The 115343-nt window shown below is 72.3% G+C and carries 100 protein-coding genes, 1 tRNA gene and 4 pseudogenes (1 of these 105 running past the window's edge); 60 read left to right on the top strand and 45 right to left on the bottom strand.

The features are described 5' to 3' along the window. Positions 1 to 2742, bottom strand: the 5' portion of a protein-coding gene (ileS, locus tag ACIRFH_RS14625) for an isoleucine--tRNA ligase (protein WP_403520346.1). Its footprint begins 405 nt before the window's first position; only the first 2742 of its 3147 coding nucleotides appear in the window; it begins with the start codon at positions 2740 to 2742; its stop codon lies beyond the left edge, outside the window. Between the two features lie 612 nt (positions 2743 to 3354). Here ileS and ACIRFH_RS14620 point away from each other — a divergent pair. The 5 genes from ACIRFH_RS14620 (at position 3355) to ACIRFH_RS14600 (ending at position 8056) form a co-directional block, all read left to right on the top strand. Then, entirely contained in the window at positions 3355 to 4206 is an 852-nt protein-coding gene (locus tag ACIRFH_RS14620; RefSeq protein WP_403520344.1) for a TraR/DksA C4-type zinc finger protein, read from the top strand. A 109-nt stretch (positions 4207 to 4315) separates the two neighbouring features. Continuing rightward, positions 4316 to 4909, top strand: coding sequence for a signal peptidase II (lspA, locus tag ACIRFH_RS14615; protein ID WP_403520342.1), 594 nt, complete (start codon positions 4316 to 4318; stop codon positions 4907 to 4909). Between the two features lie 56 nt (positions 4910 to 4965). Continuing rightward, positions 4966 to 5910 carry an RluA family pseudouridine synthase gene (locus ACIRFH_RS14610; protein ID WP_403520340.1) on the top strand — a complete coding sequence of 315 codons (945 nt, stop codon included), beginning with the start codon at positions 4966 to 4968 and terminating at the stop codon, positions 5908 to 5910. Further along, positions 5907 to 6380, top strand: a complete 474-nt coding sequence (locus ACIRFH_RS14605; protein WP_403520338.1) for a GNAT family N-acetyltransferase — start codon at positions 5907 to 5909, stop codon at positions 6378 to 6380. Before ACIRFH_RS14610 ends, ACIRFH_RS14605 begins: the two co-directional genes overlap by 4 nt. Before the next feature lie 89 nt (positions 6381 to 6469). Continuing rightward, complete coding sequence (locus tag ACIRFH_RS14600; RefSeq protein ID WP_403520336.1) at positions 6470 to 8056, top strand: Na+/H+ antiporter; 1587 nt, start codon at positions 6470 to 6472, stop codon at positions 8054 to 8056. A 36-nt stretch (positions 8057 to 8092) separates the two neighbouring features. Here the strand turns inward: ACIRFH_RS14600 and ACIRFH_RS14595 are convergent, their stop codons facing one another. Next, positions 8093 to 9226, bottom strand: a complete 1134-nt coding sequence (locus ACIRFH_RS14595; RefSeq protein ID WP_403520334.1) for a mechanosensitive ion channel family protein — start codon at positions 9224 to 9226, stop codon at positions 8093 to 8095. A 104-nt stretch (positions 9227 to 9330) separates the two neighbouring features. Here ACIRFH_RS14595 and ACIRFH_RS14590 point away from each other — a divergent pair, with 104 nt between their 5' ends. Beyond that, entirely contained in the window at positions 9331 to 9930 is a 600-nt protein-coding gene (locus ACIRFH_RS14590; RefSeq protein WP_403520332.1) for a dienelactone hydrolase family protein, read from the top strand. Here ACIRFH_RS14590 and ACIRFH_RS14585 read toward each other — a convergent pair. The 4 genes from ACIRFH_RS14585 to ACIRFH_RS14570 all read right to left on the bottom strand — a co-directional run bounded on the left by ACIRFH_RS14585 (position 9915) and on the right by ACIRFH_RS14570 (position 14699). Next, entirely contained in the window at positions 9915 to 11600 is a 1686-nt protein-coding gene (locus tag ACIRFH_RS14585) for an alkaline phosphatase D family protein (protein ID WP_403520330.1), read from the bottom strand. The genes ACIRFH_RS14590 and ACIRFH_RS14585 overlap by 16 nt on opposite strands. A gap of 85 nt (positions 11601 to 11685) precedes the next feature. After that, positions 11686 to 12486 carry a DsbA family protein gene (locus tag ACIRFH_RS14580; protein ID WP_403520328.1) on the bottom strand — a complete coding sequence of 267 codons (801 nt, stop codon included), beginning with the start codon at positions 12484 to 12486 and terminating at the stop codon, positions 11686 to 11688. Next, on the bottom strand, positions 12483 to 13280 hold the full coding sequence (locus tag ACIRFH_RS14575) for a hypothetical protein (RefSeq protein ID WP_403520326.1): 798 nt from the start codon (positions 13278 to 13280) through the stop codon (positions 12483 to 12485). The genes ACIRFH_RS14580 and ACIRFH_RS14575 overlap by 4 nt, the downstream gene beginning before the upstream one ends. Before the next feature lie 69 nt (positions 13281 to 13349). Beyond that, positions 13350 to 14699, bottom strand: coding sequence for a DUF2252 domain-containing protein (locus tag ACIRFH_RS14570; protein WP_403520324.1), 1350 nt, complete (start codon positions 14697 to 14699; stop codon positions 13350 to 13352). 267 nt (positions 14700 to 14966) lie between these two features. Here ACIRFH_RS14570 and dnaE point away from each other — a divergent pair, with 267 nt between their 5' ends. After that, positions 14967 to 18506 (top strand): DNA polymerase III subunit alpha, encoded by a 3540-nt coding sequence (dnaE, locus tag ACIRFH_RS14565; RefSeq protein WP_403520322.1) that lies wholly within the window; start codon positions 14967 to 14969, stop codon positions 18504 to 18506. 83 nt (positions 18507 to 18589) lie between these two features. On the opposite strand, the gene ACIRFH_RS14560 is transcribed toward dnaE, so the two are convergent. Continuing rightward, complete coding sequence (locus ACIRFH_RS14560; protein WP_403520320.1) at positions 18590 to 18754, bottom strand: hypothetical protein; 165 nt, start codon at positions 18752 to 18754, stop codon at positions 18590 to 18592. 225 nt (positions 18755 to 18979) lie between these two features. Between ACIRFH_RS14560 and ACIRFH_RS14555 the strand changes: the two genes are divergently transcribed. After that, positions 18980 to 20182, top strand: a complete 1203-nt coding sequence (locus ACIRFH_RS14555) for an NYN domain-containing protein (protein ID WP_403520318.1) — start codon at positions 18980 to 18982, stop codon at positions 20180 to 20182. Positions 20183 to 20302: 120 nt separating this feature from the next. Further along, positions 20303 to 21277 carry an ABC transporter ATP-binding protein gene (locus tag ACIRFH_RS14550; RefSeq protein ID WP_403520316.1) on the top strand — a complete coding sequence of 325 codons (975 nt, stop codon included), beginning with the start codon at positions 20303 to 20305 and terminating at the stop codon, positions 21275 to 21277. On the opposite strand, the gene ACIRFH_RS14545 is transcribed toward ACIRFH_RS14550, so the two are convergent. Then, positions 21267 to 21398, bottom strand: a complete 132-nt coding sequence (locus ACIRFH_RS14545; RefSeq protein ID WP_403520314.1) for a hypothetical protein — start codon at positions 21396 to 21398, stop codon at positions 21267 to 21269. The two genes, ACIRFH_RS14550 and ACIRFH_RS14545, sit on opposite strands and share 11 nt — an antisense overlap. A 3-nt stretch (positions 21399 to 21401) precedes the next feature. Here ACIRFH_RS14545 and ACIRFH_RS14540 point away from each other — a divergent pair, with 3 nt between their 5' ends. Both ACIRFH_RS14540 and ACIRFH_RS14535 read left to right on the top strand, forming a co-directional pair. Continuing rightward, on the top strand, positions 21402 to 22217 hold the full coding sequence (locus ACIRFH_RS14540) for an ABC transporter permease (RefSeq protein ID WP_403520312.1): 816 nt from the start codon (positions 21402 to 21404) through the stop codon (positions 22215 to 22217). A 34-nt stretch (positions 22218 to 22251) separates the two neighbouring features. Further along, positions 22252 to 22956 (top strand): AAA family ATPase, encoded by a 705-nt coding sequence (locus ACIRFH_RS14535; RefSeq protein WP_403520310.1) that lies wholly within the window; start codon positions 22252 to 22254, stop codon positions 22954 to 22956. Between the two features lie 76 nt (positions 22957 to 23032). Here ACIRFH_RS14535 and ybaK read toward each other — a convergent pair whose 3' ends face one another. From ybaK to ACIRFH_RS14515, 4 genes and pseudogenes are all read right to left on the bottom strand, one after another. Next, positions 23033 to 23533 carry a Cys-tRNA(Pro) deacylase gene (gene ybaK / locus ACIRFH_RS14530; RefSeq protein WP_403520308.1) on the bottom strand — a complete coding sequence of 167 codons (501 nt, stop codon included), beginning with the start codon at positions 23531 to 23533 and terminating at the stop codon, positions 23033 to 23035. Between the two features lie 13 nt (positions 23534 to 23546). Next, complete coding sequence (locus ACIRFH_RS14525) at positions 23547 to 24287, bottom strand: LON peptidase substrate-binding domain-containing protein (protein WP_403520306.1); 741 nt, start codon at positions 24285 to 24287, stop codon at positions 23547 to 23549. An 11-nt stretch (positions 24288 to 24298) separates the two neighbouring features. Next, positions 24299 to 25329 (bottom strand): annotated as a pseudogene (locus ACIRFH_RS14520) (hypothetical protein). A 196-nt stretch (positions 25330 to 25525) separates the two neighbouring features. Then, the gene (locus ACIRFH_RS14515; protein WP_403520304.1) at positions 25526 to 27103 is read right to left on the bottom strand and encodes an oxidoreductase; all 1578 of its coding nucleotides are present in this window, start codon (positions 27101 to 27103) and stop codon (positions 25526 to 25528) included. A 200-nt stretch (positions 27104 to 27303) separates the two neighbouring features. Between ACIRFH_RS14515 and hisD the strand changes: the two genes are divergently transcribed. From hisD to ACIRFH_RS14470, 9 genes are read left to right on the top strand one after another with little or no spacing between them, the layout of a single operon-like run. Then, on the top strand, positions 27304 to 28629 hold the full coding sequence (hisD, locus tag ACIRFH_RS14510; protein ID WP_403520302.1) for a histidinol dehydrogenase: 1326 nt from the start codon (positions 27304 to 27306) through the stop codon (positions 28627 to 28629). After that, a complete protein-coding gene (locus ACIRFH_RS14505) occupies positions 28626 to 29735 on the top strand; it encodes a histidinol-phosphate transaminase (RefSeq protein WP_403520300.1) in 1110 nt (369 codons plus the stop codon). Before hisD ends, ACIRFH_RS14505 begins: the two co-directional genes overlap by 4 nt. Then, on the top strand, positions 29732 to 30325 hold the full coding sequence (hisB, locus tag ACIRFH_RS14500; protein WP_190017708.1) for an imidazoleglycerol-phosphate dehydratase HisB: 594 nt from the start codon (positions 29732 to 29734) through the stop codon (positions 30323 to 30325). Before ACIRFH_RS14505 ends, hisB begins: the two co-directional genes overlap by 4 nt. After that, complete coding sequence (locus tag ACIRFH_RS14495) at positions 30322 to 30486, top strand: hypothetical protein (protein ID WP_403520299.1); 165 nt, start codon at positions 30322 to 30324, stop codon at positions 30484 to 30486. Before hisB ends, ACIRFH_RS14495 begins: the two co-directional genes overlap by 4 nt. Further along, positions 30483 to 31127, top strand: coding sequence for an imidazole glycerol phosphate synthase subunit HisH (gene hisH / locus ACIRFH_RS14490; RefSeq protein WP_403520479.1), 645 nt, complete (start codon positions 30483 to 30485; stop codon positions 31125 to 31127). The genes ACIRFH_RS14495 and hisH overlap by 4 nt, the downstream gene beginning before the upstream one ends. 2 nt (positions 31128 to 31129) lie before the next feature. Continuing rightward, positions 31130 to 31855: a bifunctional 1-(5-phosphoribosyl)-5-((5-phosphoribosylamino)methylideneamino)imidazole-4-carboxamide isomerase/phosphoribosylanthranilate isomerase PriA gene (gene priA, locus ACIRFH_RS14485; protein WP_403520298.1), complete on the top strand. Its 726-nt coding sequence runs from the start codon at positions 31130 to 31132 to the stop codon at positions 31853 to 31855. Then, positions 31852 to 32247 carry a RidA family protein gene (locus ACIRFH_RS14480; protein ID WP_403520297.1) on the top strand — a complete coding sequence of 132 codons (396 nt, stop codon included), beginning with the start codon at positions 31852 to 31854 and terminating at the stop codon, positions 32245 to 32247. The genes priA and ACIRFH_RS14480 overlap by 4 nt, the downstream gene beginning before the upstream one ends. A 40-nt stretch (positions 32248 to 32287) precedes the next feature. Beyond that, a complete protein-coding gene (gene hisF / locus ACIRFH_RS14475) occupies positions 32288 to 33043 on the top strand; it encodes an imidazole glycerol phosphate synthase subunit HisF (protein ID WP_403520296.1) in 756 nt (251 codons plus the stop codon). 31 nt (positions 33044 to 33074) lie between these two features. Beyond that, positions 33075 to 34334 (top strand): MFS transporter, encoded by a 1260-nt coding sequence (locus ACIRFH_RS14470; protein ID WP_403520294.1) that lies wholly within the window; start codon positions 33075 to 33077, stop codon positions 34332 to 34334. Between the two features lie 28 nt (positions 34335 to 34362). On the opposite strand, the gene ACIRFH_RS14465 is transcribed toward ACIRFH_RS14470, so the two are convergent. After that, positions 34363 to 34998, bottom strand: coding sequence for a TIGR03085 family metal-binding protein (locus ACIRFH_RS14465; RefSeq protein ID WP_403520292.1), 636 nt, complete (start codon positions 34996 to 34998; stop codon positions 34363 to 34365). Positions 34999 to 35072: 74 nt separating this feature from the next. Between ACIRFH_RS14465 and hisI the strand changes: the two genes are divergently transcribed. The 11 genes from hisI (at position 35073) to lgt (ending at position 43980) form a co-directional block, all read left to right on the top strand. Further along, positions 35073 to 35480, top strand: a complete 408-nt coding sequence (hisI, locus tag ACIRFH_RS14460; protein ID WP_403520290.1) for a phosphoribosyl-AMP cyclohydrolase — start codon at positions 35073 to 35075, stop codon at positions 35478 to 35480. An 11-nt stretch (positions 35481 to 35491) separates the two neighbouring features. Continuing rightward, on the top strand, positions 35492 to 36991 hold the full coding sequence (locus tag ACIRFH_RS14455; RefSeq protein ID WP_403520288.1) for an anthranilate synthase component I: 1500 nt from the start codon (positions 35492 to 35494) through the stop codon (positions 36989 to 36991). Between the two features lie 62 nt (positions 36992 to 37053). Beyond that, complete coding sequence (locus tag ACIRFH_RS14450) at positions 37054 to 37695, top strand: TIGR02234 family membrane protein (RefSeq protein ID WP_403520287.1); 642 nt, start codon at positions 37054 to 37056, stop codon at positions 37693 to 37695. Positions 37696 to 37893: 198 nt separating this feature from the next. Beyond that, the gene (locus ACIRFH_RS14445) at positions 37894 to 38145 is read left to right on the top strand and encodes an HGxxPAAW family protein (RefSeq protein ID WP_403520285.1); all 252 of its coding nucleotides are present in this window, start codon (positions 37894 to 37896) and stop codon (positions 38143 to 38145) included. A gap of 96 nt (positions 38146 to 38241) precedes the next feature. Further along, positions 38242 to 38706, top strand: a complete 465-nt coding sequence (locus ACIRFH_RS14440) for a DUF2752 domain-containing protein (RefSeq protein WP_403520477.1) — start codon at positions 38242 to 38244, stop codon at positions 38704 to 38706. Positions 38707 to 38823: 117 nt separating this feature from the next. After that, the gene (gene trpC, locus ACIRFH_RS14435; RefSeq protein ID WP_403520283.1) at positions 38824 to 39633 is read left to right on the top strand and encodes an indole-3-glycerol phosphate synthase TrpC; all 810 of its coding nucleotides are present in this window, start codon (positions 38824 to 38826) and stop codon (positions 39631 to 39633) included. A gap of 20 nt (positions 39634 to 39653) precedes the next feature. Continuing rightward, positions 39654 to 39893, top strand: coding sequence for a tryptophan biosynthesis modulator TrpM (trpM, locus tag ACIRFH_RS14430; RefSeq protein WP_403520281.1), 240 nt, complete (start codon positions 39654 to 39656; stop codon positions 39891 to 39893). 64 nt (positions 39894 to 39957) lie between these two features. Beyond that, the gene (trpB, locus tag ACIRFH_RS14425) at positions 39958 to 41244 is read left to right on the top strand and encodes a tryptophan synthase subunit beta (protein ID WP_403520279.1); all 1287 of its coding nucleotides are present in this window, start codon (positions 39958 to 39960) and stop codon (positions 41242 to 41244) included. Continuing rightward, the gene (gene trpA, locus ACIRFH_RS14420; RefSeq protein ID WP_403520277.1) at positions 41241 to 42056 is read left to right on the top strand and encodes a tryptophan synthase subunit alpha; all 816 of its coding nucleotides are present in this window, start codon (positions 41241 to 41243) and stop codon (positions 42054 to 42056) included. Before trpB ends, trpA begins: the two co-directional genes overlap by 4 nt. Before the next feature lie 87 nt (positions 42057 to 42143). Beyond that, the gene (locus ACIRFH_RS14415; protein ID WP_403520275.1) at positions 42144 to 42914 is read left to right on the top strand and encodes a DsbA family protein; all 771 of its coding nucleotides are present in this window, start codon (positions 42144 to 42146) and stop codon (positions 42912 to 42914) included. Between the two features lie 82 nt (positions 42915 to 42996). Further along, the gene (gene lgt, locus ACIRFH_RS14410; RefSeq protein WP_403520273.1) at positions 42997 to 43980 is read left to right on the top strand and encodes a prolipoprotein diacylglyceryl transferase; all 984 of its coding nucleotides are present in this window, start codon (positions 42997 to 42999) and stop codon (positions 43978 to 43980) included. Between the two features lie 58 nt (positions 43981 to 44038). Here the strand turns inward: lgt and ACIRFH_RS14405 are convergent, their stop codons facing one another. The 6 genes from ACIRFH_RS14405 to ACIRFH_RS14380 all read right to left on the bottom strand — a co-directional run bounded on the left by ACIRFH_RS14405 (position 44039) and on the right by ACIRFH_RS14380 (position 51335). Further along, positions 44039 to 44863, bottom strand: coding sequence for an HpcH/HpaI aldolase/citrate lyase family protein (locus ACIRFH_RS14405; RefSeq protein ID WP_403520271.1), 825 nt, complete (start codon positions 44861 to 44863; stop codon positions 44039 to 44041). Beyond that, positions 44860 to 46086 (bottom strand): CaiB/BaiF CoA transferase family protein, encoded by a 1227-nt coding sequence (locus ACIRFH_RS14400; RefSeq protein ID WP_403520269.1) that lies wholly within the window; start codon positions 46084 to 46086, stop codon positions 44860 to 44862. The genes ACIRFH_RS14405 and ACIRFH_RS14400 overlap by 4 nt, the downstream gene beginning before the upstream one ends. After that, complete coding sequence (locus ACIRFH_RS14395; RefSeq protein WP_403520267.1) at positions 46068 to 47450, bottom strand: ADP-ribosylglycohydrolase family protein; 1383 nt, start codon at positions 47448 to 47450, stop codon at positions 46068 to 46070. The genes ACIRFH_RS14400 and ACIRFH_RS14395 overlap by 19 nt, the downstream gene beginning before the upstream one ends. Further along, complete coding sequence (locus ACIRFH_RS14390) at positions 47438 to 48613, bottom strand: ADP-ribosylglycohydrolase family protein (RefSeq protein ID WP_403520266.1); 1176 nt, start codon at positions 48611 to 48613, stop codon at positions 47438 to 47440. The genes ACIRFH_RS14395 and ACIRFH_RS14390 overlap by 13 nt, the downstream gene beginning before the upstream one ends. Next, a complete protein-coding gene (locus ACIRFH_RS14385; RefSeq protein WP_403520475.1) occupies positions 48610 to 50166 on the bottom strand; it encodes an ADP-ribosylglycohydrolase family protein in 1557 nt (518 codons plus the stop codon). The genes ACIRFH_RS14390 and ACIRFH_RS14385 overlap by 4 nt, the downstream gene beginning before the upstream one ends. Positions 50167 to 50228: 62 nt before the next feature. Then, on the bottom strand, positions 50229 to 51335 hold the full coding sequence (locus ACIRFH_RS14380) for an ADP-ribosylglycohydrolase family protein (protein ID WP_403520264.1): 1107 nt from the start codon (positions 51333 to 51335) through the stop codon (positions 50229 to 50231). Between the two features lie 258 nt (positions 51336 to 51593). Here ACIRFH_RS14380 and ACIRFH_RS14375 point away from each other — a divergent pair, with 258 nt between their 5' ends. The 3 genes from ACIRFH_RS14375 to ACIRFH_RS14365 all read left to right on the top strand — a co-directional run bounded on the left by ACIRFH_RS14375 (position 51594) and on the right by ACIRFH_RS14365 (position 58758). Next, a complete protein-coding gene (locus ACIRFH_RS14375; protein WP_403520262.1) occupies positions 51594 to 52325 on the top strand; it encodes a VIT1/CCC1 transporter family protein in 732 nt (243 codons plus the stop codon). Positions 52326 to 52754: 429 nt separating this feature from the next. Further along, positions 52755 to 57302 (top strand): glutamate synthase large subunit, encoded by a 4548-nt coding sequence (gltB, locus tag ACIRFH_RS14370; RefSeq protein ID WP_403520473.1) that lies wholly within the window; start codon positions 52755 to 52757, stop codon positions 57300 to 57302. Next, positions 57295 to 58758, top strand: coding sequence for a glutamate synthase subunit beta (locus tag ACIRFH_RS14365; protein WP_403520260.1), 1464 nt, complete (start codon positions 57295 to 57297; stop codon positions 58756 to 58758). Before gltB ends, ACIRFH_RS14365 begins: the two co-directional genes overlap by 8 nt. A gap of 103 nt (positions 58759 to 58861) precedes the next feature. Here the strand turns inward: ACIRFH_RS14365 and ACIRFH_RS14360 are convergent, their stop codons facing one another. The 3 genes from ACIRFH_RS14360 to ACIRFH_RS14350 all read right to left on the bottom strand — a co-directional run bounded on the left by ACIRFH_RS14360 (position 58862) and on the right by ACIRFH_RS14350 (position 61892). Beyond that, positions 58862 to 59764, bottom strand: coding sequence for a chitosanase (locus ACIRFH_RS14360; RefSeq protein ID WP_403520258.1), 903 nt, complete (start codon positions 59762 to 59764; stop codon positions 58862 to 58864). Further along, a complete protein-coding gene (locus tag ACIRFH_RS14355; protein ID WP_403520256.1) occupies positions 59761 to 60696 on the bottom strand; it encodes a rhomboid family intramembrane serine protease in 936 nt (311 codons plus the stop codon). The genes ACIRFH_RS14360 and ACIRFH_RS14355 overlap by 4 nt, the downstream gene beginning before the upstream one ends. A 302-nt stretch (positions 60697 to 60998) precedes the next feature. Then, complete coding sequence (locus ACIRFH_RS14350) at positions 60999 to 61892, bottom strand: hypothetical protein (protein ID WP_403520255.1); 894 nt, start codon at positions 61890 to 61892, stop codon at positions 60999 to 61001. 119 nt (positions 61893 to 62011) lie between these two features. Between ACIRFH_RS14350 and ACIRFH_RS14345 the strand changes: the two genes are divergently transcribed. From ACIRFH_RS14345 to ACIRFH_RS14330, 4 genes and pseudogenes are all read left to right on the top strand, one after another. Next, positions 62012 to 62365, top strand: coding sequence for a chorismate mutase (locus ACIRFH_RS14345; protein ID WP_403520253.1), 354 nt, complete (start codon positions 62012 to 62014; stop codon positions 62363 to 62365). Between the two features lie 319 nt (positions 62366 to 62684). Beyond that, positions 62685 to 65282: an aminopeptidase N gene (gene pepN / locus ACIRFH_RS14340; RefSeq protein WP_403520251.1), complete on the top strand. Its 2598-nt coding sequence runs from the start codon at positions 62685 to 62687 to the stop codon at positions 65280 to 65282. A gap of 307 nt (positions 65283 to 65589) precedes the next feature. Further along, a pseudogene (locus tag ACIRFH_RS14335) lies at positions 65590 to 65760 on the top strand (aspartate aminotransferase family protein); the annotation flags it as partial. Then, positions 65757 to 67166, top strand: coding sequence for a lysine N(6)-hydroxylase/L-ornithine N(5)-oxygenase family protein (locus ACIRFH_RS14330; RefSeq protein ID WP_403520249.1), 1410 nt, complete (start codon positions 65757 to 65759; stop codon positions 67164 to 67166). The pseudogene ACIRFH_RS14335 and the gene ACIRFH_RS14330, both read left to right, overlap by 4 nt. 22 nt (positions 67167 to 67188) lie before the next feature. Here ACIRFH_RS14330 and ACIRFH_RS14325 read toward each other — a convergent pair whose 3' ends face one another. After that, complete coding sequence (locus tag ACIRFH_RS14325; protein ID WP_403520248.1) at positions 67189 to 68994, bottom strand: bifunctional metallophosphatase/5'-nucleotidase; 1806 nt, start codon at positions 68992 to 68994, stop codon at positions 67189 to 67191. A gap of 258 nt (positions 68995 to 69252) precedes the next feature. On the opposite strand from ACIRFH_RS14325, the gene pyk reads away from it, so the two are divergent. After that, positions 69253 to 70689, top strand: a complete 1437-nt coding sequence (gene pyk / locus ACIRFH_RS14320) for a pyruvate kinase (protein WP_403520246.1) — start codon at positions 69253 to 69255, stop codon at positions 70687 to 70689. Between the two features lie 8 nt (positions 70690 to 70697). Here pyk and ACIRFH_RS14315 read toward each other — a convergent pair whose 3' ends face one another. Further along, a complete protein-coding gene (locus ACIRFH_RS14315) occupies positions 70698 to 71477 on the bottom strand; it encodes a helix-turn-helix domain-containing protein (RefSeq protein WP_403520244.1) in 780 nt (259 codons plus the stop codon). A gap of 105 nt (positions 71478 to 71582) precedes the next feature. Further along, positions 71583 to 71656 (bottom strand) — tRNA-Leu (locus ACIRFH_RS14310). Between the two features lie 102 nt (positions 71657 to 71758). Here ACIRFH_RS14310 and ACIRFH_RS14305 point away from each other — a divergent pair. Beyond that, positions 71759 to 72415, top strand: a complete 657-nt coding sequence (locus ACIRFH_RS14305; protein WP_403520242.1) for an ANTAR domain-containing response regulator — start codon at positions 71759 to 71761, stop codon at positions 72413 to 72415. 116 nt (positions 72416 to 72531) lie between these two features. Here the strand turns inward: ACIRFH_RS14305 and ACIRFH_RS14300 are convergent, their stop codons facing one another. The 7 genes from ACIRFH_RS14300 to ACIRFH_RS14270 form a co-directional block, all read right to left on the bottom strand. Further along, positions 72532 to 73248, bottom strand: a complete 717-nt coding sequence (locus ACIRFH_RS14300) for an ABC transporter ATP-binding protein (protein ID WP_403520240.1) — start codon at positions 73246 to 73248, stop codon at positions 72532 to 72534. After that, the gene (locus ACIRFH_RS14295) at positions 73245 to 74105 is read right to left on the bottom strand and encodes an ABC transporter ATP-binding protein (protein ID WP_403520471.1); all 861 of its coding nucleotides are present in this window, start codon (positions 74103 to 74105) and stop codon (positions 73245 to 73247) included. The genes ACIRFH_RS14300 and ACIRFH_RS14295 overlap by 4 nt, the downstream gene beginning before the upstream one ends. 5 nt (positions 74106 to 74110) lie before the next feature. Continuing rightward, entirely contained in the window at positions 74111 to 75967 is a 1857-nt protein-coding gene (locus ACIRFH_RS14290; protein ID WP_403520238.1) for a branched-chain amino acid ABC transporter permease, read from the bottom strand. A 5-nt stretch (positions 75968 to 75972) separates the two neighbouring features. Continuing rightward, a complete protein-coding gene (locus ACIRFH_RS14285) occupies positions 75973 to 76902 on the bottom strand; it encodes a branched-chain amino acid ABC transporter permease (RefSeq protein WP_403520236.1) in 930 nt (309 codons plus the stop codon). A 113-nt stretch (positions 76903 to 77015) separates the two neighbouring features. Further along, the gene (locus ACIRFH_RS14280; protein WP_403520234.1) at positions 77016 to 78251 is read right to left on the bottom strand and encodes a branched-chain amino acid ABC transporter substrate-binding protein; all 1236 of its coding nucleotides are present in this window, start codon (positions 78249 to 78251) and stop codon (positions 77016 to 77018) included. Positions 78252 to 79153: 902 nt separating this feature from the next. Further along, complete coding sequence (locus ACIRFH_RS14275; protein WP_403520232.1) at positions 79154 to 79642, bottom strand: PaaI family thioesterase; 489 nt, start codon at positions 79640 to 79642, stop codon at positions 79154 to 79156. A gap of 66 nt (positions 79643 to 79708) precedes the next feature. Continuing rightward, a complete protein-coding gene (locus ACIRFH_RS14270) occupies positions 79709 to 81988 on the bottom strand; it encodes an FdhF/YdeP family oxidoreductase (RefSeq protein WP_403520230.1) in 2280 nt (759 codons plus the stop codon). A 268-nt stretch (positions 81989 to 82256) separates the two neighbouring features. Here ACIRFH_RS14270 and polA point away from each other — a divergent pair, with 268 nt between their 5' ends. Further along, positions 82257 to 84980 carry a DNA polymerase I gene (gene polA / locus ACIRFH_RS14265; RefSeq protein WP_403520228.1) on the top strand — a complete coding sequence of 908 codons (2724 nt, stop codon included), beginning with the start codon at positions 82257 to 82259 and terminating at the stop codon, positions 84978 to 84980. 966 nt (positions 84981 to 85946) lie between these two features. Here polA and ACIRFH_RS14260 read toward each other — a convergent pair. Beyond that, positions 85947 to 86801, bottom strand: a complete 855-nt coding sequence (locus ACIRFH_RS14260; RefSeq protein ID WP_403520226.1) for a DUF4184 family protein — start codon at positions 86799 to 86801, stop codon at positions 85947 to 85949. Positions 86802 to 87056: 255 nt separating this feature from the next. Between ACIRFH_RS14260 and ACIRFH_RS14255 the strand changes: the two genes are divergently transcribed. Beyond that, positions 87057 to 88880, top strand: a complete 1824-nt coding sequence (locus tag ACIRFH_RS14255) for a lytic transglycosylase domain-containing protein (protein WP_403520224.1) — start codon at positions 87057 to 87059, stop codon at positions 88878 to 88880. An 87-nt stretch (positions 88881 to 88967) separates the two neighbouring features. Here the strand turns inward: ACIRFH_RS14255 and ACIRFH_RS14250 are convergent, their stop codons facing one another. After that, positions 88968 to 91679: an ATP-dependent RNA helicase gene (locus tag ACIRFH_RS14250; RefSeq protein WP_403520222.1), complete on the bottom strand. Its 2712-nt coding sequence runs from the start codon at positions 91677 to 91679 to the stop codon at positions 88968 to 88970. A gap of 93 nt (positions 91680 to 91772) precedes the next feature. Further along, complete coding sequence (locus ACIRFH_RS14245) at positions 91773 to 92654, bottom strand: class I SAM-dependent methyltransferase (RefSeq protein ID WP_403520220.1); 882 nt, start codon at positions 92652 to 92654, stop codon at positions 91773 to 91775. Positions 92655 to 92971: 317 nt separating this feature from the next. Here ACIRFH_RS14245 and rpsA point away from each other — a divergent pair, with 317 nt between their 5' ends. From rpsA to ACIRFH_RS14225, 4 genes are all read left to right on the top strand, one after another. Beyond that, positions 92972 to 94471 (top strand): 30S ribosomal protein S1, encoded by a 1500-nt coding sequence (gene rpsA, locus ACIRFH_RS14240; protein ID WP_403520218.1) that lies wholly within the window; start codon positions 92972 to 92974, stop codon positions 94469 to 94471. 197 nt (positions 94472 to 94668) lie between these two features. Further along, the gene (locus ACIRFH_RS14235; RefSeq protein WP_403520216.1) at positions 94669 to 95607 is read left to right on the top strand and encodes a PAC2 family protein; all 939 of its coding nucleotides are present in this window, start codon (positions 94669 to 94671) and stop codon (positions 95605 to 95607) included. Between the two features lie 57 nt (positions 95608 to 95664). Then, the gene (coaE, locus tag ACIRFH_RS14230) at positions 95665 to 96267 is read left to right on the top strand and encodes a dephospho-CoA kinase (protein WP_403520214.1); all 603 of its coding nucleotides are present in this window, start codon (positions 95665 to 95667) and stop codon (positions 96265 to 96267) included. A 99-nt stretch (positions 96268 to 96366) separates the two neighbouring features. Beyond that, complete coding sequence (locus ACIRFH_RS14225; protein WP_403520212.1) at positions 96367 to 96747, top strand: tetratricopeptide repeat protein; 381 nt, start codon at positions 96367 to 96369, stop codon at positions 96745 to 96747. A gap of 37 nt (positions 96748 to 96784) precedes the next feature. Here the strand turns inward: ACIRFH_RS14225 and ACIRFH_RS14220 are convergent, their stop codons facing one another. Further along, positions 96785 to 97117 (bottom strand): DUF6343 family protein, encoded by a 333-nt coding sequence (locus ACIRFH_RS14220; protein WP_403520210.1) that lies wholly within the window; start codon positions 97115 to 97117, stop codon positions 96785 to 96787. A gap of 76 nt (positions 97118 to 97193) precedes the next feature. On the opposite strand from ACIRFH_RS14220, the gene ACIRFH_RS14215 reads away from it, so the two are divergent. From ACIRFH_RS14215 to ACIRFH_RS14205, 3 genes are all read left to right on the top strand, one after another. Further along, positions 97194 to 98150: an acyltransferase domain-containing protein gene (locus ACIRFH_RS14215; RefSeq protein ID WP_403520469.1), complete on the top strand. Its 957-nt coding sequence runs from the start codon at positions 97194 to 97196 to the stop codon at positions 98148 to 98150. 96 nt (positions 98151 to 98246) lie between these two features. After that, a complete protein-coding gene (locus tag ACIRFH_RS14210; protein WP_403520208.1) occupies positions 98247 to 98984 on the top strand; it encodes a class I SAM-dependent methyltransferase in 738 nt (245 codons plus the stop codon). A gap of 66 nt (positions 98985 to 99050) precedes the next feature. After that, complete coding sequence (locus ACIRFH_RS14205; protein ID WP_403520206.1) at positions 99051 to 99488, top strand: DoxX family protein; 438 nt, start codon at positions 99051 to 99053, stop codon at positions 99486 to 99488. An 82-nt stretch (positions 99489 to 99570) separates the two neighbouring features. Here ACIRFH_RS14205 and ACIRFH_RS14200 read toward each other — a convergent pair whose 3' ends face one another. After that, positions 99571 to 100101, bottom strand: a complete 531-nt coding sequence (locus ACIRFH_RS14200; RefSeq protein ID WP_403520204.1) for an RNA-binding S4 domain-containing protein — start codon at positions 100099 to 100101, stop codon at positions 99571 to 99573. 121 nt (positions 100102 to 100222) lie between these two features. Here ACIRFH_RS14200 and ACIRFH_RS14195 point away from each other — a divergent pair, with 121 nt between their 5' ends. Beyond that, entirely contained in the window at positions 100223 to 100945 is a 723-nt protein-coding gene (locus tag ACIRFH_RS14195) for a uracil-DNA glycosylase (RefSeq protein ID WP_403520202.1), read from the top strand. Between the two features lie 32 nt (positions 100946 to 100977). Next, on the top strand, positions 100978 to 101943 hold the full coding sequence (gene pip / locus ACIRFH_RS14190) for a prolyl aminopeptidase (protein WP_403520201.1): 966 nt from the start codon (positions 100978 to 100980) through the stop codon (positions 101941 to 101943). Positions 101944 to 101953: 10 nt separating this feature from the next. Here the strand turns inward: pip and ACIRFH_RS14185 are convergent, their stop codons facing one another. Further along, positions 101954 to 102424, bottom strand: a complete 471-nt coding sequence (locus ACIRFH_RS14185; protein WP_403520199.1) for a GNAT family N-acetyltransferase — start codon at positions 102422 to 102424, stop codon at positions 101954 to 101956. Continuing rightward, positions 102421 to 102834 (bottom strand): RidA family protein, encoded by a 414-nt coding sequence (locus ACIRFH_RS14180; RefSeq protein ID WP_403520197.1) that lies wholly within the window; start codon positions 102832 to 102834, stop codon positions 102421 to 102423. Before ACIRFH_RS14180 ends, ACIRFH_RS14185 begins: the two co-directional genes overlap by 4 nt. 148 nt (positions 102835 to 102982) lie before the next feature. On the opposite strand from ACIRFH_RS14180, the gene ACIRFH_RS14175 reads away from it, so the two are divergent. The 4 genes from ACIRFH_RS14175 to ACIRFH_RS14160 all read left to right on the top strand — a co-directional run bounded on the left by ACIRFH_RS14175 (position 102983) and on the right by ACIRFH_RS14160 (position 106963). Then, the gene (locus ACIRFH_RS14175) at positions 102983 to 103762 is read left to right on the top strand and encodes a nucleotidyltransferase domain-containing protein (RefSeq protein WP_403520195.1); all 780 of its coding nucleotides are present in this window, start codon (positions 102983 to 102985) and stop codon (positions 103760 to 103762) included. Between the two features lie 179 nt (positions 103763 to 103941). Then, positions 103942 to 105819 carry an FUSC family protein gene (locus ACIRFH_RS14170; protein WP_403520193.1) on the top strand — a complete coding sequence of 626 codons (1878 nt, stop codon included), beginning with the start codon at positions 103942 to 103944 and terminating at the stop codon, positions 105817 to 105819. Positions 105820 to 105932: 113 nt separating this feature from the next. Next, entirely contained in the window at positions 105933 to 106622 is a 690-nt protein-coding gene (locus ACIRFH_RS14165) for a DUF899 domain-containing protein (RefSeq protein WP_403520191.1), read from the top strand. A gap of 155 nt (positions 106623 to 106777) precedes the next feature. Beyond that, positions 106778 to 106963: a hypothetical protein gene (locus tag ACIRFH_RS14160; RefSeq protein ID WP_226024252.1), complete on the top strand. Its 186-nt coding sequence runs from the start codon at positions 106778 to 106780 to the stop codon at positions 106961 to 106963. A 64-nt stretch (positions 106964 to 107027) separates the two neighbouring features. Here the strand turns inward: ACIRFH_RS14160 and ACIRFH_RS14155 are convergent, their stop codons facing one another. Next, a complete protein-coding gene (locus ACIRFH_RS14155; protein ID WP_403520467.1) occupies positions 107028 to 107462 on the bottom strand; it encodes a hypothetical protein in 435 nt (144 codons plus the stop codon). Further along, positions 107459 to 108094, bottom strand: a complete 636-nt coding sequence (locus ACIRFH_RS14150; protein WP_403520189.1) for an ATP-binding protein — start codon at positions 108092 to 108094, stop codon at positions 107459 to 107461. The genes ACIRFH_RS14155 and ACIRFH_RS14150 overlap by 4 nt, the downstream gene beginning before the upstream one ends. Before the next feature lie 276 nt (positions 108095 to 108370). On the opposite strand from ACIRFH_RS14150, the gene ACIRFH_RS14145 reads away from it, so the two are divergent. From ACIRFH_RS14145 to ACIRFH_RS14135, 3 genes are all read left to right on the top strand, one after another. Further along, a complete protein-coding gene (locus ACIRFH_RS14145; protein ID WP_403520187.1) occupies positions 108371 to 109231 on the top strand; it encodes a helix-turn-helix domain-containing protein in 861 nt (286 codons plus the stop codon). After that, complete coding sequence (locus ACIRFH_RS14140; RefSeq protein WP_161168324.1) at positions 109232 to 109507, top strand: DUF397 domain-containing protein; 276 nt, start codon at positions 109232 to 109234, stop codon at positions 109505 to 109507. 91 nt (positions 109508 to 109598) lie between these two features. Then, the gene (locus ACIRFH_RS14135) at positions 109599 to 110402 is read left to right on the top strand and encodes an SAM-dependent methyltransferase (protein WP_403520185.1); all 804 of its coding nucleotides are present in this window, start codon (positions 109599 to 109601) and stop codon (positions 110400 to 110402) included. 45 nt (positions 110403 to 110447) lie between these two features. On the opposite strand, the gene ACIRFH_RS14130 is transcribed toward ACIRFH_RS14135, so the two are convergent. Together ACIRFH_RS14130 and ACIRFH_RS14125 are read right to left on the bottom strand one after the other, a co-directional pair. Then, positions 110448 to 111938 (bottom strand): glutamate synthase subunit beta, encoded by a 1491-nt coding sequence (locus ACIRFH_RS14130; protein ID WP_403520183.1) that lies wholly within the window; start codon positions 111936 to 111938, stop codon positions 110448 to 110450. A gap of 179 nt (positions 111939 to 112117) precedes the next feature. Beyond that, a complete protein-coding gene (locus ACIRFH_RS14125) occupies positions 112118 to 112597 on the bottom strand; it encodes a DUF1772 domain-containing protein (protein WP_403520181.1) in 480 nt (159 codons plus the stop codon). Positions 112598 to 112772: 175 nt separating this feature from the next. Here ACIRFH_RS14125 and ACIRFH_RS14120 point away from each other — a divergent pair, with 175 nt between their 5' ends. Continuing rightward, entirely contained in the window at positions 112773 to 113405 is a 633-nt protein-coding gene (locus ACIRFH_RS14120; protein ID WP_403520179.1) for a uridine kinase, read from the top strand. Positions 113406 to 113489: 84 nt separating this feature from the next. Here ACIRFH_RS14120 and ACIRFH_RS14115 read toward each other — a convergent pair whose 3' ends face one another. After that, complete coding sequence (locus tag ACIRFH_RS14115; protein WP_403520177.1) at positions 113490 to 114617, bottom strand: magnesium and cobalt transport protein CorA; 1128 nt, start codon at positions 114615 to 114617, stop codon at positions 113490 to 113492. A 253-nt stretch (positions 114618 to 114870) separates the two neighbouring features. Here ACIRFH_RS14115 and ACIRFH_RS14110 point away from each other — a divergent pair. Further along, positions 114871 to 115172: pseudogene (locus tag ACIRFH_RS14110) on the top strand (SAM-dependent methyltransferase); the annotation flags it as partial. A gap of 33 nt (positions 115173 to 115205) precedes the next feature. Here the strand turns inward: ACIRFH_RS14110 and ACIRFH_RS14105 are convergent. Then, positions 115206 to 115343, bottom strand: a pseudogene (locus tag ACIRFH_RS14105) (IS110 family transposase); the annotation flags it as partial.

Here is a 115343-nt window from a genome sequence, read left to right as displayed (position 1 = left end):
GCCCTCGCGCAGGGCGAGGGAGAGGGCGGCGGCGTCCGCGGCCGCGACGGCCTTGGCGACGTCCTGGACGCGCTTGCCGAACCGCTTGCCCAGCGCGCGGAAGTTGGCCTTCGCCGTCGTGTCGACCAGGGAGCCGCCGACCTCGCTCAGCGACGCGAGGGACTCGACGTTCAGCTCCTCCGTGATCTGCGTGTGCAGTTCGGGGGAGAGCGCGTCGAAGCCCGTCGCGGCGATCAGCGCGCGGCGCAGCGGCTGACGGGTCTTGACGCCCGACTCCGCGCGCGTGGCCCGGCCCAGCTCGACCAGGCGGCGCACCAGCACCATCTGCTGCGACAGTTCCGGGTCGATCGCGGTGAGGTCGGCCTCCGGCCAGGCGGCCAGGTGGACCGACTCCGGGGCGCCGGGGGTGACCGGAACGATCAGATCCTGCCAGACCCGCTCGGTGATGAACGGGGTCAGCGGGGCCATGAGCTTGGTGACCGTCTCGACGACCTCGTGCAGCGTGCGCAGCGCGGCCTTGTCGCCCTGCCAGAAGCGGCGGCGCGAGCGGCGGACGTACCAGTTGGACAGGTCGTCGACGAACGCGGACAGCAGCTTGCCGGCGCGCTGGGTGTCGTAGCTCTCCAGCGCCTGGGTCACCTGGTCGGTGAGGGCGTGCAGTTCGGACAGCAGCCAGCGGTCCAGCACCGGGCGCTCGGCGGGAGCCGGGTCGGCCTCGCTCGGCGCCCAGCCGGTGGTGCGGGCGTACAGGGCCTGGAAGGCGACCGTGTTCCAGTAGGTGAGGAGCGTCTTGCGGACGACCTCCTGGATGGTGCCGTGGCCGACGCGGCGGGCCGCCCAGGGGGAGCCGCCGGCCGCCATGAACCAGCGCACGGCGTCGGCGCCGTGCTGGTCCATCAGCGGGATCGGCTGGAGGATGTTGCCCAGGTGCTTGGACATCTTGCGGCCGTCCTCGGCGAGGATGTGGCCGAGGCACACGACGTTCTCGTACGAGGACTTGTCGAAGACCAGGGTGCCGATCGCCATCAGCGTGTAGAACCAGCCGCGGGTCTGGTCGATGGCCTCGCTGATGAACTGGGCCGGGTAGCGGGACTCGAAGAGTTCCTTGTTCTTGTACGGGTAGCCCCACTGCGCGAACGGCATCGAACCCGAGTCGTACCAGGCGTCGATGACCTCCGGCACGCGGGTGGCGGTCCTGCCGCACCCGTTCTGCGGGCAGGCGAAGGTGACCTCGTCGATGTACGGGCGGTGCGGGTCGAGCGCGGACTGGTCGGTGCCGGTCAGTTCCGACAGCTCGGCGCGGGAGCCGACGACGGTGAGGTGGTCGTCCTCGCAGCGCCAGATGGGCAGCGGGGTGCCCCAGTAGCGGTTGCGGGAGAGCGCCCAGTCGATGTTGTTGTTCAGCCAGTCGCCGTACCGGCCGTGCTTGACCGAGTCCGGGAACCAGTTGGTCTTCTCGTTCTCCGCCAGGAGACGGTCCTTGATCGCCGTGGTGCGGATGTACCAGGACGGCTGCGCGTAGTAGAGCAGCGCGGTGTGGCAGCGCCAGCAGTGCGGGTAGCTGTGCTCGTACGGGATGTGCTTGAACAGCAGGCCCCGGCTGTCCAGGTCCGCGGTGAGCTTCTCGTCGGCCTTCTTGAAGAAGACGCCGCCGACCAGCGGGACGTCCTCGGCGAAGGTGCCGTCGGGGCGGACCGGGTTGACGACGGGCAGGCCGTAGGAGCGGCAGACCTTGAGGTCGTCCTCACCGAAGGCGGGGGACTGGTGGACCAGACCGGTGCCGTCCTCGGTGGTGACGTACTCGGCGTTCACCACGTAGTGCGCGGGTTCGGGGAACTCGACCAGCTCGAAGGGGCGCTGGTAGTTCCAGCGCTCCATCTCGGCGCCGGTGAAGGACTGGCCGGTGGTCTCCCAGCCCTCGCCGAGGGCCTTGGCCACCAGCTGCTCGGCGACGACCAGCTTCTCCTCACCGTTCGTCGCGACGACGTAGGTCACGTCGGGGTGCGCGGCGACCGCGGTGTTGGAGACGAGGGTCCAGGGGGTGGTCGTCCAGATCAGGAGCGCCGCCTCGCCGGCCAGGGGGCCGGAGGTCAGCGGGAAGCGGACGTAGACCGAGGGGTCGACGACCGTCTCGTAGCCCTGGGCCAGCTCGTGGTCGGACAGGCCGGTGCCGCAGCGCGGGCACCAGGGGGCGACGCGGTGGTCCTGGACCAGCAGTCCCTTGTTGAAGATCTCCTTCAGCGACCACCAGACCGACTCCACGTACTCCGGGTCCATGGTCCGGTAGGCGTCGTCGAGGTCGACCCAGTAGCCCATGCGGGTCGTCAGCTCGGTGAAGGCGTCGGTGTGCCGGGTCACGGACTCGCGGCACTTGGCGTTGAACTCGGCGATGCCGTACGCCTCGATGTCCTTCTTGCCGTTGAAGCCGAGCTCCTTCTCCACCGCGAGCTCGACCGGGAGGCCGTGGCAGTCCCAGCCGGCCTTGCGGGCGACGTGGTAGCCGCGCATGGTGCGGAAGCGGGGGAAGACGTCCTTGAAGACACGCGCCTCGATGTGGTGGGCGCCCGGCATGCCGTTGGCGGTGGGCGGGCCCTCGTAGAACACCCATTCGGGGCGGCCCTCGGACTGCTCCAGGCTCTTGGCGAAGATCTTCTGCTCGCGCCAGAAGTCGAGCACCGCGTGTTCGAGCGCGGGCAGGTCGACCTGGGCGGGCACCTGACGGTACTGCGGCTGCGTATTCAACGAGCTTCCTCCGGCGGACGTACTGCCTTCCGTCGGAGGGACGAGAGCCGTAGAGGCTACGTACGCCGCTGTGTGCGGCGCGCTCCCGCGGTACCACCCTCCTTGGCCCCCCGGCGCGTCGTGTGCGCCGGTGAGCCCCCTCATTGGGGCAGCGAGGCCGGTTCTACTCGCCCGTCCCTCGGGTCGGGCTTTCCTCCGGCGGCTCCGGGGTGATCTTCACGTCGCGCTCGCCCCCGGGCTCACACCGTCCCCGGGTCGCTCTGGGCTGCGTACGCCGCTACTCGTCCCCATCCACGCTTTTCGCTCCACCCAGTGTACGGCGCCGCACGGACAGCGGCCGACCGGTTTCGGCGCGGGGCGAGGTGGGGGCGTCGTGCGGCCCTGCGTGACCCGAATGCCGAGCTCGGGCGTCCGGCTCCCGGCGGGCTCGGCCGGGGGCCGGGCCGGCGGATTACCGGGCGGGGAGCTGGGCACAACGCATGCAGGTCCGCCGCGTGGCGCGCGGTGGGCGGGCGAATCGGGCGGCGTGCCCCGTTGCCGCGGGACTCGAGTCGATTTATCGTCCCAGCACGATTCGCGCGCAAGATCACAATATGTGAAGGGGCCGCGGCCATGGTGGCGAAGAAGACCGCCGTACAGCAGTCGGCATCCGGCGGAGCCGCGGGTGCGGGCGCCTCGGGCGGTGCGGCCTCCGCGGAGCGGACGGCCGCGAAGGGGACATCGGCCAAGAAGGCATCGGCCAGGAAGGCGACGGACAAGAAGGCGGCGGCCGGAAAGGCGGCGGTCGAGAAGGCAGGGGTCGAGAAGGCAGGGGTCGAGAAGGTGCCGGCAGGGAAGACGGTCGCCGGGAAGCCGGCTGCCGGGAAGACGGCCGGTGCGAAGGAGGACGCGGCCGGCAAGGGGCCGGCCAAGAAGAGCACGGCGAAGAAGAGCACGGTGAAGAAGGCGGGCGCGGCCGAGGCCGCGGAGCAGACGGGAGCCACGACGGTGGTTGCGAAGAAGACTCCTGGCACGGCCACGGCGGCCAAGTCCGCGGTCCCGAAGGCGCGCGGCGCCGCCGCGGACCCCGGTGACCTCGCGGTACGCCCCGGCGAGGACCCCTGGACCCCGGCAGAGGTCGAGGAGGCCCGCGGGGAACTCCAGTCCGAGGCGGACCGGCTGCGCACCGAGCTCGACCAGTCGGAGCGGTCGCTGCAGGGTCTGATGCGGGACTCCGGGGACGGCGCCGGCGACGACGAGGCGGACACCGGCACCAAGAACATCACGCGCGAGCACGAACTGGCGCTGGCCGCCAACGCGCGCGAGATGCTCACCCAGACCGAGCGTGCCCTGGAACGCCTCGACGCGGGCACCTACGGCCTGTGCGAGAACTGCGGCAACCCCATCGGCAAGGCACGCATGCAGGCCTTCCCGCGAGCCACCCTGTGCGTCGAGTGCAAGCAGAAGCAGGAACGCCGCTACTGAGCCGGCGCCGACCGCGCCGTTCCGCCTCCGCACACGTCCTGAGCACGTCCGGGGCGGAAGGCGTGCCGTACCCTCGTCCTCAGTCAGGTACCTAGGCTGAGGGACTCACGTGGCAGAGGCGGAGCGCATCATCGGTACGCCGGACACCCCGGACGCGGCGGGGGACGGGCAGGAGCGGCCCGAGGCCGAGCAGGCACAGCCACCGGAGCGTCCCGAGGGCAGGCGCCGGATCGCGGTGCTGTTCGCGGTCGCCGTGTTCGCGTACCTCCTCGACCTGGTCAGCAAAATGATCGTGGTCGCCAAGCTGGAGCACCACGAGCCCATCGACATCCTCGGGGACTGGCTGCGGCTCGCGGCCATCCGCAACGCGGGCGCGGCCTTCGGCGTCGGCGAGGCCTTCACGGTGATCTTCACCGTGATCGCCGCCGTCGTGATCGTGGTGATCGCCCGTCTCGCCCGCAAGCTGTACAGCCTGCCGTGGGCGGTCGCGCTCGGCCTGCTGCTCGGCGGCGCGCTCGGCAACCTCACCGACCGGATCTTCCGCTCGCCCGGCGTCTTCGAGGGCGCGGTCGTCGACTTCATCGCGCCCAAGCACTTCGCCGTCTTCAACCTCGCCGACTCGGCGATCGTCTGCGGCGGCATCCTGATCGTGATCCTCTCCTTCCGGGGCCTCGACCCGGACGGGACCGTCCACCGGGACTGAGGGCCCGGGCCGGACGGGCGTGCGGGAGTGTCCGCCCCGTCCGGCATACTCGACGGGTGAGCACGCTTCCCGAGATCCGTACCCTGCCCGTGCCCGACGGCCTGGAGGGCGAGCGCGTCGACGCCGCCATCTCCCGCATGTTCGGCTTCTCCCGTACCAAGGCCGCGGAACTCGCCGCGGCGGGCAAGGTCCAGGTCGACGGGTCGGTGGTCGGCAAGTCCGAGCGGGTCCGCGGCGGCGCCTGGCTCGAGGTCGAGATGCCCCAGGCGCCCGCACCGGTGCAGGTGGTCGCCGAGCCCGTCGAGGGCATGGAGATCGTGCACGACGACGAGGACGTGGTCGTGATCGTCAAGCCGGTCGGGGTGGCCGCCCACCCGTCCCCGGGCTGGAACGGCCCGACCGTCATCGGCGGACTGGCCGCCGCCGGGTACCGCATCTCCACGTCCGGTGCCGCCGAGCGGCAGGGCATCGTGCACCGCCTCGACGTGGGCACCTCCGGCCTGATGGTGGTGGCGAAGTCGGAGCGGGCGTACACCTCGCTCAAGCGCCAGTTCAAGGAGCGCACGGTCGACAAGCGCTACCACACGCTCGTGCAGGGCCACCCCGATCCGACCAGCGGCACCATCGACGCCCCCATCGGCCGCCACCCCCAGCACGACTACAAGTGGGCGGTCACCGCCGAGGGCAAGCCCTCCGTCACGCACTACGACCTCATCGAGGCGTTCCGCGCGGCCTCCCTGCTCGACGTGAAGCTGGAGACCGGCCGCACCCACCAGATCCGCGTCCACATGGCCGCCCACCGCCACCCCTGCGTCGGCGACCTCACCTACGGCGCCGACCCGACCCTCGCCAAGCGGCTGCGCCTGACCCGCCAGTGGCTGCACGCCGTACGGCTCGGCTTCGAGCACCCCGGCGACGGGCAGTGGGTCGAGTACGCGAGCGACTACCCCGAGGACCTCCAGCAGGCCCTGGACCGGGTCCGCGAGGAGACCTACGTATGAGCACCCCGGCCTACGAGGTGCGCGTCGCCGAGGACGCCACCGACCGGGAGGCGTGCTTCGCGGTGCGGAGGGACGTCTTCGTCGTCGAACAGAACGTGCCGGAGGGCATCGAGTACGACGCGCACGACGCCGGTGCCGTGCACGTCCTGGCGGTCCGGGAGGACGGCGTACCGCTCGGCACCGGGCGGCTGCTGCACGGCGCGGCCGCCGCGGCGAAGAACGGCGACGGGGACCCGGCCGTCGGCTCCCTCGGACGGCTCGCCGTCACCCGGGACGCCCGCGGACTGGGCGTCGGGGCCGCGCTGGTGCGCGCCGTCGAGGAGGCGGCACGCGCGCGGGGGCTCACCGCGGTCGACCTGCACGCGCAGACGCACGCCCTGGGTTTCTACGAGCGACTGGGGTACCAGGTCTACGGACCGGAGTTCCCCGACGCGGGGATACCCCACCGCGCGATGCGGCGCGTCCTCTAGGAGCCGAGCCGGACCGGCCGGTGGGGCCGGTCGCATGGCAGGCTGGAAACCCGCCGTGTGAACGCCGAGACCCCACCGGAGCGGTGACCGTGGATCAGTTGGCCCTGTTGTTCGTGCTGCTGCTCGGGGCCCTGCTGAGCGTTCCGGTCGGGGACCGGCTCGGGCTGCCGGCGCCCGTGCTGATGACGGTCTTCGGTATCGTCCTGGCGCTGCTCGACTTCGTGCCCAACGTCGACATCCCGCCGGAACTCATCCTGCCCGCGCTGCTGCCGCCGCTGCTGTACGCGGCCGTGCGACGCACCTCCTGGCGGCAGTTCGCGGCCAACAGACGCCCGATCTTCCTGCTGGCGGTCGCGCTGGTGTTCGTCACCACGGCGTGCGTGGCCGCCGTGGCGCACGCGATCGTGCCGGGTCTGCCGGTCGCCGCCGCCTTCGCGCTCGGTGCGCTGGTGGCGCCGCCCGACCCGGTCGCGGCGACCGCCGTCGCGGGCCAGCTGGGGCTGCCGCGCCGCCTGGTGTCCATCCTGGAGGGCGAGGGGCTCTTCAACGACGTGACGGCCATCGTGCTCTACCACGTGGCCATCGCCGCGGCCGTCAGCGGTTCCTTCTCGCCCTGGAGGGCCGGGCTCGACCTGGTGCTGTCCGCCGTGGTCGCCGTCGCGGTGGGCCTGGCGCTGGGCTGGGGCGCCAACAAGCTGCTCGACCTGCTGGGGGACGCCACCCTGCAGATCGGGCTGACGCTGCTGGTGCCGTACGCGTCGTACGTGCTGGCCGAGGAGCTGCACGGCTCCGGAGTCCTCGCCGTGCTGACCACCGCCATGTTCCTCGCCGAGTACGCGGTCGGCGCCGACGACGTGATGACCCGGCTCGCCGGGCACACGGTCTGGGACGTCGTCGACACCCTCGTCACGGGCGTCGCCTTCGGGCTGATCGGACTGGAACTGCACAACGCCGTCCGCACGGCCTCCGGGCGGTGGACGGAGCTGCTGGGCTGGGCCGGGGCGGTCGTCGGCGTGGTGATCCTCGTACGGCTGCTGTGGCTGCTGCCGGCCACCTGGCTGACCCAGCGGCTGCACACCCGGCGCGACCACGACGAGGACATCCCGACGAGCTGGCGGGAGACCGTCGTCATGTGGTGGTCCGGGATGCGGGGCGTCGCCTCGGTGGCCCTGGCGCTCGCGATCCCGCTGACGACCGACGACGGGTCCCCCTTCCCCAACCGGGAGGAGCTCGTCTTCATCGCGTTCGGGGTGATCATGGTGACGCTGCTGCTCCAGGGCCTGACGCTGCCCTGGCTGGTGAACCGGCTCGGGGTACGGGCGGACACCGAGCGCGAGAAGGACTACGAGAAGGCGCTCGCCGTGCGCGCGGCGAAGGCGGCGAGGCAGCGGCTCAAGGAGATCGAGGCGGTCGAGGAACTCCCCGAGGAGCTGTCCGAGCAGATGCTGCGGCGGGCCTTCGACATCGGCATCCGGATCAGTCCGGACATCGGGGACGAGGAACGGCGCGAGGCGCAGCTGCAGCGGGCCCGGCGGCTGAAGCGGATCCGCCGCATCCAGAGCGAGATGCTCAGCGCCGCCCGCCACGAGGTGCTGGCGGCACGCAGCGAACCCGGGGCCGATCCGGAGATCGTCGACCGGGTGCTGCGTCACCTGGACGTCCGCAGCCTGCGCTGACCGTGCCGCCCGGCCGGTGGCCCCGGGGCCCAAGGTTCACAGGGCCTTGCGCGACTGGTGCGGGAAGCGGCGCGCCTCCCCGTCCGGCGAGCGCCGGGAGCGGGGGAGGCCGTCGCGGCCGGGGCGCCGGTCCGCGTCCGCCGTGTTGACGCGGGGCAGGGCGTACGGGTGCTCGTCGGCCAGCCAGCGGATCATCTGCTCGCGCACCTCGACGCGCACCGTCCAGATGTCGTCCGCGTCCTTCGCCGTCACCAGGGCCCGCACCTGCATGGTGGTCGGGGTGGTGTCCGTGACGGTCAGGTTGTAGGCCCGCCCGTCCCAGGCCGGGCAGCCGCGCAGGATGTCCCGCAACCGCTCGCGCATCGCGTCCAGCGGGGCCGTGTGGTCGAGGTGCCAGTAGACGACGCCGGTCATCTGCGGGGTGCCCCGCGACCAGTTCTCGAACGGCTTGGACGTGAAGTACGACACCGGCATCGTGATCCGGCGCTCGTCCCAGGTGCGCACGGTCAGGAAGGTCAGCGTGATCTCCTCGACGGTGCCCCACTCGCCGTTCACCACGACCGTGTCGCCGATGCGCACCATGTCGCCGAAGGCGATCTGCAGCCCCGCGAACAGGTTGCCCAGCGTGGACTGCGCGGCGATACCGGCCACGATGCCGAGGACACCGGCCGAGGCCAGCAGCGAGGTGCCCGCCGTACGCATCGCCGGGAACGTCAGCAGCATCGACGACACGGCGACGACGCCGACGACCGCCGAGACCACCCGCATGATCAGCGACACCTGGGTGCGCACCCGCCGCACCCGGGCCGGGTCGCGCTGGGAGTGGGCGTGGGCGTAGCGGGAGTACGACGTCTCGACGACGGCCCCGGCGATCCGGATCACCAGCCAGGCCGCCGAGCCGATCAGCACCAGCGTCAGTGTCCGGCCGACCCCCACCTGGTGCTCCGGGAACACCCGTGCCTCGACGTACGTCCCTCTCAGCAGCGCCGCGCACAGCACGAGCTGGTAGGGGATGCGGGCGCGGCGCAGCAGTCCCCACAGGGGCGTCTCGGGGTGCCGTCCGTCGGCCTTGCGCAGCAGCAGGTCGGTGGCCCACCCGATGACCAGGGTCAGCAGGACGGAGCCGCCGACCACGAGCAGCGGGCGGAGTATGCTCTCCGGGTTCTCCATCCCTCGAACGTAACCGGCACCGCCCGGCGTGAACCTGTGACATGTGTCCCGTGCCGGACGCCGCCGCCCGTCACGTCGTCGCACCCGGCTGGCACCATGGCCCCATGAACATCGTGCTCTTTCACTCGACCCTCGGCCCGAGGCCCGCGGTGCGGCAGGCCGCCGACCGGCTGCGCGACGCCGGGCACCAGGTCTGGACCCCGGACCTCTACGACGGCCGGACGTTCGACACGGTCGAGGAGGGCATGGAGTTCCAGGACGGGATCGGCCGGGAGGAGCTGCTGAAGCGGGCCGTGCTGGCCGCCGCACCCTATTCCGAGCGCGGGCTGGTGTACGCCGGGTTCTCGCTCGGCGCCTCCATCGCCCAGACCCTCGCCCTCGGTGACCACCGGGCGCGCGGACTGCTGCTCCTGCACGGCACCTCGGACATCGCCGCCAACGCCTCGGTGGACGACCTGCCGGTGCAGCTGCACGTCGCCGAGCCCGACCCGTTCGAGACGGACGACTGGCTCAGCGCCTGGTACCTCCAGATGGGCCGGGCCGGCGCCGACGTCGAGGTGTACCGGTACGCGGGGGCGGGCCACCTCTACACCGACCCCGGGCTGCCGGACTACGACGAGGAGGCGGCCGAGGCCACCTGGCGGGTGGCGCTCGGCTTCCTCGACTCGCTGCAGCGCGAGGACACGCCTCAGACGGGTGCGTAGACCCGCTCGACGCGCTGCGTGCCGCTGCGCGTGCGGTAGGAACGCGCCCACGTGGAGCGGGCGTCCGGGTCGGTGCGGTCGGAGACGACGTAGTAGTCCATCTGCGCCCGCTCGGCGGTGACGTCCAGCACGCCGTAGCCGTGCCGGTCGGTGTCGACCCAGTGGACGTGCCGGTTGGCCGCCCGGATGACCGGCGCGGCGACCGCGGACACCGTGCCCTCGGGGACCTTCAGGATGTCGTCCAGATTGTCGGAGGTCACCGAGGTGACGACGAACTCCGTGGCCGCCGAGCCGGACAGCGGGTAGGTGCCGGCGCTGTACGGCACGTCGTTGGCCCACGCCATGTGGATGTCACCGGTCAGGAACACGGTGTTGCGGATCGCGTGGGTGCGCAGGTGGGCCAGCAGTTCGCGGCGGTCGTCGGTGTAGCCGTCCCACTGGTCGGTGTTGAGGGCGAGCCCCTCCTTCGGCAGACCGAGGAGTTCGGCGAGCGGCTTCAGCAGCTCGGCGGGGAGCGCGCCGACCGCGAACGGCGCCATCATCACCGGGTTGCCGACCAGCCGCCAGGCGGTGTCGGAGGACTTGAGGCCGGCCTTGAGCCAGTCGAGCTGGGCGCGGCCGGTGATCGTGCGGTCCGGGTCGTCGACGTCGCCGTCGCCGAGGGCGGTCTGCCGCGAGCGGAACGAGCGCAGGTCCAGGAGCGACAGGTCGACGAGCTTGCCGAAGCGCAGCCGGCGGTAGGTGGTGCCGGCGATCGCCGGACGGACCGGCATCCACTCGAAGTAGGCCTGCTTCGCGGCGGCCTGTCGCGCCGCCCAGCCGCCCTCCGCTCCCTCGGTGTGGTTCTCGGCGCCGCCCGACCAGGTGTTGTCGGCGAACTCGTGGTCGTCCCAGATGGCCACGACCGGCGCGGTGACGTGCAGGGCCTGCAGGTCGGGGTCGGTCTTGTACCGGGCGTGCCGGACGCGGTAGTCGGCGAGGGTGACGATCTCGTGGGTGGGCGCGTGCTGCCGTACGACGGTGTCGCGGGTGCCGTACTCGCCGGTGCCGTACTCGTAGACGTAGTCGCCCAGGTGCAGCCAGGCGTCCAGGTCGCCGCGCGCCGCGAGATGCCGGTACGCGGAGAAGTGACCGGCCTCCCAGTTGGCGCAGGAGACCACGCCGAAGCGCAGGCCCGTGACGGCCGCGTCGGCCGCGGGGGCGGTGCGGGTGCGGGCGACGGGGGAGTCGGTGGGACCGGCGGAGAAGCGGTACCAGTAGTCCGTGGCGGGGGCGAGGCCCCGGACGTCCGCCTTGACCGTGTGGTCGGAAGCGGCGGTCGCGGTGACGGACCCCTTGGCGACGACGTTCGTGAACGCCTTGTCGGTGGCGACGACCCAGCTCACCTCGGTGTCCGGGCCGACGCCCGAACCGGGTATGGCCTCGGGCGTCGGCGTCACCCGCGTCCACAGCAGGACGCCGTCGGGCAGCGGATCGCCGGAGGCGACGCCGTGCAGGAAGGCGGGGGCCGCGTCGGCGGCACCGGCGGGCAGTGCCGCGGCGAGCGGTGCCGCGAGGACGGCTCCGGCCGCCGCGGCCCTGACGACCGTACGGCGGCTGGGCGCGGGGGAGCCGGCGCGCCCGGCGGACGGGGAGAGGATCTCTTCGGATGATCTGTGTCGACTGGTCACGGCCGATCAGGCTACTGATCGGTATGCGCGTGAGCGGGCGAACTCGCGAAAGTTCGCCCGCTCGTCGACTGCCCGGTGGCTCGGGTTACTTGGTGACGCCCGCGTCCTTGAGCGCCTTCTGCCAGTCGGCGACCGTGCTCGGGTTCTCGATCACCTTGTCGTTGATCTTGATGGTCGGGGTCGACTGGACACCGTCGGAGTCGTCGAAGGACTTGCTCATGCGCATCGCCCACGCGTCGTAGGTGCCCTGCTTCACGGCGTCCTGGAACTTCTTGTTGTTCTTCAGGGCGTCCACGGTGTTCGCCACCTTGATCAGGTAGTCGTCCTTCGCGAACTCGTCGGTCGTCTCGGCCGGGTGGTACTCGGAGCTGTACAGCGCGGTCTTGTAGTCGATGAACGCGTCCGTGCTGACGTTCAGGGCGGCGCCCAGCGCGCTGAGGGCGTTCTTCGAGCCCTCTCCGCTGAGGTTGCCGTCGAGGAAGGTGCCGATGGTGAAGGAGAGCTTGTAGTCGCCGTCCTCCATGCCCTTGTTGATGGTCTCGCCGAGGTTCTGCTCCAGGGAGGCGCAGGCCGGGCAGCGCGGGTCCTCGTAGAGGTGGACCACGTTGTCCGACTTGGAGTCGCCCGCCACGATCGTGGTGCCGTCTTTGCCGGAGGTGTTGGCCGGGGCCACCACCTTGGCCTCGGCGGCCTTCTCCCAGCCGGTCGGCTTGTTCATCTGCACGACGGCGTAGCCGATGCCGCCGGCTATCGCCAGCACGCCGACGACGGAGCAGGCCACGATGACCTGCCGCTTGACCTTGGCGCGCTTGGCCTCGCGCTCGCGCTCCTGGCGCAGGCGCTCACGGGCCGCCGTCTTCGCCGCCTGGCTGTTCCGCTTGCTCATGGTGATGTTCTCTCCGGGGACGCGCACACGGGCGTGTGCGGGATGGGTACGGGGGCCGGCTGCCGCCGCTCGGGTGGCCGAGGGGTCACACGAGGGCGGGCGAGGCCCGGCGGCCCGCGCCGTCCCAGGGAGTGCGTGAGGATCCGCTCGCGGGCCCCGGCGGTGCGGCGGACCGCCGGGGCCGGACGGCGCACCGCCGGGGCCCGGCGGACGGTCACGGCCGCGACGGCGAGCAGGAGCGGCCGGAAGGTCGTCGCGGCCACCGCGCCCAGCAGTCGGCCCAGCGCGCGCTCGCCGCGCCGCAGCCAGGCCGCCGCGAGCAGCCCGACGCCGACGTGCGCGCCGAGCAGCAGCCAGGCGGTCGCGGGATCGGCGTGGGCGAGCAGGGCCGCCAGCCGGTCGGTGTCGGCGCCGGTCACCCGGGTCAGCGGTGTGCCGGCCCCGGCCCCCACCCCCATGCCGCCGCCGCACAGCACGTCGAAGCCCACGGAGTGCAGGGGGCCCGTGACCGGGCCGCCCGCCCTGCCGTAGCAGACGTGCTGGCCGGTGGTGAGGACGGTGTCGGCGGCCAGCTCCAGCGGGATCAGCAGGGCGGCGATCCGCCCGAAACCGTGCTCGCGCCGCCCGGCCAGGGCGTACGCGATCAGGAACACGGCGGCGGCGACCGCGGCCACCGTGCTCAGCGGCAGCGGAACCCCGGACAGCAGCACGTGCGACGCGGTGCTGAGCGTCACGACGAGTGCCGTGAACAGCGCCGCGCGTACGGCTCTGAGCGGGGTTCCGGATATGTCCATAGCGAGTCAAGAGTGTGTCATGGGGGTCGGTAAGAGGCCCCTAAAGGGTCCCTGTGGGAGAGCCGGCGGTCACAGACCCGGGATCCGGCCGTTGCGGAAGAGGTCGACGAAGATCTGGTGGTCGGCGCGCGCCCGTGCCCCGTAGGTGTGGGCGAAGTCGACCAGCAGGGGCGCGAAGCCCTCCTCGTCGGCCGCGATCGCCGCGTCGATGGCCCGCTCGGTGGAGAACGGCACCAGGGACTCCCCGGACTGGTCGTCCGCCGCCGCGTGCATCGCGGCCGTGGCCCGGCCCAGGTCGGCGACGACCTCGGCGATCTCCTCGGGGTCGTCGATGTCACCCCAGTCCAGGTCGACCGCGTACGGCGAGACCTCGGCGACCAGCTGGCCCGCGCCGTCCAGCTCGGTCCAGCCCAGCCACGGGTCGGCGTGCGCCTGCAGGGCACGCTGGGAGATCACCGTGCGGTGGCCCTCGTGCCGGAAGTAGTCCCGGATCGCCCGGTCGGCGATGTGCCGGGAGACCGCCGGGGTCTGGGCCTGCTTGACGTAGATCACCACGTCGTTCTCCAGGGCGTCGCTGTTGCCCTCCAGGAGGATGTTGTACGACGGCAGACCGGCGGAGCCGATGCCGATGCCCCGGCGGCCGACGACGTCCTTGACGCGGTAGGAGTCCGGGCGGGCCAGCGACGACTCCGGCAGCGTCTCCAGATAGCCGTCGAAGGCGGCCAGCACCTTGTAGCGCGTGGCCGCGTCCAGCTCGACGGAACCGCCGCCGGCGGCGAAGCGGCGCTCGAAGTCGCGGATCTCCGTCATCGAGTCCAGCAGCCCGAACCGGGTCAGGGACCGGGCGACGCGCAGCGCGCCCAGCAGCGGGCCCTCGGCGGTGTCCAGCGTGAACGGCGGCACCTCGTCGCTCTTGGCGCCCGTGGCCAGCGAGTGGATCCGCTCGCGGTACGCGCCCGCGTACACCCGCACCAGCTCGGTGATCTGCTCGTCGCTGAGCGCCTTGGCGTACCCGATCAGCGCGATGGAGGCCGCGAAGCGCTCGAGGTCCCAGGTGAAGGGGCCGACGTAGGCCTCGTCGAAGTCGTTGACGTTGAAGATCAGGCGGCCGGTGGAGTCCATGTAGGTGCCGAAGTTCTCCGCGTGCAGGTCGCCGTGGATCCACACCCGGGAGGTCCGCTCGTCCAGGTACGGGCCGCTGTACGTCCCCTCGCCGTCCCGCCCGGCGCTGTCCGCGGCCAGGTCGTGGTAGAAGAGGCACGCCGTGCCCCGGTAGAAGGCGAAGGCCGAGGCCGCCATCTTCCGGAACTTCACGCGGAACGCGGCCGGGTCGGCGGCCAGGAGCTCGCCGAACGCGGTGTCGAAGACGGCGAGGATCTCCTCGCCGCGGTGCTCGTCGCTGAGCTGCGAAACCGACATCGCTGGGTGCCTCCTGGTACGGGTGGTGCGTGGGCGAGTGGAGCGGAAACCGCACTCGGGCCAACGTTCGAGGGCGCGCGGGAGTGCCCGCGCCCCCGGCCGGACCGACACGCGGGGCCCCGCACGAAGGTACGCGGCCGGAGCCCCGGAGTGTCAGTCCCGGGGCATAGACTTCGACGTTGCCCCCCGGACTGACCGCAGCCCGTCGCCCGACCACCGCCCCTCAACGAGGCGCTTCGCGCCAAAGCCCTGATTTGGAGGCCGCACGTGTCCAAGCCGCCGTTCACGCACCTGCACGTTCACACCCAGTACTCGCTGCTGGACGGTGCCGCGCGGCTGAAGGACATGTTCGAAGCGTGCAACGAGATGGGCATGACGCACATCGCCATGTCCGACCACGGCAACCTGCACGGGGCGTACGACTTCTTCCATTCCGCGAAGAAGGCCGGGATCACCCCGATCATCGGGATCGAGGCCTATGTCGCTCCCGAGTCGCGCCGCAACAAGCGCAAGATCCAGTGGGGCCAGCCGCACCAGAAGCGGGACGACGTCTCCGGTTCGGGTGGTTACACCCACAAGACGATGTGGGCCGTGAACAAGACGGGCCTGCACAACCTCTTCCGTCTCTCCTCCGACGCGTACGCCGAGGGCTGGCTCCAGAAGTGGCCCCGGATGGACAAGGAGACCATCAGCCAGTGGTCCGAGGGCATCGTCGCCTCCACCGGCTGCCCCTCCGGCGAGGTGCAGACCCGGCTGCGCCTCGGCCACTTCGACGAGGCCCTCAAGGCCGCCGCCGACTACCAGGACATCTTCGGCAAGGACAAGTACTTCCTGGAGCTGATGGACCACGGCATCGACATCGAGCACCGGGTCCGCGACGGCCTGCTGGAGATCGGGAAGAAGCTCGGCATCCCGCCGCTGGTGACGAACGACTCGCACTACACCTACGCGCACGAGGCGAGCGCCCACGACGCCCTGCTGTGCATCCAGACCGGCAAGAACCTCTCCGACCCGGACCGCTTCCGCTTCGACGGCACCGGCTACTACCTGAAGTCCACGGACGAGATGTACGCCATCGACTCCTCGGACGCCTGGCAGGAGGGCTGCGCCAACACGCTCCTGGTCGCCGAGATGGTCGACACCGCCGGCATGTTCGAGAAGCGCGACCTCATGCCGAAGTTCGACATCCCCGAGGGCTACACCGAGGTCACCTGGTTCCAGGAGGAGGTCCGCCGCGGCATGGAGCGCCGCTTCCCCGGCGGCGTCCCCGAGGACCGCCAGAAGCAGGCCGAGTACGAGATGGACGTCATCATCCAGATGGGGTTCCCGGGCTACTTCCTCGTCGTCGCCGACTTCATCATGTGGGCCAAGAAGCAGGGCATCGCCGTCGGCCCCGGCCGAGGCTCCGCGGCCGGCTCCATCGTGGCGTACGCGATGGGCATCACCGACCTCGACCCGATCCCGCACGGCCTGATCTTCGAGCGGTTCCTCAACCCCGAGCGCGTCTCCATGCCCGACGTCGACATCGACTTCGACGAGCGCAGGCGCGTCGAGGTGATCAGGTACGTGACGGAGAAGTACGGCGCCGACAAGGTCGCCATGATCGGCACGTACGGCAAGATCAAGGCGAAGAACGCCATCAAGGACTCCGCGCGCGTGCTGGGCTACCCGTACGCGATGGGCGACCGGCTCACCAAGGCCATGCCCGCCGACGTCCTCGGCAAGGGCATCGACCTCAACGGCATCACGGACCCGTCGCACCCGCGGTACAGCGAGGCCGGCGAGATCCGCGCGATGTACGAGAACGAGCCGGACGTGAAGAAGGTCATCGACACCGCCAAGGGCGTCGAGGGCCTGGTGCGGCAGATGGGCGTGCACGCCGCCGGCGTGATCATGTCCAGCGAGCCCATCGTCGACCACGCCCCGATCTGGGTGCGGCACACCGACGGCGTCACCATCACGCAGTGGGACTACCCGCAGTGCGAGTCGCTCGGCCTGCTGAAGATGGACTTCCTCGGCCTGCGCAACCTCACGATCATGGACGACGCCGTCAAGATGGTGAAGTCCAACAAGGGCATCGACCTCGACCTGCTGTCGCTGCCGCTGGACGACCCCACGACCTTCGAACTGCTCCAGCGCGGCGACACGCTCGGCGTCTTCCAGTTCGACGGCGGACCCATGCGCTCGCTGCTGCGGCTGATGAAGCCCGACAACTTCGAGGACATCTCCGCCGTCTCCGCGCTCTACCGGCCCGGCCCCATGGGCATGGACTCGCACACCAACTACGCGCTGCGCAAGAACGGCCTCCAGGAGATCACACCGATCCACAAGGAGCTGGAGGAGCCGCTCAAGGAGGTCCTGGACGTCACCTACGGCCTGATCGTCTACCAGGAGCAGGTGCAGAAGGCCGCCCAGATCATCGCCGGGTACTCGCTCGGCGAGGCCGACATCCTCCGCCGCGTGATGGGCAAGAAGAAGCCCGACGAGCTGGCGAAGAACTTCACCATCTTCCAGGCCGGCGCCAAGAAGAACGGCTACAGCGACGAGGCCATCCAGGCCCTGTGGGACGTGCTGGTCCCCTTCGCCGGCTACGCGTTCAACAAGGCGCACTCGGCCGCGTACGGCCTGGTCTCGTACTGGACGGCGTACCTCAAGGCCAACCACCCCGCCGAGTACATGGCCGCGCTGCTCACCTCGGTCAAGGACGACAAGGACAAGTCGGCGGTCTACCTCAACGAGTGCCGCCGCATGGGCATCCGGGTGCTGCCGCCCAACGTCAACGAGTCCGAGGCGAACTTCGCCGCGCAGGGCGACGACGTGATCCTCTTCGGCCTGTCCGCCGTCCGCAACGTGGGCACCAACGTGGTCGACTCGATCATCAGGTCCCGCAAGGCCAAGGGGAAGTTCACCTCCTTCCCCGACTACCTGGACAAGGTCGAGGCGGTCGTCTGCAACAAGCGGACGACGGAATCGCTGATCAAGGCCGGCGCCTTCGACGAGATGGGGCACACCCGCAAGGGCCTCACCGCGCAGTACGAACCGATGATCGACAACGTGGTCGCGGTCAAGCGCAAGGAGGCCGAGGGCCAGTTCGACCTCTTCGGCGGCATGGGCGAGGAGACGAACGACGAGCCCGGCTTCGGACTCGACGTCACCTTCGGCGACGAGGAGTGGGACAAGACCTATCTGCTCGCCCAGGAGCGGGAGATGCTCGGTCTGTACGTCTCCGACCACCCGCTCTTCGGCCTGGAGCACGTGCTGTCCGACAAGGCCGACGCGGGCATCTCCCAGCTCACCGGCGGTGACTTCGGCGACGGCGCGGTCGTCACCATCGGCGGCATCATCTCCGGCCTGCAGCGCAAGATGACCAAGCAGGGCAACGCCTGGGCCATCGCCACCGTCGAGGACCTGGCCGGCTCCATCGAGTGCATGTTCTTCCCCGCGACCTACCAGCTGGTGTCCACCCAACTCGTCGAGGACGCCGTGGTGTTCGTCAAGGGGCGCCTCGACAAGCGGGAGGACGTGCCGCGGCTGGTCGCGATGGAGCTGATGATCCCCGACCTGTCCAACGCGGGTGCCAACGCGCCCGTGGTCCTCACCATCCCGGCGACCCGGGTCACGCCGCCGATGGTCAGCCGTCTCGGCGAGATCCTCACGCACCACAAGGGCGACAGCGAGGTGCGGATCAAGCTCCAGGGGCCGACGAAGACGACGGTGCTGCGCCTCGACCGGCACCGGGTGAAGCCCGATCCGGCCCTGTTCGGCGACCTGAAGGTGCTGCTCGGCCCGTCCTGCCTGGCGGGCTGAACGACGAAACGGCGAAGGGGCGCCCCCGGCATCGGGTGCGCCCCTTCGTGTCGCGGCGGACGCAACGGCCCGCGCACCGGACGTCAGTTGTGGCCGAAGCGCTTCTGCCGCTTGCGGGAGGCCACGTCGCCGGGCGCCAGCGGCGGGGCGTGCTGCTCCTCGCGGTCCATCACGGCCGCCTCGGCGGCCTGCGGAGCACGTGCGGACGAGGACTGCTTACGGTCACGGTTGTTCTTGTTCTTGGCCATGGTGATCTACCTCCTGAGGGGGATCTGTCGGGCCAGGTACCGCATCAGCGTCACATAGACTGAAAAAGAACGCATATCGGGTAATTACCGTGCGTGACACGGCTCGTCGGCCCGCGGGCCGAGGAAACGCCACGCCGAAGATCGAGTTCGGCCCGTTAACCTCCGCGCCGTCGGGCAGACTCGAAGGAAGCCCGAAGCAAACCTCCCGGAAAGAGGGTGGATCGCGTGGACCGCTGCATCGTCCTGGTGGACGCCGGGTATCTGCTGGGGGCCGCCGCCAGTCTCCTCGCCGGGGAGCCCTCGCGCTCGCGCATCACCGTCGATCACGCCGCCCTCATCCAGGGGTTGCGCGATCGCGCCGAGTCCGACACGCAGCAGCCCCTGCTGCGCATCTACTGGTTCGACGGCGCCCCCGACCGCGTCCCGCAGCCCGAACACCGCAGGCTGCGCGTGATGCCCCGGGTCACCGTCCGGCTCGGCGCCCTCACGCGCAGCGACGGCCGCTGGGCGCAGAAGGGCGTGGACGCGGCCATGCACGCCGAGCTGACCGAGCTGGCCCGCAACCGGGCCTGTTCCGACGTCGTCCTGGTGACCGGCGACGGCGACCTGCTGCCCGGCATGATGGCCGCCAAGGAGCACGGCGTCGCCGTCCACCTGTGGGCCGTGCAGGCCGCCGACGGCGACTACAACCAGTCCGAGGACCTGGTCGCCGAGGCCGACGAGCGCCGCGTGCTGGACCGTGCCTGGATCACCAAGGCGGTGCGGGCCAAGGAGATCGGCGGCATCTGCGCCCCGCCCCCCGTGCCCCGGCCCGAGATCGCCGCGATCCTGTCCGCGCCGCTGCCCGAGTCCGCCCTGTCCGCGACGGCCGAACGCCCCGCCCCGGAACCCGCGCACCCCGCCGCGGCCACCGCCGCGCGCAACGGCACCGAGGAACGCGCGACGCCCGCCCGGGGCGTCCCCACGCCCAAGGACCTCGCCGCCCTGCGCGCCCCCGCCGCGCCCCCGCCGACCGCCACCCTGCGCTGGTCCTCCGACAAGGGCTGGGTCGACCGGCCCGCCGGCGAGCCGGCCGAGGCCGTCTCGCTGCCGACGCTGGCCCAGCTCACCACGGCCGAGCAGCGCTGGGCCGACCGCGAGGAGGACATCACCACGGTCGGCGGCGACCCCTACGAGGTCGGACAGGTCTTCGCCCGCCGCTGGGTGGAGCGCCTCGGTGACCACGTCCACCTGCAGAGACTGTCGGGCATGTACCCCCGCATCCCGCACCGCGTCGACGGCGAGCTGCTGCGGTACGCCGCCCGCTTCGGGCTGCTGGCCCACAAGGACGACCAGATCGACGAGCACGACCGGTACGCGATCAGGGCCGGCTTCTGGCGGGAGATCGATGTGCGGACCGGCACCGAACGCACCCCCGCCGGGGAGTGACACCCCGGCCGAATTGCTGCTTATGGGCGGACCCGAGGGCGAGACGGAGCCGGCGACCACGTACTCTCGTCCCTTGTGAATACGCGCGCGACACAGGTACTCCCACCCGGTGGCGATGCCGTGTGCGTGGTGCGCGGACTGATCAAGACCTATGCGGCGGTACGCGGCCGGCGCGGCGTTCCCGCCGCCCCCGAGGTCCGGGCCACCGACGACGTGACGCTGGAGATCCGCCGCGGTGAGATCTTCGGACTGCTCGGGCCGAACGGCGCGGGAAAGTCCACCCTCGTCCGTCAGATGACCGGCCTGATGCGGCCCGACAGCGGCAGCGTGGAGATCCTCGGCCACGACATCGTGCGCCACCCCGAGCGGGCCGCCCGCATCCTCGCCTACCTCGGCCAGGAATCCAGCGCCCTCGACGAGTTGACCGTCTCGCTCGCCGCCGAGACCACCGGGCGGCTGCGCGGCCTGGACGCCCGTGACGCCCGTGCCGAGCGGGACGCCGTCCTCGACGAACTGGGCCTGACCCCCATCGCCTCACGCCCGCTCAAGAAGCTCTCCGGCGGACAGCGGCGCCTGGCTTGCTTCGCCGCCGCGCTGGTGGGGGAGCGCCCGCTGCTCGTCCTGGACGAGCCGACCACCGGCATGGACCCGGTGGCACGGCGCGCGGTCTGGGCCGCCGTCGACCGCCGGCGGGCCGAGCGCGGCACCACCGTGCTGCTCGTCACCCACAACGTCATCGAGGCCGAGACCGTCCTCGACCGGGTCGCCGTCCTCGACCGCGGCCGCGTGATCGCCTGCGACACCCCGGCCGGTCTCAAGGAGCAGGTCGCCGGCGAGGTCCGCGTCGACCTGGTGTGGCGCGAGAGCGCACCGCTGGGCGTGCCCGAGGTCGCCGCGCTGCGCGACCGGGCCGCTGAGTCGGGCCGCCGCTGGACGCTGCGGCTCGCCCCGGAGGAGGCCCGCACGGTCGTCGCCACCGTCACCGGCGGGGCCGCGTTCGCCGCGCTGGACGACTTCACCCTGGCCACGCCCAGCCTGGAGGACGTGTACCTGGCGCTGGGCGGCGCCGCACGGCAGGGGCTGGTCAGGGCGTGAGCGGGCGAGCGGTGGGAAAACGCGGCGCCGCGTCCGTACCGGACGGGGCGAGCACCCGCGGGAGGACCGGCCGGGTGCAGACCGGCTCGGCGACGAGTGCGAAGGTGAAGGGGAGCAGCACGACGTGAGTGTCGTACCCGCCGAAGTCCTGCCCGACGGCGCCCCGGCCGCCGGGGAGCGGGGCGCGGCCGCGCTCGGGCCCCGGGCGCGTCTGTGGCCCTCCCTGGTGGCCGTGTACCGGGCGCAGCTGTCCCGGGCGCGGGTCGCGCGGATCCCGCTGCTGTTCGTGGCGACGTTCCAGTCGGTCGGCATCATGATCCTGATGCGCGGCGTCGTGGACGGCGGCGGCGAGGCGCAGGCCGTGGTCGCCGGGTCGGCGGTGCTCGTCGTGGCCTTCGTCGCGCTGAACCTCCTCGCCCAGTACTTCGGCCAGCTGCGCGCGAGCGGCGGCCTCGACCACTACGCGACGCTGCCGGTGCCGCCCGCCGCGGTGGTGCTGGGCGCGGCGGGCGCGTACGCGTCCTTCACCGTTCCGGGGACCGTGGTGACGGCGGTGTTCGGATGCCTGCTGTTCGGGCTGCCGATGACGCATCTGTGGGTGCTGGCGGCCGTGATCCCGCTGGCGGGCGCCGCGCTCGCCGGACTGGGAGCGGCGCTGGGTCTGCTCGCGCCCCGGCCGGAGCTCGCCACCCTGCTGGGCCAGCTGGGCATGTCGGCGGCGCTGCTGCTGGGCGTGCTGCCCGCCGAGCGGATGCCGGAAGCGGTACGGCTGGCCCGCGACCTGCTGCCCTCGACGTACGGTGTGGAGGCCTTCGCGCGCACCTTCGGACCAAGGCCCGACTGGGCGCTCGTCCTCGGCGACCTCGCCGTCTGCGCGGTGGTCGGCGTGATCTCCCTGGCCGTCGCCACCTGGGCGTACCGCCGGGCCGCCGTCCGGTGACGCGCCGCACAGGCGGGTTTGGCACGATGGCAACGTGACCGCACCACTGACTCCTCCTCCGCCGCCGAACGAACACTCGTCGTCCCACGGCGGGCCGGTGCCGCCGCCCGTGGGCGCGTACGCGGTGGGCACCGCGTACGACCCTCATGGCGAACAGGACGGGCCCGGGATGCTGACCGAAGCGCGGCAGGCCGCCGTGACCCTGGTGGCGGTGGCCCTCTCCGGTGCCCTGCTGGGCGTGTTGTGGTGGTGGCTGGCGCCGAGCGTGCCGCTCGTCGGTGACGTGGTGGACGGCAGCTGGGTGGTCTACCTGAAGGACTCCGAGGGCGAGCAGGCCGTCGGGGTCGACGGCACGTTCATGCTGCTCGCGCTCGGGTTCGGGGTGCTCAGCGGGCTGGCCGTCTTCCTGCTGCGGCGGCGCGGGGGTGTGCCGCTGGTGGTGGCGCTGGGCGTCGGCGCCTTCCTCGGGTCGCTGCTGGCGTGGCGGGTCGGGGTGTGGCTGGGGCCCGGGCAGGACGTGGTCGCCCACGCGCGGGAGGCGGGCAAGGGAGCGACGTTCTCCGCACCGCTGAAGCTGGGGGCGAAGGGGGTGTGGCTGGCCTGGCCGTTCACCGCTCTCGTGGTGCACCTGGGGCTGACGGGCCTGTTCGGTCCCCGGGACCCCGACCCGTACGACCGGCATCAGCCGTACCACCCGCCGCAGTTCCCGCGGGGGCCCTACGGCGGGGATTCCGCGTAGGAGTCCGGGCAGGGGCCCCTCCCGCACGCCGCGCCGTGGTGCCCGGACGGCGCGGGACGGGTCGTCCGCCGGGAGGTCAGGCGCGGCCGACGGGGGCGAGGACCGCGTCCGTCAGCTTCGCCAGGTCGTCGGGGGACAGCTCGACCTCCAGGCCGCGGCGGCCCGCGGAGACGCAGATCGTGGCGTGGTGGGACGCCGACGCGTCCAGGACCGTCGGGAGCCGCTTGCGCTGGCCGAGGGGGGAGATGCCGCCCCGCACGTAACCCGTGGTGCGCTCCGCCAGGGCCGGGTCGGCCATCGCCGCCCGCTTGCCGCCGACCGTGGACGCCAGCGCCTTCAGGTCCAGCTGGCCCGCCACCGGGACCACCGCCACCGTCAGCGCGCCGTCGACGTCCGCCACCAGGGTCTTGAAGACGCGCTCCGGCGAGACCCCCATCGCCTCGGCCGCCTCCTCGCCGTAGGACGGATGGGCCGGGTCGTGGTCGTAGGCGTGCACCGTGTACGCCACCCCGGCCGCCGTGAGGGCCACCGTCGCGGGAGTTCCTCCCGACTGCTGCTTCTTCGACTTCTTCGCCATCCGGGCCGGTACCTCAGTTGAAACTCGTCGGGCCGCGCGTCAGGTCGAACGCCGGCAACGAGGGCAGCGTACGGATGATGGCGGTCTCGGTGCGAAGGAGTTTCAGCTCGTCGCGCAGCCGGGACGCGGTGTCCGGTGCCTGGAGCAGGCGCTGCTTGGTCGGTGTGTCCAGCGTCATCGCGGCGGCGACCAGGTAGGAGACCACGCCCGGTTCGTCCGGCAGGTCCGCGCCGGTCGCCAGCGAGCGCTCGCGGGCCCCCGCCAGCCGCTTCTGGTACTGGCGGAACGATCGCAGCACCCCTTCGGCCAGCGCTCCCGCCTCGTCCCCGAGCTCCTCGGCCAGCGGTTCGAGCTCGGCCGTCAGGAAGGGCCCCGAGGTGTCCACCGACAGCACGCGCACCCGGTTCGTCCCGGTCGCCAGCACCTCGAAGGTGCCGTCGGCCCGCTCCCGGATCGTCGCGGCGTCCGCGATGCAGGCCACCTTGTGGAACGCCTTGGCCGGGTCCGGGCCGAACCCGGCCGTGGGCCCGCGCTCGGGCACGGCCGTCGGGTCGGGCATACCGGGGGCGCTCGGGGCGACCTCGTGGCCGTCGCGGATCGCCACGACGGCAAACCGGCGCGGTTCTTCCTCGGGGGTCTTCAGCAACTCGCGCATCATGGCGCGATAGCGCTCCTCGAAGACGTTCAGCGGGAGCACCAGCCCCGGGAACAGCACCGAGTTCAGCGGGAAGAGGGGGAGCCGGACGGTGGTCACGACGCAGAAGCCTAACGGCCGCCGGGGCGGACGCGACCGCCGTGCCCACTTCGTGGATGGCGCGAACCCTCCGTCACCCCCGTGGCCGCACCGCCGCACGGACGTTCCCGCGCACCTGGAGGAACCGGCCGAGCGGGTCGTCCGCGTCCCGGTCCCACGGGAAGGACGTGACGTACGGACCGGTCAGCCGCAGCTGGTCCGCCGCGTCCCGCGGGCGCTCCAGGCGGACCAGGACGTACGTCAGCAGGTTGCGCAGCTCCGCCGGCCAGGGGTCCGCCGCCGGGTACGCGGCCGACAGGGCGATCGCGAGGTCGGCCGCCGCGTCCAGCCGGGACCGCTCCACGCCGGGCACCGGGCCCCGGCCGGACGCCTGGCCGTCGCGGGTCAGGCAGGCGAGGACCGCCCGCACCGGCAGGGCGCGTACGAGCGCGTCCTCGGGGGCGTCCTGCGCGGCCGTCTCGGCGAAGTCGAGGCACTCGCGGTGCGCGCGGGGGGAGGCGGCCGCCAGGTACTCCAGGGCGGCGACGTGGCAGCCGTAGTGGAGCGGGGAGCGGCGGACCGCCTGCCCCCACAGCCGCTCGAACTCGGCGTGTCCCGCGTGCGCGCCCCGGGCGGCGTCCAGCGCGACGTGCCACGGCACCGGGTCGGGACCACCGGCCTCGGTGGCGGCCGTGACCGCCGGACCCACCTGGCGCAGCAGTTCGGCACGGGCCGGTGAGTCCCAGCAGCGGTCCACGGCCAGCCGGGCCCGGACCAGCAGGGCGTCGGGGTCGTCCGGAGCGGCGGTGTGCCAGTGCCCGAGCCATTCGGAGCGGGAGCGGGCGAAGGCGGCCAGGCGGGTGGCGTAGCGGTCGCGGTGCTCCCACTCGGCGTTCGCCCGGGTGCCGGCGAGCAGGGCGGCCGCGGGGCCGTACTCGCCGTGGGCCGCGGCGACCAGGGCGGGGGCGAGACGGTCGTCGGGGGCGTCGAGGAGCACGTCGGCCTCGTCGTCGGCGGTCGGTGCGGCGGCGGGCCGCGACGTACGGAGGAACGCGCGCAGCATGGCCAGTACGACGGCCGACGGCGCGGGATGGTTGCGCGGGTCCCCACGTGGCCCTCTCGGCTCCGTCTTCGGCCCGTGTGTTCCCACCCGCACCACCCGAAGGCGAACGCGGGTCCGTCGTCGGGTGCGGGTGGTCCCCCGGGGGCGTGCTCGCCGTCGGCGGCTGCGGTCCGGGGGCGGGGTGGTGCCGTCGGGGTCAGTTGCGGCGCAGGAGTCTCGTCGCGCCGGCCGTGACCGTCGTGGCGAGGATCCAGCCGAACAGGATCATCACCGCCGCCAGCCACTGCCAGCCGCCGCGCAGCTGCCAGGAGCCCACCTGGCCCAGGTCGATGACCGGCAGCAACAGGTCGAGGGCGAACAGGGCCGGGTTCCAGTCCGGATGCTCACCGCTCCTGACCGGCGGATGACCGGCGCGCGAGAAGGCGAGGGAGCCCGCCGCCCACAGCACCGCCATCCACACCGCGGCCCGCCCCGGCCGGTAGCCGTAGGCGACCGTCCAGTCCTGCGCGTACCCGACCAGCTTCGCGGCGAGCGGCAGGCTCTCGCGGCGCCGGCGGTGCTTGGCGAGCAGCACCTCGCGGGCGTCCTCGTCCTCGCCGCAGGCCCGCAGCACGGCGGCGAGGCGCTCGTACGGCTCCGGGTGGTACTCGGCGGTCGCGGCACCCACCCACCGCAGCCGCTTCGCCAGCGGGAACGGCCCCCGCGGCACCAGGTTCTCGTAGGAGAAGCCGCCCATCTGCAGCCGGCCCGGGCCCGGCCAGCTGTCCGCCCGGTCCATCAGGTTGACCACCCGCGCCCCCGACAGCACCACCCGCCCCCGCGCCGGCCGCTCGCCCAGGAAGCGCAGCTCGGGCGTCTGCACCCGGCGCAACGACAGCTCCTGGTCGTCGGTGAAGGTGAACCGGGCGTGCTCGAAGTCGACCGCGTCGCCGAACCGCCCGTCGTCCAGCCGCACCCCGCCCTCGCACTCGAAGACCTGGATCCGTGTCCCCTGCACCGGAGTGGTGCCCCGCAGCATCGGACTGCCCAGGCCCGCCGGTGTCAGGTACAGCGTGCGTTCCACCGCCAGCCGCGGGGCGTTCAGCGCGTGCCGCGTGTACGGGTTGAGCAGCCGGGCGCCGCGCAGGCTCAGGGAGACGCCGACCTGGGCGCTGCGCAGGCTCACCTCGCCGTACGACTCCAGCATCTCGGCCTGGAGGTCCTGGCCGACGGACATGCCGTCCGCGGCGATGGAACGGCCGCTGCGGTCCCGGTGCACGACCGCCTGGTTGAGCAGCAGGTCGGTGCCTATCCGGGCGTCGGTGAGCCGGATCCCGCCGGGGAACCGGCAGCGCGGCAGGTGCAGATCGCCCTCGGTGTGCAGCCGGGCCGCCTCCAGCCGCGGCACCGAGCAGTCCACCATCCGCAGGGTCGTGAAGCGGGTCTCGGGCAGCAGGACCTCCCGCTCGAAGCGGCAGCCCCGCAGCTCCACGTACGGCACCACCGTGCCGCCCGCGAGATCCATCGTGTCGCTGATCTGCACGCCCACGAGCTGCAGCGAGGACACGCGGCCCGCGAGCGCGGGCGGACCGTCGAGCAGCAGCCAGCACACGATGCGGGCCCGCACGGTCCGCTCGGGTCCCCACGGCTGCCCGCCGTGCGGATCGTCGACGAACGCGTCCCCGCTGCTCAGGTCGTACACGCTGCCGTTGCGGAAGGCCTGCCACATGCCCGCCTCCACGGCGGTCAGATCCTCCGGCAGCTCTCCGTCACGGCGGCCGTCCCCCTCGGTCACGGCGCTTCACTCCCTCCCCGGCTACTCGCGGGTCACTCACGCTTCGTACAACCGTTCATGCCCGCTGGGTGACGCTCCGAACACCCAACGTGAGGGTGATTCGCCGGGCTCCGCGGCCGGCCGTGACGAGCCGTCGCTTTCCGTATCAGCCATTGATACGCGCGAACGGTCTCCGACGCGGGTCTGAGAGAATTGGTTCCGTGATCTCCCGAATCGATCTGCGCGGCGACGCCCTCCCCGAGGGCCCCGCCCTGCGCGACCTGCTGCCCCGAGCCGACTTCGACGTCGCGGCCGCCCTGGAGAAGGTGCGTCCGATCTGCGAGGCCGTGCATCATCGTGGCGACGCGGCGCTGATCGACTTCGCCGAGCAGTTCGACGGCGTCAGGCTCGACCAGGTGCGGGTCCCGGCCGCCGCGCTCACGCGCGCGCTGGAGGAGCTCGACCCGGCCGTGCGCGCGGCCCTGGAGGAGTCCGTCCGCCGCGCCCGCCTCGTCCACCGCGAGCAGCGCCGTACGACCCACACCACCCAGGTGGTGCCCGGCGGCTCGGTCACCGAGAAGTGGGTGCCGGTCGAGCGGGTCGGCCTGTACGCGCCCGGTGGTCGCTCCGTGTATCCGTCGTCCGTGGTCATGAACGTCGTGCCCGCGCAGGAGGCCGGCGTCGGGTCGATCGCGCTCGCCTCCCCGGCGCAGGCCGAGTTCGGCGGCCTGCCGCACCCGACGATCCTCGCCGCCTGCGCCCTGCTCGGCGTCGACGAGGTGTACGCGGCCGGCGGCGCCACCGCCGTCGCGATGTTCGCCTACGGCACCGAGTCCTGCCCGCCCGCCAACATGGTCACCGGCCCCGGCAACATCTGGGTCGCCGCCGCCAAGCGGTACTTCACCGGCCGGATCGGCATCGACGCCGAGGCCGGCCCGACCGAGATCGCGGTCCTCGCCGACGCCACCGCCGACCCGGCGCACGTCGCCTCCGACCTGATCAGCCAGGCCGAGCACGACCCGCTGGCGGCCGCCGTCCTCGTCACCGACTCCCCGGAGCTGGCCGACGCGGTCGAGCGGGAGCTGGAGCCGCAGGTCGCGGCCACCAAGCACGTCGACGACCGGATCGTCCCCGCGCTCAAGGGCCGCCAGTCCGCGATCGTGCTGGTCGACGGCATCGACGAGGGCCTGCGCGTGGTCGACGCCTACGGCGCCGAGCACCTGGAGATCCAGACCGCCGACGCCGCCGCCGTCGCCGAGCGCGTGAAGAACGCCGGCGCGATCTTCGTCGGCCCCTGGGCCCCCGTCTCCCTCGGCGACTACGCGGCCGGGTCCAACCACGTCCTGCCCACCGGCGGCTGCGCCTGCCACTCCTCGGGCCTGTCGGTCCAGTCCTTCCTGCGCGGCATCCACATCGTCGACTACACGCGGGACGCGCTGGCCGAGGTCGCGCACCACGTGGTGACGCTGGCGGAGGCGGAGGACCTGCCCGCGCACGGCGCGGCGATCAAGGCCCGGTTCGACTGGAAGGTTCCGGAAAGCAAGTGACGTTCGGCATCGACGATCTCCCCGTACGGGACGAGCTGCGCGGCAAGTCCCCCTACGGCGCGCCCCAGCTGGACGTGCCCGTACGGCTGAACACCAACGAGAACCCCTATCCGCTGCCCGAGGCACTGGTCGAGCGGATCACCGAGCGGGTCCGCGAGGCCGCCCGGAACCTCAACCGCTACCCGGACCGGGACGCGGTCGAGCTGCGCGCCAAGCTCGCCGAGTACCTGACGAAGACGTCCGGACACCCCCTGGACGTGAGCAACGTCTGGGCGGCCAACGGCTCCAACGAGGTCATCCAGCAGCTGCTGCAGACCTTCGGCGGCCCGGGCCGCACCGCGATCGGCTTCGAGCCGTCGTACTCGATGCACGCCCTCATCGCGCGCGGCACCGGCACGGGCTGGATCTCCGGCCCGCGCCATGACGACTTCACCATCGACGTGCCCGCCGCCGAGCGGGCGATCGCCGAGCACCGCCCGGACGTCGTGTTCGTCACGACCCCCAACAACCCCACGGGCAACGCGGTCCCGCCCGAGACGGTCCTCGCCCTCTACGAGGCCGCGCAGGCGGCGAAGCCGTCCATGGTGATCGTGGACGAGGCCTACATCGAGTTCAGCCACGGCGCCTCGCTGCTGCCGCTGCTCGACGGCCGGCCGAACCTCGTCGTCTCCCGCACGATGTCGAAGGCGTTCGGCGCGGCGGGCCTGCGCCTCGGCTACCTCGCCGCGCACCCGGCCGTCGTGGACGCCGTCCAGCTCGTCCGGCTGCCGTACCACCTCTCGGCCGTGACCCAGGCGACCGCGCTGGCCGCCCTGGAGCACACGGACACGCTGCTGAAGTACGTCGAGCAGCTGAAGACCGAGCGGGACCGGCTGGTCGCCGAACTGCGGGCCATCGGCTACGAGGTGACCGAGTCCGACGCCAACTTCGTCCAGTTCGGGCGGTTCGCGGACGCGCACGCCGTCTGGCGGGAGATCCTCGACCGGGGCGTCCTGGTCCGGGACAACGGCGTACCGGGATGGCTGCGGGTGACCGCCGGCACCCCGGAGGAGAACGACGCGTTCCTCGACGCGGTACGTGAAGTCAAGAAGGAGCAGAGCACATGAGCCGCGTAGGGCGCGTGGAGCGCACGACCAAGGAGACCTCGGTCCTCGTCGAGATCGATCTCGACGGCACCGGCAGGACCGACATCGCCACCGGCGTCGGGTTCTACGACCACATGCTCGACCAGCTCGGCCGGCACGGTCTGTTCGACCTCACCGTGAAGACCGACGGCGACCTGCACATCGACTCCCACCACACCATCGAGGACACCGCCCTCGCGCTGGGCGCCGCCTTCCGGCAGGCCCTCGGCGACAAGGTGGGCATCTACCGCTTCGGCAACTGCACGGTCCCGCTGGACGAGTCCCTCGCCCAGGTCACCGTCGACCTGTCCGGCCGCCCCTACCTCGTGCACACCGAGCCCGAGAAGATGGCGCCGATGATCGGCGAGTACGACACCACGATGACCCGGCACATCCTGGAGTCCTTCGTCGCCCAGGCGCAGATCGCGCTGCACGTGCACGTGCCGTACGGACGCAACGCGCACCACATCGTGGAGTGCCAGTTCAAGGCGCTCGCCCGGGCCCTTCGCTACGCGTCCGAGCGCGACCCGCGCGCGGCCGGCATCCTGCCCTCCACGAAGGGCGCGCTGTGAACGGGACCTCGACCGCGCTGATCCTCGTCGGCCTGTTCCTCGTCGGCGGGATCATCTCCTTCGCCAAGCAGAAGATGCCCACGCAGCTCATCGTCCTGCTCTCCATCGGCGCCGCGCTGTGCCTCGTCGCGGGCGTCATGAGGCTGGAGGTGTGGAATTGACCGCCCCCGCCAAACGGGTCGTCGTCTTCGACTACGGCTTCGGCAACGTCCGTTCCGCCGAGCGTGCCCTCGCGCGCGCGGGAGCCGACGTCGAGATCACCCGTGACTTCGACAAGGCGATGAACGCCGACGGACTGCTCGTCCCCGGCGTCGGCGCCTTCGCCGCCTGCATGGAGGGCCTGCGGGCCGCCCGCGGCGACTGGGTCGTGGACCGCCGGCTGTCCGGCGGCCGCCCCGTGATGGGCATCTGCGTCGGCATGCAGATCCTCTTCGCGCGCGGCATCGAGCACGGCGTGGAGGCCGAGGGCCTGGACGAGTGGCCCGGCACGGTCGGCCCCCTCCAGGCCGACGTCGTGCCCCACATGGGCTGGAACACCGTCGAGGCGCCGGCCGACTCCCAGCTCTTCGCCGGCCTGGACGCGGACGCCCGCTTCTACTTCGTGCACTCCTACGCCGTCCACGACTGGGCCCTGGAGGCGCACAACCCGGTGATCGCCGCTCCCAAGGTCACCTGGTCCACGCACGGCAAGCCCTTCGTGGCGGCCGTGGAGAACGGCGCCCTGTGGGCCACCCAGTTCCACCCCGAGAAGTCCGGCGACGCCGGAGCCCAGCTCCTCACCAACTGGATCGAGACCCTGTAGAGATGAGCACGCTCGAACTCCTCCCCGCCGTCGACGTCCGCGACGGCCAGGCCGTCCGCCTCGTGCACGGCGAGTCCGGCACCGAGACGTCCTACGGCTCCCCGCTGGAGGCGGCCCTGGCCTGGCAGCGCTCCGGCGCCGAGTGGCTGCACCTCGTCGACCTGGACGCCGCGTTCGGCACCGGGGACAACCGCGAGCTGATCGCCGAGGTCGCGAAGGCCATGGACATCAAGGTCGAGCTGTCCGGCGGCATCCGCGACGACGACACCCTCGCCGCCGCGCTCGCCACCGGCTGCACCCGCGTCAACCTCGGCACGGCCGCCCTGGAGACCCCCGAGTGGGTCGCCAAGGTCATCGCCGAGCACGGCGACAAGATCGCGGTCGGCCTGGACGTACGGGGCACCACGCTGCGCGGCCGCGGCTGGACCCGCGACGGCGGCGACCTCTACGAGACGCTGGACCGCCTGAACAAGGAGGGCTGCGCCCGGTACGTCGTCACCGACATCGCCAAGGACGGCACCCTCCAGGGCCCCAACCTGGAGCTCCTGAAGAACGTCTGCGCGGCCACCGACCGCCCGGTCGTGGCCTCCGGCGGTGTGTCGTCCCTGGACGACCTGCGCGCCATCGCCGGTCTCGTCCCGGCCGGTGTCGAGGGGGCCATCGTAGGGAAGGCGCTGTACGCGAAGGCGTTCACCCTGGAAGAGGCCCTGGAGGCTGTGTCGACATGACGTCCGAAGCCGTACGGCGCGTGCAGAGCGGAAGTCCCTGGGAAGAGTCCTTCGGTTTCGCACGGGCCGTCGCGGCGGGCGACCGTGTCGTCGTGGCGGGCACGACCGCCTTCAAGGGCGACGTGCTGTACGGCGAGGGCGACCCCTACGAACAGACCAAGGTGGCCTTCGCCACCGCCCTCGAGGCGATCGGCGCGTTCGGGCTGGGCATCGGGTCCGTGATCCGGACCCGGGTGTACCTGGCCCACTCGCGGGACGTCGACGAGGTGGGCCGCGCCCACAAGGAGCTGTTCGACTCCGTGCGCCCGGCCACGACCCTGCTGGTCGTGGAGGGCTTCATCGACTCGCGGGTCCTGGTGTCGGTGGAGCTGGAAGCATTCAGAGAGCAGTAAGAGCCCAAGAGCAGCAAGAGGCTAGAGGAGCCGTGGATTCATGACCCTGGCGGTCCGAGTCATCCCCTGCCTGGACGTGGACAACGGCCGGGTCGTCAAGGGCGTCAACTTCCAGAACCTGCGCGACGCGGGCGACCCCGTCGAGATGGCCAAGGTGTACGACGCCGAGGGCGCCGACGAGCTGACGTTCCTGGACATCACCGCCTCGTCGGGCAACCGCGAGACGACCTACGACGTGGTGCGCCGCACCGCCGAGCAGGTGTTCATCCCGCTGACCGTCGGCGGCGGCGTGCGCACCGCCGAGGACGTCGACAAGTTGCTGCGGGCCGGCGCGGACAAGGTGGGCGTCAACACCGCGGCCATCGCCCGCCCGGACCTGATCCGCGAGATCGCCGAGCGCTTCGGCCGCCAGGTCCTCGTGCTGTCGGTCGACGCGCGCCGCACCGAGGCGGGCACCTTCGAGGTGACCACCCACGGCGGCCGGCGCGGCACCGGCATCGACGCGGTCGAGTGGGCGCACCGGGCCGCCGAGCTGGGCGCGGGGGAGATCCTGCTCAACTCGATGGACGCGGACGGCACCAAGGACGGCTACGACCTGGAGATGATCGAGGCCGTCCGGAGGCACGTGACGGTCCCGGTGATCGCCTCCGGCGGCGCGGGCCGCCTCGCCGACTTCCCGCCGGCCGTCGCGGCGGGCGCGGACGCGGTCCTCGCGGCGTCCGTCTTCCACTTCGGCGACCTGCGCATCGGCGAGGTGAAGGAGACGCTGCGGGCGGCGGGGCATCCTGTCCGCTAGCCCGAGACACCACCGACGGGGGACCGCGTCCGTGCCGGACACACTCGTACCGAGGGCCGCCGCCGCTGCCGTACCCGCCCACCGTGACGCCAACGTGCTGCGCTGGGTCGCCGCCTACGCCGCCTCCATGGTCGGGGACACCGTCTTCTTCCTGGCGCTGTCCTGGGCCGCCGTGCAGAACGGCAGTCCCGCCGAGGCCGGCGTCGTCACGGCCGTGAGCGCGGTGCCGCGGGCACTGCTCATGCTCGGCGGCGGTGTGGTCGCCGACCGGCTGGGGCCGCGCAAGGTCGTCATCGGCAGCGACGCCGTACGGTGCGTCACCGTCCTCGCGGTGGCCGCGGTGCTCTTCGCGACCGACCCGGGACTGTGGCTGCTGGCCCTGCTCGCCGTCGTCTTCGGCACCGTCGACGCCGTGTTCATGCCCGCCGTCGGGGCGCTGCCCGCCCGCATCACGGCCAAGGACCAGCTCGCCCGCGTCCAGGGCATGCGCGGCCTCGCCGCCCGCTTCGCCGCCGTCGTGGGCGCACCGCTCGGTGGCCTCGGCGTGGCGGTCGGCGGCGCGGCGACGGCCTTCGCGTTCGCGGGGCTGCTGATCGCGGTGTCGGTGCCGCTGCTGGTCTCCGTACGGATCCGCGAGCTGCCCCCCGACGACGCGACCGCCACGCCCGCCGCGCGGGACACCACCGCGTGGCGGGACCTGGTGGCCGGGCTCCGCCACATCCGCCGGCACCCCGTCCTCGGCCCGCTGATGGTGACCATCGCCCTCGGCGACCTCGGCTTCGTCGGCCCCCTCAACGTGGGTCTGACCCTGCTCGCGGACGAACGCGGCTGGGGCGCCTCCGGGATGGGCTGGGTGCTCGCGGGATTCGGCACGGGCGCCGGTGCCGCCGCCCTGCTGCTGACCGTGCGAGGGCGCCTGCCGCACGCCGGACGCGTCGCCGCCGGCGCCATCATCCCCGGCGCGGCCGCGATCGGCGCCCTGGCGCACGCGCCCGGCCTCCCCGTGGCCGTCGGCATCGCGGTGGTCGTCGGGCTGCTCACGGGGCTCAGCGGCGCCATGTGCGGGGCCCTGCTGCAGACCCAGTCCGACCCCGCCTGCCTGGGGCGGGTCACCGCGGTCGCCGGGATCGTCAGCCTGGGCGTCGCACCGCTGAGCATGCCGCTGTCCGCCGCCGCCATCGGCGTCTGGGGCACCGGCCCCGTCTTCGCCGTCAGCGCCGCGGTCTGCGCACTCGGCGGGGTCGTCGCCCTGTGCGCGCCGGGCGTGCGGCGGGCCGAACTCCCGCGCTAGCGGACCCCGGGCCCGGCGGACCCCGGGCTCAGATGCCGAGCTGCTTGGTCTCGCTCAGCCTGGCGATCGCGTCCTTCTCGCCCTCCAGCTCCACCTTCGCCGCGCTCTGCCGCCCGTACGCGAACAGCAGCAGCTCGGACGGCTCGCCCGTCGCCGTCACCACCGGCGTACCGCGGTGGGCGACCGTCGTCTGGCCGTTCGGGCGGCGCAGCACCAGGCCCGTCGGGATGCCCCGGCCCATCAGGCGGGCGGTGCGCTCCAGCCGGGACCACAGGGTGTCCTGGAAGACCGGGTCCAGCTCGCGCGGCGACCAGTCCGGCTGGGCGCGGCGGACGTCCTCGGCGTGGATGTAGAACTCCACCGTGTTCGCCGCCTCGTCGACCTGCTTGAGCTGGAACGGCGAGAACCGGGGCGGGCCGGTGCGGATCAGCTGGATCAGCTCCTCGTACGGCTTCGCCGCGTACTCCTCCATCACCCGGTCCAGGCGGGACGCCAGCTGCTTGATCAGGGTGCCGCCGGCGGCGTCCGGCCGGCGTTCGCGGACCACCACGTGCGCGGCGAGGTCCCGGGCCCGCCAGCCCTCGCAGAGGGTGGGGGCCTCCGGGCCCGCCGTCTCCAACAGGTCGGCCAGCAGAAGTCGTTCACGCTTCGCGAATGTCGACATGCCAGCCAGCCTACGACCGTCCACCGGGTCCGCCCAGTGGACGGCGCCGGGGCGCGTCCCCCGCGCGCGGCACAATGGGCGTCATGACCAGCAGCTCCTCCCGGCGCCCCAGTCCGCTCGACCCGGAGATCGCCGCGCGCCTCAAGCGCAACGCCGACGGCCTCGTACCCGCCATCGCCCAGCAGTACGACACCGGGGAGGTGCTGATGCTCGGCTGGATGGACGACGAGGCACTGCACCGCACGCTGACCACGGGCCGCTGCACCTACTGGTCGCGCAGCCGCCGGGAGTACTGGGTCAAGGGCGACACCTCGGGGCACGTCCAGCGGGTGAAGTCCGTCGCCCTGGACTGCGACGCCGACACCGTCCTCGTCAAGGTCGACCAGACCGGCGCCGCCTGCCACACCGGCGACCGCACCTGCTTCGACGCCGACGTGCTGCTCGAGGACGCCGGTTCCGGCGTACCGGGCTCGGATCAGTAGGGTCGGCCGCCATGGACCTCGAGACGTTCCGCAAGCTGGCCGCCGACCGCCGGGTCGTCCCGGTCACCCGCAAACTCCTCGCCGACGGCGACACCCCGGTCGCCCTGTACCGCAAGCTCGCCGCCGAGCGCCCCGGCACGTTCCTGCTGGAGTCCGCCGAGAACGGCCGCACGGCGTTCCAATGGTCTCGGTACTCCTTCGTCGGCGTCCGCAGCGCCGCCACCCTCACCGAGCGGGACGGCGAGGCCCACTGGCAGGGCACCCCGCCCGTCGGCGTCCCCACCGGCGGCGACCCGCTCGCCGTCCTGCGCGCCACCGTCGAGGCCCTGCACACCCCCCGCGACCTCGCCCACGACCTGGCCCTGCCGCCCTTCACCGGCGGCATGGTCGGCTACCTCGGCTACGACATCGTGCGCCGCCTGGAGAAGGTCGGCCCGGGGGAGCGCGACGACCTGAGGCTCCCCGAGCTGACCATGCTGCTCACCAGCGACCTCGCCGTCATGGACCACTGGGAGGGCACGGTCCTGCTGATCGCCAACGCGATCAACCACAACGACCTCGAGACGGGCGTCGACGAGGCCTACGCCGATGCGGTCGCCCGCCTGGACGCCATGGAGGCCGACCTCACGCGCGCCGTGGCCCAGCCCCCGGCCGCCCTGCCGCCCTCCGAGCTGCCCGAGTACACCGCGCTGTGGGGCGGCCCCGACTTCCAGGACGCCGTCGAGGACATCAAGGAGCGCATCCGCGCGGGCGAGGCCTTCCAGGTCGTCCCCTCCCAGCGCTTCGAGACGCCGTGCACGGCGAGCGCCCTGGACGTGTACCGGGTGCTGCGGGCCACCAACCCCTCCCCGTACATGTACCTGCTGCGCCTCGACGGCTTCGACGTCGTCGGCTCGTCCCCCGAGGCGCTGGTCAAGGTCGAGGACGGGCGGGCCATGGTCCACCCCATCGCCGGCACCCGGCACCGCGGCGCCACCCCGCAGGAGGACCAGGCCCTCGCCGACGAACTCCTCGCCGACCCCAAGGAGCGCGCCGAGCACCTGATGCTCGTCGACCTCGGGCGCAACGACCTCGGGCGCGTCTGCGAACCCGGCTCGGTCGAGGTCGTCGACTTCATGTCCGTCGAGCGCTACTCGCACGTCATGCACATCGTCTCGACGGTCACCGGACGGGTCGCCCCGGGCCGCACCGCCTTCGACGTCCTCACCGCCTGCTTCCCGGCCGGCACCCTCTCCGGCGCCCCCAAGCCGCGCGCCCTGCAGATCATCGACGAACTCGAACCCTCCCGCCGCGGCCTGTACGGCGGCTGCGTCGGCTACCTCGACTTCGCCGGCGACTCCGACACCGCCATCGCCATCCGCACGGCACTGCTGCGCGACGGCACGGCCTACGTGCAGGCGGGCGCCGGGATCGTCGCCGACTCCGACCCGGTCGCCGAGGACACCGAATGCCGCAACAAGGCGGCGGCGGTGCTGCGGGCGGTGCACACCGCCAACCGGCTGGGGCGATAGGGCCCTTCTCACGCTGCGGATTCCGTACCCCGGGTGACGTATCGCCCGGGGTTCGGGCGATAGTGGAGTACGTGACAGCTGTTCCTCACCCCCGTACTCCCGCCGCAGGACCCGCCCGGGCCGGCCGCCGGAGCCTCGCCGCCGCCCTGCTGTGCGGTGCGCTCGGCGCGGCCGTCGCTCTGCTCGCCACCCGGCAGGAGTGGTCCCAGGGCACCGCGACGGTGGCCGGCGGCGCGTTCCCCCTGACCGCCAAGGGCAGCGACGTCACGGGCGTCCCCGCGGCGCTCGCGGTCGTGGGCCTCGCCGCGCTCGTCGCCGTCTTCGCCGTCCGCCGCGCCGGCCGGTTCGCCGTCGCCGCCCTGCTCGCGCTGAGCGGCGCGGGCACCGTCGCCGCGGCCCTGGCCGGCGCCTCCGACAGCTCCGCGCTGGACGACAAGGCCGCCGAGGCGGCCGGCGACACCTCGGCCACCGTGGACGCCCTCTCCCACACCGCCTGGCCGTACGTCGCGGCCGCCGGCGGCGTCCTGCTCCTGCTGGCCGGGCTGCTCGCCCTGCGCTACGGCCGGCTGTGGCCCGCCATGTCCGGCCGCTACGAGCGCGACGGCACCCCGCGCCCGCGCCGCAGGCCGCAGACCGTGGACCCCGACCGCCCCGAGGACCTGTGGAAGGCCCTGGACCGCGGCGAGGACCCGACCGGCGCCTGACCCGCGGCGGCCCCGGCAGGAACACACGGTTCGACCGCGCACGCCGGGGCACCCGTACACGCGCCACGCACGCCCGGGGCGTCCGGTGGCCGCCACGCGTGCGTGGAGGAGCACCCCCGGTCACGACGCGCGCGCCCGTACGGGACAATGGGCACGAGCGACCTGCTCAGACACGTACACAGCAACGAGGAGCAAGCAATGGCGGGCAGCAGCCACGGTCACACCCCGGCCGCCTGGACGGGTGTCATCATCGCCTTCATCGGTTTCTGCATCGCGGGCGTGTTCATGGTGGCGGCCCAGCCGGCGGGCTTCTGGGCCGGCATGGCGGTCGTGCTCCTCGGTGGCCTCGTGGGTCTCATCATGCGCATGATGGGTCTCGGCCAGCCGAAGGAGGACCACCCGGTGCACCGGGTCGCCGGTGAGCGCGAGCCGGCCGGCGCCAAGGGCTGACCCGGCCGTAATCGCGCAGTACTCCCTGAGGGGTGGACCGGCACCAGGGGTGCCGGGGCCGCCCCTCACATGCGTGCACGGCCCGTGCCGGGCAGAATGCGGGACGTGGACGCCGAGAGCCGGAAACCGACCCCGACCAGGGCCCTTCCCCGCCCGGGCGCACCGGCCGCCGCGGCCCGCGTCGCCGTCCCGGCCGGGGTGCTGGCGGCCGTCGTCGGCGCCTTCGCCTACGTGGGGAGCGTGGACCCCAACGAGTCCGGCCACTACCCCGTCTGCCCGCTGCTGCGCTTCACCGGCCTCTACTGTCCCGGCTGCGGCGGTCTGCGCAGCGCCCACGCGTTCGTCCACGGGGACGTCCTGGCCGCGCTGCACGCCAACGCCCCGGCCGTCCTCGGTTACCTGGGCTTCGCCGTGCTGTGGTCCGTCTGGACGATCCGCGCCGTGCGGGGCCGGCCCGTCAGGATCGACCTGGGCCCGGTGCACCTGTGGACGCTGGGCACGCTGCTGCTGGTCTTCACCGTTGTCCGGAACCTGCCGTTCGGTGGCTGGCTCCATCCTTGATCACCCGGCGGGCGTCCAGGTAGTGGGACCGCCGCGCACCGGATGCGAGGCCTGCTCGCTCCTGCGGATACCATCGGAGTGACCACAGGTTTCGCCGTCTGAAAGGGGGCCGCTCGCGTGAGTGTGCTCGACGAGATCATCGACGGAGTCCGTGCCGACCTCGCGGAACGGCAGGCGCGCGTCAGCCTCGACGAGCTCAAGGAGCGCGCGGCCAAGGCCCGCCCCGCCCAGGACGGCGTCAGCGCCCTGCGGGGCGACGGCGTCAAGGTCATCTGCGAGGTCAAGCGGTCCAGCCCGTCCAAGGGCGCACTGGCCGCCATCGCCGACCCGGCCGGACTCGCCGCGGACTACGAGGCGGGCGGCGCGGCCGTCATCTCCGTCCTCACCGAACAGCGCCGCTTCGGCGGCTCGCTGGCCGACCTGGACTCCGTCCGCGCGCGCGTGGACATTCCCGTGCTGCGCAAGGACTTCATCGTCACGTCGTACCAGCTGTGGGAGGCCCGGGCGCACGGCGCCGACCTCGTGCTGCTGATCGTCGCGGCCCTCGACCAGCCGGCCCTGGAGTCGCTGATCGAGCGCGCCGAGTCCATCGGACTCACCCCGCTCGTCGAGGTGCACGACGAGGACGAGGTCGAGCGCGCGGTGGACGCCGGCGCCAGGATCATCGGCGTCAACGCGCGCAACCTGAAGACCCTCGAGGTCGACCGCGGCACGTTCGAACGGGTCGCCCCCGAGATCCCCGCGCACATCGTCAAGGTCGCCGAGTCCGGCGTCCGCGGCCCGCACGACCTCATCGCCTACGCCAACGAGGGCGCGGACGCGGTCCTGGTCGGCGAGTCCCTGGTCACCGGCCGGGATCCGAAGACGGCCGTCTCCGACCTGGTGGCCGCGGGCGAACACCCGGCGCTCCGGCACGGGCGCGGCTGACCCCGGTAGGCTTGCCGACGATGACCCTCCCGCTCACCCCGGCCGCCCGGGACCCGTACGCCCGCCTCGCGCGCGGCTGCCGGCCCCGAGGCTGCCGCGCGCCCGCCCGCCGGGTGCACGGGCGCCGGGTGCGGTACGTCATCGGTGACGAACCCGGGCAGGTCAACGGCATGCGATGGCAGCGCCCCGCAAGGGGCGCGGGGCTGTACGGAATGTGCGACTCCGTCGCGCGGGCGCGACCGGCCACGACCGGCTCGTAGCCGACAACACGACACCCGCCCCCACGGCGATCAGTCCCACAGACACTCACCGTGAGGTACACGCATGCCCAGCACCTTCTTCATCCCCGACCCGGAGGGGCGGACCCCCAGCCCCGAGGGCTACTTCGGCGCCTTCGGCGGCAAGTTCATCCCGGAGGCCCTCGTCGCGGCGGTCGACGAGGTGGCCGTCGAGTACGACAAGGCCAAGTCCGACCCGGAGTTCGCCCGCGAGCTGGACGACCTCCTGGCCCACTACACCGGCCGCCCCTCGGCGCTCACCGAGGTCCCCCGCTTCGCCGCGGAAGCGGGCGGCGCCCGGATCTTCCTCAAGCGCGAGGACCTGAACCACACCGGCTCGCACAAGATCAACAACGTGCTCGGCCAGGCCCTGCTCACCAAGCGCATGGGCAAGACCCGCGTGATCGCCGAGACCGGCGCCGGCCAGCACGGCGTGGCGACGGCGACCGCCTGCGCGCTGTTCGGCCTCGACTGCACCATCTACATGGGCGAGATCGACACCCAGCGCCAGGCCCTCAACGTGGCCCGCATGCGCATGCTCGGCGCCGAGGTCATCGCCGTGAAGTCCGGCAGCCGCACCCTGAAGGACGCCATCAACGAGGCGTTCCGCGACTGGGTCGCCAACGTCGACCGCACCCACTACCTGTTCGGCACGGTCGCCGGCCCCCACCCCTTCCCGGCGATGGTCCGCGACTTCCACCGCGTCATCGGCGTCGAGGCCCGCCGCCAGCTCCTGGAGCAGGCCGGACGCCTCCCCGACGCCGCCGTCGCCTGCGTCGGCGGCGGCTCCAACGCCATCGGCCTCTTCCACGCCTTCATCCCCGACGAAGGCGTCCGCCTCATCGGCTGCGAGCCCGCCGGGCACGGCATCGAGACCGGCGAGCACGCGGCCACCCTGACCGCGGGCGAGCCCGGCATCCTGCACGGCTCCCGGTCCTACGTCCTCCAGGACGACGAGGGCCAGATCACCGAGCCGTACTCCATCTCGGCCGGCCTGGACTACCCGGGCATCGGACCCGAGCACGCCCACCTCAAGGACTCCGGCCGCGGCGAGTACCGCGCGGTCACCGACGACGCCGCCATGCAGGCGCTGCGCCTGCTGTCCCGCACCGAGGGCATCATCCCGGCCATCGAGTCCGCCCACGCCCTCGCCGGCGCGCTGGAGGTCGGCAGGGAGCTGGGCCCGGACGGGCTGATCGTGGTCAACCTGTCCGGCCGCGGCGACAAGGACATGGACACCGCCGCCCGCTACTTCGGGCTGTACGACACCGACGCCGAGGTCGCCGCCGACGAGGCCGGCACCACCGCCGAGATCGAGGGGGACGCCAAGTGAGCGGGAACGTGCGGCTGCTGAACGACACCCTCGCCGCGGCGAAGGCCGAGGGCCGCGCCGCCCTCATCGCCTACCTCCCGGCCGGGTTCCCGACCGTCGACGGCGGCATCGAGGCGGTCAAGGCCGCGCTCGACGGCGGCGCCGACGTCGTCGAGGTGGGGCTGCCGCACAGCGACCCCGTCCTCGACGGCCCGGTCATCCAGACCGCCGACGACATCGCCCTGCGCGGCGGCGTCCGGATCGCCGACGTGATGCGCACGGTCCGAGAGGCCCACGAGGCCACCGGCAAGCCGATCCTCGTCATGACGTACTGGAACCCCATCGACCGCTACGGCGTCGAGCGTTTCACCGCCGAGCTCGCCGAGGCGGGCGGCGCCGGGTGCATCCTGCCCGACCTGCCCGTCCAGGAGTCGGCGCTGTGGCGGGAGCACGCCGACAAGCACGGGCTCGCCACGGTCTTCGTGGTCGCGCCCAGCAGCAAGGACGCGCGGCTCGCCGAGATCACCGCGGCCGGCAGCGGCTTCGTCTACGCCGCCTCCCTCATGGGCGTCACCGGCACCCGCGAGTCGGTCGGCGCGCAGGCCGAGGACCTGGTGCGGCGCACCCGCGCCACCACCGACATCCCGGTCTGCGTCGGGCTCGGCGTCTCCGACGCCGCGCAGGCCGCCGAGGTCGCCGGCTTCGCCGACGGCGTGATCGTCGGCTCCGCCTTCGTCAAGCGGATGCTGGACGCCCCCGACGAGAGGGCCGGCCTGGAGGGCGTCCGCGCGCTCGCCGCCGACCTGGCCGAGGGAGTGCGCCGTCGGGCGTGACGGCAAGGCACGTGACAGGGATCCCCCGTACGGGTGGACCTGGGACCGGGGAGGCGCTGTGCGCCTCCCCGGTTCGTTCTGCGGGGTGTGAGCGACAAGAACCGAGAGGGACAGCGCACCGCCCGCCAGAAGCTGGCGGCCCAGCGCGAGAAGCAGAAGTCCAGGGACAAGCGCCGGCGCGCGCTGATCGTGGGCGTGTCCGTGGTCGGCGTCCTGGGACTGGCCGCGGTGGTCGGCGTGGTCGCCGCGAACGCCGGCAAGGACGACAGCGAGACGGCCGGCCCGGTCGTGGCGCCCTCGGGCGCCCAGGGCAAGGACAGCCTGGCCATCCCCGTCGGCAAGGAGAGCGCCAAGTCGACGCTCACCGTCTGGGAGGACTTCCGCTGCCCGGCCTGCAAGGGCTTCGAGCTGACGTACCGCGACACGATCCACGAGCTCACCGACGCGGGGAAGCTCAAGGTCGAGTACCACCTGGCGACGATCATCGACGGCAACATGGGCGGCAGCGGTTCCCGCAGGGCGGCCAACGCCGCCGCCTGCGCCCAGGACGCCGGCAAGTTCCCGGCGTACCACGACGTGCTGTACAGCAACCAGCCCGAGGAGACCGACGACGCCTTCGCCGCCGACGGCAAGCTGATCGAGCTGGCCGGCAAGGTGGACGGCCTGGACACCCCCGCCTTCCGGAAGTGCGTGAAGGACGGCACGCACGACAGCTGGGTCGAGAAGTCCAACAAGGCCTTCCTGAGCGCCGGCCTCAGCGGCACGCCGACCGTGCTGCTGGACGGCAAGGACATCTACAAGGAGGAATCCATGACACCGGCCAAGCTGAAGAAGCTCGTGCAGGACGCCAACGAGTAGGTCACCCGGGCCCTCCCGTTACGGACCCGTAGCCGGGCTGCCCGCCGCGCCCCCCGTCCCACACGGTAGCGTCGACCCTGCCATGGAACTTGCCTTCATTCCCAGCCCGTCGCGCGGGGTGCTGCACCTCGGTCCCATCCCGCTGCGCGGCTACGCGTTCTGCATCATCATCGGCGTCTTCGTTGCCGTCTGGCTCGGCAACAAGCGCTGGATCGCCCGGGGCGGGCGGGCCGGCACGGTGGCCGACATCGCGGTCTGGGCCGTTCCGTTCGGCCTGGTCGGCGGCCGGCTCTACCACGTGATCACGGACTACGAGCTGTACTTCAGCGAGGGCCGCGACTGGGTGGACGCCTTCAAGATCTGGGAGGGCGGCCTCGGCATCTGGGGCGCGATCGCGCTCGGCGCGCTCGGCGCCTGGATCGGCGCCCGGCGCCGGGGCATCCCGATGCCCGCGTACGCCGACGCCGTCGCCCCCGGCATCGCCCTCGCCCAGGCCCTCGGCCGCTGGGGCAACTGGTTCAACCAGGAGCTGTACGGCAGGCCCACCGACCTGCCCTGGGCGCTGAAGATCACGTCGTCGGCCGACGGGCGGGTGCCGGGCACGTACCACCCGACGTTCCTGTACGAATCGCTGTGGTGCGTCGGCGTCGCCCTGCTCGTCATCTGGGCCGACCGCCGCTTCAGGCTCGGCCACGGGCGGGCCTTCGCGCTGTACGTCGCCGCGTACTGCGCGGGCCGCTTCTGGATCGAGTACATGCGCGTCGACGACGCCCACCACATCCTGGGCCTCAGGCTGAACAACTGGACCGCGCTGTTCGTGTTCCTGCTCGCCGTCGTCTACATGGTGCTGTCGGCGCGGCTGCGGCCGGGCCGGGAGGCCGTGGTGGAGCCGGACGCGGAGGGCGCGGAGGGCATCGACGCGGAGACCGGCGACGACGCGAAGGCGGACGCCGGCACGGACGCCGAGGCGCCCGAGGACGCCAAGACCCCCACGGAGTCCGCGAGCGCCGAGGACGCCGGGGACCGCGCCGTGAAGGACGGGGCCGACCCGGCCAAGAAGGGCTGACGGCCCGCCGTACGCAGCCGAGGGCGCCCGGATCTTCTCCGGGCGCCCTCGGCGCGTGTCAGGCCAGGGCGGGCCGCCGGGCCAGGGACAGGGTGCGCCGGGCCGTCGCCACCACCGCCGCGTCGATGAACCGCCCGTCCGGCAGCGCCTGGGCGCCCGGCTGCGCGGTGGCCGCCTTGACGATCGTCTCCGCCTCCTCCAGCTCCCGCTCGGTGGGCAGGTACGCCCGCTCGATGATCGGCAGCTGGCGGGGATGGATGGCGGCGCGGCCCAGGAAGCCCAGGGCGCGGCCGTGGGCGCAGGACGCCGCCAGGCCCTCCAGGTCCCGGGTGTCCGGATGCACCGTCTGCGACGGCGGCGCCAGCCCCGCCGCCCGCGCGGCGACCACCACCCGCGCCCGCGACCAGTCCAGCCCCGCGTCACCCCGTACGCCCAGGTCGGCGCGGAGGTCCGTCTCGCCGAGGGCGATGCCGCGCAGCGACGGGTGGGCGGCGGCGATCGCGTACGCCCGCTCCACGCCCAGGGCCGTCTCCAGCAGCGCGTACAGGGGCGGCCCGCCGGTGGCCCCGGCGACGGCGGCGATCTGCCCGGGGGACGACACCTTGGGCAGGCGCAGCCCGGACAGCCCCGGCAGCGCGGCCACCGCAGCCAGGTCCGCCGCGGCCAGCGGCCCGTCCAGGGCGTTCACCCGCACGTGCACCGGCACCGGCTGCGGGTCGGTGAGCAGCTCGGCGGTGCAGGCGCGGGCGTACTCCTTGCGGTCCGGGGCGACCGCGTCCTCCAGGTCGATCACGACCACGTCGGCCCCGGCCGCCAGCGCCCTGGCCACCACCCGGGGCCGGTCCCCGGGGGCGTACAGCCAGGTCAGCGCGGGGGGCGTCATACGACACCCGCCTCGCGCAGCTCCTTCACGTCCGCCGGGGACAGCCCCAGCTCGGTCAGCACCTCCTCGGTGTCCGCACCGTGCGGCCGGCCGGCCCAGCGGATCGCGCCGGGGGTGGCGGAGAGCCGGAACAGGACGTTCTGCATGCGCAGCGACCCCAGCTCGGGGTCGTCGACCGTGGTGACCGTGTCGAGGGCCTGGTACTGCGGGTCGGTCATCACGTCCCGCACGTCCTGGACCGGGGCGACCGCGGCCTCCGCCTTCTCGAAGGCGGCGAGCACGTCGGCGCGGGTGTGCCGGGCGATCCAGTCGCCGACCGCCGCGTCCAGCACGTCCGCGTGCCGGGCCCGGTCGGCGCCCGTCGCGAACCACGGCTCGTCGATCAGTTCCGGGCGGCCCACCAGGCGCATCACGCGCTCGGCGACCGACTGGGCGGAGGTGGAGACGGCGACCCAGGTGCCGTCGGCGGTGCGGTAGGTGTTGCGCGGGGCGTTGTTCTGGGAGCGGTTGCCGGTGCGCGGCTGGACGTGGCCGAGCTGGTCGTACCAGATCGGCTGCGGGCCCAGCACGGTCAGGATGGGCTCGATGATCGCCATGTCCACGACCTGGCCCTCGCCGGTGAGGTCGCGGGCGGACAGGGCCGTCAGCACGGCGTACGCCGTCGCCAGCGCGGCGATCGAGTCGGCCAGCCCGAACGGCGGCAGCGTCGGGGGCGCGTCCGGCTCGCCGGTCATCGCGGCGAAGCCGCTCATCGCCTCGGCGAGCGTACCGAAGCCGGGGCGGCGCGCGTACGGGCCGAACTGGCCGAAGCCGGTGACCCGGGTGAGGACCAGGCGCGGGTTGACCGAGGACAGCTCGTCCCAGCCCAGGTCCCACTTCTCCAGGGTGCCCGGGCGGAAGTTCTCGATGACGACGTCCGCGGTCGCGGCGAGGCGCAGCAGGGTGGTGCGGCCGGCGGGCTTCGACAGGTCGAGGGTGATCGTGCGCTTGTTGCGGCCCAGCAGCTTCCACCACAGGCCGATGCCGTCCTTCGACGGCCCGTGGCCCCGGGAGGGGTCGGGGCGGGTGGGGTGCTCGACCTTGACGACCTCGGCACCGAAGTCGCCGAGCAGGGTCGCGGCGAGCGGGCCCGCGAAGAGGGTGGCGAGGTCGAGGACGCGCAGGCCGGCCAGGGCGGCCGGGACGGGCAGGGGCGCGGGGGGAGTCACGACGGGCCGGGGCATGAGCGGGTGGCCTCCGTGTGGGTGAGGTGGGCGAGGGTGTCGAAGCCGATGCCGTCGAAGCCGCCGACCGAGGTGGCCAGGCGGTTCTTCAGCGGGGCCGTCCAGTGCTCGGGCAGGGCGGCCGGGGAGCCGGCGAGCAGGCCGGCGACGCTGCCGGCGGTGGCGCCGTTGGAGTCGGTGTCCCAGCCCCCCGACACGGCCCGGCAGACCGAGCCGCTGAAGTCGCCGTCCGCATGGGTGAGGGCGGCGGCGATCAGGGCGGTGTTGGGGACGGCGTGGACCCAGTGATGGGTGGGGGAGTGGGCGGCGTGGAGCGCGTCGACGACCGTGTCGAAGTCGTCGTGCGTCTCGGCGAGCCGAACGGCGTGGCGGACGGCCCCGGCCAGGCGTGAACCGGGCGGGACGACCGTGAGGCCGGTGCGCAGGCAGGCGTGGACGTCGTGGGCGCCGGTGGCGGCGTCGGCGATGACCGCCGCCGCGAACATCGCCGCGTGGACACCGCTGCCCGTGTGGGTGAGGGTCGCGTCACGGTGTGCCTGCCCGGCGGCCGCGGCCGGGTCGCCGGGGTTGGTCCAGCCGTGCACGTCGGCGCGGATCAGAGCGCCGATCCACTCCCGGAAGGGGTTGCGGTGGCGTGCCGTGTGCGGGGGTTCGAGACCGGCGAGGAGGTTGCGGTAGGCGACGCGTTCGGCGGTGAAGACGCGCCCGGCGGGGAGTTCGTCGAGCCAGACGCGGGCGACGTCGGCGGTGGTGAAGGCCCGGCCGTGGCGCTGGAGGAGCAGGAGGCCGAGGAGGGGGTGGTCGAGGTCGTCGTCCTCCGGCATGCCGTCGATGTTCTCGGCGAGGGAGGTGGCCGCGGAGCGACGGTTCCAGGGGTACGCGGCGGTGAGCTCCCCGGGGACGCCCCGGGCCGTGAAGTACCTGGTCAGCGGCCAGTTTCCGGCGGCTCGGGCGAGGCGGCGGATGCCGGTCAGGGGGAGCTTCTCGACGGGCTTGCCGAGGAGGCAGCCGACGGCCCGTCCCAGCCAGGCGGCCTCCAGGCGGTCGGGGGACACGGCCGGCGGCGCGGCGGGGCGCGGTGCGGGCCAGTCCGAGCACCTGGCCCTGATCTCGTCCAGATCCGTGGGTTCCTCCGCCGCGGACGGGCTCGGCAGGGCGGCCAGTTCGTCCAGCAGCTCCTCCGCCAGCAGGCGCAGGTACGGGGAGGCCGGCTGAGGGGAGGCGCCCGCACGGGCGGGGGCGTCGCAGCCGCCCGCCGCGCGCCAGCGGGAGGCGACCGCCGACGCGTCCCGGCCGTCCAGCGCGGCCTGGCGCAGCTCGTGGCCGATCAGGTCCTCGGGCTGGACCCAGGTCAGTCGGAGCATCTCGCGCCTCCGATCGCGGCGAACGCCCGCTCGTGGGCGCGGCGCCGCAGGACGTCCCGCTCGAAGACCTCCCGGGCCACCTCGGTGAGCGTCGCCGCAGGCTGCCACAGGTCCAGGCGGCTCGCCTCCGCGACCGTCTTCGCCCAGTCCTCGGGGACGGGGGAGCCCAGCGCCCCGGCCAGCGCGCCCGCCATCGTGGCGATGGAGTCGCAGTCGCGGCCGTAGTTGACCGCGCCGAGGACCGCGTGGCGGTAGTCGCCGCCGGACACCAGCAGCATGCCCAGGGCGACGGGGAGTTCCTCGATCGCGTGCAGCCGGGACGGGCGACGGGCGCCCAGGGAGGGGGTGCGGTAGTCGGGGCCGACCGTGTCGTACGGCGCGACGGCCTCCCGCAGCGGCGCGAGCGCCGACTCGAACTCCGAGTGGCGCGAGGCCACGTCGCCGACCGCCTCGATCGCCGCCCGGGTGCCGTCCTTCGCCAGGGACAGACAGGCCGACAGCACCGTCTCCGGTGTCGCACCGGGGGCGCAGGCCGCCGCGACCCCCGCCGCGAAGACGCCGGCCGCCTCCCGGCCGTACGACGACTGGTGCGCGCCCGCGACGTCCAGCGCCTCGGCGTACGCGCCCGCCGGGTTGCCCGCGTTGACCAGGCCGACCGGGGCCATGTACATCGCCGCGCCGCAGTTGACGATGTTGCCGGTGCCGGCCTCGCGCGGGTCGACGTGGCCGTAGTGGATCCTCGCCACCAGCCACTTCTCGGCGAGGAAGATCCGCTGGAGCGGGAGGGCTTCCGCCTCCAGTTCCGGGATCCAGCGGGGCGTCGTCATCAGGTCCGGGACCAGGTGCTCGGCGACCGCGTAGGCGTCGAGATGGTCGCGGACCGTGTCGTAGACCCGGACCAGCGCGTGGGTCATCAGGGTGTCGTCGGTGACGTGGCCGTCGCCCTTGTGGTACGGGGCGACGGGGCGGGCGGTGCGCCAGGCGTCGCCGTTCCAGGGGCCGACGACGCCGTGGATCCGGCCGCCGTGGCGCTCAAGGATCTGCTCGGGGGAGTAGCCCTCGACCGGGCCGCCGAGCGCGTCGCCGACGGCCGCCCCGACGAGGGCGCCGGTGACGCGCTCCTCCAGGCTCGCCGTGCCGTTCTCCGACGTACGGGCTGTCATGGTGTGCGTCCTCCTTCGGGGCGGGGCGGGTGCGCGGCGTGCAGGAGTCCGGCGAGTTCCACCAGGTCCGTACCGGTGAGCCGGGGCAGGACGCAGCCGGGGAGCGTGCGGCAGGCGTCGCGCCAGGGCGCGGGGACCGACGCGCCGCCGCCCAGCGCGCCGGTGAGGGCGCCCGCCAGCGCCGGGGCGGAGTCCGCGACGCGGGAGAGGCAGGCCGCCGCCGGTACGGCCTCGGCGATCCGGCCCCGGGCGGCGCGGGCCAGGGCGAGGGCGACCGGTACGGTCTCGGCGGCGGCGACGCCGTAGCTGTAGACGTGGTCGACGATCTGGTGCTCCAGCAGCGGGACCAGGGCGAAGGCGCTCTCCGCCCCGGCCGCGAGGGCGAGTGCCTGCCGGGTGTTGCGGCCGATCTCGGTCTCCACGGGGAGCTCGGCGAGCGCGGCCGTCACACAGGCGTCCACGTCGCCGCCGCCGAGGGCGCACGCCAGTGCCGCCGCCATGGCGCGGGCGCCGTGCACGCCGTCGCCGTCCTGGGTGTAGCGGGCGTCGAACTCGGCGAGGTCGGCGGCGGACCGCGGGGCGCCGGGGTGGGCGACGGCCAGGACGCAGGCCCTCACGCAGGCGGCGTCGTCGAAGTAGTGCGGGTTGTCGTGGCCGGTGGCGGGCGGGCGCAGGCCGGTGGCGAGGTTGCCGAGCCCGGCCCGTACCGAGATGCGGGCCCGCAGCGGCAGTACCGCCGACTCGACCTCGGGGGCGCGGTCCGCCGCGGCGGCCACCTCGCCGGCGACGGCGCTCCAGGTGAGGTCGATCGCGGCACGCGTCCGGCGCTCCCGGCTCAGGTCGCCGAGCGCGCTGTCGTCCCCGGCGCGCAGCAGGGCCTCCGCCGTGAACGCGGCCCACTCGGCGTCGTCCGACGGGCCGAGGCGCAGGGGCTCCGGCGGCTGGTTCAGGGCGACGGGGACGGGGAGGGTGGTGATCGCGTTCTGCTCGGCGAAGGTGTCCAGCCCGCGGGTGAGCCGACGGGTCCACTCGGGCATTCGCGCCGCCCGGTGCCGGGCGGCGGGCCACCCGGCCGCGTCCCCGGCGGCGAGCCCGAGCAGAAGTCCCTCGACCCGCCGGGGTCCGGTGCGCGGCGCCTCGGGGGAGGGGCGGGTGCCGTGAGCCGGGGCGGGCGCCGAGGAGCCGGTGCCGTCGGTGGTGGCCGGCGCCGAGGAGCCGGTGCCGGGCCGGGAGTCTTCGGTGGTGGTCGGTGCCGAAGGGGCGCCGTCGGCACCGGTGTCGTCGTTCTCAGGGGCCGGCGGAGAAGGGGCGCTGCTGGTACGGGGGGCGCCGTCGGCGGCGTCGGGGGCCGGGGTGCTGGTGCCGGGTCGGGCGTCTTCGGTGGTGGTCGGTGCCGAAGGGGCGCCGTGGGTACCGGTGTCGTCGTTCTCAGGGGCCGGCGGAGAAGGGGCGCTGCTGGTACGGGGGGCGCCGTCGGCGGCGTCGGGGGCCGGGGCGCTGGTGCCGGGCTGGGGTTCGGGGCGGTGGGGGGCTCCGGCGGTGGGCCGGGCCACGTCGTCGGGGGCGGCGACGTACGCCGTGGCGGCGGGTTCCTCGGCGGCGGGGCGGGAGCGGGTCATGGCCGCACCCCCGCCGCCGAGGCGTCCGGCACGGGTGCGGCGGGTCCGGGGCCCCGGGTGCCGTGGCCCGCGCGGCCCGGCCCGGTGACGACACCTCCCGCGGCCCGGCCGCCCGGCACCAGCAGGTCGGCCACGTCCAGCACATGGTGTCCGGCCATCGCCGGCAGGCAGGTGCCGCGGGCCGGACCGATGGCCGAGGCCCACTCGGCCGGGATGGCGGAGACCCCCCGGCCCGCCCCGGCCAGGGCGCCGGCCACCGCCGCCGTGGTGTCGGCGTCGCGGCCCATGTTCACGGCCGTCAGCACGGCGTCGGTGAAGTCCCCGTCGGCCGCCGCGTACGCGCCGAAGGCGAGGGCGACCGCCTCGGGGGCGAGGTCGGTCCAGGGGTAGCCGCCGATGACCACCGCGGAGCGGACCGCGCGTTCGCCGAGGTGGGCCGCCGTCACCGCGCGGCGCAGACAGCGGGCCGTCCAGGAGTCCTCCGGGACGACGGCCAGGGCCGAGGCGACGACCGCGACGGCCGGGGCCCCCGTCATCGCCGCCGCGACGCCCGCGGCCACCGCCTGGCCGCCGTAGATGCCCTCGCCGTCGTGGCTTACCGAGCCGTCGATCGCCACCAGCCGGGCCGCCTCGGCGGGGCGGCCGGCCGCGAACACGCCGTGGGGCGCGGCCCGCATGGCCAGCCCGTCGCTCCAGGCGTGGCGGTGCTGGGCGGAGATGGGCGCGGCCAGGCCGCGGCGCAGGTTCTCCAGGGTGCCGCGCTCGCTGAAGCCCGCGCCCCGGAAGGGACCCTCCTCCCGGTCCGCGATCCACTCGTGCCAGGCCGCCTCCACATGGGCCGGGGTGAGGGCACAGCCGTGCCGGGCCAGCAGCAGCCCCGAGAAGATGGCGTACTCCGTGTCGTCCGTGCCGGACGGCCGCTCCGCCACGTAGCCCGTGATGCGGCCCCAGCGGGCGCGGATCTCGGAGGGCTTCATGTTCTCGGCCGGCGCCCCGAGGGCGTCCCCGACGGCCAGACCGAGCAGCGCGCCGCGCGCCCGTTCGCGGAGCCCGGCGGCGTCCCCCGGGGCGGGGACCGAGGGAATGCAGGCGGTGGATGCCATGCGGCCTCTCCTCTCAGGCGGGCGCCCGAAGAGGCGCACAGCCCTTTGCGGAACTGTCCCCGGTGCGGCTCGCCATGCAGCCTCACACGTCCCAGCGTCACCCGGTCGACATATGTGCACTCAAGATCACGGATGAGCGAGGAAGGGTAAAAGCGCAGGTAAGCCCAGCCTTTCCTTGCTGGCGGGACGGAAATGACCGGCGTACATTCGGTGTTGTCGAAAAATAGAACTCGTCCAAAAAGACCTTCTGGGGGACCCGTGGCCATCATCGAGACCGAGGCGTCGCTGCACGAGGCGCACCGCGACAACCACACCCACCGGGACGTCAACGGCGGCTGGCTGCGCCCCGCCGTCTTCGGCGCCATGGACGGTCTGGTCTCCAATCTCGCCCTGATGACCGGCGTCGCCGGCGGTGCGGCCGGTCAGCAGACCGTCGTGCTCAGCGGCCTCGCCGGCCTCGCCGCCGGCGCCTTCTCCATGGCCGCCGGCGAGTACACCTCCGTCGCCTCGCAGCGCGAACTCGTCGAGGCCGAGCTGGACGTGGAGCGCCGGGAGCTGAGGAAGCACCCGCAGGACGAGGAGGCCGAGCTGGCCGCGCTCTACGAGGCGCGGGGCGTCGAGCCGGAGCTCGCCCGCGAGGTCGCCCGGCAGCTGTCCCGCGATCCCGAACAGGCCCTGGAGATACACGCCCGGGAGGAGCTGGGCATCGACCCCGGCGACCTGCCGTCGCCGCTGGTCGCGGCCGTGTCGTCGTTCGGTTCGTTCGCCCTGGGCGCCCTGCTGCCCGTCCTGCCCTTCCTGCTCGGCGCGAGCTCGCTGTGGCCCGCCGTCCTGCTGGCGCTGGCCGGTCTGTTCCTGTGCGGCGCGGGGGTGGCCAGGGTGACGGCGCGCAGCTGGTGGTACAGCGGACTGCGGCAGCTCGCGCTCGGCGGCGCGGCGGCCGGTGTGACGTACGCCCTGGGCAGCCTGTTCGGAACGGCCGTAGGATAGCCCGGCTCGGACTTATGCGACGGGCCGCATAAGTAGTCGTTACTCGCTGGTTTCAGGCGTGTGACCACCGGGCATGAGCCGTAAGCGCTGCGGGCAACGACGCCCGGCGTGCACGCGCGGAGTGGGCGACGACGCTCCCTCCGCCCCTTGGACCGACGGACGACGATCTGTTCGCCGCGGCCTCCACAGCCTCCATCGCCGGGATCCGGCAGCCCTGCCGAAACCCTTCGATGTCCGCATGGTGGAACGGAGTATCCCGGTTACCGAGAACCGCTCCATCATGTAACCTGCATCAACTTTCGCACTCACGCAGAGGGCCAACGTCGTCCCTCGGCACTTGCCACATGCCACCTGACGACGACGGGAGAGCCGATGCGTACGCCGCGCCAGCCGTCCCAGCACTCCGCGAACGGCCAGAACCGGTCCTTCATGGATGCTCGCCCTGCTGCGCAGGGTATGTACGACCCCCGCAACGAGCACGACGCCTGCGGCGTCGGCTTCGTCGCCACCCTCACCGGCGAGGCGTCCCACACCCTGGTCGACCAGGCCCTCACCGTGCTGCGCAACCTGGAGCACCGCGGTGCCACCGGTTCCGAGCCCGACTCGGGCGACGGTGCGGGCATCCTCTCCCAGGTGCCGGACGCCTTCTTCCGCGAGGTGGCCGGATTCGACCTGCCCGAGGCCGGGGCGTACGCCGTCGGCATCGCCTTCCTGCCGGTGGACGGGACCGAGGACGCCGTCGCGCGGATCGAGACGATCGCCGCCGACGAGGGCCTCACCGTCCTCGGCTGGCGCGAGGTCCCGGTCGCCCCGCAGCTGCTCGGCGCCACCGCCCGCTCGACCATGCCGGTCTTCCGCCAGGTCTTCGTCACCGACGGCGCCTCGCGGGGCATCGCCCTCGACCGCCGCGCCTTCGCGCTGCGCAAGCGCGCCGAGCGCGAGGTGGGCGTCTACTTCCCGTCGCTGTCCGCGCGGACCATCGTCTACAAGGGCATGCTGACCACCGGCCAGCTGGAGCCCTTCTTCCCGGACCTGTCCGACCGCCGCTTCGCGTCCGCGATCGCGCTCGTGCACTCCCGGTTCTCCACGAACACCTTCCCGTCGTGGCCCCTCGCCCACCCGTACCGCTTCGTTGCGCACAACGGCGAGATCAACACGGTCAAGGGCAACCGCAACTGGATGGTCGCCCGCGAGTCCCAGCTCGTCTCCGACGTCTTCGGCGCGTCCTCGGACCTGGAGCGGCTCTTCCCGATCTGCACGCCCGACGCCTCCGACTCCGCCTCCTTCGACGAGGTCCTGGAGCTGCTGCACCTGGGTGGGCGTTCGCTGCCGCACTCGGTGCTGATGATGATCCCGGAGGCGTGGGAGAACCACGAATCCATGAACACCAAGGACGCAGCCCGGCGTGCCTTCTACCAGTTCCACTCCACGATGATGGAGCCCTGGGACGGCCCCGCCTGCGTCACCTTCACCGACGGCACCCAGGTCGGTGCCGTCCTCGACCGCAACGGCCTGCGCCCCGGCCGCTACTGGGTCACCGACGACGGCCTCGTCGTCCTCGGCTCCGAGGTCGGCGTCCTCGACATCGACCCGGCGAAGGTCGTCCGCAAGGGCCGCCTCCAGCCCGGCCGCATGTTCCTCGTGGACACCGCCGAGCACCGCATCATCGAGGACGACGAGATCAAGGCCAAGCTCGCGGCGGAGAAGCCCTACGCCGAGTGGCTCGAGGCCGGCGAGATCGAGCTGTCCGACCTGCCCGAGCGCGAGCACATCGTGCACACCCACGCCTCGGTCACCCGCCGCCAGCAGACCTTCGGGTACACCGAGGAGGAGCTGCGCGTCATCCTCGCGCCGATGGCCAAGGCCGGCGCCGAGCCGATCGGCTCCATGGGCACCGACTCGCCGATCGCCGCGCTGTCCGAGCGCCCCCGGCTGCTCTTCGACTACTTCACCCAGCTGTTCGCGCAGGTCACCAACCCGCCGCTGGACGCCATCCGCGAGGAACTGGTCACCTCCCTGCGCAGCTCGCTCGGCCCGCAGGGCAACCTGCTCGACCCGAGCGCCGCCTCCTGTCGCAGCGTCGTCCTGCCCTTCCCGGTCATCGACAACGACGAGCTGGCCAAGCTCATCCACATCAACGCCGACGGCGACATGCCCGGCTTCAAGGCCGCGACCCTCTCCGGCCTGTACCGGGTGCACGGCGGCGGCGACGCGCTGGCCGCGCGCATCGAGGAGATCTGCGCCGAGGCCGACGCCGCCATCGAGAACGGCGCCCGCCTGATCGTCCTGTCGGACCGCCACTCGGACGCCGAGCACGCCCCGATCCCGTCGCTGCTGCTCACCGCGGCCGTCCACCACCACCTCATCCGCACCAAGCAGCGCACCCAGGTGGGCCTGCTGGTCGAGGCCGGCGACGTCCGCGAGGTCCACCACGTCGCCCTGCTCATCGGCTACGGCGCCGCCGCCGTCAACCCCTACCTGGCGATGGAGTCCGTCGAGGACCTGGTCCGCGCCGGCACCTTCCTGCCGGACATCGAGCCCGAGAAGGCCATCAAGAACCTGATCTACGCCCTCGGCAAGGGCGTCCTGAAGGTCATGTCCAAGATGGGCATCTCCACCGTCGCCTCCTACCGCGGCGCCCAGGTCTTCGAGGCCGTCGGCCTCGACGAGGCCTTCGTCGCGAAGTACTTCAACGGCACCGCCACCAAGATCGGCGGCGTCGGCATCGACGTCGTCGCCAAGGAGGTCGCCGCCCGCCACGCCAAGGCCTACCCGGCCAGCGGCATCGCGCCCGCGCACCGCGCGCTGGAGATCGGCGGCGAGTACCAGTGGCGCCGCGAGGGCGAGCCCCACCTGTTCGACCCGGAGACGGTCTTCCGCCTCCAGCACTCCACGCGCTCCGGCAAGTACGACATCTTCAAGAAGTACACCGAGCGTGTGAACGAGCAGTCCGAGCGCCTGATGACGCTGCGCGGCCTGTTCGGCTTCAAGAGCGACCGGCAGCCGATCCCCGTCGACGAGGTCGAGCCGGTCTCCGAGATCGTCAAGCGCTTCTCCACCGGCGCCATGTCGTACGGCTCCATCTCCCAGGAGGCGCACGAGACCCTCGCCATCGCCATGAACCAGCTGGGCGGCAAGTCCAACACCGGTGAGGGCGGCGAGGACCCGGAGCGCCTGTACGACCCGGCCCGCCGGTCCAGCATCAAGCAGGTCGCCTCCGGCCGCTTCGGCGTCACCAGCGAGTACCTGGTCAACGCGGACGACATCCAGATCAAGATGGCCCAGGGCGCCAAGCCCGGCGAGGGCGGCCAGCTGCCCGGCCACAAGGTGTACCCCTGGGTCGCCAAGACCCGGCACTCCACCCCCGGCGTCGGCCTGATCTCCCCGCCGCCGCACCACGACATCTACTCCATCGAAGACCTCGCCCAGCTGATCCACGACCTCAAGAACGCGAACCCGCAGGCGCGGATCCACGTCAAGCTGGTCTCCGAGGTCGGCGTCGGCACGGTGGCGGCGGGCGTGTCCAAGGCGCACGCGGACGTCGTGCTCATCTCCGGCCACGACGGCGGCACGGGCGCCTCCCCGCTCACCTCGCTCAAGCACGCGGGCGGACCCTGGGAGCTCGGTCTCGCCGAGACCCAGCAGACCCTGCTGCTCAACGGCCTGCGCGACCGGATCGTCGTCCAGACCGACGGCCAGCTCAAGACCGGCCGAGACGTCGTCATCGCCGCGCTGCTCGGCGCCGAGGAGTTCGGTTTCGCGACCGCGCCGCTCGTCGTCTCCGGCTGCGTCATGATGCGCGTCTGCCACCTGGACACCTGCCCGGTCGGCATCGCCACCCAGAACCCGGTGCTGCGCGACCGGTTCTCCGGCAAGGCCGAGTACATCGTCAACTTCTTCACGTTCATCGCCCAGGAGGTCCGCGAGATCCTCGCCGAGCTGGGCTTCCGCTCCATCGAGGAGGCCGTCGGCCACGCCGAGGCCCTCGACGTCACCCGCGCCGTGGACCACTGGAAGGCACAGGGCCTGGACCTGGCCCCGCTCTTCCACGTGCCCGAGCTGCCCGAGGGCGCAGTGCGCCACCAGGTGACCGTCCAGGAACACGGCCTGGAGAAGGCCCTCGACAACGAGCTGATCAAGCTCGCCTCGGACGCGCTGGCCGCCTCGGACGCCACCGACGCCGCGCCGGTGCGCGCCCAGGTCGCCATCCGCAACATCAACCGCACGGTCGGCACCATGCTCGGCCACGAGGTGACGAAGAAGTTCGGCGGCGCGGGCCTGCCCGACGACACCATCGACATCACCTTCACCGGCTCCGCCGGCCAGTCCTTCGGCGCCTTCGTCCCGCGCGGCGTCACGCTGCGCCTGGAGGGCGACGCCAACGACTACGTCGGCAAGGGCCTGTCCGGCGGCCGGATCGTCGTCCGCCCCGACCGGGGCGCCGACCACCTCGCCGAGTACAGCGTCATCGCCGGCAACACCATCGGCTACGGCGCCACCGGCGGCGAGATGTTCCTGCGCGGCAAGGTCGGCGAACGCTTCTGCGTCCGCAACTCCGGCGCGCTGGTCGTCTCCGAGGGCGTCGGCGACCACGGCTGCGAGTACATGACCGGCGGCCACGCGGTCGTCCTCGGCGAGACCGGCCGCAACTTCGCGGCCGGCATGTCCGGCGGCGTCGCCTACGTCGTCGACCTCGACCCGGACAACGTCAACGTCGGCAACGCCGACGCCGTAGAGGCGCTGGACGACGCGGACAAGGAGTGGCTGCACGACGTGGTGCGCCGCCACGCCGAGGAGACCGGCTCCACGGTCGCCCAGAAGCTGCTCGCCGACTGGACGGCCTCCGTGGAGCGCTTCAGCAAGATCATCCCCCGTACGTACAAGGCAGTGCTCGCCGCCAAGGACGCCGCCGAGCGAGCCGGTCTCTCCGAGACCGAGATCACCGAGAAGATGATGGAGGCGGCGACCAATGGCTGATCCCAAGGGCTTCCTGAACCACGGCCGCGAGGTCGCCGAGACCCGGCCCGTCGAGGAGCGCGTCAAGGACTGGAACGAGGTCTACGTCCCCGGCTCCCTGCTGCCGATCATCAGCAAGCAGGCCAGCCGGTGCATGGACTGCGGCATCCCGTTCTGCCACAACGGCTGTCCGCTCGGGAACCTGATCCCCGAGTGGAACGACTACGCCTACCGCGAGGACTGGTCGGCCGCGCAGGAGCGCCTGCACGCCACCAACAACTTCCCGGAGTTCACCGGCCGCCTGTGCCCGGCCCCGTGCGAGTCGGCGTGCGTGCTCGGCATCAACCAGCCGCCGGTCACCATCAAGAACGTCGAGGTCTCGATCATCGACAAGGCGTGGGAGACCGGGGACGTCGCCCCGCAGATCCCCGAGCGCCTGTCCGGCAAGACCGTCGCCGTCATCGGCTCGGGCCCCGCGGGCCTGGCCGCCGCCCAGCAGCTCACCCGGGCCGGCCACACCGTCGCCGTCTACGAGCGCGCGGACCGCATCGGCGGCCTCCTGCGCTACGGCATCCCCGAGTTCAAGATGGAGAAGCGGCACATCAACCGCCGCATCGAGCAGATGCGCGCGGAGGGCACCCGCTTCCGCACCGGCGTCGAGGTCGGCCGCGACATCAAGGCGACGGACCTGAAGAAGCGGTACGACGCCGTCGTCATCGCCGCCGGTGCCACCACCGCCCGCGACCTGCCGGTCCCCGGCCGGGAACTCAAGGGCATCCACCAGGCCATGGAGTACCTGCCCCTGGCCAACAAGGTCCAGGAGGGCGACTTCGTGACGCCCCCCATCACGGCCGAGGGCAAGCACGTCGTCGTCATCGGCGGCGGCGACACCGGCGCCGACTGCGTGGGCACCGCCCACCGCCAGGGCGCCGCCTCCGTCACCCAGCTGGAGATCATGCCGCGGCCCGGCGAGGAGCGGAACCCGGTCTCCCAGCCGTGGCCGACCTTCCCGATGCTCTACAAGGTCACCTCGGCCCACGAGGAGGGCGGCGAGCGGATCTACTCCGTCTCCACCACCCACTTCGAGGGCGACGAGGACGGCAACGTCCAGTGGCTCCACATGAGCGAGGTCGAGTTCGTCGACGGCAGGCTGACCCCGAAGCCGGGCACCGAGCGCAAGATCCCGGCCCAGCTGGTCACCCTCGCCATGGGCTTCACCGGCACCGACCGGGAGAACGGCCTGGTCGACCAGTTCGGCCTGGAGCTCGACGAACGGGGTAACATCGCCCGGGACGCCGACTTCCAGACCAATGTGCCGGGTGTGTTCGTCGCCGGTGACGCCGGCCGCGGCCAGTCGCTCATCGTCTGGGCGATCGCCGAGGGACGCTCCGCCGCACGCGGCGCGGACCGCTTCCTGACCGGAGCCAGCGACCTGCCGGCCCCGATCCGTCCGACGGACCGCGCACTGGCGGTCTGACGGCCGGAACAACCTCACAGTCGTCCCGCACAAAGGCGTGCGGAACACTGACGGCGCCTGCCCCGTCCCCGACCGGACGAAAGGGGCGGGCGCCGTCGCATGCTCAGGGCAGCTTGTAGGTGTCCCCGTACATCTCCCACACCAGCGGCGTGCGCAGGTCCATGTTCCCGGCCTTCAGGAACCGGCGCTGGGCCGTGTCGACGCGCGAGGTGTCCATGCCCGGCCGCTTGGCCAGCATCGCCTCGTGCCGGACGTCGAGGAACGCCTCCAGGTACGCCTTCTCGGACCCGCCGTCGGCCGGCGTCTTCGCCTTCTTCATCGCGCGCTCACGCAGGCTGTAGAAGCCGTCCGCGTCGCTGTCGGGGCCGTGGAAGACCATCGCGTCGAAGTACACGAACTGCCCCAGCGTGCCGAGCCCGTCCAGCTTCGCCAGGCGCACCGACGGCTGGAAGTAGACGCGGTCGCGCTCCTCCTCCTGCGCCTTGCGGAACGCCGGGAGCTTCGCCTCCGCCTCCCAGGCGGCCGTGAAACCGGGATCGAGGCCCTCGTGGGAGTCGGTGCCGTCGACCTCGCGCAGGGCCGGCAGGTACTTCGCCAGACCGTTGCCCGGGTGCTCCTTCGTGTAGTGCTCGACCAGGGCGAGCAGATCGTGGGTGCCGGTGCAGAAACCGATGATGCCCGCGGTGTAGCCGTCACCCTGCCCGAGGTCCTCGATGGTGCCGTAGGCACTGCGCCAGTCGGTCGTCGAGTTCTCGGCGCTGGACACCAGCTGCTGCGCCAGCTCCTTCTTCGCCGGGGCGGCCAGCCCCGGCGGCAGGTCGGCGATCAGCGCGTCGTCCGCCTCCCGCTCCTGCTCGGCCCGGCTCTTGGCGTCCTCGCGGGCCGACTGGGCGGTGACCGTCGGCGGAGCGACCGGAGCGTCGGCCGAGTCCGTCGGCATGAGGAAGTACACCCCCGTGGCCACCACGGGGACGGCCGCGAGAAGCAGCACACCGGCACGTTTCACTGGGGAAGACCTCCACCTGACAGTTCCGACACCTTGACCGCCGCCGACACCGCCAGCAGCACCACCACACCCGCGCACGCACCCGCCTGCACCAGCACCCGGCGCCCGTCGCGGGGCGCGTACGCGTACGCCACGGCCAGCGCGCCGCCCACCAGCAGACCGCCGGCATGGCCCTGCCAGGAGGTGAATCCGGCGGAGACCACCAGCCACAGCAGCAGGAGGACCATGAAGCGGTTGACCGGGGCCGTGTCGGCCCCCAGCCGGCGGTGCAGCACGTAGTACGCGGCCCCCACGCCGAAGACCGCGCCCGAAGCACCGACCGAGGACTGCCCGGGGTCGGCCAGGACCAGCTCCAGGACGGAACCACCGAGCGCCGACAGCAGGTACAGGAGGGCGAAACGGACCCGTCCGAGCATCAGTTCCACCACCCGCCCCGACTGCCACAGCGCGACCATGTTCAGGGTGATGTGCAGGATCCCGAAGGCGCCCTGGAAAGGCGACTGGTGGAGGAACGCACCGGTGAGCAACCGCTCCCACTCACCCCCGGCGACACCCTCGGTCCGCAGCGGCCCCGAGACGAGGTACGGGCCCTCGCCGGGGTAGTGGGTGCCGTCCGGCCCGGCCAGGCGCGCGCCGACCATCGAGAACCGGTCCACGATCTCCGGCCGCACCAGCTCACCCAGGTAGGCGAGCACGTTCAGCCCGAACAGCGCGTACGTCACCACGGGCGTCGTCGAGACCCGCCCGCCGGCGATCGTCCGGGCCTGCCGGACGGACCGCGCACCCTCCTTCACACACTCCGGACAGTGGTGGCCCACAGCCGCCTCGCGCATGCAGTCGGGGCAGAGGGAGCGGTCGCAGCGGATACAGCGGACATGACACTCCACCGCGGGATGGCGGTAGCAGGTGGGGACGGTGGATTCGGGATCCACGGCCGGCTCCTCGGGACGGGCGGACGGTGAGCCGGTGGGGGCGGCAGCGAACAAAATATCGAAACACTGTGGACGGGCTGAGAGGCGGGGTCCGCAGTGGCGCGCACGGACCCGGTGGAACCCCGCGGGAAGAAGCCGGCGTCGTCGACGGCCCGTGACCGGCACGGCCGGCACGCCGAGCCCGCGCCGGCACGCCGAGCCCGCGCCGGCACCCCGAACCGGCGGCACCGCCCGCACGGGCGGCGTTCGACGACGCCCCGGCGCACCGACGCGTCACGCCGGCGCGGAAGCGGCCCCGCCCCCTATGTGTCGCACTCCAGCACGGTCCGGCACAACCCGCACCGCGCCCGCATCCGCCCCCGCACCGGCACCCCGATCCGCTGGTGACACGTCGGACAGGGGAACGACACCCGCAACGGCCCGCGCGCATCCGGCAGGAAGGAATAAGGGGCGTCCGCCACGGGAGCGGCGTGCGGGTCCAGCGCATGCCGCCGGTCCCGGGCGTAACGGCGGCGCCCCGCCCACCCGGCCGCCGTCAGCGGCGGCTGCTGCCCGTCCCGGCGGACCCGCGCCATACCCTTCACATATGCCGTGTAGGCCTGCGGACTGGTGAACCACACCGCCGGGTCCTCCCCGAACAACAGCGCCCGCTTGGCGAGCACGTACCCGAACTCCTCCGGCGTCAGGTACCCCAGCTTCTGCGACGACGCCGAGTCCTCCCGGTACGCGTCCAGCAGCAGCCACCCCGCGCCCAGATACGCCGCCGCCGTGTCCGTCAGGATCTCGTTGTCCCGCGTCCCCGGGAAGGACAGGTCCAGGCGGTGCAGATACACGTGCATCACCTCGTGGGCGAGCGCCGCGCCGATATCCCGCCGATGGGTGCGGAAACGGTCGTTCAGCTCCACGAAGTACTCCGGACCCGCCGCCAGCTCGACATTCGCCGCATGCGTCATCTCCCGGAAGGAGACGATCATCCGGGCATCCGGCAGACGGTAGTGACGCACCAGCTCGCGCGCCACCCGCTGCGCCCCCAGATACAGGTCGTCCGTGTCGCAGAACGCCACGTCGGCCGGGGCCACACTGACCGAGAACGTCCGGACGGTGTCGTACGACAGACGCCGGTACAGCGCCGTGATGGCGGCCCGCACCGTCTCCAGGTGCGGATAACCGTGCTCGACCGGTCCGCCGTTCGCCACGCCCGCACCCCCAAGACGCCTGCCCTGACTCCACTGTACGAGCCGCACCGCGGCGCCGGGCAGCCCACGGCCTGAGACGGTGTGCGGCGGCCGGGCGGCCGCCCGTAGGGTGATCGCCCATGACCACCAGCAACACCACCGGCACCGGTGCCGCCGACCACGCCGCCCGCGAGGAGCTGGCCCGGCTGCGGAACAGCATCGACAACATCGACGCGGCCGTCGTCCACATGCTCGCCGAGCGCTTCAAATGCACCCAGCAGGTGGGCCACCTCAAAGCCCGCCACCAGCTGCCGCCCGCCGACCCCACCCGCGAGGCCCAGCAGATCGCCCGGCTGCGCGCCCTCGCCGAGAGCGCCAAGCTGGACCCGGCGTTCGCCGAGAAGTTCCTGAACTTCATCATCGCCGAGGTCATCCACCACCACGAGCGGATCGCGGAGGACACCGGCAACGGCGGAGCGCCGGGGGACGGCTGACACCGCCGGCGGGACGAAGGACAGCGCACCCCAGGGCCTCCCCACCGCCTGAACGCCCTGGGAGGCACCCCCGGGGGCGGACGGAGGCCCCGCGCGAGCGAAGCCGAGCGGCAGGGGAGGGCGTACGCTCGGGGCACCCCTCCGGGGAAGGCACCCCGGCAGCGCCCGGCCACGCGCCCCACCCTCCGTCCGCACCCGCGCCGGACACCCCGCAACCGGCGCAGCGACCCGCGGCCCCGGCGGCACGGCGCGCGGGCGTGGACCGGACATACTCCGCGTACCGGTCCGCCCCTGTGCCCCGCCCACGGCATCAGGCAGCATGGCCTGCATGTCCGTACTGACGCGCGACGAAGCGCAGACCCGTGCCCAGCTCCTCGACGTCCACCACTACGCGATCGACCTCGATCTGACCGGCGGCGACGAGACCTTCGACTCCCGCACCGTCATCCGGTTCACCGTCCGCGCCGAGACGGGCACCACGGACACCTTCGTCGAACTCAAGCCCGCCGAACTGCGCGACGTCACCCTCGACGGACACCCCCTCGACCCGGACACCCTGGACGAGAACCGGCTGCCACTGAGGAACCTCGCCCCCGGCGAACACGAACTGCGCGTCGACGCGGCCATGCGCTACTCCCGCACCGGCGAAGGCATGCACCGCTTCACCGACCCCACCGACGGCGAGACCTACGTCTACACCCAGCTGTTCATGGACGACGTACAGCGCGTCTTCGCCGCCTTCGACCAGCCCGACCTCAAGGCCGTCTTCGACCTCACCGTCACCGCCCCCGACGGCTGGACCGTCCTCGCCAACGGCATCACCGAACACACCGGCGACGGCCGCTGGAAAGCCGCCACCACCCCCCTGATCTCCACCTACCTCGTCGCCGTCGCCGCCGGCCCCTGGCACTCCGTACGCACCGAACACCGCGGCCTGCCCTTCGGCATCCACTGCCGCCGCTCACTCGCCCCCCACCTCGACGCCGACACCGACGAACTCCTCGACATCACCCGCGCCTGCTTCGACCGCTACCACGAGAAGTTCGCCGAGCCCTACCCCTTCGACTCCTACGACCAGGCGTTCGTACCCGAGTTCAACGCCGGCGCCATGGAGAACCCGGGCCTGGTCACCTTCCGCGACGAGTTCGTCTACCGCTCCGCCGTCACCGACACCGAACGGCAGACCCGCGCCATGGTCATCGCCCACGAGATGGCCCACATGTGGTTCGGCGACCTCGTCACCCTCAAGTGGTGGGACGACATCTGGCTGAACGAGTCCTTCGCCGAGTACATGGGCTACCAGACCTGCGCCGAAGCCACCCGCTTCACCGGCACCTGGACCGACTTCGGCGTCACCCGCAAACCCTGGGGCTACGACGCCGACCAGCGCCCCTCCACCCACCCCGTCGCCCCCGAGAACGTCGAGGACACCGCCTCCGCGCTCCTCAACTTCGACGGCATCTCCTACGCCAAGGGCGCCTCCGCCCTGCGCCAGCTCGTCACCTGGCTCGGCGAGAAGGACTTCCTCGCCGGCATCAACACCCACTTCGCCCGGCACAGGTTCGCCAACGCCACCCTCGCCGACTTCATCGACTCCCTCGCCTCCGCCACCGACCGCGACGTCCACGCCTGGGCCGACGCCTGGCTGCGCACCACCGGCGTCGACACCCTGGTGCCGCACCTGGGCGCCGAGAACGGCACCTGGCACCTCGGCATCACCCACCGGGGCAGCTCCGGAGCCCGGTCCGCGCCCGACCCCACCAAGGACCGGGACGGCCTCAAGCACGCCGGCACCCTCCACCCCGGAGGAGGCACCCGCCCCCACCGCATCACCATCGGCGTCTACGACCACGACCTCCACGACACCGGCCGCCTCACCCTCCGCCAGCACCTCGAAGCGGACCTCACCGGTCAGAACATCGGCATCAGCGCCGCGGGCGCACGGCCCGCCCTCGTCGTCCTCAACGACGGCGACCTCACCTACGCCAAGATCCGCTTCGACGCCGACTCCTTCAAGACCCTCCGCGCCGCCCTCTCCGGCCTGCCCGACCCCCTCACCCGCGCCGTCGCCTGGAACGCCCTGCGCGACGCCGTCCGCGACGGCGAACTCCCCGCCACCGCCTACCTCGACACCGCCCGCACCCACCTCCCCCACGAGACCGACCTCGCCCTCGTCTCAGGCGTCCTCACCTTCGCCGCCACCCAGATCGCCGACCGCTACCTCACCCCCGAACAGCGACCCGCAGCCCTGGCCACCCTCTCCGACCTGTGCCGCGACCTCATCCGCCGTACCGAGGACGGCGACCACCCCGGCCTGCGCCTGATCGCCGTACGCCACTGCATCGACGCCGCCGCCCACCCCGACACCATCGCCGCCTGGCTCGCCGACGGCACCGTCCCCGGCGGCCCCGAACTCGACCCCGAACTGCGCTGGCGCATCCTCACCCGCCTCGCCGTCCTCGGCGCCACCGACGAGACCGCCATCGCCGCCGAACTCGAGAACGACCCCAGCGCCACCGGCCAGGAAGGCGCCGCCCGCTGCCGCGCCGCACTGCCCGACACCGAGGCCAAGAGCCGCGCCTGGAACGCCATGTTCGCCACCGACGACCTGTCCAACTACCTGTTCACCGCCACCGCCCAGGGCTTCTGGCAGCCCGAACAGGCCGACCTCACCGCCGACTACGTCCCCCGCTACTACACCGAAGCCGTCACCGTCGCCGCCCGCCGCGGCCCCGCCATCGCCGACGCCGCCGGCCGCTGGGCCTTCCCCGCGCACGCCGTCGACGCCGACACCCTGCGCCTCGGCCAGGAATGCCTCGCCACCGCCGACCCGACCCCCGCCCTGCGCCGCAAGCTCGTCGACCAGCTCGACGACCTCGCCCGCGCCCTGCGCGTACGGCAGGCCCACACCGGCTGACCCTGCCACCCGGCCGGCCTCCCGACGGACGGAGGCCGGCCGCACCGGCACGCGTCACCCCGCGGACGTACCCCCTTTCGGGTTCTGATCGCCGCGCTTCCCCACCACGGGCACCCCCGCACGACCCAAGCTGTACTCCGGCCCACCCGGCACCGGCCGCCGCCCTCACCGAGGCACGGTGCGCCGTCCCCTCACAACGCGCCCGGAGGACAGACAGCCCATGGGCATGCCGCCCCCCGCCTCGGGCCCGCACGGCCCCGACGCCCCGTGCCCCCTGCGCGACACCGTGCCCGACGCCCTGCGCACCGTCGCCGCCGTACGCCGCGACCCGCCCACCACCGGCCGTGCCGTCCTCGGCCGCGCCCGCGCCGACGGCCGGCTCCGGCTCCGGCTCAAGGCGACCTCCCTCACCCCCCACACCCGGTCCGACGGCCTGGCCCGCCTCCGCGCCCTCGTGGAAGGACAAACCCCGCGATGAACACCACCGACCACACCCCCGACACACCCCGCGACCTCGTCGGCATCGGCATCGGCCCCTTCAACCTCTCCCTCGCCGCACTCGCCGACCCCCTCCCCGCCCTCGACACCGTCTTCTACGACCAGCGCCCCGCCTTCCACTGGCACCCCGGCCAACTCATCGACGACACCCGCATCCAGGTCCCCTTCCTCGCCGACCTCGTCACCCTCGTCGACCCCGCCAACCCCTGGACCTTCCTCAACCACCTCCGCGCCCGCGAACGCCTCTTCCCCTTCTACTTCGCCGAACGCTTCCACATCCAGCGCGCCGAGTACGACGCCTACTGCCGCTGGGTCGCCGAACACCTCCCCGCCCTCCGCTTCCACCACCAGGTCGACGCCGTGCGCTGGAACCCCGAACACAAACTCTTCGAGGTCGACTACACCCAACTCGACGCCGACGGCGAAGCCGAAGCCCTCGGCCGCACCCACACCCGCAACGTCGTCCTCGGCATCGGCACCGAACCCCACGTCCCCGGCCCGCTCAAACCCCTCGTCGACGCCCCCGGCGCACCCGTCATCCACTCCGCCGACTACCTCGACCACCGCGACACCCTCCTCGCCGCCGACCACATCACCGTCATCGGCACCGGCCAGTCGGGCGCGGAGATCTTCCTCGACCTGCTCCGCCACCGCCCCGCAGGCCGCGAACGCCTCCACTGGCTCGGCCGCACCGAAGCCTTCGCCCCCATGGAGTACTCCAAGCTCGGCCTCGAACACTTCACCCCCGACCACACCCGCTACTTCCACACCCTGCCCGAACCCGTCCGCGACCGCCTCGTCGCCGCACAATGGCAACTCCACAAAGGCATCGACGCCGACACCAGCGCCGCGATCCACGACGAGCTCTACCGCCGCACCCTCGACGGCGGCTGGCCCGACACCGTCCTCACCCCCGGCGTCCACGTCCGCACCGCCGGCCGCCTCGCCACCACCCAGATCGAACTCCACCTCGAACACACCCAACAGAACACCCGCACCCGCCTCACCACCAGCGCCGTCGTCCTCGCCACCGGCTACCGCGAACGCCCCCTCGACCGCATCCTCGCCGCCCTCGACCCCTACCTGCGCCGCGACAACAGCGAACGCCCCCGCATCGACGAACGCTTCCGTCTCCTCCTCGACCCCACCGTCACCGGCACCGTCTACGTCCAGAACGCCGAAACCCACACCCACGGCGTCGGCGCCCCCGACCTCGGCCTCGCCGCCTGGCGCAGCGCCACCATCCTCAACGACCTCACCGGACACGAGCCCTACCCCCTGCCCAACCGCACCGCCTTCACCACCTTCGGCCTGCAACCACAACGGCCCCAGACCCCGTCCGCACGCCACCACCGGGAACTCACCCCACTGACGGACGGAATCTGAAGCCGCGAACAGCACCGACGCGTCAGAACACCGGCTTGCCGTCCCGCGTCAGCACCCAGCCCACCGACGCGAAGTCCTTCGGATCCAGCACACCCCTCGCCGTCACCCACTCGGCGATCCGCGTACGGATCTCCGTCGACTCCGACCACAGCTCCTTCGCCGACGCCACGTGCGGGAACGCACCCCCGCCATTGGCCCGGTAGTTGTTCACCGCCAGCACGAACTGCTGCGCGTCGTCCAGCGGAGCACCCCCGAAGGCCAGATTCCTGATCCGCGAACCGGCCGCCTGCGCGATGTCGATCTCGTACGTCAGCCCCGAGACGTAGTCGTAGTTGTAGTCCGGGCGGCCGTTCGCGTTCGTCAGCTTCTCCACGTCCACCGGCGCACCCGCGGCCGTCCGCACGTAGTACTCCGCCGAGAACTCCAGGTACGCCCGCAACTGCGCCCCCGTCATCAGCTTCGCCACCAGCGTGTTGTCGTACACGTACAGGCTCGACAGATCCCGGATCGTCACGTCACCGGCCGGGATCTCCGAGGTCCGCGAGAACGGCGACGCCTGTGCCAGCACCGGCAACGACGCGTACTCCGTACCCGCCAGCGCCTCCCTGACCACGTCCTCCTGCACCCTGGTGATCAGATCGATGATCGGCGCGTCCTTGTACCGCGCCTCCACCGTCGTCAGCGTCTCGGTGGCCGTCCCGACGACCTGGTTGACGTACGCCACCACCCGCGCGTGCTCGTCCGCCAGCAACCCGCCGATCCGCGGATCGTCCTCCACCGTGCTGGAGTCGCGCAGCGACGCCCGCACCGACTCGACGTGCCACCGGCCCCGCTCGAAGACCAGATCGACGTCGAACACCGTCAGCCGCTCGGCGTAGCACAACGGCTCCGACAGCACGACCGTCTTCCCGGTCTTCTCGTTGACGACCTTCAGCTCCGGGATCTCCACATGCGCGTGCCCCACGAGGATCGCGTCGATACCCGGCACCTGACGCGCCACATTCGCCGCCGCGTTCTCCACGTACGGCACCTGGTCACCGTACGACGACGTACCCGACGAACCCGAGTGCGCCGACACCACCACCACGTCCGCACCCATCGAACGCAGCTTCGGCACCCACTTCGCCGCCTGCTCCTCCAACCCCGGGAACGCCAGCTTCCCCTGCACGTACGCCTTGTCCCAGATCGCGATACCCGGGTTCGTCAACCCCAGCACCGCCACCTTCACCGGCGGCGCCCCCTTCACCCGGAACGTCTTCATGAAGTACGGCGGGAACGCCGGCTTCAGCGACTTCGCGTCCACCGCGTTCGCACCCAGCAACGGGAAGTCGCACTGCTCCTCGAACTTCCGCAGCGTCTCGATGCCGTAGTTGAACTCGTGGTTGCCCAACGCCACCGCGTCGTACCCGATCGCGTTCATCGCCTGCGCCATCGGATGCACCGGACCGCCCTCGGCGGTGATCGGGTCCACCTTCGCGTAGTAGTACGTCAGCGGCGTGCCCTGAATGGTGTCGCCCGCGTCCAGCAGCAACGTGTTGTGCCGGCCCCTCTCCTCACGGATCCGGTTCACCAGCGTCGAGATCCGGGCCAGCCCCTGCGCGTTGCCCGCCGCGTCCGCGTACTCCGCGTCCTTGAAGTAGTCCCAGTTGAAGACGTGACCGTGCAGGTCCGTCGTGCCCAGCACCGTCAGCGCGTACCGCTTCGGCTTTTTGCGGTCCTTGTGCGCCCCGGCGGCCTCGGCGGCCGGGACCGCCGCCGCGCCGGCCAGCGCGACACCCGCCCCCGTCACGGCCGATCTGCTGAGGAACTTCCGACGGTTCAACGACATGCTGACTCTCCTTGCGGACGTGACGACACCATCAACAACGCGCGTAGATTCGAGCCTGGACACGCCACCTGTCAACAGTGGCCGATGCGGGAGGAGCCGCACGCACGCCCGAAGAGCGAAAGAAGGAACGATGAGGGAATGCTCATCGGAGCACCGCGCCGCACAATTCAACACCTGTCAACAACCCTTCACCCAAAGGTGGTTGGGCAGACACGCGCGGCCAATTCGCTACCGACCGGTAAGTCATAGGCTCGACCCATGCGCCGAGCGAAAATCGTCTGCACACTAGGGCCCGCCACCGACTCGTACGACCAGATCAAAGGCCTGGTCGACGCCGGAATGGACATCGCCCGCTTCAATTTCAGTCACGGCACCCACACCGAACACGAAGCGCGCTACCACCACGTCCGCAAGGCCTCCGACGAGACCGGCCACAGCGTCGGCACCCTCGCCGACCTCCAAGGCCCGAAGATCCGGCTCGGCCACTTCGCCGAAGGCCCCGTACTCCTCGAACGCGGCGACACCTTCACCATCACCGTCGAAGAAGGCGTCGACGGCGACCGCCACACCTGCGGCACCACCTACGCCGGCCTCGCCGCCGACGTCACCCCCGGCGAACGCATCCTCGTCGACGACGGCAAGGTCTGCCTCGAAGTCACCGACATCGACGGCCCCCGCGTCCACACCACGGTCGTCGAAGGCGGCATGGTCTCCGACCACAAGGGCCTCAACCTCCCCGGCGTCGCCGTCTCCGTCCCCGCCCTCTCCAAGAAGGACGAGGACGACCTCCGCTGGGCCCTGCGCACCGGCTTCGACGTCATCGCCCTCTCCTTCGTCCGCAGCGGGCGGGACGTCCTCGACGTCCACCGCATCATGGACGAAGAAGGCCGCCGCCTCCCCGTCATCGCCAAGATCGAAAAACCCCAGGCCGTCGACACCGTCGAGGACATCGTCGCCGCCTTCGACGGCATCATGGTCGCCCGAGGCGACCTCGGCGTCGAGATGCCCCTCGAACAGGTCCCCATCGTCCAGAAACGCGCCATCAAACTGGCCAAGCGCAACGCCAAGCCGGTCATCGTCGCCACCCAGATGCTCGACTCCATGATCGACAACGCCCGGCCGACCCGCGCCGAGGCCTCCGACGTCGCCAACGCCGTCATCGACGGCACGGACGCCGTGATGCTCTCCGGCGAGACCAGCGTCGGCAAGCACCCCACCGACACGGTCCGCACGATGGCCCGCATCGTCGAGGCGGCCGAGGAGGACATCCTCGCCAAGGGCCTGCCCCCGCTGACCGACCGCAACAAGCCCCGCACCCAGGGCGGCGCCGTCGCCCGCGCGGCCGCCGAGATCGGCGACTTCCTCGGCGCGAAGTACCTGGTCGCCTTCACCCAGTCCGGCGACACCGCCCGCCGCCTCTCCCGCTACCGCTCACCCATCCCGCTCCTCGCCTTCACCCCGGAACCGGCGACCCGCTCCCAGCTGAACCTGACCTGGGGCGTGGAGACGTTCCTCGGCCCGCGCGTGGACTCCACGGACGCGATGGTCGACCAGGTGGACGAACTCCTGACCGAGTACGGCCGCTGCGAGAAGGGCGACGTGGTGATCATCACGGCCGGCTCCCCGCCGGGGGTGTCGGGGACGACGAACCTGGTCCGCGTCCACCACATCGGCGAGGACGACAGCCCCCGATAGGCCGGACGTCAGTACTTGGGCCCGACATGGGCGTCCATGAGGGCGACGGAGGCTTTGCGGGCGACGGAGATGTTGAAGGGGTCGCTGCCGCGCGCGAGGGTCGTCCACTCGACGCCGACCTTGGTGAGCGCGTCAGTGAAGAGCTTCCGGATGTCGTCGGACTTGTTGCTGAAGAAGTAGCGCGGATATTCGTAGCGCTTGCGCATCCCGCCGACGGTCTTCGTGGTCCAGTTGGTGATGCGGCAACCGTCGGAGTGGATCAGCCCACGGATGAACTCCCAGGGGTGAGCGTCGACGATCGCCTGCTGCCAGAGGGCGAGAGTGATCTGGCGCTGATGTTTCCTGCCGGGGCCGTGCTGAGGGAAAAGGCACCAAAGGTGCTTCGAGTAGAGCTTGACCTCCCGACACCCCTTGCGGCGGACTCGGCATACCGAGTTACGGGGAAACACCGAGCGCATCGCCGCCTCACAGGCGTCCATGAGGCCAGGCGAGGACTCAGCGCACGCGATCGACAGGCTGGGCGACCGCATGGCGCGGTTCTGGATGATGTGGCCGTCGCCCAGGTAGAGGCCCAGAAGGTATGCGTATGCCGGTTGATCCAGTTCCCCATCGCATCGCGGGCAGGGCGACTGCTGCGCTCCAGGGGTTTCCCCGCGTCGAGCTCGGTCCTTGTGCTTCCAGTAGCTGACGGTGCCGATGGGAATGGTGAACCGCCGGGCTACGTCACAGTTCCGCGCGCCATCCCTGAGGAGGGCAAGCGCCTGCTGCTTCGTGTGAAGGTCGTACATGCGACCACTCTGTGTCACTGGTCGTGACCGTGGGGAGCGAAAAGCGGATGTTCACGAGAACGTGGACATCCGCTTCGAAATGCAGCCTTGGATTCTGAGGAAAAGTGCCCCGGGTGGGATTCGAACCCACACTGAATACCTTTTGAGGGTATCGTCTCTGCCGATTGGACTACCGGAGCTCCTGCGAATCGAAGATTTCACCCGACCCGCTGCCCGTCCACCATACCGCAGCTAGGTAGGCTCTTGTCAGCAGTATCCCTGCCCCGAACGAGGAGCCCCACGTGACCGCCCCCGAGTCGCCCCAGCCCGCTGACGTGCCCGAAGACGAGAAGTCGCACGTGCCTCCGCTGACGACCCGTGTCGTCATCGCCGAGGACGAGGCGCTCATCCGGCTGGATCTCAAAGAGATGCTGGAGGAGGAGGGGTACTCCGTCGTCGGTGAGGCCGGTGACGGGGAGCAGGCCGTGGAGCTGGCCCGGGAGCACAAGCCCGACCTCGTGATCCTCGATGTGAAGATGCCCAAGCTGGACGGCATCTCCGCGGCCGAGAAGATCGCCGAGGAGAGCATCGCGCCGGTGCTGATGCTGACCGCGTTCTCGCAGCGCGATCTGGTGGAGCGGGCGCGGGACGCCGGGGCGATGGCGTATCTGGTGAAGCCGTTCAGCAAGAGTGACGTCGTTCCGGCGATCGAGATGGCCGTCTCGCGGTTCACGGAGCTGAAGGCGCTGGAGAAGGAGGTCGCGGACCTCTCGCAGCGGCTGGAGACGCGGAAGCTGGTGGACAGGGCGAAGTCGGTGCTGCAGACGCAGTACGGGCTGACGGAGCCGGCCGCGTTCCGGTGGATCCAGAAGACGTCGATGGACCGGCGGATGTCGATGCAGCAGGTGGCCGAGGCGGTCATCCAGGACGCCGAGGAGAAGAAGGCGTCGAAGGGCTGACGCCCGGTGTTCGAGGAGGCCCGCGTTCCCTGTGTGGCAGGGGGCGCGGGCCTCGCCTGTGCGGCAGGGGCCGCCGTCCGTGTGGGACGGCGGCCCTTGTGGGTGGTGTTTCCGGCTCAGTCCTCGCCGAGGTAGGCCTTGCGGACGGACTCGTCGTGCAGGAGGTCCTGTCCGGTGCCGGACAGGACGATCTTGCCGACCTCCATGACGTGGGCGTGGTCGGCGAGGGAGAGGGCGGCCTGTGCGTTCTGCTCGATGAGCAGGATGGTGGTGCCCTGGGACTTCAGTTCGGCGATGGTCGCCATGATCTTCTGCATCATGATCGGCGAGAGGCCCATGGAGGGTTCGTCGAGCATGAGCAGTTTGGGCCGGGACATCAGCGCCCGCCCCATGGCGAGCATCTGCTGTTCGCCGCCGGAGAGGGTGCCCGCGGCCTGCTTGTGGCGTTCCCCGAGGATGGGGAAGCGGTCGTAGGCGCGCTGGATGTCCTTCTCGATGCCCTCCTTGTCGTTGCGGAGGTAGGCGCCGAGTCGGAGGTTGTCCTCGATGGTCATGCGGGGGAAGATGTGCCGTCCCTCGGGGGAGTGGGCGAGTCCCAGCGAGACGATCTTGTGGGCGGGGACCTTCCGCAGTGACCGGCCGTCGAACCTGATGTGGCCGGAGACCGGCTGGAGCAGTCCGGACAGTGTTCTGAGGGTGGTGGTCTTGCCGGCGCCGTTGGTGCCGATGAGGGTGACGACCTGGCCCGCGTCGACCGTGAACGAGATGCCCTTGACGGCCTCGATCTTGCCGTAGGCGACCCTGAGGTCCTCGACCTCCAGCAGTGCGGTCACTTGTCGTCCCCTTCTGTGGTGCTGTGTGCCTCGGCGGCCTCGACCTCGGCGGCCTCGTCCTGGCCGGGAGCGCCTTCGAAGGGGGTGCCGAGGTAGGCGGCGATGACGCGTTCGTCGGCCTGGACGACTTCGGCGGGCCCCTCGACGATCTTCTCGCCCTGGACGAGCACGGCGACCCGGTCGCAGAGATTCATGATGAATCGGATGTCGTGCTCGATGACGAGGACGGCGATGCCCTTGTCCCGGATGGCGAAGATGAGTTCTTCGGCGGCGCGGGTCTCCTGGGGGTTCATTCCCGCGGTGGGCTCGTCGAGGAGGAGCAGGCCGGGCTCGCTGGCGAGGGCTCGGGCGATCTCGAGCTTGCGCTGCTCACCGTAGGGCAGGTTGCGGGCGAGGTGGTCGGCCTTGGCGGCGAGACCGGTGAACTCCAGGAGCTCCATGGCGCGTTCGCGGGACGCCTCTTCGGCCTTCTTGAAACCGGGCAGGCGCAGCAGGGCCGACCAGAGGCCTTCCTTGGTGCGGGTGTGCCGTCCGACGAGCACGTTCTCCAGGACGGTCATGTTGGCGAAGAGCCGGATGTTCTGGAAGGTACGGGCGATACCGGCCTGGGTGACCAGATGCGGTTTGGGCGGCAGGACGGTGCCCTTGTACTCGACCTTGCCCTCGGTGGGGACGTACAGGCCGGTGAGGCAGTTGAAGAAGGTGGTCTTGCCGGCGCCGTTGGGTCCGATGAGGCCGACGATCTCGCCGCTGTTGACGGTGAGGTCGACGGAGCGTACGGCGGTGAGGCCGCCGAACCGCATGGTGACGCCGCTGGCGTCGAGGACCGTTGTGGTGGTGGGTGCGGTGGTGGTCATGGTGGTCACGCCCCTGCCTTCGCGACGCCGGTCGCGCCGTCGGGGAGCGGCTTGTCGTCCGGTACGTCGAGCTGTCCGGTGTCGTGGAACTCGAGCTGCTTCCTGCGGTCGGCGACCAGTCCTTCGGGGCGGAAGCGCATGAGGAACATGAGCGCGGCGCCGAAGAGGAGCAGCTGGTATTCCGCCATGAACTGGAGTTTGGCCGGGATCAGGTAGAGCAGCGCGGCGCCGATGAGCGGGCCGCTGATGGTGCCCATGCCGCCGAGGATGACGGCGGCGAGCAGGAAGGCCGAGTTGGGCGGCACGGAGCCGGCGAACTGGTACTGCTCGGGGGTGACGCTGTAGGAGACGTGGGCCTGCACGGTGCCGGCGAGGCCGGCCAGGCAGGCGCCGAGGGCGAAGGCGAGGAGCTTGAGGCGGAAGCCGTTGATGCCCATGGCGGTGGCGGCGGTCTCGTCCTCGCGGATGGCGACCCAGGCGCGTCCGATGCGGGATTCCGCGGAACGGCGGAAGACCAGCACGACGATGGCCGTGAACAGCAGCATCAGCAGGTAGTAGTTGCCGGAGCGGGTGAGCTCGTGGCCGAGGACGTCGTGCGGCACTCCGAGGTTGAACCCGAGGACCTCCAGGTCGGGGATGTTCGGGATGCCGTTGGAACCGTTGGTGACGTCGGGTCCGCTGTTGCCGTTCAGGTTGTTCATGGTGATGCGGAAGATCTCACCGAAGCCGAGCGTCACGATGGCGAGGTAGTCGCCGCGCAGGCGCAGGGTCGGGGCGCCGATCACCACGCCGAAGACCAGGGAGGCGAGGGCACCGGTGAGGACGGCCGCCCAGAACGGGAAGTGCACGCCGATGCTCGACTGCGGCGAGCCGGAGACCAGGGCGGCGGCGTAGGCGCCGACGCCGAGGAAGGCGACGTAACCGAGGTCGAGGAGGCCGGCGAGGCCGACCACGACGTTGAGGCCCAGGGCGACGGTGGCGAAGATCAGGATGTTCGCGCCGATGAGGGCGAACTGGTCGTTGCTCTGGGTGAAGGGGAAGCAGATCGCCGCGGCGAAGGCGGCCGCGAGGGTGACGTTGCGGTGTTTGGCGGTGAGGGCCGAGAGCCGCTTGAGGAGTCCTGCGCGGGTGACGGCGGTGAAGCCGAACGCGGCGGTGATGAGGAAGCCGATGAAGAGTTCGGAGTACTCGGTGCTGATGCCGTACGCGAAGACGTACAGGCCGGCGCCGAAGCCGGCGGCGATGATCAGGATCTCGGCCCAGGAGGGGAGTTCCCTGGCGCGTGCGGGTTCGGGGGCGGTGAGGGCGTGGCGGATCCGGCCCCAGAGGCCCGGGGCCGGTTCGTCCGCGCCGTAGGGCTGGTCGGCCGGGAGGCCGAGGGCGCCGATGACGGCGACGAGGGCTCCGGCGCCGGAGACCCATGCGCCGGGTTCGAGGTTGACGAGACCGCCGAGTTCCTGACTGATGGCGCCCAGGGTGTACCCGGTGGTGCCGAGGACGCCGAGAGCGCTCAGCAGGACGGGGCTGTTGGTGCCGCCGGGGGTGAGCCAGCCGAGGCCGGGGATGCCTTTTCCGCTCCGGGCGTCGCCCGGACGGGAGGATCCCCATCCGGAGAGGGCGAACAGCAGGGTCAGGACGGATCCGACGAGGGTGAGGACCTGCAGGCCGCCGGGGTAGCCGGTGACGGTCAGGTCGCCGGGGAACTCGTCGGTCCAGGTCCAGGCGAGGAAGGTGCCGACGAGGGCGAGGGCCGAGCCGGCGAGGGCGGTCGCGCGGGCTGCGGCGGGTGGCAGCGGGACGACCGGGGTGGTGGTCACCTTGGCGGTGTCCGTGGTCTTGTCGGTGGGAGTCTTGGTGGTCATGGGTATCACGCCCGATCCGCGACGCGTTCGCCGAGCAGGCCCTGTGGCCTGAAGAGCAGGACGAGGATGAGCAGGCTGAACGCCCATACGTCCTTCCAGGCGCCGCCGCCGAAGAGGTCCATGCCGGGGACGTTGGCGATGTAACCGGTGGCGAGGGCCTCGGCGACGCCGAGGACGATGCCGCCGAGCATGGCGCCGTAGATGTTGCCGATGCCGCCGAGCACGGCGGCGGTGAAGGCCTTGAGACCCATCAGGAAGCCCATGCGGAAGCCGACCTGACCGTTCTTCAGGCCGTAGGCGACGGCGGCGATCGCGGCGAAGGCGGCACCGATGGCGAAGGCCATGACGATGATGCGGTCGGTGTTGACGCCCATGAGTTTGGCCGTGTCGGGGTCCTGGGCGGTGGCCTGCATGCCGCGGCCGGAGCGGGTCTTGGTCACGAAGAGGCCGAGGGCGACCATGCAGAGGGGGGCGGCGATGATGACGAACAGGTCACCACGCTGGATGGTGGCACCGAAGAGGTCGATGGGCTCACCCTGGAACTGCGGGAAGGAACGGTCCTTCTTCGCCTCGGGGTACCACATCCACACGATCTGCTGGAGGACGATGGACAGGCCGATGGCGGTGATCAGCGGTGCCAGCCGCGGTGCGCCGCGCAGGGGCCGGTAGGCGAAGCGTTCCGCCGCGGTGGCGAAGGCGACCGAGACGACGATGCCGCCGAGGATCATGAGGGGGACGGCGGCGCCGAGGGCGAAGCCGTCGGGGAGTATGAGGAAGACGGTGAGGGCCCCGAAGCCCCCGACCATGAAGATCTCGCCGTGGGCGAAGTTGATGAGCTGGACGATGCCGTAGACCATCGTGTAGCCGATCGCGATGAGTCCGTACATCGCGCCGAGGATGAGTCCATTGGCCAGCTGTTGCGGCAGTTCGTTCACCGCAGGGCCTCCGTGGAGTGGTTCGGATACGGCGCCGCGCGGGAGCGCTGGTGGGCGCCCCCGCGCGGCCTGGATCAACGTGTGAGGGGTGTCCTGCTGTTCGTCCCCTTGGCTCAGTCCAACTTGGGGGAGGCGCTGTACTCGGGCGCCCATGCGCTGTTCTTGACCTTGTACGCGGTCATCAGGGTGTTCGTGGTGTCACCGAACTCGTCGAAGGAGATGGTTCCGGTGACGCCGTCGAACTTGACCTTGCTCATGGCGTCCAGGACGGACTTGCGGGCGTCGGAGGGGAGCTTGCTGTCGTTGCCGTCGACGGAGAGCTTGACGGCCTCGATGATGGACCAGGTGGCGTCGTAGGTGAGACCGCCGTAGGCCTCGTACGCGTCCTTGAAGTTCTCGGCCTTGTAGTTCGCGATGAACTCCTTGGCGGAGGGGAGCTGCTCGACGGGCTTGCCGACGGAGGTGGCGAGGTCGCCCTCGGACTTCTTGTTCAGCTTCGGGAACTCGGCGGAGTAGATGCCGTCGCCGCCCATGAGCGGGATGTTCTGGCCACTGTCCTTGAGCTGCTGGCTCAGGGGAGCGGCGGCGGGGTACTCGCCGCCGTAGTAGAGGGCCTCGGCGCCGGTCTTCTTGATCTTGGCGACGACGGCGTTGAAGTCGCGGTCCTCGGGGTTGATGTGGTCGGCACCGACGATCTTGCCGCCGAGCCTGGTGAAGTTCGTCTTGAAGGAGGCGGCGAGGCCGGCGCCGTAGGTCTTCTGGTCGTCGATCAGGTAGACCTTCTTCTTGCCGGCCTTGTTGTAGAGGTAGTCGGCGGCGAAGGCGCCCTGGACCTCGTCGGTGGTGGCGGTGCGGAAGAAGGTCTTGAACTGACGGACCGAGTTGCCGGACTTCCAGCCGTCGCCCTGGGTCAGTTCGGTACCGGTGTTGGCCGGGGACACCTGGACCAGGCCGGCGTCGTTGAACGGCTTCTGCATCTGCTGGGAGACGCTGGAGTTCAGCGGGCCGACGACGCCCAGGACGTTCTTGTCGCTGATGAACTTCTGGGCGTTCTGCTGGCCGACGGAGGGCTGGGCCTGGTCGTCGAGGGGCTCGAGCTTGAACTCGACGCCCTTGACGTACTCCTTCTTGTTGGCCGTCTTCACCGCCAGCTCGGCGGAGTTGCGCATGCCGAGGCCGAGGGCCGAGAGGTCACCGGTCAGCGGAGCGTCGATGCCGATCACGACAGTGGTCTTGTCGCCGCCGCCACTGCCGTTGCTGCTGTCGTCGTCGCGCGAGCCGCATGCGGTGAGCGTGAGCGATCCCGCCGCGAGTGCCGCGGTGAGGGCGATGAGCGAACGTTGACGCACGATCCAGTCCTTTCCCCTGACGGTCGCTTCCGGGTGGAAACGGCCGAGTCGAGCGCTGGGCCGAAATGAGAATCGGGCGGCGCGGTGACTGGCGGTGACTCTAAGCGTGTGTGGGGAACGCGGAGGAGGGTCTGGTCAATGCTGTGACTCTCTTGTTATGACACAACGTATTGCAGAGCGGTACTGGGTGGGGGGAAGGGCGGAATTCTCGCCGTTTTGCCCTGTCCGGATGGTGAGAAACTGCAGGACCCGGCAGGGTGCGTTCAGGTGCATCAGGGGTTTTGGTAATGACCTGATGGTGTCGCTGAGGGCGACGGGCGGGGCCTGGTGAGGGGGTGTGTCAGCCGTGCAGCAAGGGAGGGCCGGGGGTCGACATTGCGTGCGTATTACGTAGAGTTACGTCCGGGAAAGATGTTCGGCGCGCCCGCTGTTTTCCCGTAATCCGCCTCGCTCGCGAGTGTGGTGATCTTGTGGTGGATTTTATGGCGAGGCCCTCCTTTGTCCGGAAAGGAGGGAGTGGGCGGTGGTGACGGACGGGGCGCGCGACGCCGGTGTATTCGTGTAATGGCCAACGGAATATGGGATTCCGATGGCCCCGGAGGTGAATCCCAAGTTCCGCATTTTTGATTCAGGGGCTGTGGCCTGCGGTTTCAAAGAAGTGGATCAAGGTCGTCCGGGTGGACTGCCGTAGTGGTGCCGATCGACGTGGCCGTCGTGCGCGTGGCCGTCGGAGACGGGTCGAACGCCCCTGCCGAGCCCGGGAGCTTCCTTCCGCCCCCTGCTCCGCGCGGAAGCCGCCCCCGTCTCCCGCCCCCCTGCACGCCGGGGTGCCCGTGGGTCGGGGAAGTGGCGGCGGCGCGGGACGGGGCCGCCGTGCGCCCCGCCCCGCGCCGCCCGCGGGGTCAGCCCGCGCCGCCCGCGCGCTCCGCGTCCTTCGGGGTCACCTCGCGCAGCAGGCAGGTCAGCCGCGCGGTGCACACCCGCCGGCCCGCCTCGTCGGTGATGACGATCTCGTACGTCGCCGTGGACCGCCCCCGGTGCACCGGCGTGGCCACCCCGGTGACCAGTCCGGAACGCACACCGCGGTGGTGGGTGCAGTTGAGGTCGACGCCGACCGCGATCCTGGAGGCGCCGCCGTGCAGCATCGAGCCCACCGACCCCAGCGTCTCGGCCAGCACCGCGGACGCGCCGCCGTGCAGCAGCCCGTACGGCTGGGTGTTGCCCTCCACCGGCATGGTGCCGACGACCCGCTCGGGCGCCGCCTCCAGGACCTGGACGCCCATCCGCGCCCCCAGGTGTCCCGCGGAGAACAGTGCGGGAAGATCGACGCCCGTCGCGGCGTACTCGTCGATGATCTCCTGCGGGAACTGCACCTGTTGCTGCTCGCCCATGGGCCCGGCTCCGTTCGTTCGCGATCCGTCGGTGTGGTCCGCCTGTCGGCTCGACTGAGCGAACGCTCAGTCGGTCGCCGATTGTTCCAGACGGACGACGACCGACTTGCTGGCCGGGGTGTTGCTGGTGTCCGCCGTGGCGTCCAGCGGCACCAGGACGTTGGTCTCCGGGTAGTAGGCGGCGGCGCAGCCCCGGGCCGTCGGGTAGTGCACGACGCGGAAACCGGGCGCCCGGCGCTCCACTCCGTCCGTCCACTCGCTGACGAGGTCGACGTAGGAGCCGTCCCGCACGTCCAGCTCCTCGGCGTCCTCGGGGTTGACCAGGACGACCCGGCGGCCGTTCCTGATGCCCCGGTAGCGGTCGTCCAGGCCGTAGATCGTGGTGTTGTACTGGTCGTGCGAGCGCAGCGTCTGCAGCAGCAGCCGGCCCTCGGGCAGCTGGGGGTACTCGACCGGCGCGGCGGTGAAGTTGGCCTTGCCGGTGGCCGTCGGGAAGCGGCGCTCGTCGCGCGGGGCGTGGGGGAGGGCGAAGCCGCCGGGGCGGGCCACGCGCGCGTTGAAGTCCTCGAAACCGGGGATCACGCGCGCGATGCGGTCGCGGATCGTCGCGTAGTCCTTCTCGAACTCCTCCCACGGCACCTTGCTGTCCTCGCCGAGCACCCGGCGCGCCAGCCGGCACACGATGGCCGGCTCGGACAGCAGGTGCCGGCTCGCGGGCTCGAGCCGTCCCCGCGAGGCGTGCACCATGCCCATCGAGTCCTCGACGGTGACGAACTGCTCGCCGCCGTCCTGGAGATCGCGCTCGGTGCGGCCCAGCGTCGGCAGGATCAGGGCCCGCGCGCCGGTGACGGCGTGCGAGCGGTTCAGCTTCGTCGACACGTGCACGGTGAGACGGGCGCGGCGCATCGCCGCCTCGGTGACCTCCGTGTCGGGGGACGCGGCCACGAAGTTGCCGCCCATGGCGAAGAAGACCTTCGCCTCGCCGTCGCGCAGCGCGCGGATGGCCCGTACGACGTCGTAGCCGTGCTCGCGGGGCGGGGCGAAGCCGAACTCCCTCTCCAGGGCGTCCAGGAACGCGGGGGCGGGGCGCTCGAAGATGCCCATCGTGCGGTCGCCCTGCACGTTGGAGTGGCCGCGCACCGGGCAGACGCCCGCGCCCGGACGGCCGATGTTGCCGCGCAGGAGGAGGAAGTTCACGACCTCGCGGATGGTGGGCACCGAGTGCTTGTGCTGGGTCAGGCCCATCGCCCAGCACACGATGGTGCGCCGGGAGGCGAGGACCAGGCGCAGCGCCTCCTCGATCTCCGCGCGGGTGAGTCCGGTCGCCGCGAGCGTCTCCTCCCAGTCGGCGCCGCGCGCGGCCTCGGCGAACTCCTCGAAGCCGTGCGTGTGTTCCCGCACGAACACCTCGTCGACCGCGCCGTCCGTCTCCAGGATCAGCTTGTTGAGGAGCCGGAACAGGGCCTGGTCGCCGCCGAGGCGGATCTGCAGGAACAGGTCGGTGAGCGCGGCCCCGGTGGTGAGCCCCTTCGGTGTCTGCGGGTTCTTGAAGCGCTCCAGGCCGGCCTCGGGCAGCGGGTTGACGCTGATGATCTTCGCGCCGTTCGCCTTGGCCTTCTCCAGCGCGGAGAGCATGCGCGGGTGGTTGGTGCCCGGGTTCTGGCCGGCCACGATGATCAGGTCGGACTTGTAGAGGTCCTCCAGCAGGACGCTGCCCTTGCCGATGCCGATGGTCTCGGACAGGGCCGAACCGGACGACTCGTGGCACATGTTGGAGCAGTCCGGCAGGTTGTTGGTGCCCAGCGCGCGCGCGAACAGCTGGTAGAGGAACGCCGCCTCGTTGCTGGTGCGCCCGGAGGTGTAGAAGACCGCCTCGTCGGGCGAGTCCAGGGCGGCGATCTCCTCCGCGACGATGTCGAAGGCGCGCTCCCAGGTGACCGGCTCGTAGTGCTCGCCGCCCTCCGGCAGGTACACGGGGTGCGTGAGCCGCCCCTGCTGGCCCAGCCAGTAGCCGCTGCGGGTCGCGAGGTCGGCCACGGAGTGCGCGGCGAAGAACTCCGGGGTGACCCGGCGCAGGGTGGCCTCCTCGGCCACGGCCTTCGCGCCGTTCTCGCAGAACTCCGCCTTGTGCCGGTGGTCCGGCTCCGGCCAGGCGCAGCCCGGGCAGTCGAAGCCGTCCTTCTGGTTGACGCTCAGCAGCGTCAGCGCGGTCCGCTTCACGCCCATCTGCCGCTGCGCGACGCGCAGGGTGTGGCCGATGGCCGGGATGCCCGCCGCCGCGTGCTGGGGCTCGGTGACCTCGGGCGCGTCCTGAACCGGATCACCCTTGGGCGGCTTCGTGGCCATCGCGCGCTCCTTCGCGTACACGTGTGAAGTACGTCTCCGATCCTCGCACGCCCCGCCGACATCGCCGGAGGCCGGGCGGAAGCGGGGCGCGGAAGCGGGGGACGCGGCGGCGTCCGGCCCCCTCTGCCGCCGGGCCCCGGCCGCGGCCTCGAGGGACGCGGGGAACCGCGTGACCGGCCACGACGCGCCCGCACCCCGTGACGGCGCACACCGACGGCGCGGGCGCGGGCGGGACCGAGTGTCAGTGGGGCGTGGCAGGATCGGGGATGTGGCAGACACAGCATCGAAGAAGACCGAGACCCCCACCGGCAACCGCCCGCGCCTGATGCTCATGGACGGGCACTCGCTGGCGTACCGCGCGTTCTTCGCGCTGCCCGTGGAGAACTTCACGACCGCGACGGGCCAGCCGACCAACGCGATCTACGGCTTCGCGTCGATGCTGGCCAACACGTTGCGTGACGAGGCGCCCACGCACTTCGCGGTGGCGTTCGACGTCTCCCGCAAGACCTGGCGCTCCGAGGAGTTCACGGAGTACAAGGCGAACCGCTCCAAGACGCCGGACGAGTTCAAGGGCCAGGTCGAGCTGATCGGCGAACTGCTCGACGCGATGCACGTGACCCGCTTCGCCGTCGAGGGCTTCGAGGCCGACGACGTCATCGCCACGCTCGCCACGCAGGCCGAGGCCGAGGGCTTCGAGGTGCTGATCGTCACCGGCGACCGGGACTCGTTCCAGCTGGTCAGCGAGCACACCACGGTGTTGTATCCGACCAAGGGCGTCTCCGAGCTCACCCGGTTCACCCCGGAGAAGGTCGTCGAGAAGTACGGACTGACGCCCGCCCAGTACCCGGACTTCGCCGCGCTGCGCGGCGACCCGTCGGACAACCTGCCGGGCATCCCGGGCGTCGGCGAGAAGACGGCCGCGAAGTGGATCAACCAGTTCGGGTCCTTCGCGGAACTGGTCGAGCGGGTCGACGAGGTCAAGGGCAAGGTCGGGCAGAATCTGCGCGACCACCTGGAGTCCGTGAAGCTCAACCGCCGCCTCACCGAGCTGGAGCGGAACGTCGAACTGCCGAAGACGGTCACCGAGCTGGAGCGGCCGGCGTACGACCGCAAGGGCGTCGCGATGATCCTGGACACCCTGGAGATCCGCAACCCCTCGCTGCGCGAGCGGCTCTTCGCCGTCGATCCCGGTGCCGAGGAGGCCGAGACGACGCCGGTCGTGACGGACGGCGTGGAGCTGGACGGCACGGTGCTGAGCACGGGCGAGCTGGCCGGCTGGCTCGGCGAGCACGGCAGCCGGCCCCTCGGTGTCGCCACGGTCGACGCCTGGGCGCTGGGCACCGGCTCGGTCGCCGAGGTCGCGCTGGCCGCGCCCGACGGGAAGGCCGCCTGGTTCGACCCCTCCCAGCTCGACGAGGCCGACGAGAGGGCGTTCGCGGCCTGGCTGTCCGACGCGGACCGGCCGAAGGTCTTCCACAACGCCAAGGGCGCGATGCGCGTCTTCGCCGAGCACGGCTGGAGCGTCGCCGGCGTCTCCATGGACACCGCGCTCGCCGCCTACCTGGTCAAGCCGGGCCGCCGGTCCTTCGACCTGGACGCGCTCTCCCTGGAGTACCTGCACCGCGAGCTGGCCCCGGCCGCCGCGGCCGACGGGCAGCTGGCCTTCGGCGCGGACGACGCCGCCGAGGCCGAGGCGCTGATGGTGCAGGCCCGCGCCGTCCTCGACCTGGGCGAGGCCTTCGAGGGCCGCCTGGCGGAGGTCGGCGCCGCGGACCTGCTGCGCGACATGGAACTGCCCACGTCCGCCCTGCTGGCCCGCATGGAGCGGCACGGCATCGCGGCCGACCGGGAGCACCTGCAGGCCATGGAGCAGATGTTCGCGGGCGCGGTCCAGCAGGCCGTGAAGGAGGCCCACGCGGCCGCCGGACGCGAGTTCAACCTGGGTTCACCCAAGCAGCTCCAGGAAGTCCTCTTCGGCGAGCTGAACCTGCCGAAGACGAAGAAGACCAAGACCGGCTACACGACCGACGCCGACGCCCTGGCGTGGCTGGCGACGCAGACGGACAACGAACTGCCCGTGATCATGCTCCGGCACCGCGAGCAGGCCAAGCTGCGTGTCACCGTCGAGGGCCTGATCAAGACGATCGCCGCGGACGGCCGCATCCACACCACGTTCAACCAGACGGTCGCCGCGACGGGCCGCCTCTCCTCGACCGACCCGAACCTGCAGAACATCCCGGTCCGCACCGACGAGGGCCGGGCGATCCGCCGCGGCTTCGTCGTCGGCGAGGGCTTCGAGTCCCTGATGACGGCGGACTACAGCCAGATCGAGCTGCGCGTGATGGCCCACCTGTCCGAGGACGCGGGTCTGATCGAGGCGTTCACCTCCGGCGAGGACCTGCACACCACGGCCGCCGCGCAGGTGTTCTCCGTCGAACGGTCCGCGGTGGACGCGGAGATGCGCCGCAAGATCAAGGCGATGTCCTACGGCCTGGCGTACGGCCTGTCGGCCTTCGGTCTCTCCCAGCAGCTGAACATCGAGGCGGCCGAGGCCCGAGGGCTGATGGACGCCTACTTCGAGCGGTTCGGCGGAGTCCGGGACTATCTGCGCCGGGTCGTCGACGAGGCCAGGGCCACCGGGTACACGGCGACGCTCTTCGGCCGCCGCCGCTACCTGCCCGACCTCAACAGCGACAACCGCCAGCGCCGCGAGGCGGCCGAGCGGATGGCCCTGAACGCCCCGATCCAGGGCACGGCGGCCGACATCGTCAAGATCGCCATGCTCAACGTGGACAAGGCGCTGCGCGAGGCCGGCCTGGCTTCCCGCATGCTGCTCCAGGTCCACGACGAAATCGTCCTGGAGATCGCCCCCGGCGAGCGCGCGGCCGCGGAGGAACTGGTCCGCCGTGAAATGGCCGATGCCGTCGACCTCAGGGTCCCCCTGGGCGTCTCGGTGGGCTCGGGCCCGGACTGGGAATCGGCAGCGCACTAGCCTCCGGCGGCGGTGCGGTGCGGTGGGGCCGGGGAGCAGGGCAGACGCCCGCTCCCCGGCCTGGGGTGCCCGGCCTGGGGTGCCCGGCCTGGGGTGCCCGGCCTGGGGTGCCCGGCCTGGGGTGCCCGGCCTGGGGTGCCCGGCCTGGGGTGCCGGCCCCGCGAAGTCTGCTGAGCCTGACGCCCACCTCGGCTTGCTCTCGGCACGCAGACCCCATTGGTTGCCGGGCTCTGTTCGGCCCTCGTGCCCGCTGGGGCCTACCGGCTGCCGGGCTCCGTTCGGCCCCCGTGCCCGCTGGGACCTACCGGCTGCCGGACTCCGTTCTGCTGTCCGCGGCTGTCTGCGCCCACCGGGCCCACCGGCGCTCGGCGGACCCGCCGGCGCCCGTGCCCCGACGCCCCCTGCGTCCTGTACACCGGGGGCATCGGCCGGCGTACGGCGCCGACCGCCGGCCCCCGCGCCGCACGCGCTCGCCCGCACAGCCGAGGTCCGCCGCCCCGTCCGGACGGCCCGGCGCCGCCGGTGTCCAGGGGACGTCGGCTCGAACGGCCTCGCCGACCCCCGGAGGGCCCATCACTCAGGTGGCCCCCGCGGGAAAGCCCCCGCCCCCTGTCGCCCCCGAGGATGCGGGCATGGGTATACGCATGCTCCACCACCGGACGACACCGGCACGGGCAAGCACAGACGGACCCGCCCGCGTGCCGCTCCTCCAGGTCCCGGTCTTCGCGCCGGGCGCAAGTACCGGTCGCGTCCCCACCACTCTCGCGACGGCCCTGCGCCGCACGGCGACAGGTCTCCGCCGCGGACTCGCCCACCGGTCCTCCACCGCCGTGGCTGCGCGCGAGGCCCCCGCCTGGCGCCGGTGGGCCGATCTGGCCCGCGGCTACCTGGCGCTCGCCCTCACCCTGCTGCCGCGGTCACGCCCCGCCCACACCTTCACCGTGTTCGTCGCGACCGCCGACACCCTCAGGGCGCGACCCGGCGGCCCGGCTCCGTACCGACGCCTCCCGGGCTTCGGGGAACCGGGACCGGACGCCACACCCTGACCCCCACGGCACACAGCAGCAGCCCCGGCACGAGCCCCGCACCCGCTCCGAAGCACACCGTCGGGACGATCTCCCACGGCTTGGCCACGGGCCCCCGGTACTCCCACCACAGGGTCGTCCGCTGCACCACCCCGGCCAGCGCACAGCCGCCGAGCACCGCCCCGGCCCACCACCGGTCCCGCGCCGAGAGCGCCGGGACACCCAGCGGCCCGGCCGGGGCCTGCCGGCGCAGCGCCCGCACCAGGAACACGGCGATCACCACCGCGGCCACCGCGGAACCGCCGTACTGCAGGTACCAGTACAGCGGCGAGCCCGCGATCTCCCGTCCCAGCACGGGGAACACCCGCATCCCCCACCGGTCCAGATGTGTGAACGCGTCCCACACCACGTGCGTCAGCGCGCCCAGCACCGCCGACACGTACCACCGCACCACCAGGGACGGCCGTACGTGCGCGCGTGGCGTCCCGCAGCGCAGCAGGGCGGCGGCGCGTCCCTGCCGGGCCCGCGGCAGCAGCGCCACCAACGGCTCGCGCACCAGCAGCCACAGCCCCACCAGCACCCAGGCGATGAGCGCGTCGACCGAGAAGACCCCGGCGAACGAGTGCGTCACCTCCCCGAACTCCATCGCTCCGGACACCCAACTCGCCGCGTAATAGGTCAGGTCGGGCGAGAACGAACCCGCGACCAGCACGGCCGGCACCAGGCGCCCGCGTCCCGATCCGTCGCCGCGCACGGCGGGCAGCACGGCCGCCGCATGGCTGAGGGTGAAAGGCAACGCGACTCCTCATATGGCCAACCGGTGAATATCGGGCGTGAACGGGTGCCCGCGCGAAGCAAGTTGTCGTAGGGTCACCTGCGGTGCCGTACTGGTCGAACAGACGACCGTCGTGCTCGGAAAGTTGCGGCGCAACCCTCGGCCCGGGCCGGTCGTCCTCACAGGGCGGGCACGGCGCGCGAGCACCACAACCGAAGACAGCCGGAGCCGGACGACGCAGACGGACGCGCGGGCGTCCACGGGAGGGGTCACTCTATGGCGGCGCAGTTCGACAGGAGACTCCGCAAGGCGGCGGTCACCACCACCGTCGCGGCGGTCGCGGTCGCGGCCCTGTCCGCTTCCCAGGCTCCCGAGGTGACCGCGGACGGCAACGGCAGACGGACCACCGCCGACAGCGCGCCGTCGCCCGCCACGGCCCCCGCCGACAGCGCCACCGGCAACTCGCCGTACTACACGGACCTGCCACCGCTCAACAGCCCGAGCCCCGCCCCCGCACCCACCCCCACCGTCGGCACCCCCGTGTCCCGGGGCCCCGCCGAGGCGGGCATCCCCGCGACCGTCCTCGACGCCTACAAGAAGGCCGAGTCGGCGCTGCGCGAGGCCAAGCCCGGCTGCAACCTCCCGTGGCAACTCCTCGCCGCCATCGGCAAGGTGGAGTCCGGCCAGGCCCGCGGCGGCCGTGTCGACGCGTACGGCACCACCATCGGCCGGATCATCGGCCCGCAGCTCGACGGCAACGGCTTCGCGCTCATCAAGGACACCGACAACGGCGTCCACGACGGCAACAGCAACTACGACAACGCCGTCGGACCCATGCAGTTCATCCCGTCCACCTGGGCCTGGGCGGGCCGCGACGGCAACGGCGACGGCAAGAAGGACCCCAACAACGTCTACGACGCCGCCCTCGCCGCCGGTCACTACCTGTGCCGCAACGGCTGGGACCTGTCCGTCCAGGCGGACCTCAACCGCGCGATCCTCAGCTACAACAACTCCCAGGACTACCTGCACACGGTCCTGTCCTGGCTGGAGTACTACCGCAAGGGCACCCACGAGATCCCGGACGGCTCCGGCGCGCTGCCGGTCGGCCGCAGCGACGACACCGTCGCGACCGGGCCGAGCCCGTCGCCCCGCGGCACCGGAGGCATCGGCAGCACCGGTCGGCCCACCGCACCCTCGACCCCCGGCACGTCGACGCCGCCCCCGGGCGACCCCACCGGCCCCGCCAAGCCCACGCAGCCCGGCACCGCTTCACCGCGCCCCACCCCTCCGGCCACCCCGGAGCCCTCGCCGCAGACGCCCACCGACAGGGTGGACCACCTGGAGAACGCCGGCGGCACCGACCTCACCGCCACCGCGGGCGACACGTTCGCCAAGAGGATCAGCACCAGGGCCGAGACGAAGAGCGGCGAGGCCGTCGCCAAGGTCCGCATCCGCTTCACGATCCTCGGGGACACGGACGCCACCTTCGCCGGCGGCGAGAAGGTCGCCACCGTCAGCACCGGCAGCACCGGCGTGGCCACGGCGCCCCCGCTCCAGGCGGGCGAGAAGACCGGCGCGTTCACCGTCCGGGCCACCGTCGTCGGCCGCACGGTCGCGGGCCTCGACTACCGGGCCACCGTCACCGAGCACGTCGCCGACGCCCTCACCCGCATCGGCGACGCCGCGCTCACCTGCACCGCGGGCGGCGAGTTCGCGGACCGGGTCGAGGTGAAGGCGACGTACAAGGGCGCCGCCGCGGACCGGGTCGCCGTCACCGCCACGCTCGTCACGTCGGCGACCGAGAACGGCAAGGGCCCCTACTTCAAGGGTGCCGACGGCAAGGCCGTCCGCACCCTGAGCGGTCTGAGGACCGACGCCAAGGGCCTGTTGACGCTGCCGAAGCTGTACGCGGACGACACCGCCGGCACGTTCGTGCTGCGCCTGACCACCGCGGGCGGCGCCACGCTCGACGTCCAGCTGAAGGTGGCCAAGGCCGAGGCGGAGCCGTCGCCCAGCCCGTCCACCGGTCCGTCCACCGGGCCGTCCCCCGACGCCTCGCCGAGCCCCTCCGCCGACCCGTCGACCGGGCCCACCGCCTAGACACCCGCCGGACCGGACACCGAGGGCGCCCCACCATCGCGGCGGCGGGGCGCCCTCGGGCCGTCGGCTGTGCACCGGCGGCAGCCGTCACACCCCGGACGCGGACTCCCGCCCGAGCCGTGCCTTCGTGTGCCGCGTCGGCTCCGCCGTGGCCGGGTCCTCGGGCCACGGATGCTTCGGATACCGGCCGCGCAACTCCGCCCGTACGCCCTTGTAGCCGTCCTTCCAGAAGGAGGCCAGGTCGGCCGTGACCGCGGCCGGCCGCCCGGCGGGGGAGAGGAGATGGACGAGCAGCGGCACCCCGGCGATCTCCGGCGACCGCTCCAGCCCGAACATCTCCTGCAGCTTCACCGCGAGCACGGGCCGTCCGGGATCGCCGTAGTCGACCCGGATCCTGGAACCGCTGGGCACGGTGATCCGCTCCGGGGCGAGTTCGTCCAGCCGCGCCGCCTCGCCCGACGCCCAGGGCAGCAACCGCGCCAGCGCCTGCCCGGCGTCGATCCGCGCCAGGTCGGCCCGCCGCCGGGCCCGGCCGAGCTCCGGCTCCAGCCACTCGTCCACGCGCGCGTGCAGCGCGTCGTCCGAGACGTCCGGCCAGGGCTCGCCCCGGTGCAGCCGCAGGAACGCGAGCCGCTGCCGCAGCACCCGCGCGTCGGCCGACCAGCGCAGCAGCCCGAACCCCTCCTGCCGCAACCCCTCCAGCAGCGCGTCCCGCACGAGACCGGGGGCGGCGTCGGCGGGCGGCCCCACCGACAGCTCGACGGCGCCGAGCCGCTCGACGCGCCGGGCCACGACGTCACCGCCGGACCAGTGGACCTCGTCCCGCTCCGTCAGCAGGGCGCCCGCCGCCAGCCGCGCCGTCGCCTCGTCGACGACCGCGCCGAGCTGCACGCGCGCGTGCCCCCTGCCCACCGGCCGGTCGGCCACGGCCACGGCGATCCAGGGCGCCCCGCGCAGCCCGGACCCCTCCGGCAGCTCCGCCCGGGTCCCGGACACCATGAGATACGAACCGCCGTCCTTCCTGGCCACCCGCTCGGGAAACGCCAACGCGGCCACGAGCCCGACGACCCCGTCCTCCGCCCCGCCGAGGGCCACCTCGCCCTCGCCCGTGCCGGCACCCGTCCGGCGGCGACCGGCGTCGGACAGCCCCGCGGCGTCCTCCGGCCGGCGGCGGAGCGACTCCGCCCCCGTGCCTCCCGCCCGTCCGGCAGACGTGTCGGGAGCCGTCAGGGTGCCGTCCGCCCGGCCGGCGGTCCCGACGCCCGCCGCCGCGGCGTCGTCCGACCCGCCGACGGGTACGCCGGACTGCGCCGCGGCGGCCCGCAGGCGTCGTACCTCCGTCCGCCACCGCGCACCGTAGGCGTCACCCCCGCGCCGGGCCGCCCGCAGCGCGGACGCCAGGTCGTCCCCGTACTCCCGCGGCGGCTCCTCGCCGAGCAGGGCGACCACCTCCGCCACCGCGTCCGAGGCGCCCGCGTCGAGCAGCGCCCGCCCCAGACGGGGATGCACCCCCAGCCGCGACAGCCGTACGCCCCGCTCCGTGACCCGCCCGGCCGCGTCCACCGCGCCCACGGCCGTCAGCACCGACCGGGCCGCCGCCATCGCCCCGCCCGGCGGCGCATCCAGCAGCGCCAGTCCGGACGCGTCCGGATCGCCCCAGCACGCCGCCTGGAGGGCGAACGCCGTCAGGTCGGCCACCTTGATCTCCGGCGCCGGGAAGCGCGGCAGCCTGGCGTCCTCCGCCTCCGTCCAGCAGCGGTACACCGCGCCCGGAGCCTCACGCCCCGCACGCCCGGCCCGCTGCCGTGCCGCCGCCCGCGAAGCCCGTACCGTCGTCAGCGCGCTCAGCCCGCGCGCGTGGTCCACGCGCGGTTCGCGTGCCAGCCCCGCGTCCACCACCACCCGCACGCCCGGCACCGTCAGCGACGACTCCGCCACCGAGGTCGCCAGCACCACCCGGCGCCGCGCCCCGGGGGACAGCACCGCGTCCTGCACGGCGGCCGGCGCCCGCCCGTGCACCTGGAGCACCTCCACGTCCCCGAGCCCGGACAGCTGCCCCGCGACCCGGGAGATCTCCCCGACACCCGGCAGGAAGCACAGCACGTCCCCGTCCCGCTCGGTCAGCGCGCGCCGCACCACCGAGGCCACGTGAGCGAGCAGCGCGGGGTCGACCCGCATCCCGTGCGGCGGCCGGACCGGGCGGGCGGGCGGCGCCCACACCACCTCCACGGGGTGCGACACGCCCCGCGCCTCGACGACCGGCGCCCCGCCCAGCAGCCGGGCCCAGCCCTCCGCGTCGGTCGTCGCCGACGCGGCCACCAGCCGCAGCTCCGGCCGCAGCGCCTGCCGCACGTCCCACAGGAACGCCGCCGTCGTGTCCGCGTCCAGATGCCGTTCGTGGCACTCGTCCAGCACGACCGCGTCGACCCCCGTCAGCTCCTGGTCCCGCTGGAGCCGCTGCAACAGGACACCGGTCGTGACGACCTCCACGCGCGTGTGCCGCCCGACCACCCGCTCGCCGCGCACGGTGTACCCGACGCTCGCGCCGGGCCTCTCGCCCAGCAGCCACGCCATCCGTCGTGCCGCCGCCCGCGCCGCGATCCGCCGGGGCTCGGCCACGACCACGCGCCGCGCGGGCCCCTCGCCGAGCAGACCGGCCAGCGCGAGCGGCACCAGCGTCGTCTTGCCGGTGCCGGGCGGCGCGACCAGCACCGCGGTGCCGTGCCCCTCCAGGGCGTCGTACAGAGCGGGCAGGGCACCGCGTACGGGCAGCGCGTCCAGGGCGTCGTAACGGATCACGCCCCCAGTCTCGTACGCCGGCGGAACCGCCTTCCACACGCGCGCGTGCCGGACGGAACCGCCTTCCCCGCGCGCGTGCCCGGCGAGGGCCGGTCAGTCGCGCTCGCACACGAAGATCGCGGTTCCGGGGATCAGGTGCCCGCGCAGCGGCGACCAGCCGCCCCACTCCGAGGTGTTCCAGTCCGGCCACTCCGGCTCCACCAGATCCACCAGCCGGAACCCCGACGCCACGACGTCCCGCACCCGGTCGCCCAGCGTCCTGTGGTGCTCGACGTACACCGCGCGGCCCTCGTCGTCCTGCTCGACGTACGGCGTGCGGTCGAAGTAGGAGGAGGAGACCGACAGCCCCTCGGGGCCCGGCTCGTCCGGGAACGCCCAGCGCAGCGGGTGCGTGACGGAGAAGACGAAGCGGCCCCCGGGCCGCAGCACCCGGCGCACCTCCCGCAGCACCAGCCGCGGATCGGCGACGAACGGCAGCGCCCCGTACGCCGAGCACGCCAGATCGAAGGAATCGTCCGCGAAGGGCAGCACGGCCGCGTCCGCCTGCACCAGCGGGAAGGCCGCGCCGATGCGCAGCGCGTGCTGGAGCTGGCGGTGGGAGAGGTCCAGAGCCACCGGACGCGCGCCCTGGCCGGCCAGCCAGCGCGCGCACTGCGCGGCGCCGGCGCCGATCTCCAGGACGTCCTTGCCCTTCAGCTCCTCCGTCGGGCCGAGCAGCTCGGCCTCCACCTCGTCCAGGCCCTCGGGACACCACACGAAGCGGTCGTCGCCGAGGAAGGTCCCGTGCTCGATCTGGTACTCGTCCGCGTTCCGGTCCCACCAGCCCCGGTTGGCGCGGGCGCTCTCCGTGACACCGGCGGCACGCCGGGTGGCCTCGGGTTCCGTCTCTCCGGCTTCGGACACTACGGGCTCTTGGATGACCGGCTCCCTCGTACTAGTCTGCGGCTCTTCCGGCCGGTCCGTCCCGGGCGTCACGCACGGGACTCCGCGGGTTCCGCGCGCCCTCGGGAGGCGGCTCTTGTGCCGGGTATGGGGCGATCCACCCCGGGTGGGCGGCTTCGCGCATTGACCATGCCCGGCCGCCCCCGTATGCTACAAGTTGCGCTGCGGGCCTGCGCACCTCAGACGTAGCAGGTCGCGCTCGCATCTGTTGTATGTCCCCTCGGTTCTCGAGGCGTCGCCACTGGTTTCCGGTGACGCTTACTTGGCTGTCCGGCTTCTGCAGAGCGAAACGGGCTCCCGGCGTAAGCAGTACCTACGACTTCAATGTCCGTACCGGAGCCCTTTCCCACATGACGAGCAGCACCGAGACCACCGCCACCACCCCGCAGGTTGCGGTCAACGACATCGGTAACGAGGAAGCCTTCCTCGCCGCGATCGACGAGACGATCAAGTACTTCAACGACGGCGACATCGTCGACGGCGTCATCGTGAAGGTCGACCGGGACGAGGTCCTGCTCGACATCGGTTACAAGACCGAAGGTGTCATCCCGAGCCGCGAGCTCTCGATCAAGCACGACGTCGACCCCAACGAGGTCGTCGCCGTCGGTGACGAGATCGAGGCCCTTGTTCTCCAGAAGGAGGACAAGGAAGGCCGCCTGATCCTCTCGAAGAAGCGCGCCCAGTACGAGCGTGCCTGGGGCACCATCGAGAAGATCAAGGAAGAGGACGGCATCGTTACCGGTACCGTCATCGAGGTCGTCAAGGGTGGTCTCATCCTCGACATCGGCCTCCGCGGCTTCCTCCCGGCCTCCCTGGTCGAGATGCGCCGTGTCCGCGACCTCCAGCCCTACGTGGGCAAGGAGCTCGAGGCGAAGATCATCGAGCTGGACAAGAACCGCAACAACGTGGTCCTGTCCCGCCGCGCCTGGCTGGAGCAGACCCAGTCCGAGGTGCGCCAGACGTTCCTCACCACCCTCCAGAAGGGTCAGGTCCGTTCCGGCGTCGTCTCCTCGATCGTCAACTTCGGTGCCTTCGTGGACCTGGGTGGCGTCGACGGTCTGGTCCACGTCTCCGAGCTGTCCTGGAAGCACATCGACCACCCGTCCGAGGTTGTCGAGGTCGGCCAGGAAGTCACCGTCGAGGTCCTCGACGTCGACATGGACCGCGAGCGTGTCTCCCTGTCGCTGAAGGCGACCCAGGAAGACCCGTGGCAGCAGTTCGCCCGCACCCACCAGATCGGCCAGGTCGTGCCCGGCAAGGTCACGAAGCTGGTTCCGTTCGGTGCGTTCGTCCGCGTCGACGAGGGCATCGAGGGTCTGGTCCACATCTCCGAGCTGGCCGAGCGCCACGTGGAGATCCCGGAGCAGGTCGTCCAGGTCAACGACGAGATCTTCGTCAAGGTCATCGACATCGACCTCGAGCGTCGTCGCATCAGCCTCTCGCTGAAGCAGGCCAACGAGGCCTTCGGCGCCGACCCGTCGGCGGTCGAGTTCGACCCGACCCTGTACGGCATGGCCGCGTCCTACGACGACCAGGGCAACTACATCTACCCCGAGGGCTTCGACCCCGAGACCAACGACTGGCTCGAGGGCTACGAGTCCCAGCGCGAGGCGTGGGAGACCCAGTACGCCGAGGCGCAGCAGCGCTTCGAGCAGCACCAGGCGCAGGTCATCAAGTCCCGCGAGGCGGACGAGAAGGCCGCTGCCGAGGGTGGCGACACCGCGGGTGCGGCTCCGGTCGCGTCCGGTGGCGGTTCCTACTCCTCCGAGGGTGGCGACAACTCCGGCGCCCTGGCGTCGGACGAGGCGCTGGCCGCGCTCCGCGAGAAGCTGGCCGGCGGCCAGAGCTGATCGCTGTGAACGCCGGCCGCTGAGGCCTGGCCGTTGACACCGAGGGGCCGTACCTTTCGAGGTACGGCCCCTCGGCGTTGCCCCGGCACTGCCCCGATCACGCCGCCCCGCCGTGAAGATCACAGCGCCCCGCTCCGGGAATGCCCGTCCCCGCAGGGACGTTATGACGTACGGACACGAGGAGGGGAGCGGTCACTGTGCTTGATCCGCAGGGTTTGTACGCGTGGGAGCCGAAGGGCCTGGCCGTGGTCGACACGGCGCTCGCCCAGGAGTCGGCCGGGCTGGTCATGCTCTACCACTTCGACGGATACATCGACGCCGGCGAGACCGGCGACCAGATCGTCGACCAACTGCTCGACTCACTGCCCCACCAGGTCGTCGCCCGCTTCGACCACGACCGGCTCGTGGACTACCGGGCCCGCCGCCCGCTGCTGACCTTCAAGCGCGACGCCTGGACCGACTACGAGGAGCCCACCATCGAGGTGCGGCTCGTCCAGGACGCCACCGGAGCCCCCTTCCTGTTGCTGTCGGGCCCCGAACCGGACGTCGAGTGGGAGCGCTTCGCCGCCGCCGTGCGCCAGATCGTCGAGCGGCTCGGCGTCCGCCTCTCGGTCAACTTCCACGGCATCCCCATGGGCGTCCCGCACACCCGCCCCGTCGGCATCACCCCGCACGGCAACCGCACCGACCTCGTCCCGGGCCACCGCAGCCCCTTCGAGGAGGCGCAGGTCCCCGGCAGCGCCGAGTCGCTCGTCGAGTACCGGCTCATGCAGGCCGGCCACGAGGTCCTGGGCGTCGCCGCGCACGTGCCGCACTACATCGCCCGCTCCTCCTACCCGGACGCCGCGCTGACCGTGCTGGAGGCCATCACGGCGGCGACCGGACTGGTCCTGCCCGGCGTCGCGCACTCCCTGCGCACGGAGGCCCACCGCACCCAGACCGAGATCGACCGGCAGATCCAGGAGGGCGACGAGGAACTCACCGCGCTCGTCCAGGGCCTGGAGCACCAGTACGACGCCGCCGCGGGCGCCCAGACCCGGGGCAACATGCTCGCCGAGCCGGTCGAGATCCCGTCGGCGGACGAGATCGGCCGCGAGTTCGAGCGGTTCCTGGCAGAGCGGGAGGGCGACGGCTGACGCCCGGCGGCGCCCCTGTCCGAGGCGCCGCCACCGGCAGGCCCTAAGCTTCCGCTCATGCTGACAGTGGGCCTGACCGGCGGGATCGGCGCCGGCAAGAGCGAGGTGTCGCGGCTGCTCGTCGAACGCGGGGCCGTACTGATCGACGCGGACCGGATCGCGCGCGAGGTCGTCGCGCCGGGAACCCCGGGGCTCGCGGCGGTCGTGGAGGCCTTCGGCGACGACGTGCTCGCCGGCGACGGCGGCCTGGACCGGCCCAAGCTGGGCTCGATCGTGTTCAACGACCCGGAGAAGCTGGCCGCGCTCAACGCGATCGTGCACCCCCTGGTCGGCGCCCGCTCCCGCGAACTCGAGCAGTCCGCCGACGAGGACGCCGTCGTCGTCCACGACGTCCCGCTGCTCACCGAGAACGGCCTGGCGCCGCTGTACGACGTCGTGATCGTCGTCGACGCCGACCCGGCCACCCAGCTCGACCGGCTGGTACGGCTGCGCGGCATGACCGAGCAGGACGCACGCGCACGCATGGCCGCCCAGGCGACGCGGGAACAGCGCCGGGAGATCGCCGACATCGTCATCGGCAACGACGTACCGCTGGAGGAGCTCCGGCACCGCGTGGAAGAGGTGTGGGCGGAGCTGTCCCGCAGGGCGCACGCGAAGTAGCCCGGAGGCATGGCGAGTGCCCCGCCCGTCCCGGCCGGCCCAGGAATAGCGGCCCGCGGACGGGTGTTGATCCCTTCCAGCGAAGGGAAGGACTCTGCCGTGCCCGAGACCAGCGGTTCGACCGGACGGACTCCGGAGACGGACGTCATCGACTTCCGCGCCGCCGAGCAACTGCTCGCCGCGCGGGACCCTCGGGGTGCGGTGAAGCTCCTCGACCAAGTCATCGCCGCGCACCCCGAGAGCACCGCCGCGCGGCTGCTGCGCGCCCGTGCCTTCTTCGCGGCGGCGCAGCTCAGACCGGCCGAGCTGGAGTTCACCATCGTCCTGGAACGCGAGCCGGACAACGCGTTCGCGCACTTCGCGCTGGCCCGCACCTTCGAGCGCCGGGGCTGCCCCGACCAGGCCAGGCGCCACTTCCGGCTGGCGGCGGCTCTGGACCCGAACCCGGAGTACCTGCAACAGGCACGGTTCGACGCCTGACCCGTCGGCGGGCGGCGGTTCCGGGCCCGGACGGCCCTCAGCTCCACGGGCCCCTGGGAGCTCCGGGTGTGCCCGGCTTCCCCGGGGGCCGTGCCGGTGGACCGCTCCGTGTGCCGTGCTCCGGCGGACGGTACGGCGGGATGTCCGGGCCGGGCTGGTAGTGCGGGCCCTGGCGGATGCGGTGGACGATCACGGTCAGGTCGACCGCGATGACCAGCCACAGGGCCCCGAAGGCCGCGGCCCAGCCGGGCGGCCCGATGAGTGCGAAGAGGGCCGTCCCGAAGGTCGCCCAGACCAGCCCCCACAGGCTCAGCCAGAAGCGCGCCCGCAGAGCGCTGCGCGCGGTCGCCGGTTCACTGCCCGTACGCATGGGGATGACCACTCCTGTGAAAAACGTACTCCCGGAACGCCGAGGAGGAAACCGAGCCGTGTCACCGGACCGGGCCGTGCTGCCCGACATCGACGACCTGCCCGAAGTGCTGCTCGATCTCGCCGTACCGTTCGAGGACATCGACACCCTGATCTCCCTCCACCGGGCGGTGACGCGGGACCCCGAGGTGACGCGGTTGCTGGAGGAGTGCGTCGAGGAACTGGTGCGGGACCTCGGCGAGGTGGCCGTGCCGGCGGACGTGGAAGCCGGCGGGCCCGACAGCGGGCAGGTGGCGAGGACGGGCGGCGTCCCGCGGTTCGCCGAACGTCTGGCCGAGGCGCCGGACGCGCTGGGTGACTACTTCGCCGCCTTCGTGTTCGTCGCGGCCCTGCCGCACACGCGCGCGTACCACCGCTCACGCGGCATCCCGGCCGAGGTCACCCGGCGCACCCTGGCCGACCTCGGCCGGAACATGGCGGGGCACCGCAGACGGCACGGCACGGGCGGGGTGCAGGCTCCGCGGTGGCTGGCGCACCACTTCCGGGGCGAGCTGTACCAGCTGGGGAGGCTGCAGTTCGAGCGGGCCCGACTCGGCCGGCGCACGGTACCGCTGCTGCGGCAGGCCGGCCTGGACGCCGTACCGGGGGAGCCCTGTCTGCACCTGCACATCCCCGGATCCCGCGGACCGCTGACACCGACCGCCTGCGACCGTTCCCTGGCCCGCGCCCGGGAGTTCTTCCGGCGCCACTTCCCCGAGGAGCCGTACCGGGCCGCGACGTGCCACTCCTGGCTGCTGGACCCGCAGCTGAAGCGGTACCTCGCCCCCGACTCCCGCATCCTTCTCTTCCAGGAACGCTTCCAGGTGGTCCGCGACACCGAACCGGCCGACACCGAGCCTGTCCGGTTCGTCTTCGGGGACCCGGAGCTGGCGGTCGGGCGGCTGCCGCGGCGCACCTCGGTGGAGCGGGCCGTCGGAGACCACCTGCGGGCGGGCGGCCACTGGTACATCGGGCACGGCTGGTTGCCGCTCTGAAACGGCGACCGCCGGTCGTTCACTCGGACGGGTGGACCGGGCGAAGGGGGGAACGGCTGTGCGCATGCGGCCCGTTGGACGGGCATGGAACGGAAAATGCGAGACGGACACCAGGGGACGGGTCCCGGAGCCATCACTCCGGACGGTTGCGCGGTCGAGCTCTACTCCCGGCTGCCCGTCGGCGTCGAGCCGGACGTCGTGGCCTCGGCCGTGCCCGGGGGCGCACGCATTCTGGAGCTGGGCAGCGGGGTGGGCCGCATGACCCGGCCGCTGCTGGAACGCGGGTTCGCCGTCACGGCGGTCGACGAGTCCGCCGAGATGCTGGAGCACGTGCGCGGGGCACGGACGATATGCAGCCCGATCGAACACCTCGACCTGGGCGAGACGTTCGACGCGGTGCTGCTGGCGTCGTTCCTCGTCCACACCGGGGACGTCGAGGTGAGAAGAGGACTGCTGGATGCCTGCGCCCGGCATGTCGCTGAGGGCGGCTGCGTACTGATCCAGCGGGAGGGCGAGGACTACCACACGAACGTGCCGCGCGAGCGGGTGGACCCCAGCGGTTTCACCGTGCGGACCGTGTCGGCGGACCCGGTCGGGGACGGGGTCGACGCGGTACGCGTGGAGTACGAGTTCCCGGACGCGGTATGGACGCAGACCTTCCGTGCCCGGCCGCTGACCGAGGAGCAGTTCGAGGAGGTGCTCGCGGAGGCGGGACTGAGGGTGGACCGGTATCTCACCGAGGACAGGACATGGGTGCGGGCGGTTCCCTCGGGCCGGGGAACCGACGGGGGAGAGGACGGAGAAGAGGCCGGCCGTCGGGACCGAGGGCGATGAGTTACGGGACGGGGAGCGGTCTACCTCCCCGACAGCAGCACGGACCGCTCAGCCCAGGAGATCCCCATGTCCGAGACCACCACCGCCGCCTCCGTCGCCTCCCCGGCCTCCGTCCCGCTGGTCCGCAGGAGGAGCGCCCGGATCGCCCTGCGGGGAGTTCAGGTGATCCTCGCGCTGTTCTTCGCCGCCGCGAGCGCCCTGCCGAAGCTGATCGCGCACGCGTCGGCGGTCGAGACGTTCGACGAGATGGGCTGGGGCAACGCCGGCATGTACGCCATCGGCGTCCTCGAACTGGCCGGGGCGGTCGCCCTGCTGGTCCCGGTGCTCCAGTCGGTGGCGGCGACGGCGCTGAGCGCACTGATGGTGGGCGCGTTCGTCGTCCAGCTCGCCTGCTTCGACGGCGAGAACGCGGTGACGCCGCTCATCCTGATGGTCCCGCTGCTGCTCGTCGCCTGGGCCCGCCGAGGGCACAACGCGGAGCTGCTCCGGCTGATCCGCGGGTGACGGGGTTCGCAGGCGTTCCCGACCCCCACACGGCCGCCACCGGACCCGCCCCCGACCCGCTCCGGGGGCGGGATCCGTCGTCTCAGCGGCCTTCCGGGCGGCCCAGGCCCTCCAGGCCGCGCAGGCGTTCCAGCTCGCGCCGGTCCCGCTTGGTCGGGCGTCCCGCGCCCCGGTCGCGGATACCGGCCGGGGCGACGGCCTCGCGGGGCGGAGGCGGCGGGGAGTTGTCGATGTAGCACTGGGCGGCGACCGGGGCTCCGACCCGCTTGCGGATCAGCCGCTTCACGACGACGACCCGTTCCCTGCCCTCGTGCCGCAGGCGCACCTCGTCGCCGACGCGCAGGGAGTACGCGGGTTTCACGCGCTCGCCGTTCACCCGGACGTGACCACCCCGGCAGGCGGTCGCACCGAGGGAGCGGGTCTTGATCAGACGGACCGCCCAGATCCAGCTGTCGACCCGGACACTCTCACCGTTCTGCGGCCCGGCGGCCTCGGCGGCGGCGATCGCGGCGGCGGTCTTCGGGTCCGGGGCCTGATCGGCGGTCTTCGCCCCGGCGGGGTCCTGCACGGCGGTCACCTCGCCGTTTCTGCCTTCGTCATGCTCGGAAGCCATGCCCCGACCTTAGCCGCCCGGCCCCCGCGAGGTGGATCGGATATCAGCTGGGGCGGGCGGGACGGGGGCGGGGAGTCATGGCTCCCCGCCCCCGGTGATCCGGCCGCCTTACGGTGGGGGTATGGACAGCAGGGCCCTCACCGAACTCGACCGACGGATCTCGGGATGCACGGCCTGCCCGCGGCTGGTCGCCTGGCGGGAGGAGGTGGCCCGCACCAAACGGGCGGCCTTCGCCGACTGGACGTACTGGGGCCGCCCGGTGCCCGGCTTCGGCCCGCCGGACGCGCGCCTGCTGATCCTCGGGCTCGCCCCCGCGGCCCACGGCGGCAACCGCACCGGCCGGATGTTCACCGGCGACCGCTCCGGTGACGTGCTGTACCAGGCGCTGTACGACGTGGGCCTCGCGTCCCAGCCCACCGCGGTCCGTGCCGACGACGGCCTGGAGCTCCACGGCGTGCGCGTCACCTCCCCGGTGCACTGCGCCCCGCCCGAGAACAAGCCCACCCCCACGGAGCGCGACACCTGCCGTCCCTGGCTCGTCCAGGAGCTGGGGCTGCTGCGGCCGACGCTGCGCGCCGTGGTGGTCCTCGGCGCCTTCGGCTGGCAGGCCGCGCTGCCCGCGTTCGCCGGGGCGGGCTGGACCGTGCCTCGGCCACGCCCCGCCTTCGCCCACGGCGCCCACGTGACGCTGCACGCCCCCGACGAGGCCGGCCTGGACGTCTTCGGATGCTTCCACGTCAGCCAGCGCAACACCTTCACGGGCCGGCTCACCCCGGAGATGCTGCGGGAGGTGTTGCGCACCGCGGCCCAGGCGGCGGGGCTGCCCACGACGGAAAGGACGTGAACGGCCGGGCCCGTCGGCCTTACGGTGCACCGATGGGCCTGTATCCGAAGACCGAACCGTACGACCACGGCATGCTCGACGTCGGGAACGGCAACCACGTTCACTGGGAGACCTCCGGGAACCCGCGCGGCAAGCCCGCACTGGTGCTGCACGGCGGGCCCGGATCCGGCACGAGCCCGAACCTCAGGCGCTACTTCGACCCGGCCGCGTACCGGATCGTGCTGCTCGACCAGCGCGGCGCCGGGCGGTCGGTACCCCCGTCGAGCGACCCCGCCACCGATATGAGCGTGAACACGACCACCCACGTCATGGCGGACCTGGAGCGGCTGCGCGCCCACCTGGGGATCGGCCGGTGGCTGGTGTGGGGCGTGTCGTGGGGGTCCGTCCTGGGGCTGCGGTACGCCCAGACCCACCCCGGCGTCGTGTCCGAGCTCGTCCTGACCGGAGTCGCGACCGGCTCGAATCCCGAAGTGGAACTCCTGACCCGCGGGCTGGGGAAGGTCTTCCCGGAGGCCCACGAGCGGTTTCTCGCCGAACTGCCGGCCGGCGAACGCGACGGCAACCTGGCCGCCGCCTGCAACCGGCTGCTGGAGTCACCCGACCCGGAGGTCAGGGAACGCGCCGCACGGGCCTGGACCGACTGGGAGACGGCGATCGTCCCCGCACCTCCTGGCTCGGTCGCACGCTTCCAGGACCCGGTGTTCCGCAGGGGCTTCGCCCGTACCGTCACGCACTACTGGGGCAACGGCCACTTCCTCGGCGACGGCAACGACGAGGGCGTGGTCCTGCGCGACGCGCACCTGCTGAAGGGCATCCCCGGCACCCTGGTGCAGGGCAGCCTCGACCTCGGCAACCTCCTCGGCACCGTCTGGCGGCTCCATCACGCCTGGCCGGACAGCGAGCTGGTGGTCGTGGACGAGGCCGGACACGACGCCGGAGCGACCGGGGACGACGTGCTGGTGGCGGCGACGGACAGATACGCGCGAGACGGCACGTGACCGGCCCGTTCTACGGTTCCCACACATACCGCACGTCGGGCTCCCGCTCCTCGTTCCGGGCACCGTCCGTCCACTCCACGGCCCTGAACCCGTGCCGCTCGTAGAAGCGCCGCGCGGGCGTGTTGACCCGGAAGGTCCACAACGACAGCCCTGCCGGCCGGCGTTCCTTGGCCAGCGCGACAAACCGGTCACCGATCCCGCACCCACGCCGGTCGGGAGCGAGATACAGCTGCGCGAGCTCGGTCTCCTCCAGCACCATCACCCCGACGACCTCGCCGCCCGCCGCCTGGGCCACCCACGTCTCGCAACGGGGCACCACCACGTGCCGGAAGTGGTCGCGGACCTCTTCGTCGGTGCGGGGCCGGACCACGGTCGGCAGGGCGGCGGCGAAGGAGCGCAGCCAGACGTCGGCCGCGGCACGGGCGTCGGCGGCCGTCGCCCGCCGCAACAGGACCGGTGGCGACGTGCCCACGGCGGTCACGACCGTGCCCGCTCCGGTACGACGGCCGTGGCCGTGATCTCCACCAGCTGGCCCGGGTAACCGAGACAGCTGACGCCGATCAGCGTCGAGGAGTGCGGCCCGGTACTGAGGCCGGACGCCTCGACGACGTCCCAGACGGCGGACAGGTCGGCGGTCCGGCTGCTCACGACGTACACGTCGGTCGAGACGGCGTGCTCGAGGCCGCTGCCGACGGCCTTCAGCTGTTCGTTGAGATTGGCGATCACCTGTTCGGTCTGACGGACCGGGTCACCCTCACCGACCAGGTTCCCCTCCGCGTCGAGCGGGACGGACCCGGCCAGGAAGGCGAGCTTCGTCCCCGCCTCGACGACGGAGGCGTGCGAGTAGGCGGGCGGCGGGAACAGGCCGGGCACGGTGACGCGCTGGATCACGGGGGCTCCTGGTGAGGCGGACGGACAACCTCCCGATCGTCCGTTCTCCGGCCCGCCGCCGCACCCGATTTTCCCTCGCGGTCCGCACCCCGGGTCGCCTAGGCTTCCGGCGTCCGTCCGCCGCACCCACCGCCAGGAGCCCGCAGCAGTGCCCTCCCTCACGGACCAGGCCTTCCTCGACACGACCGCCGACCGGCTCGCCGCGCTGCCCGCCGTCCGGGCCGTCACCCTCGGCGGATCCCGGGCCCAGGGCACTCACCGGCCCGACAGCGACTGGGACCTGGCGGTCTACTACCGGGGCGCCTTCGACCCGGACGACCTCCGTGCCCTCGGCTGGCCGGGGGAGGTCTCCGACGTCGGCGCCTGGGGCGGCGGCGTCTTCAACGGGGGTGCCTGGCTGACGATCGACGAACGCCGGGTCGACCTGCACTACCGCGACCTCGACGTGGTCGAGCACGAGACGGCGCGGGCGCGGGCGGGCCGCTTCGACGTCGAGCCGCTGATGTTCCACCTGGCGGGCGTCCCGACGTACCTGGTCGTCGCCGAGCTGGCGATCAACGAGGTGCTGCGCGGGGACCTGCCCCGCCCCGCCTACCCCGAGGCCCTGCGCACCACCGCCCCCGACCACTGGTACGGCGCGGCCACGGCCGCCCTCGCCTACGCCGAGGCGGGCCACGCCCCCAAGGGCGCCCTCACCCAGGTCGCCGGCGCGATCGCCCTCGCCACGACCCAGACGGCACACGCGGTGCTGGCGGCGCGCGGGCAGTGGGTCACCAACGAGAAGGGGCTGGTCGAACGGGCGGGGCTGGGCGGGATCGACGTACTCCTGACGCGTCCGACCACGGATCCACGGTCCCTGGCAGGGGTGGTCGCGCGGGCCCGGGAACTGCTGAGCGGTGCCATGGAGGCGGCCCGGCACGGTCGGTGACCGGCGTCGACGGGGCGGAGCCGTCGAGGGGCCTTGCCGTGCCGTGAGCCGTCACGTCCCCGAAACCCGCCCGTTTCCGCCCCATCAAAAACCGGCCGTACCCTTGACAGCACACGCCACAGCCCGGCCACCGTCGCCCGAAGGCTCACCCCCGCCCTCGACCGGACGACAGGAGCCCCGTGCCACGCACCGCCCGCACCGCCGCCCTCGCGCTTCCGCCCTGGCTCGCCCATGCCCTGCGAGCCCAGCGCGGGCCCGTGCCCTGGAACGCGGTCACGCGGGGTGCGCTGGCCGGCGGGCCGCTGCTGCTCGCCGCCCTGCTCGCCGGGCGGACCTCCCTCGGTGTCGTCGCCGCCATCGCCGCCATGCTGGCCGGCATCAACGACCGGCCGGGCAGTCGCCGTACGTCCGTCCGTCGGATCGGCGTGCCGGCGCTCGCCGGGGCGGCCGGGCTGCTGATCGGCACCGTGGCGGGGCAGCACCTCGGCCCCGCCCCGCTGGCCCTGGCGCTGACCGCGCTCGGGCTGGTCGCCGGAGGCATCAGCGCCGTCGGGACCGTCGCGTCCGGCACCGGGACGCAGCTGCTGGTCACCACCGCCGTGGGGGCCGGCATGCCGCTGCCCGGCCCCGGCTGGCAGAGCGTCCTCGCCTTCCTCGCCGGCGCCGGATGGCTGCTCACGCTGCGGCTGCTCCTGCCCACACCCGGCTCCCTCACCGGCGAGGCGCGCCTCGACTTCCGCTTCGACGGGGAGCGCGCGGCCGTCGCCGCCGTGTACGACGCCGTCGCCGCGCTGCTGGAGGCGGCGGGCACCGAACACGCCGACGCCCGCCGGGCCGCGCTCACCGCAGCCCTCGACCACGCGCAGGACGCGCTCGCCGGACCCCGGCTGCGACGCCATGCCTCCTCCTCGGCAGAACGACGGCTGCACGCGCAGTACGCCGCCGCGCTGCCCCTCGGCGAGGCCGCCACCGCGCTCGCCTGGGCGGGGCACCCCGTGCCCGTGCGGGCCGCCGAAGGGCCCCGACGGCTCGCCGCGGCCGTCCGCGGCAACACCCACACCGGGCCGCTGCCCGCCCCCACCCGCACCGAACCGGCCCTGCGGGCCCTCGACGACGCCCTCCTGCACGCCGCGGAGGCCTTCGACCGGGGCAGCAGCCGGGACCTGCACACCCGCAGGCGGTCGCTCTCCTCCGCGGCGCGCACCGTGTTCGGCGCCGGTGGCCGGGAGTACGGGCTGCGCGTCGGTCTCTGCTTCGGAGCCAGTGCCGCCGTCGCCCAGGTCCTGCACCACGGCCACTGGTACGGGTCGCACCAGCACTGGTACTGGCTGCCCGCCACCGCCGTCTTCCTGGTCAAGCCCGACCTCGGGCCGCTCGTGTCCCGGGTGCTGTGCCGGGCGGCCGGGACCGTCCTCGGGGCGCTCGTCTTCGCCGGGTTCGCCGCCGTGCTGCCCCGGCCGGAGGGGCTCGTCGCGCTCGTCGCCGTCAGCGGCGCCCTCGTGCCCGTCGCCGCCCGGCACTTCGCCGCCCAGACCGCCGTCGTCACCGTCCTCGTCCTCGCTCTGGTCATGACCGGCGGCGAACCCCAGGCCGCGCTCAGCCGCATCGGGGAGACCCTGCTGGCCTGCGCGATCGTGCTGATCGTCGGGCATCTGCCGATGCCGGGACAGCGCGGCGGCACGGTCCGCGCCCGGATCGAGGCGGCGGGCGACGCCGCGTACGCCTATCTCACCCACGTACTGAGCGAGTCCGACGACCACGCCGCCCGCTGGCGGTTGCGCCGGGAGGCCTACCGCACGCTCGCCGAGGCCCGCAGCGCCGTAGCCCTCGCCGCCGCCGAGCTGCCGGCGCTCGCCCGGCACTCCGCGGGCGCCGACGAGGTCGCCGCTCTCCTGGAACGGCTCGTCGACACCACCACCGCGTGCGCCGTGCACCTCGATGACAGCGGCCGCCTCACACCCCGGCACACCGAACGGCTCGCCGAGCTGCGGGACGAGCTGGCCGAGCGGCGCGAACGCGCGGGTCTGCGCCTGCCGGAGCTGCCGGTCGCCGGGTAGGGCTCACGCCGGACCGGCGGTCCGGAAAAAAATCCTGCCGCGCCGCGATGAGTTCCACTGCGCCCCCCGGTCAGCACCTCCGACGGACCGCTGCACAGGAGGAGCTGGAGCCCATGTCGCTTCCCGAGATCGTCTCGCGCGAGGACTGGCGCGCGGCACGCGAGGCCTTGCTGGCCAAGGAGAAAGCGGCCACACGCGCCCGGGACGCGCTCAACGCCGAGCGGCGCGCACTGCCCATGGTGGAGGTCGACAAGGAGTACGTCTTCGAGGGCGGCGACGGCAAGGTCTCCCTGCTCGACCTCTTCGAGGGACGCGACCAGCTCATCGTCCACCACTTCATGTTCTCCCCCGAGTGGGACGCCGGCTGCCGCGGCTGCTCCGCGTTCCTGGACCAGATCGGGCACCTCGCGCACCTGCGCGCACGCGGCACGTCCTTCGCGGCGGTGTCCCGGGCGCCGTACCCGAAGATCCTTCCGTTCAAGGCGCGGATGGGCTGGACGCTGCCCTGGTACTCGTCCTACGTCAGCGACTTCAACACCGACTTCGAGGTGACCCTCGAACACGAGGGGGAGCTCACCGAGCGGCCGGGACTCAGCTGCTTCCTGCGGGACCGCGACCGGGTCTTCCACACCTACTCGACGTACGAGCGCGGCCTCGACGGGCTCGGCTCGACCACCAGCCTCCTCGACCTGACCGCGCTCGGCCGACGGGAGCAGTGGGAACGACCGGAGGGGCGCGCGTCGGCTCTCGGGGCGCCTGTGGGCAGTGAGGGGATCCAATACCACGACGAGTACGAGGACTGACACGCACCGTAGCGAACAGACCCGAACGGCTGAGACGGCGCTCACACTTTGCGGTGAACGAGTGTCAACTTAGTCTCAGTACCGTCACTTCACGAGGCGTTCGCTCCATGGTTGGCGTTTAACTCTACGAGTACAGCGCTACATGGAGGTGCAGGGTGAACGGGCGAACGGTGCTCGAACGCTTTCCCGCCGGCGGCCCGCGCGGGTCCTGGCCTGCGGAGGAGTTCGCGCAGGCGCGGCGTCTGGAGGGCCTGCCCGCCGAGGTCGTCATGGACCTCGCCACGGACATGTTCCTGGTCGTCGTCCGCGGTGGCGAGGCCGCCGGCGACGCGGCCGCGTGACACGGCCTGCCGGGCGCGCGGGCTTCGGGGGCGTGAGGGAGGGGCGGCGCGGAGCGCGTCGGGGCTACGCGCTCACCGGGCGTGACCACGTGGGCGTCGTGCCCGTCAGGCGGCACAGCGCCAGGTAGAGCGGGATGGGCGGGGTGTAGGGGACCGTGCCCTCCGGCCGGTGTATCAGGCCGGGAAGGCCCGGGGCGTCGGGGACGACCGCGCCGGTGGCGTACCGAGCCGGGGCGGGCCACTCCAGGGCGTAGTCGGAGTCGGACGGAACGATCCACCACCAGTGCGCCTCGTCGGCGTAGACGCACCCCACGCGTGGCAGCCGGGGCATCACCAGAGGGCCGAAGCGAGCGGGCACCGTGACCGCGTCGCAGCCCAGCGGGGCCGTCATGCCGTCCGGCACGGGCAGTCGCCGGGGGGTTCCGGGCTCGCGCAGCGCGCGCTGCAGACGGACCAGGGTGTCCAGGCCGAGCGGGCGGATGCCGGACGGAGCCCTCATAGCCATTCGGTCCCCGTTCCGTGATGTGCCTCTGGGTGGTGTCCCTCGGCCTTGCCCGCGTCGCCGGTGGAGTCGGCGGGCGTGGGCTTCGGGCGGGCGCCCCAGCCCAGGTCGTCGCGGGGTTCGTACGGACCGCGCGGCGCGTCGGCCCTGCGCGGCAGTTCGGCCCAGACCAGCAGTCCGGGCCCGTGCTCGTGGGCGCCCCAGGCGTCGCACAGGGCGTCGACGAGGAGGAGCCCCCTGCCGTGCTCGTCGTCGGGTCGCCCGTCCGACGGGTGCGGCTGGCCGGGTGCGCATCCCTCGTCGCGTACGGCTATGCGCACCAGCTCGTCGCCGTCGTGCAGCTCGCACACGATGTGCCGACTCGCGGTGTGCACGATCGCGTTGGTCACCAGCTCGGAGACCACCAGGGCCGCGGTGTCGCAGGTGTCCTCGCACACCGACCAGCCGTTCAGCCGGGCGCGTGTCAGGCGTCTGGCCTGCGCGGGAGAGCCCGGGTGTGCGGCCAGCTCGAAGCGGAACCGGCGCTCGGCGGCGGCCCCCGCGAGGCGGGCTCCTACCGTGGCGCCGAGGCCCACAGGGGCCGCGACGGCGTCTGTTCCTAAGGGCGCGGACGGAATCACGCTTGCCACTATCGCCCCGCCGTGAACACTTGGCAAGTGTCACTCTGAAAATTTCAGAGTGCTGTGTGGCGGTCCGGAAGGGCGTGGCACACTGCTTCGCAGCAGCACGTCGAGCGGCGCCACTTCGGATCACCGAAGGTCCGTCCGGACTTTCGAATGGATCTTCGAATGGCGCCGCCGGGCTGTCCGCGCGCATCGCGGCCGGCTCGTCGATGATCATGAGGTCGCCGGTTCGGGGATCACATGATCACGGGACTGTTCAGGACTCTTCGTGGAGGTGGGGCGGTGAGCGAGCCGCGGTCCGCGCCGACGGTCGGCCAGGTCGTCCTCGGCCGACGCCTGCTGGACCTGCGTGAACGCGCGGGACTCAAGCGTGAGGAAGCCGCCCGCATCCTGCGCGTGGCCCCCGCGACCGTGCGCCGCATGGAGACGGCCGAGGTCGCCCTCAAGATCCCGTACCTCCAGCTGCTGCTGAAGGCCTACGGCGTCGGGGACGAGGAGGCCGAGGTCTTCGTCCAGCTGGCCGAGGACGCCAACAGACCCGGGTGGTGGCAGCGCTTCCACGACATCCTTCCGGGCTGGTTCTCCATGTACGTCAGCCTGGAGGGCGCGGCCTCGCTGATCCGCTCCTACGAGCCCCACTTCGTCCCCGGGCTGCTGCAGACCGAGGACTACGCGCGCGGGGTGCTCCGCTCGGGCGCCATCGGCCAGACCCGGCCCGACGACATCGAGCGCCATGTCGACCTGCGCATGCGACGCCAGGAACTGCTCACCCGCGAGGACGCGCCCCGGCTGTGGGTCGTCATGGACGAGACCGCGCTGCGCCGCCCGATCGGCGGCCCGGAGGTGATGCGTGCCCAGATCGACAAGCTGCTCGACGCCACGAAGCTGCCCCACGTGACGCTGCAGATCGCCCCGTTCGCGAACGGGCCGCACCCCGGCACGTACGGGCCCTTCGTGCTGTTCCGATTCGCCGTGCCGGAACTTCCCGACATGGTCTACAGCGAGTACCTGACCGGCGCCGTCTACCTCGACGCGCGCGCCGAGGTGGCGACCCACCTCGAGGTCATGGACCGCATGGCGGCGCAGGCCGCCACGGCACATCGCACGAAGGAGATCCTCCGGGATCTCCGCAAGGAGCTGTGAATGAACCGCATCAAGTCCCAGCCATCGCCACGCGGCCGCGCCGAGCGCATCTACAACGGCATGCCCGCCCGCGAGCTGGGCAGCGAGGGCTGGCACAAACCGTGGAGCGGCGGCAACGGCGGCAACTGCCTGGAGGCGATGAAGCTCGCCGACGGCCGGATCGCCGTAAGGCAGTCCACCGACCCCGACGGACCGGCGCTGATCTACACCTCCGCCGAGATGACGGCCTTCATCGAGGGAGCGAAGGCGGGAGAGGCGGACTTCCTGCTGTCCTGAAGCACGTGCCGCTGTTGATGGTTGTTCTTAAGCTGTTCAGCACCGAGTTGATCACCGATTGCTGCGAAAACTTCACACCTTGGAGCGCTCCATGACCGGGCAGCACCAGGCCGGCATCGACACGAGCAGGCCACACCCCGCGCGGATGTACGACTGGTATCTCGGCGGCAAGGACAACTACCCGGTCGACGAGGAGATGGGCCGGCAGATGCTCGCCCTCGACCCGAGGGTGCCGGTGATGGCACGGGTCAACCGCGCCTTCATGCAGCGGGCCACCCGGTGGCTGGCCCGCAACGGCGTACGGCAGTTCCTGGACATCGGCACCGGCATCCCCACCGCGCCCAACCTCCACCAGGTCGCACAGGAGATCGCGCCCGACTCCCGCGTCGTCTACTGTGACAACGACCCGATCGTGCTGGCGCACGCGGCGGCCCTGCTGCGCGGCACGCCCGAGGGGGCGACCGAGTACCTCCAGGCCGATGTGCGGGACCCCGACGCCGTCCTGGACGGCGCCAGGAAGATCCTGGACTTCGACCGGCCCGTGGCGCTGTCGCTGGTCGCGCTGCTGCACTTCGTCCCCGACGAGGACGGCGCGCACGACCTGGTCGGCCGGCTGCTGGCCGCGCTGCCCTCCGGCAGCCATCTGGTGATGTCCCACGCGACGGCCGACTTCACGCCCGAGGAGTCGCGGGCGGCCACCGAGAAGCTCAGGGCCGCCGGCGTCACCCTGGCCCTGCGTTCACGCGCGGAGTTCGCCCGCTTCTTCGAAGGCCTCGACCTGGTCGAACCGGGCATCGAGGTGCCCCACCTGTGGCACCCGGAGCTGGGCGAGCCGGTCGCCGGACAGGACGACGGGGTCATCCCGGGCTACGGGGCGGTGGCCCGCAAGCCGTGACCGGGGCGCGGGCGGCCCGCCGGGGGTGTGGGAACCGGCCGCGGCTCAGGCCGTCATCGGACGGTCGTAAGGGCCGATCGGCGCCGGCAGACGTGTGCTGCCGCCCGACAGGTGGCGGTCGACGGCGGCCGCCACCGCCCGCCCCTCGGCGATCGCCCACACGATGAGCGACTGCCCGCGGGCGGCGTCCCCCGCGGCGAACACCCCGGGAACGTTGGTGGCGAAATCCCGGTCCCGGGCGATCGTGCCCCGGGGCTCCAGTTCCAGCCCCAGCCCGTCGACGAGCCCGTCCGTCCGGTCGGGGCCCGAGAAGCCGAGGGCGAGCAGCACCAGGTCGGCGGGGAGCGCCCGCTCGGTACCGGGCAGCGGGCGGCGCCCGGCGTCCACCCCGACCAGGTGCAGCGAGCGCACGTGCCCCTGCGCGTCACCGGTGAGGCGCAGGGTGGACGCCGCGAACAGCCGCGCGTCCGCGTCGGCCGCCGGCGCCGACCGCAGGTGGCGTGCCTCCTCGTGCGCGACCGACAGCCGGTAGAGCCTCGGATACGTCGGCCAGGGCTCGGCCTCCTCGTCGCGCGCCGTGCCCGGCTGGGCGTAGATGTCCAGCTGGGTCACGGACGCGGCCCCTTCCCGCACCGCCGTGCCGAGACAGTCCGCGCCGGTGTCACCGCCGCCGACGATGACGACGTGCCGGCCGGCGGCGGACAGCGGCGAGACCTCCAGGTCCCCCTCGCACACCCGGTTGGCCAGCGGCAGATACTCCATCGCCTGGTGCACCCCGGCCAGCTCCCGGCCCGGCACGGGCAGTTCGCGCCACACGGTCGCCCCGGTGGCGATCACGACCGCGTCGTAGCGGACCCGCAGCTCAGCGGCGCCGGCATCCCGCCCGACCGCCGTCGACGTACGGAACCTGGTCCCCTCGGCCCGCATCTGGTCGATACGGCGCTCCAGATGACGCTTCTCCATCTTGAACGCGGGGATGCCGTAGCGCAGGAGTCCGCCGATCCGGTCGTCCCGCTCGTAGACGGCGACCGTGTGCCCGGCCCGGGTCAGCTGCTGGGCGGCCGCCAGCCCGGCGGGCCCCGACCCGATCACCGCCACGGTCCGTCCCGACAGCCGGTCCGGCGGACACGGGGAGGTGAAGCCCTCCTCCCAGGCCCTGTCGGCGATGGCGCACTCGACGTTCTTGATGGTGACCGCCGGCTGGTCGATGGCGAGCACACACCCCGCCTCGCACGGCGCCGGACACAACCGGCCGGTGAACTCGGGGAAGTTGTTCGTGGCGTGCAGCCGGTCGCTCGCCGCCCGCCAGTCCGCGCGGGCGACCAGATCGTTCCACTCCGGGATCAGGTTGCCGAGCGGACAGGCCTCGTGGCAGAAGGGAACGCCGCAGTCCATGCACCGGTCGGCCTGCGGACCGATCAGGGGAAGCAGCGCGCCCGGGACGTACACCTCGTCCCAGTCCCGCACCCGTTCCCCGACAGACCTGCGGGGCCAGTCCTCGCGGGGCGTGGTCATGAATCCCTTGGGGTCGGCCATGGCCGTCTTCCTTGCGTGCGGGGTGGCAGGCCGGGCGTCGCCGGGCGACGCTCTTCCGGTCACGATACGTCCCGCCGCGGCCGCCCGCAGGGCGCCGTACCACGCCTCCTGCCCGGCCCTCGACGGCAACCCGCCCGGCCGTCCTCGCGCAGGGGCGCCGCAGGCCCGGTGCGCCGCGCTCAGACGAGGGCCAGCACGTACGCCACCGCCGCCGCGGCCGCGGCACCCGTACGGACGTGGTTCCACGCGGTCCACTCGCGCACGTACGAGGGCCAGCGGCCGGCCGCCTCGGCCGAGCCCGGCTCCAGCCGGAGCAGCGCCGTGTTGCGCGGCACGTTCGCCGCCACGGTGACCCCGAACGACCCGAACAGGTACAGCGCGCTGCCCAGCAGCAGCTCCACCGCTCCCTCGTCCGGCCGCAGCACGAACGTCACCACCGCGATCACCGCGGAGACCACCGTCGTCCCGAGGAACACCAGCATGAACGCCGGACGCACCGCGGCCGTGTTGATCGCGTTCATCGCCGCGACGCCCTGCGCGGGCGGCAGCGCGGCGAGACCCCGCATGACGAACGTCGAGAAGGCACAGAACACCCCGGCCGCCAGACCGGCCCCGAGCACGCCCAGCACCGCCAGCACGAAGTACGGCCCATCGATCATGTCGCGTCCACTCCCACCCGTCGGGCCGGTGTCCCTCCGGCACCGTCTGCCATCGATCACCTCCAGTCAACTCCCGCACGGGCACGGTGACCATGGCCGAGCGGCGCGGGACCATACGCGGGCGTCCAGCCGGACCCCCACGCGTGTGCGACGGCCGACGGCGCATCATGGGCACGTGCGACTGGAAGCGATCACCTGGGACCGGCTCGGCGACCGGCTCGCCGAGCGTCTGCTCGATCTGGCGCCGGCCGACGGCAGCCCCTGGCCGCGCGTCGCCTTCGACGGTGCACCGGCCGCCCGCCCCGGCGACCTCGCCGAACGGGTCGGCGAGGCGCTGCGCCTGCGCGGGCGCCCCTCCCTCGTCGTCGGGACGGAGGGCTTCCTGCGTCCCGCCTCCCTCCGCCTGGAGTACGGACGTCAGGACGTCGAGGCCTACTACAACGGCTGGCACGACACCGGCGCCCTGTGGCGTGAGGTCTTCGACCCCCTCGGACCCGGCGGTGACGGGCGGGTGCTGCCCGATCTGTGGGACCCGGTGACAGACCGGGCCACCCGCAGTCCTTACGTCCACCTCCCGGCCGGCGGCGTGCTGCTGTTGCACGGCCCCTTCCTGCTGCGCCACTGGTTCCCCCTCGACCTCAGCGTCCACCTCGTCCTCACTCCGGGCGCCCTGCGCCGCCGTACTCCTGAAACCGAGCACTGGACCCTCCCGGCCTACGAGCGCTACGCCGAGGAGGCCGACCCCGCCGGCACCGCCGACGTCCTGGTGCGCGCCGACGACCCGCGCCACCCGGCATGGAGCGGCTGACCGGACGGCTCCCGCCCGGCCCGCCACGCATGTGCGCCCGGAACACGCCCGGCACGGCCCCGGCCCGCCCGTGCCGCGGCGTGGTCAGAGCCAGCCGTTGCGCCGGAACCCCCGGTACAGCACCAGGCAGGCGACGGATATGACGCCCAGCACCAGGCCGTAGCCGTACCGCCAGCCCAGTTCCGGCATGTGGTCGAAGTTCATGCCGTACACCCCGCAGACCATCGTGGGCACGGCGATGACGGCGGCCCAGGCGGTGATCTTCCGCATGTCCTCGTTCTGCGCGACCGTCACCTGGGCGAGATGCGCCTGCAGGATGGAGTTGAGGAGCTCGTCGAACGCGGCGATCTGTTCCGTGGCCCGCAGCAGATGGTCGGCCACGTCACGGAAGTAGGCCTGTATCTCCGGATCGACCACCCGGGCCGGCCTGATGGCCAGCTCCTCCAGCGGACGGCCGAGGGGCACCACGGCCCGCTTCAGCTCGAGGAGTTCACGCTTGAGCTGGTAGATGCGGCCCGGGTCGACCCGCGCGCCGTTCTCCGCGAACACGTCGATCTCGACCTGGTCGATGTCCGACTGCACCGCCTCGATGACGGTCAGGAAGTCGTCGACCACGTGGTCGGCGATCGTGTGCAGCACTGCCGACGGCCCCTTGGCGAGCTGCCCGGGATCGGTCTCGAGTCCTTCGCGCAGCGGGCCGAGCGAGCCGTGCCGGCCGTGCCGCACGGTGATCACGAAGTCCTCGCCGACGAACACCATGATCTCCCCGGTGTCCACCACCTCGCTGGTGGCCGTGAGTTCCTCGTGCTCGACGTAGCAGACCGTCTTGAACACGGCGAAGAGCGTGTCGCCGTACCGCTCCACCTTCGGGCGCTGGTGGGCCTCGATCGCGTCCTCGACCGCCAGCGGATGCAGATGGAAGAGCTCCGCGAGGCCCGCGAATTCCCGGGCCGTCGGCTCGTGCAGGCCCAGCCAGAGGAAACCGCCGCCGTGCTCCCGCATCCGCCGTACGGCGTCGACCGGTTCACCGGACGCGGGAGTGCGGACACCGTCCCGGTAGGTCACGCAGTTCACCACCGAGGAGCCCAGCGGAGAGCGGGCCGGGTGGCTCAGATCGACACGCGGGCGCCGCCGGGCCAGCCGTGCCACTCCGCGGAGGCCACCGACTCTGCCGAGAGTCGTCACCTTCCGCAGATTCCCCGCCATCGACATCCCGGTCTCCTCGCATGGGTCCCCTCGCGTCGCGGTTTCCGCGCCGTGGCGCGCCAGTCTGCCAGCTGAGCGTGAGCGGCGTACGAGCCTGTGGAAACGGGAGATTCCGCTTTGTTCCCGCCTGTGGACGGCTCTGTTCCCGCCTGTGGACGACATCTTGCGCTCCGCTTCCCGCGGCGCCGGGGCCCGTCGCGCAGGTGCGTCGGCCGCTTCCGGCGAGCCGGGCGACTGGGGTGATCGGGACATGACGTGATCCGACGGGTATCTCCTCGACAACCAGCAGGCCGAGGCGGCGGAGCGCTTCGACGCCTTCGCCGCCCTCTTCGACCCCACGAGGTTCCGGCACCTCGAAACGCTCGGCGTCGGCCCGGGCCGACGCTGCTGGGAGGCGGGAGCCGACGGCACGTCCGTGGTGTCCTGGCCGGCCCGCGGGTGGGGCCGACCGGCAAGGTGGTCGCGACCGACATCGACACCTCGCGAGTCGCCCCCGCCGCCCGCCCGCCGGTCGAGGTCCGCGGCCACGACGTGGCCGCGGAGAAACCCCCGGGAGAGGGGGGTGCCTCTATGTCTTTCGTCAAGCCGAGCTGGTCATGTGGTGACTGCTGCGGGGATGCGCGCTTCGTAGAAGGTTCCGTCGCGGAGCATGGCGAACAGGACGCTGATGCGTTGCCGGGCCAGGCGGAGGAGGGCCTGGGTGTGGGTCTTGCCGCGGGTCCGGCAGCGGTC

It is taken from the genome of Streptomyces sp. NPDC093586, assembly GCF_044764905.1.
In the GTDB taxonomy this organism is placed as follows: Bacteria; Actinomycetota; Actinomycetes; order Streptomycetales; family Streptomycetaceae; genus Streptomyces.
This window is presented reverse-complemented; position numbering and strand designations above follow the sequence as displayed.

Excerpts from the sequence above, each read along its gene's own strand:
- ACIRFH_RS14135 (WP_403520185.1), top strand. The coding sequence starts at position 109,599 with ATGACCGGGCAGCACCAGGCCGGCATCGACACGAGCAGGCCACACCCC.
- ACIRFH_RS14125 (WP_403520181.1), bottom strand. The coding sequence starts at position 112,597 with ATGATCGATGGGCCGTACTTCGTGCTGGCGGTGCTGGGCGTGCTCGGG.
- coaE (WP_403520214.1), top strand. The coding sequence starts at position 95,665 with ATGCTGACAGTGGGCCTGACCGGCGGGATCGGCGCCGGCAAGAGCGAG.
- ACIRFH_RS14560 (WP_403520320.1), bottom strand. The coding sequence starts at position 18,754 with ATGGCCAAGAACAAGAACAACCGTGACCGTAAGCAGTCCTCGTCCGCA.
- hisI (WP_403520290.1), top strand. The coding sequence starts at position 35,073 with ATGGGCGTCATGACCAGCAGCTCCTCCCGGCGCCCCAGTCCGCTCGAC.
- ACIRFH_RS14140 (WP_161168324.1), top strand. The coding sequence starts at position 109,232 with ATGAACCGCATCAAGTCCCAGCCATCGCCACGCGGCCGCGCCGAGCGC.
- ACIRFH_RS14380 (WP_403520264.1), bottom strand. The coding sequence starts at position 51,335 with ATGGCATCCACCGCCTGCATTCCCTCGGTCCCCGCCCCGGGGGACGCC.
- ACIRFH_RS14400 (WP_403520269.1), bottom strand. The coding sequence starts at position 46,086 with ATGCCCCGGCCCGTCGTGACTCCCCCCGCGCCCCTGCCCGTCCCGGCC.
- ACIRFH_RS14620 (WP_403520344.1), top strand. The coding sequence starts at position 3,355 with ATGGTGGCGAAGAAGACCGCCGTACAGCAGTCGGCATCCGGCGGAGCC.
- ACIRFH_RS14270 (WP_403520230.1), bottom strand. The coding sequence starts at position 81,988 with ATGGCCACGAAGCCGCCCAAGGGTGATCCGGTTCAGGACGCGCCCGAG.
- ACIRFH_RS14405 (WP_403520271.1), bottom strand. The coding sequence starts at position 44,863 with ATGACGCCCCCCGCGCTGACCTGGCTGTACGCCCCCGGGGACCGGCCC.
- ACIRFH_RS14580 (WP_403520328.1), bottom strand. The coding sequence starts at position 12,486 with ATGAGCAAGCGGAACAGCCAGGCGGCGAAGACGGCGGCCCGTGAGCGC.
- ACIRFH_RS14365 (WP_403520260.1), top strand. The coding sequence starts at position 57,295 with ATGGCTGATCCCAAGGGCTTCCTGAACCACGGCCGCGAGGTCGCCGAG.
- ACIRFH_RS14200 (WP_403520204.1), bottom strand. The coding sequence starts at position 100,101 with ATGGCTTCCGAGCATGACGAAGGCAGAAACGGCGAGGTGACCGCCGTG.
- ACIRFH_RS14570 (WP_403520324.1), bottom strand. The coding sequence starts at position 14,699 with ATGTCGGTTTCGCAGCTCAGCGACGAGCACCGCGGCGAGGAGATCCTC.
- ACIRFH_RS14275 (WP_403520232.1), bottom strand. The coding sequence starts at position 79,642 with ATGGGCGAGCAGCAACAGGTGCAGTTCCCGCAGGAGATCATCGACGAG.
- trpM (WP_403520281.1), top strand. The coding sequence starts at position 39,654 with ATGACCCTCCCGCTCACCCCGGCCGCCCGGGACCCGTACGCCCGCCTC.
- ACIRFH_RS14590 (WP_403520332.1), top strand. The coding sequence starts at position 9,331 with ATGAACATCGTGCTCTTTCACTCGACCCTCGGCCCGAGGCCCGCGGTG.
- ACIRFH_RS14195 (WP_403520202.1), top strand. The coding sequence starts at position 100,223 with ATGGACAGCAGGGCCCTCACCGAACTCGACCGACGGATCTCGGGATGC.
- pepN (WP_403520251.1), top strand. The coding sequence starts at position 62,685 with ATGGCCTGCATGTCCGTACTGACGCGCGACGAAGCGCAGACCCGTGCC.
- ybaK (WP_403520308.1), bottom strand. The coding sequence starts at position 23,533 with ATGGCGAAGAAGTCGAAGAAGCAGCAGTCGGGAGGAACTCCCGCGACG.
- ACIRFH_RS14255 (WP_403520224.1), top strand. The coding sequence starts at position 87,057 with ATGGCGGCGCAGTTCGACAGGAGACTCCGCAAGGCGGCGGTCACCACC.
- ACIRFH_RS14115 (WP_403520177.1), bottom strand. The coding sequence starts at position 114,617 with ATGTCGATGGCGGGGAATCTGCGGAAGGTGACGACTCTCGGCAGAGTC.
- priA (WP_403520298.1), top strand. The coding sequence starts at position 31,130 with ATGAGCACGCTCGAACTCCTCCCCGCCGTCGACGTCCGCGACGGCCAG.
- ACIRFH_RS14220 (WP_403520210.1), bottom strand. The coding sequence starts at position 97,117 with ATGCGTACGGGCAGTGAACCGGCGACCGCGCGCAGCGCTCTGCGGGCG.
- ACIRFH_RS14130 (WP_403520183.1), bottom strand. The coding sequence starts at position 111,938 with ATGGCCGACCCCAAGGGATTCATGACCACGCCCCGCGAGGACTGGCCC.
- ACIRFH_RS14290 (WP_403520238.1), bottom strand. The coding sequence starts at position 75,967 with ATGACCACCAAGACTCCCACCGACAAGACCACGGACACCGCCAAGGTG.
- ACIRFH_RS14315 (WP_403520244.1), bottom strand. The coding sequence starts at position 71,477 with ATGTACGACCTTCACACGAAGCAGCAGGCGCTTGCCCTCCTCAGGGAT.
- ACIRFH_RS14205 (WP_403520206.1), top strand. The coding sequence starts at position 99,051 with ATGTCCGAGACCACCACCGCCGCCTCCGTCGCCTCCCCGGCCTCCGTC.
- ACIRFH_RS14210 (WP_403520208.1), top strand. The coding sequence starts at position 98,247 with ATGCGAGACGGACACCAGGGGACGGGTCCCGGAGCCATCACTCCGGAC.
- ACIRFH_RS14295 (WP_403520471.1), bottom strand. The coding sequence starts at position 74,105 with ATGACCACCACCGCACCCACCACCACAACGGTCCTCGACGCCAGCGGC.
- ACIRFH_RS14455 (WP_403520288.1), top strand. The coding sequence starts at position 35,492 with ATGGACCTCGAGACGTTCCGCAAGCTGGCCGCCGACCGCCGGGTCGTC.
- ACIRFH_RS14345 (WP_403520253.1), top strand. The coding sequence starts at position 62,012 with ATGACCACCAGCAACACCACCGGCACCGGTGCCGCCGACCACGCCGCC.
- ACIRFH_RS14465 (WP_403520292.1), bottom strand. The coding sequence starts at position 34,998 with ATGTCGACATTCGCGAAGCGTGAACGACTTCTGCTGGCCGACCTGTTG.
- ACIRFH_RS14440 (WP_403520477.1), top strand. The coding sequence starts at position 38,242 with ATGCGGGACGTGGACGCCGAGAGCCGGAAACCGACCCCGACCAGGGCC.
- ACIRFH_RS14605 (WP_403520338.1), top strand. The coding sequence starts at position 5,907 with ATGAGCACCCCGGCCTACGAGGTGCGCGTCGCCGAGGACGCCACCGAC.
- trpB (WP_403520279.1), top strand. The coding sequence starts at position 39,958 with ATGCCCAGCACCTTCTTCATCCCCGACCCGGAGGGGCGGACCCCCAGC.
- ACIRFH_RS14595 (WP_403520334.1), bottom strand. The coding sequence starts at position 9,226 with ATGGAGAACCCGGAGAGCATACTCCGCCCGCTGCTCGTGGTCGGCGGC.
- ACIRFH_RS14480 (WP_403520297.1), top strand. The coding sequence starts at position 31,852 with ATGACGTCCGAAGCCGTACGGCGCGTGCAGAGCGGAAGTCCCTGGGAA.
- rpsA (WP_403520218.1), top strand. The coding sequence starts at position 92,972 with ATGACGAGCAGCACCGAGACCACCGCCACCACCCCGCAGGTTGCGGTC.
- ACIRFH_RS14155 (WP_403520467.1), bottom strand. The coding sequence starts at position 107,462 with ATGAGGGCTCCGTCCGGCATCCGCCCGCTCGGCCTGGACACCCTGGTC.
- ACIRFH_RS14395 (WP_403520267.1), bottom strand. The coding sequence starts at position 47,450 with ATGCTCCGACTGACCTGGGTCCAGCCCGAGGACCTGATCGGCCACGAG.
- ACIRFH_RS14330 (WP_403520249.1), top strand. The coding sequence starts at position 65,757 with ATGAACACCACCGACCACACCCCCGACACACCCCGCGACCTCGTCGGC.
- pyk (WP_403520246.1), top strand. The coding sequence starts at position 69,253 with ATGCGCCGAGCGAAAATCGTCTGCACACTAGGGCCCGCCACCGACTCG.
- pip (WP_403520201.1), top strand. The coding sequence starts at position 100,978 with ATGGGCCTGTATCCGAAGACCGAACCGTACGACCACGGCATGCTCGAC.
- ACIRFH_RS14445 (WP_403520285.1), top strand. The coding sequence starts at position 37,894 with ATGGCGGGCAGCAGCCACGGTCACACCCCGGCCGCCTGGACGGGTGTC.
- ACIRFH_RS14325 (WP_403520248.1), bottom strand. The coding sequence starts at position 68,994 with ATGTCGTTGAACCGTCGGAAGTTCCTCAGCAGATCGGCCGTGACGGGG.
- hisB (WP_190017708.1), top strand. The coding sequence starts at position 29,732 with ATGAGCCGCGTAGGGCGCGTGGAGCGCACGACCAAGGAGACCTCGGTC.
- gltB (WP_403520473.1), top strand. The coding sequence starts at position 52,755 with ATGGATGCTCGCCCTGCTGCGCAGGGTATGTACGACCCCCGCAACGAG.
- ACIRFH_RS14165 (WP_403520191.1), top strand. The coding sequence starts at position 105,933 with ATGTCGCTTCCCGAGATCGTCTCGCGCGAGGACTGGCGCGCGGCACGC.
- ACIRFH_RS14575 (WP_403520326.1), bottom strand. The coding sequence starts at position 13,280 with ATGGACATATCCGGAACCCCGCTCAGAGCCGTACGCGCGGCGCTGTTC.
- lgt (WP_403520273.1), top strand. The coding sequence starts at position 42,997 with ATGGAACTTGCCTTCATTCCCAGCCCGTCGCGCGGGGTGCTGCACCTC.
- ACIRFH_RS14390 (WP_403520266.1), bottom strand. The coding sequence starts at position 48,613 with ATGACAGCCCGTACGTCGGAGAACGGCACGGCGAGCCTGGAGGAGCGC.
- hisF (WP_403520296.1), top strand. The coding sequence starts at position 32,288 with ATGACCCTGGCGGTCCGAGTCATCCCCTGCCTGGACGTGGACAACGGC.